At 63.9% G+C, this 115,343-nt stretch carries 103 protein-coding genes and 3 tRNA genes (1 of these 106 running past the window's edge); 59 read left to right on the forward strand and 47 right to left on the reverse strand.

Annotated features, from left to right (window positions below; translation table 11 throughout):
• Positions 1-1,064: 1,064 nt before the first annotated feature.
• A tRNA-Leu gene (locus tag CVV68_RS06945) sits at positions 1,065-1,147 on the reverse strand.
• 400 nt (positions 1,148-1,547) lie between these two features.
• Between CVV68_RS06945 and CVV68_RS06950 the strand changes: the two genes are divergently transcribed.
• From CVV68_RS06950 to pknB, 7 genes are all read left to right on the forward strand, one after another.
• Positions 1,548-2,363, forward strand: coding sequence for an FHA domain-containing protein (locus tag CVV68_RS06950; RefSeq protein WP_110500289.1), 816 nt, complete (start codon positions 1,548-1,550; stop codon positions 2,361-2,363).
• Positions 2,360-2,845 (forward strand): FHA domain-containing protein FhaB/FipA, encoded by a 486-nt coding sequence (locus tag CVV68_RS06955; protein ID WP_110500290.1) that lies wholly within the window; start codon positions 2,360-2,362, stop codon positions 2,843-2,845. Before CVV68_RS06950 ends, CVV68_RS06955 begins: the two co-directional genes overlap by 4 nt.
• Positions 2,846-2,847: 2 nt before the next feature.
• Positions 2,848-4,635 (forward strand): protein phosphatase 2C domain-containing protein, encoded by a 1,788-nt coding sequence (locus CVV68_RS06960; protein WP_110500291.1) that lies wholly within the window; start codon positions 2,848-2,850, stop codon positions 4,633-4,635.
• Positions 4,632-6,002 carry an FtsW/RodA/SpoVE family cell cycle protein gene (locus tag CVV68_RS06965; RefSeq protein ID WP_110500292.1) on the forward strand — a complete coding sequence of 457 codons (1,371 nt, stop codon included), beginning with the start codon at positions 4,632-4,634 and terminating at the stop codon, positions 6,000-6,002. The genes CVV68_RS06960 and CVV68_RS06965 overlap by 4 nt, the downstream gene beginning before the upstream one ends.
• Entirely contained in the window at positions 5,999-7,456 is a 1,458-nt protein-coding gene (locus CVV68_RS06970) for a peptidoglycan D,D-transpeptidase FtsI family protein (RefSeq protein ID WP_110500293.1), read from the forward strand. The genes CVV68_RS06965 and CVV68_RS06970 overlap by 4 nt, the downstream gene beginning before the upstream one ends.
• Complete coding sequence (locus CVV68_RS06975) at positions 7,453-9,246, forward strand: protein kinase domain-containing protein (RefSeq protein WP_110500294.1); 1,794 nt, start codon at positions 7,453-7,455, stop codon at positions 9,244-9,246. Before CVV68_RS06970 ends, CVV68_RS06975 begins: the two co-directional genes overlap by 4 nt.
• 64 nt (positions 9,247-9,310) lie before the next feature.
• A complete protein-coding gene (gene pknB / locus CVV68_RS06980; protein WP_110500295.1) occupies positions 9,311-11,239 on the forward strand; it encodes a Stk1 family PASTA domain-containing Ser/Thr kinase in 1,929 nt (642 codons plus the stop codon).
• Between the two features lie 9 nt (positions 11,240-11,248).
• Here pknB and CVV68_RS06985 read toward each other — a convergent pair whose 3' ends face one another.
• Genes CVV68_RS06985 through CVV68_RS06990 form a run of 3 tightly spaced genes read right to left on the reverse strand, consistent with a single transcriptional unit; the run spans position 11,249 to position 12,872 of the window.
• Entirely contained in the window at positions 11,249-11,893 is a 645-nt protein-coding gene (locus CVV68_RS06985; protein ID WP_110500296.1) for an anthranilate synthase component II, read from the reverse strand.
• Positions 11,890-12,060, reverse strand: coding sequence for a hypothetical protein (locus CVV68_RS23415; protein WP_170133111.1), 171 nt, complete (start codon positions 12,058-12,060; stop codon positions 11,890-11,892). Before CVV68_RS23415 ends, CVV68_RS06985 begins: the two co-directional genes overlap by 4 nt.
• Positions 12,061-12,062: 2 nt before the next feature.
• The gene (locus tag CVV68_RS06990; RefSeq protein WP_438502616.1) at positions 12,063-12,872 is read right to left on the reverse strand and encodes a class E sortase; all 810 of its coding nucleotides are present in this window, start codon (positions 12,870-12,872) and stop codon (positions 12,063-12,065) included.
• A gap of 240 nt (positions 12,873-13,112) precedes the next feature.
• On the opposite strand from CVV68_RS06990, the gene CVV68_RS06995 reads away from it, so the two are divergent.
• A complete protein-coding gene (locus CVV68_RS06995) occupies positions 13,113-13,367 on the forward strand; it encodes a cell division protein CrgA (protein ID WP_110500298.1) in 255 nt (84 codons plus the stop codon).
• A gap of 3 nt (positions 13,368-13,370) precedes the next feature.
• Here the strand turns inward: CVV68_RS06995 and CVV68_RS07000 are convergent, their stop codons facing one another.
• Complete coding sequence (locus CVV68_RS07000) at positions 13,371-13,691, reverse strand: hypothetical protein (protein ID WP_110500299.1); 321 nt, start codon at positions 13,689-13,691, stop codon at positions 13,371-13,373.
• A gap of 433 nt (positions 13,692-14,124) precedes the next feature.
• Positions 14,125-16,803, reverse strand: a complete 2,679-nt coding sequence (locus CVV68_RS07005; protein WP_110500300.1) for a helix-turn-helix domain-containing protein — start codon at positions 16,801-16,803, stop codon at positions 14,125-14,127.
• A 1,029-nt stretch (positions 16,804-17,832) separates the two neighbouring features.
• Between CVV68_RS07005 and CVV68_RS24150 the strand changes: the two genes are divergently transcribed.
• Both CVV68_RS24150 and CVV68_RS07015 read left to right on the forward strand, forming a co-directional pair.
• Positions 17,833-17,982 (forward strand): VOC family protein, encoded by a 150-nt coding sequence (locus tag CVV68_RS24150; protein WP_170133120.1) that lies wholly within the window; start codon positions 17,833-17,835, stop codon positions 17,980-17,982.
• Between the two features lie 662 nt (positions 17,983-18,644).
• Positions 18,645-19,199, forward strand: coding sequence for a flavin reductase family protein (locus tag CVV68_RS07015; protein ID WP_110500301.1), 555 nt, complete (start codon positions 18,645-18,647; stop codon positions 19,197-19,199).
• Between the two features lie 36 nt (positions 19,200-19,235).
• Here the strand turns inward: CVV68_RS07015 and CVV68_RS07020 are convergent, their stop codons facing one another.
• Together CVV68_RS07020 and CVV68_RS07025 are read right to left on the reverse strand one after the other, a co-directional pair.
• Positions 19,236-20,096 (reverse strand): rhomboid family intramembrane serine protease, encoded by an 861-nt coding sequence (locus CVV68_RS07020; RefSeq protein WP_110500302.1) that lies wholly within the window; start codon positions 20,094-20,096, stop codon positions 19,236-19,238.
• Positions 20,097-20,216: 120 nt separating this feature from the next.
• On the reverse strand, positions 20,217-20,759 hold the full coding sequence (locus CVV68_RS07025; RefSeq protein WP_110500303.1) for a peptidylprolyl isomerase: 543 nt from the start codon (positions 20,757-20,759) through the stop codon (positions 20,217-20,219).
• 140 nt (positions 20,760-20,899) lie between these two features.
• On the opposite strand from CVV68_RS07025, the gene CVV68_RS07030 reads away from it, so the two are divergent.
• Positions 20,900-21,796 carry a hypothetical protein gene (locus tag CVV68_RS07030; protein WP_110500304.1) on the forward strand — a complete coding sequence of 299 codons (897 nt, stop codon included), beginning with the start codon at positions 20,900-20,902 and terminating at the stop codon, positions 21,794-21,796.
• 60 nt (positions 21,797-21,856) lie between these two features.
• On the opposite strand, the gene CVV68_RS07035 is transcribed toward CVV68_RS07030, so the two are convergent.
• From CVV68_RS07035 to dnaA, 12 genes are all read right to left on the reverse strand, one after another.
• Positions 21,857-22,744: a DMT family transporter gene (locus CVV68_RS07035; protein WP_110500305.1), complete on the reverse strand. Its 888-nt coding sequence runs from the start codon at positions 22,742-22,744 to the stop codon at positions 21,857-21,859.
• Positions 22,745-22,895: 151 nt separating this feature from the next.
• Positions 22,896-22,971, reverse strand: a tRNA-Ala gene (locus CVV68_RS07040).
• 27 nt (positions 22,972-22,998) lie between these two features.
• Positions 22,999-23,118 carry a DLW-39 family protein gene (locus tag CVV68_RS23820; RefSeq protein WP_211320745.1) on the reverse strand — a complete coding sequence of 40 codons (120 nt, stop codon included), beginning with the start codon at positions 23,116-23,118 and terminating at the stop codon, positions 22,999-23,001.
• A 36-nt stretch (positions 23,119-23,154) separates the two neighbouring features.
• A tRNA-Ile gene (locus CVV68_RS07045) sits at positions 23,155-23,228 on the reverse strand.
• Between the two features lie 113 nt (positions 23,229-23,341).
• Positions 23,342-23,899 carry a DUF3566 domain-containing protein gene (locus CVV68_RS07050; RefSeq protein ID WP_110500306.1) on the reverse strand — a complete coding sequence of 186 codons (558 nt, stop codon included), beginning with the start codon at positions 23,897-23,899 and terminating at the stop codon, positions 23,342-23,344.
• The gene (gene gyrA, locus CVV68_RS07055) at positions 23,896-26,589 is read right to left on the reverse strand and encodes a DNA gyrase subunit A (protein WP_110500307.1); all 2,694 of its coding nucleotides are present in this window, start codon (positions 26,587-26,589) and stop codon (positions 23,896-23,898) included. The genes CVV68_RS07050 and gyrA overlap by 4 nt, the downstream gene beginning before the upstream one ends.
• A gap of 70 nt (positions 26,590-26,659) precedes the next feature.
• Positions 26,660-28,720, reverse strand: a complete 2,061-nt coding sequence (gene gyrB / locus CVV68_RS07060; RefSeq protein WP_110500308.1) for a DNA topoisomerase (ATP-hydrolyzing) subunit B — start codon at positions 28,718-28,720, stop codon at positions 26,660-26,662.
• Between the two features lie 385 nt (positions 28,721-29,105).
• The gene (locus CVV68_RS07065; protein ID WP_110500309.1) at positions 29,106-29,699 is read right to left on the reverse strand and encodes a DciA family protein; all 594 of its coding nucleotides are present in this window, start codon (positions 29,697-29,699) and stop codon (positions 29,106-29,108) included.
• On the reverse strand, positions 29,689-30,999 hold the full coding sequence (gene recF / locus CVV68_RS07070; protein WP_110500310.1) for a DNA replication/repair protein RecF: 1,311 nt from the start codon (positions 30,997-30,999) through the stop codon (positions 29,689-29,691). The genes CVV68_RS07065 and recF overlap by 11 nt, the downstream gene beginning before the upstream one ends.
• A gap of 29 nt (positions 31,000-31,028) precedes the next feature.
• A complete protein-coding gene (gnd, locus tag CVV68_RS07075; protein WP_110500311.1) occupies positions 31,029-31,916 on the reverse strand; it encodes a phosphogluconate dehydrogenase (NAD(+)-dependent, decarboxylating) in 888 nt (295 codons plus the stop codon).
• Between the two features lie 50 nt (positions 31,917-31,966).
• Complete coding sequence (gene dnaN / locus CVV68_RS07080) at positions 31,967-33,091, reverse strand: DNA polymerase III subunit beta (protein ID WP_110500312.1); 1,125 nt, start codon at positions 33,089-33,091, stop codon at positions 31,967-31,969.
• A 468-nt stretch (positions 33,092-33,559) separates the two neighbouring features.
• On the reverse strand, positions 33,560-35,005 hold the full coding sequence (gene dnaA, locus CVV68_RS07085) for a chromosomal replication initiator protein DnaA (protein WP_110500455.1): 1,446 nt from the start codon (positions 35,003-35,005) through the stop codon (positions 33,560-33,562).
• Positions 35,006-35,556: 551 nt separating this feature from the next.
• Here dnaA and rpmH point away from each other — a divergent pair.
• The 17 genes from rpmH to CVV68_RS24170 all read left to right on the forward strand — a co-directional run bounded on the left by rpmH (position 35,557) and on the right by CVV68_RS24170 (position 46,313).
• Entirely contained in the window at positions 35,557-35,694 is a 138-nt protein-coding gene (gene rpmH, locus CVV68_RS07090) for a 50S ribosomal protein L34 (RefSeq protein ID WP_062008104.1), read from the forward strand.
• A gap of 56 nt (positions 35,695-35,750) precedes the next feature.
• Positions 35,751-36,143: a ribonuclease P protein component gene (gene rnpA, locus CVV68_RS07095; protein WP_110500313.1), complete on the forward strand. Its 393-nt coding sequence runs from the start codon at positions 35,751-35,753 to the stop codon at positions 36,141-36,143.
• Positions 36,144-36,176: 33 nt separating this feature from the next.
• Positions 36,177-36,572 (forward strand): membrane protein insertion efficiency factor YidD, encoded by a 396-nt coding sequence (gene yidD, locus CVV68_RS07100; protein WP_211320746.1) that lies wholly within the window; start codon positions 36,177-36,179, stop codon positions 36,570-36,572.
• An 18-nt stretch (positions 36,573-36,590) separates the two neighbouring features.
• On the forward strand, positions 36,591-37,553 hold the full coding sequence (gene yidC / locus CVV68_RS07105) for a membrane protein insertase YidC (protein WP_110500315.1): 963 nt from the start codon (positions 36,591-36,593) through the stop codon (positions 37,551-37,553).
• Positions 37,553-38,083, forward strand: a complete 531-nt coding sequence (locus CVV68_RS07110) for a Jag family protein (protein ID WP_110500316.1) — start codon at positions 37,553-37,555, stop codon at positions 38,081-38,083. The genes yidC and CVV68_RS07110 overlap by 1 nt, the downstream gene beginning before the upstream one ends.
• Positions 38,084-38,169: 86 nt before the next feature.
• Positions 38,170-38,808 carry a 16S rRNA (guanine(527)-N(7))-methyltransferase RsmG gene (gene rsmG, locus CVV68_RS07115; RefSeq protein ID WP_110500317.1) on the forward strand — a complete coding sequence of 213 codons (639 nt, stop codon included), beginning with the start codon at positions 38,170-38,172 and terminating at the stop codon, positions 38,806-38,808.
• A 74-nt stretch (positions 38,809-38,882) separates the two neighbouring features.
• Positions 38,883-39,956: a ParA family protein gene (locus CVV68_RS07120; RefSeq protein ID WP_245933398.1), complete on the forward strand. Its 1,074-nt coding sequence runs from the start codon at positions 38,883-38,885 to the stop codon at positions 39,954-39,956.
• A gap of 100 nt (positions 39,957-40,056) precedes the next feature.
• Entirely contained in the window at positions 40,057-41,073 is a 1,017-nt protein-coding gene (locus CVV68_RS07125) for a ParB/RepB/Spo0J family partition protein (RefSeq protein ID WP_110500319.1), read from the forward strand.
• A 1,335-nt stretch (positions 41,074-42,408) separates the two neighbouring features.
• Positions 42,409-42,756 carry a hypothetical protein gene (locus CVV68_RS24565; protein ID WP_281268276.1) on the forward strand — a complete coding sequence of 116 codons (348 nt, stop codon included), beginning with the start codon at positions 42,409-42,411 and terminating at the stop codon, positions 42,754-42,756.
• Positions 42,701-43,636, forward strand: a complete 936-nt coding sequence (locus CVV68_RS07130) for a methyltransferase (protein WP_281268277.1) — start codon at positions 42,701-42,703, stop codon at positions 43,634-43,636. The genes CVV68_RS24565 and CVV68_RS07130 overlap by 56 nt, the downstream gene beginning before the upstream one ends.
• Positions 43,637-43,928: 292 nt before the next feature.
• The gene (locus CVV68_RS24155) at positions 43,929-44,807 is read left to right on the forward strand and encodes an AAA family ATPase (RefSeq protein WP_110500320.1); all 879 of its coding nucleotides are present in this window, start codon (positions 43,929-43,931) and stop codon (positions 44,805-44,807) included.
• A complete protein-coding gene (locus CVV68_RS24160) occupies positions 44,804-45,022 on the forward strand; it encodes a hypothetical protein (protein ID WP_146238845.1) in 219 nt (72 codons plus the stop codon). Before CVV68_RS24155 ends, CVV68_RS24160 begins: the two co-directional genes overlap by 4 nt.
• Before the next feature lie 106 nt (positions 45,023-45,128).
• Complete coding sequence (locus CVV68_RS24570; protein WP_146238846.1) at positions 45,129-45,263, forward strand: hypothetical protein; 135 nt, start codon at positions 45,129-45,131, stop codon at positions 45,261-45,263.
• Positions 45,263-45,364: a hypothetical protein gene (locus CVV68_RS24575; protein ID WP_281268278.1), complete on the forward strand. Its 102-nt coding sequence runs from the start codon at positions 45,263-45,265 to the stop codon at positions 45,362-45,364. The genes CVV68_RS24570 and CVV68_RS24575 overlap by 1 nt, the downstream gene beginning before the upstream one ends.
• Positions 45,365-45,480: 116 nt before the next feature.
• Entirely contained in the window at positions 45,481-45,720 is a 240-nt protein-coding gene (locus tag CVV68_RS24580; RefSeq protein ID WP_281268279.1) for a hypothetical protein, read from the forward strand.
• Positions 45,713-46,033, forward strand: coding sequence for a DNA ligase-like domain-containing protein (locus CVV68_RS24585; RefSeq protein ID WP_281268280.1), 321 nt, complete (start codon positions 45,713-45,715; stop codon positions 46,031-46,033). Before CVV68_RS24580 ends, CVV68_RS24585 begins: the two co-directional genes overlap by 8 nt.
• Before the next feature lie 43 nt (positions 46,034-46,076).
• Entirely contained in the window at positions 46,077-46,313 is a 237-nt protein-coding gene (locus tag CVV68_RS24170; RefSeq protein WP_245933399.1) for a hypothetical protein, read from the forward strand.
• Positions 46,314-46,396: 83 nt separating this feature from the next.
• On the opposite strand, the gene trxA is transcribed toward CVV68_RS24170, so the two are convergent.
• The 5 genes from trxA to CVV68_RS07190 form a co-directional block, all read right to left on the reverse strand.
• Complete coding sequence (gene trxA / locus CVV68_RS07170; protein WP_110500326.1) at positions 46,397-46,723, reverse strand: thioredoxin; 327 nt, start codon at positions 46,721-46,723, stop codon at positions 46,397-46,399.
• Positions 46,724-46,760: 37 nt separating this feature from the next.
• Entirely contained in the window at positions 46,761-47,714 is a 954-nt protein-coding gene (trxB, locus tag CVV68_RS07175) for a thioredoxin-disulfide reductase (protein ID WP_110500327.1), read from the reverse strand.
• Positions 47,715-47,845: 131 nt separating this feature from the next.
• Positions 47,846-49,276, reverse strand: a complete 1,431-nt coding sequence (locus tag CVV68_RS07180) for an ABC transporter substrate-binding protein (protein ID WP_110500328.1) — start codon at positions 49,274-49,276, stop codon at positions 47,846-47,848.
• Between the two features lie 130 nt (positions 49,277-49,406).
• Complete coding sequence (murJ, locus tag CVV68_RS07185; protein ID WP_170133112.1) at positions 49,407-51,254, reverse strand: murein biosynthesis integral membrane protein MurJ; 1,848 nt, start codon at positions 51,252-51,254, stop codon at positions 49,407-49,409.
• Between the two features lie 66 nt (positions 51,255-51,320).
• Positions 51,321-51,860, reverse strand: coding sequence for an NUDIX hydrolase (locus CVV68_RS07190; RefSeq protein ID WP_211320747.1), 540 nt, complete (start codon positions 51,858-51,860; stop codon positions 51,321-51,323).
• A gap of 200 nt (positions 51,861-52,060) precedes the next feature.
• Here CVV68_RS07190 and CVV68_RS07195 point away from each other — a divergent pair, with 200 nt between their 5' ends.
• From CVV68_RS07195 to CVV68_RS07205, 3 genes are read left to right on the forward strand one after another with little or no spacing between them, the layout of a single operon-like run.
• Complete coding sequence (locus CVV68_RS07195) at positions 52,061-53,572, forward strand: CCA tRNA nucleotidyltransferase (RefSeq protein WP_245933400.1); 1,512 nt, start codon at positions 52,061-52,063, stop codon at positions 53,570-53,572.
• A gap of 51 nt (positions 53,573-53,623) precedes the next feature.
• Positions 53,624-54,265 carry a histidine phosphatase family protein gene (locus tag CVV68_RS07200; RefSeq protein ID WP_110500331.1) on the forward strand — a complete coding sequence of 214 codons (642 nt, stop codon included), beginning with the start codon at positions 53,624-53,626 and terminating at the stop codon, positions 54,263-54,265.
• 8 nt (positions 54,266-54,273) lie between these two features.
• Complete coding sequence (locus CVV68_RS07205) at positions 54,274-54,897, forward strand: PH domain-containing protein (RefSeq protein ID WP_170133113.1); 624 nt, start codon at positions 54,274-54,276, stop codon at positions 54,895-54,897.
• Positions 54,898-55,030: 133 nt separating this feature from the next.
• Here CVV68_RS07205 and CVV68_RS07210 read toward each other — a convergent pair whose 3' ends face one another.
• The 5 genes from CVV68_RS07210 to CVV68_RS23825 form a co-directional block, all read right to left on the reverse strand.
• Positions 55,031-56,755 carry an ABC transporter family substrate-binding protein gene (locus tag CVV68_RS07210; protein ID WP_211320748.1) on the reverse strand — a complete coding sequence of 575 codons (1,725 nt, stop codon included), beginning with the start codon at positions 56,753-56,755 and terminating at the stop codon, positions 55,031-55,033.
• Positions 56,756-56,824: 69 nt separating this feature from the next.
• On the reverse strand, positions 56,825-58,867 hold the full coding sequence (locus CVV68_RS07215) for an ABC transporter ATP-binding protein (RefSeq protein WP_438502617.1): 2,043 nt from the start codon (positions 58,865-58,867) through the stop codon (positions 56,825-56,827).
• Positions 58,868-58,961: 94 nt separating this feature from the next.
• Positions 58,962-59,882, reverse strand: coding sequence for an ABC transporter permease (locus CVV68_RS07220; protein ID WP_245933401.1), 921 nt, complete (start codon positions 59,880-59,882; stop codon positions 58,962-58,964).
• A gap of 8 nt (positions 59,883-59,890) precedes the next feature.
• Entirely contained in the window at positions 59,891-60,874 is a 984-nt protein-coding gene (locus CVV68_RS07225; RefSeq protein WP_110500334.1) for an ABC transporter permease, read from the reverse strand.
• A 1,042-nt stretch (positions 60,875-61,916) separates the two neighbouring features.
• Entirely contained in the window at positions 61,917-62,108 is a 192-nt protein-coding gene (locus CVV68_RS23825; RefSeq protein WP_211320749.1) for a hypothetical protein, read from the reverse strand.
• Positions 62,109-62,248: 140 nt separating this feature from the next.
• Between CVV68_RS23825 and CVV68_RS07230 the strand changes: the two genes are divergently transcribed.
• Both CVV68_RS07230 and CVV68_RS07235 read left to right on the forward strand, forming a co-directional pair.
• A complete protein-coding gene (locus CVV68_RS07230) occupies positions 62,249-63,745 on the forward strand; it encodes a glycosyltransferase 87 family protein (RefSeq protein WP_110500335.1) in 1,497 nt (498 codons plus the stop codon).
• Positions 63,738-65,189 (forward strand): phytoene desaturase family protein, encoded by a 1,452-nt coding sequence (locus CVV68_RS07235; protein WP_110500336.1) that lies wholly within the window; start codon positions 63,738-63,740, stop codon positions 65,187-65,189. Before CVV68_RS07230 ends, CVV68_RS07235 begins: the two co-directional genes overlap by 8 nt.
• A 102-nt stretch (positions 65,190-65,291) precedes the next feature.
• Here CVV68_RS07235 and CVV68_RS07240 read toward each other — a convergent pair whose 3' ends face one another.
• Positions 65,292-65,906: an NAD(P)-dependent oxidoreductase gene (locus CVV68_RS07240; RefSeq protein WP_110500337.1), complete on the reverse strand. Its 615-nt coding sequence runs from the start codon at positions 65,904-65,906 to the stop codon at positions 65,292-65,294.
• Between the two features lie 99 nt (positions 65,907-66,005).
• On the opposite strand from CVV68_RS07240, the gene CVV68_RS07245 reads away from it, so the two are divergent.
• Together CVV68_RS07245 and CVV68_RS07250 are read left to right on the forward strand one after the other, a co-directional pair.
• Entirely contained in the window at positions 66,006-66,422 is a 417-nt protein-coding gene (locus CVV68_RS07245; RefSeq protein ID WP_110500338.1) for a winged helix-turn-helix transcriptional regulator, read from the forward strand.
• Between the two features lie 9 nt (positions 66,423-66,431).
• Entirely contained in the window at positions 66,432-67,451 is a 1,020-nt protein-coding gene (locus CVV68_RS07250; protein ID WP_110500339.1) for a LacI family DNA-binding transcriptional regulator, read from the forward strand.
• A 113-nt stretch (positions 67,452-67,564) separates the two neighbouring features.
• Here CVV68_RS07250 and mmsB read toward each other — a convergent pair whose 3' ends face one another.
• From mmsB to chvE, 3 genes are all read right to left on the reverse strand, one after another.
• Positions 67,565-68,752 (reverse strand): multiple monosaccharide ABC transporter permease, encoded by a 1,188-nt coding sequence (gene mmsB, locus CVV68_RS07255; protein WP_110500340.1) that lies wholly within the window; start codon positions 68,750-68,752, stop codon positions 67,565-67,567.
• A complete protein-coding gene (gene mmsA, locus CVV68_RS07260; protein ID WP_438502618.1) occupies positions 68,749-70,269 on the reverse strand; it encodes a multiple monosaccharide ABC transporter ATP-binding protein in 1,521 nt (506 codons plus the stop codon). The genes mmsB and mmsA overlap by 4 nt, the downstream gene beginning before the upstream one ends.
• A gap of 103 nt (positions 70,270-70,372) precedes the next feature.
• Positions 70,373-71,494: a multiple monosaccharide ABC transporter substrate-binding protein gene (chvE, locus tag CVV68_RS07265; RefSeq protein WP_110500342.1), complete on the reverse strand. Its 1,122-nt coding sequence runs from the start codon at positions 71,492-71,494 to the stop codon at positions 70,373-70,375.
• Positions 71,495-71,767: 273 nt separating this feature from the next.
• Between chvE and araB the strand changes: the two genes are divergently transcribed.
• The 9 genes from araB (at position 71,768) to arfA (ending at position 82,904) form a co-directional block, all read left to right on the forward strand.
• Positions 71,768-73,561, forward strand: coding sequence for a ribulokinase (gene araB / locus CVV68_RS07270; RefSeq protein ID WP_110500343.1), 1,794 nt, complete (start codon positions 71,768-71,770; stop codon positions 73,559-73,561).
• Positions 73,558-74,265, forward strand: a complete 708-nt coding sequence (locus tag CVV68_RS07275; protein WP_110500344.1) for an L-ribulose-5-phosphate 4-epimerase — start codon at positions 73,558-73,560, stop codon at positions 74,263-74,265. Before araB ends, CVV68_RS07275 begins: the two co-directional genes overlap by 4 nt.
• A gap of 23 nt (positions 74,266-74,288) precedes the next feature.
• Positions 74,289-75,812: an L-arabinose isomerase gene (gene araA / locus CVV68_RS07280; RefSeq protein ID WP_110500345.1), complete on the forward strand. Its 1,524-nt coding sequence runs from the start codon at positions 74,289-74,291 to the stop codon at positions 75,810-75,812.
• Positions 75,813-75,820: 8 nt separating this feature from the next.
• On the forward strand, positions 75,821-76,723 hold the full coding sequence (locus CVV68_RS07285; protein ID WP_110500460.1) for an aldose 1-epimerase family protein: 903 nt from the start codon (positions 75,821-75,823) through the stop codon (positions 76,721-76,723).
• A gap of 76 nt (positions 76,724-76,799) precedes the next feature.
• Complete coding sequence (locus CVV68_RS07290; RefSeq protein ID WP_110500346.1) at positions 76,800-77,822, forward strand: LacI family DNA-binding transcriptional regulator; 1,023 nt, start codon at positions 76,800-76,802, stop codon at positions 77,820-77,822.
• Between the two features lie 242 nt (positions 77,823-78,064).
• A complete protein-coding gene (locus CVV68_RS07295) occupies positions 78,065-79,402 on the forward strand; it encodes an extracellular solute-binding protein (RefSeq protein WP_110500347.1) in 1,338 nt (445 codons plus the stop codon).
• A gap of 65 nt (positions 79,403-79,467) precedes the next feature.
• The gene (locus CVV68_RS07300; RefSeq protein WP_110500348.1) at positions 79,468-80,400 is read left to right on the forward strand and encodes a carbohydrate ABC transporter permease; all 933 of its coding nucleotides are present in this window, start codon (positions 79,468-79,470) and stop codon (positions 80,398-80,400) included.
• A 3-nt stretch (positions 80,401-80,403) separates the two neighbouring features.
• Positions 80,404-81,312, forward strand: a complete 909-nt coding sequence (locus CVV68_RS07305) for a carbohydrate ABC transporter permease (protein WP_110500349.1) — start codon at positions 80,404-80,406, stop codon at positions 81,310-81,312.
• 53 nt (positions 81,313-81,365) lie between these two features.
• Complete coding sequence (gene arfA, locus CVV68_RS07310; RefSeq protein WP_110500350.1) at positions 81,366-82,904, forward strand: arabinosylfuranosidase ArfA; 1,539 nt, start codon at positions 81,366-81,368, stop codon at positions 82,902-82,904.
• A gap of 19 nt (positions 82,905-82,923) precedes the next feature.
• On the opposite strand, the gene CVV68_RS07315 is transcribed toward arfA, so the two are convergent.
• From CVV68_RS07315 to CVV68_RS07325, 3 genes are all read right to left on the reverse strand, one after another.
• Positions 82,924-83,307 carry an META domain-containing protein gene (locus tag CVV68_RS07315; RefSeq protein WP_110500351.1) on the reverse strand — a complete coding sequence of 128 codons (384 nt, stop codon included), beginning with the start codon at positions 83,305-83,307 and terminating at the stop codon, positions 82,924-82,926.
• 111 nt (positions 83,308-83,418) lie between these two features.
• Positions 83,419-84,138, reverse strand: coding sequence for an ABC transporter ATP-binding protein (locus CVV68_RS07320; RefSeq protein WP_110500352.1), 720 nt, complete (start codon positions 84,136-84,138; stop codon positions 83,419-83,421).
• Between the two features lie 97 nt (positions 84,139-84,235).
• A complete protein-coding gene (locus CVV68_RS07325; RefSeq protein WP_110500353.1) occupies positions 84,236-85,366 on the reverse strand; it encodes an ABC transporter permease in 1,131 nt (376 codons plus the stop codon).
• Between the two features lie 177 nt (positions 85,367-85,543).
• On the opposite strand from CVV68_RS07325, the gene CVV68_RS07330 reads away from it, so the two are divergent.
• Both CVV68_RS07330 and CVV68_RS07335 read left to right on the forward strand, forming a co-directional pair.
• Positions 85,544-86,827, forward strand: a complete 1,284-nt coding sequence (locus tag CVV68_RS07330) for a sensor histidine kinase (RefSeq protein WP_110500354.1) — start codon at positions 85,544-85,546, stop codon at positions 86,825-86,827.
• Positions 86,824-87,474, forward strand: a complete 651-nt coding sequence (locus CVV68_RS07335) for a response regulator transcription factor (RefSeq protein WP_110500355.1) — start codon at positions 86,824-86,826, stop codon at positions 87,472-87,474. The genes CVV68_RS07330 and CVV68_RS07335 overlap by 4 nt, the downstream gene beginning before the upstream one ends.
• Before the next feature lie 30 nt (positions 87,475-87,504).
• Here CVV68_RS07335 and CVV68_RS07340 read toward each other — a convergent pair whose 3' ends face one another.
• From CVV68_RS07340 to CVV68_RS07365, 6 genes are read right to left on the reverse strand one after another with little or no spacing between them, the layout of a single operon-like run.
• Complete coding sequence (locus CVV68_RS07340) at positions 87,505-88,617, reverse strand: Gfo/Idh/MocA family protein (RefSeq protein WP_245933402.1); 1,113 nt, start codon at positions 88,615-88,617, stop codon at positions 87,505-87,507.
• Entirely contained in the window at positions 88,602-89,300 is a 699-nt protein-coding gene (locus CVV68_RS07345) for a ThuA domain-containing protein (RefSeq protein WP_110500357.1), read from the reverse strand. Before CVV68_RS07345 ends, CVV68_RS07340 begins: the two co-directional genes overlap by 16 nt.
• Positions 89,297-90,499, reverse strand: coding sequence for a Gfo/Idh/MocA family protein (locus tag CVV68_RS07350; protein WP_110500358.1), 1,203 nt, complete (start codon positions 90,497-90,499; stop codon positions 89,297-89,299). Before CVV68_RS07350 ends, CVV68_RS07345 begins: the two co-directional genes overlap by 4 nt.
• A 27-nt stretch (positions 90,500-90,526) precedes the next feature.
• Entirely contained in the window at positions 90,527-91,420 is an 894-nt protein-coding gene (locus CVV68_RS07355; protein ID WP_110500359.1) for a carbohydrate ABC transporter permease, read from the reverse strand.
• A gap of 2 nt (positions 91,421-91,422) precedes the next feature.
• Complete coding sequence (locus CVV68_RS07360; protein WP_110500360.1) at positions 91,423-92,343, reverse strand: carbohydrate ABC transporter permease; 921 nt, start codon at positions 92,341-92,343, stop codon at positions 91,423-91,425.
• On the reverse strand, positions 92,340-93,671 hold the full coding sequence (locus CVV68_RS07365; RefSeq protein WP_110500361.1) for an extracellular solute-binding protein: 1,332 nt from the start codon (positions 93,669-93,671) through the stop codon (positions 92,340-92,342). The genes CVV68_RS07360 and CVV68_RS07365 overlap by 4 nt, the downstream gene beginning before the upstream one ends.
• A gap of 183 nt (positions 93,672-93,854) precedes the next feature.
• On the opposite strand from CVV68_RS07365, the gene CVV68_RS07370 reads away from it, so the two are divergent.
• On the forward strand, positions 93,855-94,892 hold the full coding sequence (locus CVV68_RS07370; protein ID WP_110500362.1) for a LacI family DNA-binding transcriptional regulator: 1,038 nt from the start codon (positions 93,855-93,857) through the stop codon (positions 94,890-94,892).
• A gap of 192 nt (positions 94,893-95,084) precedes the next feature.
• Positions 95,085-96,698, forward strand: a complete 1,614-nt coding sequence (locus tag CVV68_RS23830; protein ID WP_245933403.1) for an OmpL47-type beta-barrel domain-containing protein — start codon at positions 95,085-95,087, stop codon at positions 96,696-96,698.
• A gap of 26 nt (positions 96,699-96,724) precedes the next feature.
• On the opposite strand, the gene CVV68_RS07385 is transcribed toward CVV68_RS23830, so the two are convergent.
• On the reverse strand, positions 96,725-97,393 hold the full coding sequence (locus tag CVV68_RS07385; protein WP_110500363.1) for a response regulator transcription factor: 669 nt from the start codon (positions 97,391-97,393) through the stop codon (positions 96,725-96,727).
• 5 nt (positions 97,394-97,398) lie between these two features.
• Entirely contained in the window at positions 97,399-98,730 is a 1,332-nt protein-coding gene (locus tag CVV68_RS07390; protein WP_170133115.1) for a sensor histidine kinase, read from the reverse strand.
• Between the two features lie 171 nt (positions 98,731-98,901).
• Between CVV68_RS07390 and CVV68_RS07395 the strand changes: the two genes are divergently transcribed.
• The 4 genes from CVV68_RS07395 (at position 98,902) to CVV68_RS07410 (ending at position 104,238) form a co-directional block, all read left to right on the forward strand.
• Positions 98,902-100,140, forward strand: coding sequence for a multidrug effflux MFS transporter (locus tag CVV68_RS07395; protein WP_110500365.1), 1,239 nt, complete (start codon positions 98,902-98,904; stop codon positions 100,138-100,140).
• Positions 100,141-100,248: 108 nt separating this feature from the next.
• Complete coding sequence (locus tag CVV68_RS07400; protein WP_110500366.1) at positions 100,249-101,931, forward strand: ABC-F family ATP-binding cassette domain-containing protein; 1,683 nt, start codon at positions 100,249-100,251, stop codon at positions 101,929-101,931.
• A gap of 460 nt (positions 101,932-102,391) precedes the next feature.
• Positions 102,392-103,003, forward strand: coding sequence for a TetR/AcrR family transcriptional regulator (locus CVV68_RS07405; protein ID WP_110500367.1), 612 nt, complete (start codon positions 102,392-102,394; stop codon positions 103,001-103,003).
• A gap of 14 nt (positions 103,004-103,017) precedes the next feature.
• On the forward strand, positions 103,018-104,238 hold the full coding sequence (locus CVV68_RS07410; protein ID WP_110500368.1) for an MFS transporter: 1,221 nt from the start codon (positions 103,018-103,020) through the stop codon (positions 104,236-104,238).
• On the opposite strand, the gene CVV68_RS07415 is transcribed toward CVV68_RS07410, so the two are convergent.
• On the reverse strand, positions 104,217-104,888 hold the full coding sequence (locus CVV68_RS07415; protein ID WP_110500369.1) for a phosphatase PAP2 family protein: 672 nt from the start codon (positions 104,886-104,888) through the stop codon (positions 104,217-104,219). The two genes, CVV68_RS07410 and CVV68_RS07415, sit on opposite strands and share 22 nt — an antisense overlap.
• Positions 104,889-105,094: 206 nt before the next feature.
• Between CVV68_RS07415 and CVV68_RS07420 the strand changes: the two genes are divergently transcribed.
• From CVV68_RS07420 to CVV68_RS07435, 4 genes are read left to right on the forward strand one after another with little or no spacing between them, the layout of a single operon-like run.
• Complete coding sequence (locus tag CVV68_RS07420) at positions 105,095-106,054, forward strand: ABC transporter ATP-binding protein (protein ID WP_110500370.1); 960 nt, start codon at positions 105,095-105,097, stop codon at positions 106,052-106,054.
• Positions 106,051-106,959, forward strand: a complete 909-nt coding sequence (locus tag CVV68_RS07425; protein WP_110500371.1) for an ABC transporter permease — start codon at positions 106,051-106,053, stop codon at positions 106,957-106,959. The genes CVV68_RS07420 and CVV68_RS07425 overlap by 4 nt, the downstream gene beginning before the upstream one ends.
• A 47-nt stretch (positions 106,960-107,006) precedes the next feature.
• Positions 107,007-108,293 carry a sensor histidine kinase gene (locus CVV68_RS07430; protein ID WP_245933404.1) on the forward strand — a complete coding sequence of 429 codons (1,287 nt, stop codon included), beginning with the start codon at positions 107,007-107,009 and terminating at the stop codon, positions 108,291-108,293.
• A 49-nt stretch (positions 108,294-108,342) separates the two neighbouring features.
• Positions 108,343-109,029, forward strand: a complete 687-nt coding sequence (locus tag CVV68_RS07435; RefSeq protein WP_211320750.1) for a response regulator — start codon at positions 108,343-108,345, stop codon at positions 109,027-109,029.
• 21 nt (positions 109,030-109,050) lie between these two features.
• Here CVV68_RS07435 and CVV68_RS07440 read toward each other — a convergent pair whose 3' ends face one another.
• Positions 109,051-109,752, reverse strand: coding sequence for a helix-turn-helix transcriptional regulator (locus tag CVV68_RS07440; protein ID WP_110500372.1), 702 nt, complete (start codon positions 109,750-109,752; stop codon positions 109,051-109,053).
• A gap of 234 nt (positions 109,753-109,986) precedes the next feature.
• Here CVV68_RS07440 and CVV68_RS07445 point away from each other — a divergent pair, with 234 nt between their 5' ends.
• The 3 genes from CVV68_RS07445 to CVV68_RS07455 all read left to right on the forward strand — a co-directional run.
• Complete coding sequence (locus tag CVV68_RS07445) at positions 109,987-111,432, forward strand: MFS transporter (protein ID WP_110500373.1); 1,446 nt, start codon at positions 109,987-109,989, stop codon at positions 111,430-111,432.
• A 41-nt stretch (positions 111,433-111,473) separates the two neighbouring features.
• On the forward strand, positions 111,474-112,748 hold the full coding sequence (locus tag CVV68_RS07450) for a M18 family aminopeptidase (protein WP_110500374.1): 1,275 nt from the start codon (positions 111,474-111,476) through the stop codon (positions 112,746-112,748).
• Between the two features lie 164 nt (positions 112,749-112,912).
• Positions 112,913-115,343, forward strand: partial view of a hypothetical protein gene (locus CVV68_RS07455; protein ID WP_146238848.1) — the 5' portion only. The gene runs 290 nt beyond the window's last position; the window shows 2,431 of its 2,721 coding nt (coding positions 1-2,431); its start codon is at positions 112,913-112,915; its stop codon lies beyond the right edge, outside the window.

Raw genomic sequence — 115,343 nt, forward strand, 5'->3', positions numbered from 1 at the left:
AAAACCAAATAACCAATTCAATACAATAAATTGGTATCAATAAAACTTGGCACACTATTGAGTTCTCAAACAACAACCACACCCGGCCAACACACCCGAAAAGCACCGAAAAAACCAGTAAACAATCCGCAACGATCAGCGCCGGAGCAACCACACAAACTTACCCGCCAGCACCCCGGAAAGCAAATCCACCAAACAGCAGACCGCACAACCAAAACACCACAAAACAACCGGAAAACCGGCCCAAAACCACGGGATTTTCGCAGCCCCGTTCACCGGGGCAACTCGAAAAACAATACACACCTTTCGACGCTCACGCAAGTCGGTGGCCCCCTCCGCTGGGCCGTCCGTCCTCTGTCCCTGTCCCCATCTTCATACCCAGCCGCATTGAAGGACCGGATGCGCAGCCAGCACGCCCAGGCCGCTGGCTTGGATGGTCGAAGTCCGGGTCGTCCAGGGCTGCCTGAGCCTGCGTATAGGGAGTTTCGTCAGCCCATCTGCGGATATGGCCATTATTTGCGTTGGCAGGGGATCCGCAGTGGCCCGAAAGTACAGCTCTGGCGGCTTCTGGCGAAGACCGCGGGCCACTGAAAGTACAGCTGTGGTGCCTGCTTGAGTTCTGGCGAAGACCGCGGGCCACTGAAAGTACAGCTGTGGTGCCTGCTTGAGTTCTGGCGAAGACCGCGGGCCACTGAAAGTACAGCTGTGGTGCCTGCTTGAGTTCTGGCGAAGACCGCGGGCCACTGAAAGTACAGCTGTGGTGCCTGCTTGAGTTCTGGCGAAGACCGCGGGCCACTGAAAGTACAGCTGTGGTGCCCTGGCGAGGGTGGAACCGACCTTTTCCGTACATTCGGACAGTCCCGGGCCAGATGACGGCTCCCAGACCGCCACACGTCTACTCGCGCGGGCCGTTCTTGGCACTCACCGTCATGGGAGCTGCCACTTGCGCAAACGCCCCGGGCCCATATCTGGCAGCCGCAAATGCCCGCACCAGGCCAGCGAGGAAGGGGTAAAAACAAAGAAATCCCCGGCAGAACCTGAGTTCTACCGGGGATTTTCAAATGTGCGCGAGGGGGGATTTGAACCCCCACGCCCTTTCGGACACTGGCACCTGAAGCCAGCGCGTCTGCCGTTCCGCCACTCGCGCATTTGGTCTCTTCCACCGTTTCCCTTTCAGGTTTCAGTGGAACAGCGAGATCAAGCCTATAGGAGACTCTTCGAAATTCCTAAACGCACGTTTCCGATTGGCGTGTCGCCCTCCGGACCGGGATGCCAATGCGCCCTGCAGCCCCTAAAACACGGCGATTTCACCCTTCCATGAAGGACACTTGATGCATCATCCCGGGGTATGAAATCCACCCCTGGCGCGGCCTCCAATAAGGTTTTTCCAAGCCACGCCCAGTAGTATCGACGTTGTGGATCGTTGCCCGTGGGACGGGCGACTGATTCTTAACGCGTGTATTCACGCATTATGGGGACAGCCATAGACCAAGAAAATTTGGCGGCGCCAACGTCAGGTGCCGCAACCACGGAGAGGAGAAGACAGCATGGGATTGTTCGACAACGTCGAAAAGGGCATTGAAAAGGCAGTCCGCGGCGCCTTCTCCCGAGGGTCGAAGGCCCTCCAGCCGGTGGAGATTGCCAGTGCCCTTCGCCGCGAGCTCGACGACAAGTCCATGACCCTCGACGCCGGCCGGACCCTGGCGCCCAACGTCTTCAACATCCAGCTGGGCGATTCCGACTTTGACCGTGCGCGCTCATGGGGCGTGGCCCTTGCCGAGGAACTGTGCGACGTCGTCATCAACCACTCCCGCAGCCAGGGTTATGTACTGCAGGGACCCGTCCGGGTGACGTTCAACCACCAGGACGAGTTGCGGCCCGGCCATTTTGAGGTGGCCTCGGCCACCGAGAAGGAAAAGGCACCCACACCCTCAAGTGCCGGTAATCCCCGTTCGGGAATGCCGCCGGCCGCGCCCGGCCACGCCCCTTCCCGGACGCAGCAGGGGCCGGCACCCGTTTACAAGCGCCAGGCGCCAGCTCCACAAAAAACTGCGTCCGACGGCCAGCCCGTTCTGGACATCGACGGGCAGAGATACTCCCTCAATGCCAGTTCCATCACCTTGGGGCGTTCCTCGGAGGCAGACATCCTCATCGATGACACGGGAGTCTCCCGCAAGCACCTGGAGATCCGCACCCGCGGCGGCGTCAGCACCGCAGTCGATCTTGGATCCACGAACGGCAGCTACGTCAACGGCCACCGGGTGCACGGCAGCGCCGAACTGACCGACGGCACCACCATCACCATGGGCCGGACAGAGATCACCTTCCGCATATTGTCGGCACGAAACGGCGGCCGTTCATGAACGACCTGAGCCTGACAGTCACCATTTTGCGCTTCGGCTTCCTGATCCTGATGTGGATCATGGTATTCAGCGTTGTGGCCGCGATGCGTCGCGACCTGGTGATCGGGCGCAAGGCCAAAGTTGGCGCGCCCACTGCGCGTCAGGCTCGCAGGCATCCCGAACTCGTGGACGAGCCGGCCCCCTCCAAGGCCCACGCCCGCGAGTTGGTGGTGACCGAAGGTCCGCTGGCCGGGACCACACTGGAACTCTCCGGAACGCCCATCCTGTTGGGCCGCGCCCAGGAAGCCACGCTGGTACTCGAGGATGACTATGCGTCGGGGCGCCACGCAAGGCTGTTCCCGCAAGGCACGCGCTGGTTCATTGAGGACTTGGGCTCCACCAATGGCACCTACCTCGGCGGCACGCAATTGACGCGGGCGCTCCCCGTTGAACTTGGCGTCCCGGTTCGGATCGGCAAAACGGTCATCGAATTGAGGCCATAGGCATGGCCGAACACCCGTTGATCCTGCGCTACGCGGCACGGTCGCACGTTGGCTTGGTCCGGGCGAAGAACGACGACTCGGCCTACGTCGGAAAGCATCTGGCCGTGGTTGCCGACGGCATGGGTGGCCACGCGGGAGGCGACGTCGCCAGCGCCTCCACCGTGCTGGACCTGATCCACCTGGACCACGACGGCTATAGGGGCGACGGCGCCGGCACCGACCTGGCCGACGAAATCCAGACCGCCAACTCCCTCCTGTCGGAGCTGGTCCATGTCAATCCAAAGCTGGCCGGCATGGGCACCACCGTCACGGCACTGCTGCTGTCCGGGGAGCGCCTGGCGTACGCGCACATTGGCGATTCGCGTGCATACCGGCTCAAGAACGGTGTCTTCGAGCAAATGAGCACGGACCACACGTTTGTACAGCGCATGATCGAGGAAGGCCGCATGACCGAGGCCGAGGCCGAGGTCCACCCCCACAAAAACGTGCTGATGCGTGTGCTGGGCGACGTCGATGCCTCCCCCGAGCTGGACTTGACGTACTTTGACGCCGAACCCGGGGAACGCTGGCTGCTCTGCTCCGACGGGTTGAACTTTGTCCGCCACGAGACGGTGGAGGAAGTTTTCCGGACCACCAGCAACCTGGCCCACTGCGCAGAAACACTCATCGACCTCACCCTGGCCGTCGGATCCCCGGACAATGTCACCGTGGTTGTTTTTGAAGTTGCCGAAGCCGTTCCGGACGATACCGCCACCGCCGCGCTGGAGACCATCAGCGTGCCCGTGAATGCCGAAACGGCCTCGGATGACGATCTGCCAATACTGTCCCTCGCCGACACTCACCGCAGCCAGGACGACGACGGCGCAGCGCCTCTGGAGGACTTCGGGGCTGCAGCCGTGGTCCGGACGGGCGGCGGCGAAGCCGGTGGCGACGAAAGCGATGGGGCCGGAGACTCCGAGGCGCGTTCCGGCGAAACGATTCCGGCAAATACCGAACGCGACGAGGCACCCACGGATGGACTCGACGCCCACATCCGTGCCGCCGTCGTGCGCCACGAGCTGTCCCTCCGCCCCCATGAGCTGGTGGGTGCCGCGGTCACTGCGAATGCGGAGGGGAAGATTCCGCAGCTGGCACACCATCCCGCCACTCAACGCGCGGCGACAGTCCTGACCCACAAGCCTGTCAAGGCTGCCGCAACGGAGGAGGACACCGAACAGTCCCTCCCGCGCGCCCGGTACCGGACGTGGGTGTTTTCCGTCCTGGGCGTTCTGGCGGTAATTGCAGTGGTTGCCGGCGCCTGGACCGCGTATGTGTGGACGCAGACCCAATACTTTGTGGGTGTCTCCCACAACAATGTGGCCATCTTCCAGGGCGTCTCACAAAACCTGGGACCCATCTCGCTCTCCCACCTGCAGCGGGAGACCACCGTTTCCGTCGACTCCCTGCCGGAGTATTCCCAGCAGCTGGTGGTGCAGACCATGCCGGCCTCCTCCCTGGGCGCCGCTGAACAAATTATCAGCGACCTGCAGTTGGGGACAGGGTCCAGCACGCCTCCCTGCAGTCAACCCGCTGCCACCCCTTCGCCCTCCGGCACGGCCAAGGCCACCCATGGCGGAAGTTCCACCGCCAGACCTTCAGCCACCTCTGCCAAGCCGTCGGCGAAACCCTCCGTTACGGCATCGGCCAAGCCAACCGCAAAACCTTCCGCCAAGCCAACCGCGAAAGGCACGGCCACGCCGTCGTCCTCAGCGTCCGCCACCCCAACATGCACCCCCGGAGGTGGACAATGAGCCAACTTTTGACGGTTGCCAAACCGCGCCGCAACATTGAACTGCTTTTGCTGGTCCTGGCCATTGGCATGGGCGTCATGGCCAACGCGCTGGTCAACCTCAACCTTGGCCGGACCTTCGACAACGATTTTTACACCCAGGCGGCCGTCCTGGCCGGTCTCTCGCTCGCGGTGCACATTACCCTGCGCTTCCGCGCGAAGTATGCCGATCCGGTTATATTACCCGTGGTGGTGGCGCTCAACGGGCTTGGATTGGCCGTGATCCACCGGCTCGACATTGTCACCGGCGACACGGCCGGCCAGCGCCAGTGGCTCTGGACGGGACTTGCCGTGGCCGCCGCCATCGCAGTGCTCTGGCTCCTCAAGGACCACCGGATCCTACGGCGCTTCACCTACATCTCCTTGGTCCTGTCCGTGTTCCTGCTCCTGCTGCCCCTGGTGCCGGGCATCTCCGCCGGTGATGTCAACGGCGCCACCGTATGGATCAAGCTCGGGCCCTTCACCTTCCAGCCCGGGGAAATCGCCAAAATCACGCTGGCCACCTTCTTTGCGGGGTACCTTTCCTCCAACCGCGACCTGATCCTGCTGGCCGGGAAAAAGATCGGCCGCCTGCAGCTGCCGCGCTCCCGCGACCTGGGACCGATGGTCGTGGCCTGGATCGCCAGTGTGGGCGTTCTGGTGTTTCAGCATGACCTCGGCACCTCCATCCTGTTCTTTGGCCTCTTCATGGTCATGATCTACGTGGCCACGAGCCGCATCAGCTGGGTCTTGATCGGCCTTGTCCTCATGGCCGTGGGCGGATTCGCCGCGTACAAGATCTTTCCCCACGTCACCCGCCGGATCGACACCTGGATCCATGCACTTGATCCCCAGGTCATCGGCGCCACCGGCGGCAGCGGCCAGGTCGTGGAGGGCCTGTTCGGCATGGCCAACGGCGGACTGATGGGCACCGGCCTCGGGGAAGGGTCCCCGGATAGCGTGCCCCTGGCCAACAGCGACATGATCATCGCCAGCATTGGCGAGGAACTCGGTCTCGTGGGGCTGTTCGCCGTCGTATGCCTTTATGCGCTGTTCATTGCCCGCGGCTTCCGGGCCGCACTGGGCACCAGGGATTCCTTCGGCAAACTGCTGGCCGTGGGGCTGGCCTTCGCCTTCGCGCTGCAGTGCTTCGTGATCATCGGCGGTGTCACCCGGCTTATTCCCCTGACCGGGCTGACCACGCCGTTCCTGGCGGCCGGCGGGTCCTCCCTGCTCGCCAACTGGATCATCGTTGCGTTGCTCCTGAAGATTTCCGACGCCGCCCGGCGGCCAACTGAGCCGGCCGTAAAGCCCGATGACAAGCCCCGGAAGGAGGTGCATGCATCATGAACCAGGCCATTCGAAACTCCTGGATAGTTGCCATTGCACTGTTCATCCTGCTTTTTGGCTCCATCTCCTATGTGCAGTTCTTTGACGCCGATTCGCTCAATGCAAACCCCAGCAACAACCGCCAGTTGTTGAAGACGTTCTGCAGCGACCGCGGACCCATCCTGGTGGGCGGCCATCCCATTGCGGAATCCGTCGCCACGGATTCGGACTGCAAGTACCAGCGCAAGTACAACGACCCCCTGCTCTACGCAGGCCTGACCGGATTCTTCAGCAAGTACGCCGGCCAGTACGGACTGGAATCGGCCATGCGGGATGAGCTGGCGGGCACCACCAACGAGGCGTTGTTTGACCGGATCTCGCAGGCGTTCACGGGCGCCCGGCCGCAGGGCCAGTCGGTGGAGCTGACTATTGACCCCGCCATCCAAAAGGCGGCCTTTGACATGATCCCGGACGGCATTGCCGGCTCCATAGTGGTGATGAAACCCAAGACCGGCGCCATTGTCGCCATGGTCTCCAAACCGTCCTACGACACCAACCTGATGGCCAGCCATGACCAGAATTCCGTCGACGCAGCCTACGCGAAACTGGTGAACGAGCCCGGCATCAACTTGTTTGGCTCGGCCGCCTACACGAAGACCTATGCGCCCGGTTCAGTGTTCAAACTGGTGGACACAGCCGCGGCCCTGGCGTCCGGCAAGTACAACAAGGACAGTGTGCTGCCCAACCCGGCGGCGATGAAGTTCCCCGGCATCGCCTACACGCTGCCCAACTACCTGTATGGCCAGTGCGACACCCAGGACAAGGCCACCTTCACCTTCGCCCTGGAAAACTCGTGCAACACGCCTTTCGCCAGCATTGCCCTGGACCTCGGTCAGGACGCCATCACGGCCCAGGCGGACAAGTTCGGCTTCAACGACAAGTCCCTGAGATTCCCGGATTCGGTCACTTCCAGCAAGTTCCCCGGTTCCTCGGATACGCTTGACGGTCCGGCCCTGGCCCGCAGTGCCATCGGCCAGCAGGATGTCACGGCCACGCCCCTGCAGATCGCCATGATGACAGCGGCCATTGCCAACGGCGGCAAGCAGATGAAACCCAATCTGGTTCAGACCGTCCGCACCCCGGACCTGAAAACGGTGGAAAGCCTCAAACCGGAGATGCTGCGGCAGTCCACCACCCCGGAAATTGCCCAGCAGATCACCGATTGGATGGTCAGCGTGGTGGACAACGGCATTGCCGCGGCGGCGGCCGTACCCGGGGTGCAGGTCGCCGCCAAAACGGGTACCGCCGAAGTGGGCAATACTGGTTTGAACAACGCATGGTTTACCGGTTTCGCACCGGCCAATGATCCGCAATATGTTGTGACGATCATGATGCCCAACGTCGACGTCGCCACCGGCGCGGCACTAACAAGTCCCAATGCAAGCAAACTCTTCAAGGCGGTGTTGAAAAAGTGAGGCCTACTTCAGGAATCACCTTAGGCGGCAGATTCCAACTCACCTCACGCATTGCCATTGGCGGCATGGGCGAAGTTTGGAAGGCACAGGACATGGTCCTGGGCCGGATTGTCGCAATTAAGATCCTCAAGGACGAATACACGGGGGACCCCGGCTTCCGGGCGCGCTTTCGCGCCGAGGCCAAGCACACGGCACTACTGAACCATGTGGGGATCGCCAACGTCTTTGATTACGGCGAAGAGGACGGTTCCGCGTACCTGGTCATGGAGCTGGTCCCGGGCGAGCCGCTGTCCACGTTGATTGAGCGCGAGCATGTGCTCTCCACGGACTGGACGCTGTCGATGATCGCCCAGACCGCGCGCGCCCTTGCCGTGGCGCATGCCCAGGGACTGGTGCACCGTGACGTGAAACCGGGCAATCTGCTCATCACGCCTGAGCGCCGGGTAAAGATCACCGACTTTGGCATCGCCAGACTTGCCGACCAGGTGCCGCTGACCCAGACAGGCCAGGTCATGGGCACCGCCCAGTACCTGGCCCCCGAACAGGCCACCGGCCAGGTGGCCACCGGCTCCAGCGACATCTATTCCCTGGGCGTGATCGGCTATGAGTGCATCACCGGCCACCGCCCGTTCTCCGGCGAGTCCCAGATTGCCATTGCCCTGGCCCAAGTCAACGATGCACCGCCGCCGCTGCCGGACACCCTGCCCACCCCGGTGCGCGCCCTGCTCATGTCCATGCTGGCCAAGGACCCTGCCAACCGCCCGGGCAACGCCCTGAAACTGGCTGAGGCCGCCGAGGCCATCCGCGCCGGGAACATCAAGGCCGCCCACGCCGCCGTGCCGGGCATGCTGCTTTTCGAGGCCACCACCGGACCCATCACGGCGCCGGTGGACATCAACTCCACCGCCGCCACCTCCGTGGTGGGCAGTGTTTCCGAACCAGGCACGACGGCGCTGCCCACCGTCAGCGGCGACGCCATCGCCGCCTCGTCCCCGACGCGCGCCGAGATGCTCGGCGCCGAACGGCCCTGGGACACGGATGCGGAAGGGGGCGATGATCCCCTCCTGGACGATTTTGATGCAGAAGATGCCCCCGCGAAACCGGCCAAGGGCGGACGCAGCCCGTGGACCTGGCCCGCCGTTGCCTTGATTGCGCTGCTGCTGTTTGCCGTGGCGGCCCTGCTGCTCCAAAGCTGGGGCGTGTTCGACCCCAAGCCGGCGGCCACCGCCTCGCAGTCCGCCCCGCCGTCGGCCAGTTCGGCACCCGCAGAGACCCCGTCCGAAACCCCGTCGGAGACGCCCACGCAGGAGCCCACCACCGAGGCACCCGCGGAAGTGACCGTTCACGCGGACCAGTTCAAGGGCCAGCCCTTTGACCAGGTCCGGACGCAGCTCAATGACATGAAGCTGAAAGTGGCCCGCACGGACGCGTTTAGTGCAGACGTTCCCGCAGGCTCAGTGATTGACCTCAGTCCCACCGGTCCCATGGCACCGGGCACGGAGGTGACGGTCACCGTCTCCAAGGGTCCGGAACTGGCGACCGTGCCTTCCTTCCAGGGCCAGACGGGCGACGCCTACGACAAGGCCCTGACGCAGGCCGGCTTCGTTCCGGCCCGTGCCGAGGAGGCATCAGCGACCGTCCCCCAGGGCACCGTGGTCCGCGTGGTCCCCACCGCCGGTTCACAGGAGGCCAAGGGCACCATCGTGAGCTACTACGTCTCCACCGGGCCGGAGGTGAAGGCACCCGCAGCCACGGACCCCGCCACCACGGCTGCCGCGCCGAAGCCGTAACGAAACCGCCGCCGTGCGGACAGCACCAACCGAACTGCCCACCAACTGAAAGGACACAGGCACGATGAGTGTTCCACGCGTCCTCAGCGGACGGTATGAAATCGGCGAACTGCTGGGCCGTGGCGGCATGGCTGATGTCTACATGGCCCGGGACATCCGGCTGGGCCGCACCGTCGCCATCAAGCTGCTGCGCGGCGACGTGGCCAGGGAATCGCAGTTGCAGGCCCGCTTCCGGCGCGAGGCCCAGGCCGTGGCGGGACTCAACCACCCCTCCATCGTTGCCGTCTATGACACCGGCGATCACTTGGGCGGGGACGTGCCGGGCGACGGGGCAAGTCTGCCCTACATCGTCATGGAGTACGTCCACGGCAAGACGCTGCGGGACTTGGTGCGGGCCGACGCGATCAGCATCGACCAGGCCATCGACTTTGCCCTGGGCGTGCTGTCGGCGCTCGAATACAGCCACCGCGCCGGCATCGTGCACCGGGACATCAAGCCGGCCAACGTCATGGTGGTGGATGACTCCGAGGGCCACCTGGGGGCCGTGAAGGTCATGGACTTTGGCATTGCGCGGACCATCTCCGATGCCGCCGCCACCATGACCCAGACCCAGACTGTCATGGGCACGGCACAGTACCTTTCCCCCGAACAGGCCCGCGGTGAATCCGTGGACGCCCGCAGCGACTTGTATTCCGCAGGCTGCCTGTTTTACGAAATGCTGGCCGGGCGCCCGCCGTTCACCGGGGATTCACCCGTGTCCGTGGCCTACCAGCATGTCCGCGAGGTCCCCCCGGCCGCGAGCTCCTTCAAACCCGAGGTGTCCCCAGCCCTGGACAGCGTCCTGCTGCGAGCCCTCCAAAAGGACCGCCAGGACCGTTTCCAGGACGCCGCCTCCTTCCGCCGGGCGCTTCGTGCCGCCCGCACCGGTGTCACGCTGGCTCCCTCACCCGCCCCCGCCGTCACCGACCCCCTGGCCACGGTGGCCGCGCCGTCCCCCACCCCAGTGGCGGTTTCCGCCGGTCCGGGGTCCGCGTCGGTTCAGGAGGACGGTGGTCCGGCCACCCGGGCCATGGCGAAGGTTCTGGCCGGGGGCGCGCTGACCACGGACGACGGCGGCACCCCCGAAGTGCCCGGGGAACAGGACCGCAGTGTCAAGCGCCGCCGTCGTGCCTGGATCACGACGTTGTTTATCTTCCTGGCCATCATCCTGGCCGGAGGCGGGGTCATCGGCTACAACCTGATGAACGCGAAGCCGCCCGCGGCCGTGCAGGTCTCCATCCCCTCGGTGGCGAAGATGAGCGAAATTGACGCGACCACGAAGCTTATTAATTCGGGCCTGGATCCACAACCCAGCACGGAGTACTCAAAAACCGTGCCGTCGGGTCTGGCAATAGGCACCGATCCGCCCAGCGGCGGCCTGCTGGACGAACACGCCCCCATCGTCCTCCTCGTTTCCAAGGGCCCCTCGGAGGTCAAAATCCCCACGGACCTGGCCGGCCGGACGGAGTCGGAGGTACGTGCGGAGTTGTCCGCCCTCAACCTCACGTTCGAGCCCAACGACTTTGTTGACGATCCGCGGATTCAGGCCAACCTCGTGGTGACCACCGACCCAGCACCCGGGCAGACCGTTCCCGTGGGGCAAACGATCACGCTGAAGATCTCCTCGGGCGAGGTGGCGATGCCCTCCCTGTTCGATCTGACGAAGGATCCCAAAAAGGTGGAAAAGGCCGTCGAGGATGCCCTGAAGAAGACTTCACCCCTTCTGCAGGTGACGTTCACGACCGAGGAGAATTCGGCCGTGGCGCCTGGGATGGTCATTCGGCAGTCGGAGGATGCCGGCACCGAGGTGCCGCAGCGGAGCGCCATCACGGTCACCCTGGCGAAGGCGCCGGCGAAGCCAACGCCGTCGCCCACCCCCACTCCCACGCCCACCAAGGCAGCCAATAAGCCAAACGAGACGGCTTCGCCGACCCCTCCGCCGCCGGAAAACTGAAGTGGACGCTTAGGCGGGCTTGTTGATGAGCGGGCTCAACGTGGCTGCCTTCGCCGCCGCGCCCTTAAGACCAACGGATTCCAGCCAATTTCCCACCATCTGGTAGCCGCCCTCCGTCAGCACGGATTCTGGGTGGAACTGCACGCCGCACAAGGGTGCCGAGGTGTGGGCCAGGCCCATGACCACGCCGTCCTCCGTTTCAGCCGTGATCTCCAGCACCTCCGGAATGCTCGCGCGGACGGCAGCAAGTGAGTGGTAGCGGGTGGCCGTGACGGGGCTGGCCAGCCCCGCGAAGACGCCGGTGCCGTGGTGAAGCACGCTGCTGGTCTTGCCGTGCATGAGCTCCGCGGCGTGCGTGACCACGCCCCCATAGGCTTCGGCCAGCGCCTGGTGGCCCAGGCAGACACCGAACATGGGCTTGGCGTTCCCCCCGCACCACCGGATCAGCTCAATGCACACGCCGGCTTCGGCGGGCGTTCCCGGCCCCGGGGATACCAAGACCCCGTCCCGGGCGGCAGCAAGCTCAACAGCCTCGGCCAGCGTGACGTCGTCGTTCCTGACCACAGTGGTTTCGGCACCGAGCTGCTGCAGGTAGCCCACCAGGGTGTAGACGAAGCTGTCGTAATTGTCGATCACTAAAATGCGTGTGGTCATGGCTGGGTCGTTCCACCAATCGTTGAATCGTTGAGCGGGTTGAATTGGTTCAACCACGGGAATACGAACTGCATCAGGACCAGGACGGCCGCGGCGATGAACAGCACGGAAGTAAGTATGCGGAACCACAGGGGGCCGGGCAGGTGGCGGAAGATCCATCCATACATGGCTAGCCTTTCGACTTGTTCGCGGCGACTTGGCCGGCAATGGCCGCCGGGGGACCGGCACTGGTGGGCTGCCAGGCATCCATGACGGAGTAGGCGATGATACGTTCCGAGGATCCAAACCGGGGGTTGCAGCTGGTCATGGTCAGGAAGCGCTCGGTGGGCTTGGCGTCCGGCCGGGTGGGAACGGGAAGAAGCACGTCAACGCGGTCCGGCAGCACGATCTGGTTGTTCCGGAACACATACGTGTAATAGCCGTCGTTCGTCTGGACATAAATCCTATCCCCGGGAACCAGTGTGTCGATCGCGTCCAGCACGGCACCGTGGGTCTGCCGATGGCCGGCAACGGCAAAGTTGCCGACACCGCCCGGCATGGCCGACGCTTCATAGTGGCCCAGTCCAAGGGTATTCAGTTGTTCCATGGCAGTGCCCTCGACCAGGGGCCTGCTGTAGTTCCTGCCGAACCGGGGTACGTAGACCACGCCAAAGACCGTCCCGGGCGCGTTCACCTCCGCCATGACGGGGGGCGCACCGTAGTTCCTGGGCGGCGAGCCCGGTGCGGCCACGGGGGCGGTGGGGCCCTGGAATTTGTCCGCAAACTGCGTGAGCGCCTGTTGCTGGGCATTGTTGGCGTCAATGTTGGTCCACCACAGTTCCCACACCACAAAAAGCAGCAGGATGACGCCGGCGGTGATGAGCAGTTCGCCCAGCCCCTGGACCAGGGTGCGGAAGAAACCTTGCCGCGGGCGGTGTCCTGCCGCCCGTCGCCGGTTGCGTGCCCGGCGCTTCCGCGCGGCCGTGTTTCCGGAGAGCAGTTCGTCCACGCCCACGGCGGAATCGACATGCTCTGGCGATCGAACCACGCGCGGGAATCCCCTCATAAGGTGACGGGCGGATCCCCTAAAATCTGGGACCGGCCATTTACAGCTAGAATTACGTCAACAATACCGGCAGTCCGGCGCCTTGGGGCAATTCGCCCAGCTACGCCACGGGCAATGGACGGCCGTCCAAGCAGTGGCCCGGCCGCTGCCAGTTCGAGAAGCCAAGGAGCTCCCGTGCCCGAGTCAAAATCGCGTCGCCGCCCCACCAAGGGCCCGGCCCAAACGCCCTCTTCGAATGTGCAGAAGCCCAATGCGGCATGGTTCCTGCCGGTCATGGTCACGCTGATGCTGGTTGGGCTGTTCTGGATCATCACCTACTACATCTCCGATGGCAAATTCCCGATTCCAAACATCAACAACTGGAACATTGGCATTGGCTTCGCCATTGCCCTGTCCGGATTCATGATGACGACGCGGTGGCGAAGCTAGGGACTAATCCTCCACCTCACCGGCTTTACCGTAGTCACCGGTGACATATTCGCCCTTGGCGTCCGACTCGTCGTGCCCCGGAACATCGCCGGCCGTGCCGTAGTCCGCTTCCACAAACCGGCCCGCTGAGCTGTCCACGGCTGCGTTTTCAATGCCCGTGTCGCCGTAGTCGCCTTCAACGTACCGGCCCTGGCCGTCCGAGCCGTGGTGGCCTGGTTCCGTTCCTGCCTTGCCGTAGGAGCCCTCAACGTAGCGCCCATGGTCCTCCGCCGGCACATTCCCGCCGTTTTCCCTTGCCTGGTCCTTTGCGTGTTCACCGGACATTGTTCGTCCCCACTTTCCACTGTGCTTCCGGCTGCCGCAGTTGGCGGCCTCGTCCGTTATCTGTGTATTTTTCAGTCTAGGCCGCATACCCCACTTCGCACAGGGGCGGGCCCCGACGCAAACTTGCCGCCAATCCCGCGGGAACGGCGGCGGGATCCGCGGTTGGCCGGCCGGAACACCATGCGGGCATACAAAGGCCCCCGCGGGGGGTGCGGGGGCCTTTGCTTCGTGCTCTGTGGCAGCCAGCTGGGGGACTGGCCTGCCACGCCTTCTCCAACCCACTTCGTGCCTTGGAGAGTACGCCTCCCCCCAGGACAGATCCTGGCGGGCGAGCCATGTTCCCAAGATTACGGAAAAGTGGATCTGTGAAGCACGAGTGGCAGCTACTCATCTTTTTAGGGCGCGCCACTCTATTTCGGCGCGCCACTACCTGCTAGCGGGCCGGCTCGGCAGCCGCGGTGCGGGTCCCATGGTCGTCACCCATCAGGTCTTTTTCCCTCATCAGGATCGCGAGCTGTTCCCTGGACTGCAGATCCAATTTGATGAAGGTGCGGTACAGGTGGCCCTCAACGGTGCGCAGGGAAACCCCCAGCCGCCCGGCAATGGCACTGTTGGACTCACCCACGGCAACGAGCAGTGCAATTTCATGTTCGCGCCTGGTCATTTGTGGCAGGCCGTTGGAAGTGATGGCAGGTGACACCAGCCCCGGCAGTCTGTCCCGCATGGCCACGACCTTGGTGGCAGTCTTGCGGCTGTGGTGTACTTTTCCCGCGTCCTGGTAGCCCTTCTGGGCACGGCTGGCCAGTTCAGCGGCAATGAGTTCGAGCCCGTATTCCATTGCCGTGGTGCTCGCTTGATCAAGGCCTGCAGGGTCCCCGGAAAGCATGGCGCGGGCCCACTCCTGGTAGAAGCCGCGACGGTCGGATTCGATCATGTCGGCCACGACTGCCATTCTGGGCACTACTGACTTTTCACCGATACGGACCAGCAGCGACAGTAGCGTCAGTTCGGTTCCCGTGTAGCCCAACTCACTGCAGTCTTCCCGTAGTTGGTGCAGCCTGCGTATCCCGGCATCGGCCTGGCCGGTGATGACCTGCGCCGCGGCCGCATATGCGGCACCTTCCAGGTGGTAGAACCGGCTGCCCCTGCGGTCCACTGCGTCGAACTGCTTCAGCCGGTCCTGCGCGCCGGCAGCGTCCCCGCGCATGGCGAGGCAGTAGGCAAAAAGGCCCTGGGCCATGGGGAGGACCAGCCAGGGGTCATAGTCCATGAGTGCGGCTACTGCCGGGCGGAGCGCCGCCAGCGCCTCGTCAACGTGTCCCCTCTTGCTGTACATCATGGCCGCACCCAGGTCCCTGAGTCCGCCGGCAAACAGCATTAGGTCAGGATTGGTAACAATCGCCGGCTCCAGGAACTGCCGGGCCAGCTCCCAGTCCGCGTCGTAAATGAAGGCGGAGACCGCCCGGGCATAGGCAAGAAGGGCAATATCCGGACGTGGAAACCCGTCCGTGCTTTCCAGCTCGGCAATCACTTCGCAGGCAATCCTCGAAGCCGAAGTCAGGCGTCCGGTGGTGGTGAAGATTTCACACAGCATTGATTTCAGGAGTGTCTGGTCAATTCGGTTTGCACACAACGGGTGGGCCAGCAGCGCGTGGAGGCGGTCTAATGCTGCCAGGGCATGCCCCAGGGACAAATCCATCGTTGCCTGCAGAATCGACACTTCGATGTCGGCCCGTGTTGAATCCGCGGCAAGGCGCACTGGACCAAATCGTTGCTCATAGGACTTCAGCCCCGCCGAAAAATGTGCCTCGTAGCCCTGCTCCGGGGAGTAGGCGAGATGCACGGCCCGGAGGGCGGCAGCCCCGACGTCGGGCGTCCGGGCCAGGTCAAGGCTCTTGGATGCCAGAGTGCGTGCCTGGTCCGCCCAATTGTGGTTTAGGTGTGCAATGGACCGCTGGGCCAGAAGCGCCGCCGTGTGCTGTGGCGACACGTGGAGGCTGCTGATTTGCAGGGCGTCCTTCACCCTTAGCAGGTGGTTGGCCATCGTGGCTGCCGAGACGATTTGCCCGTCCCCGACTGGCAGTCCGCAATCAAGGGCCCAACGGGTGAAATTGATGACCATTTCCGGTCCGGAATCCGGCCCCGGGGTGACGACCTTCCCGACGTCAACCAAAAGCCGGCGCCTGCGGCCCACCGGCGCCATCTCGCGGATGGGGCCGGCCGTTGCCGGACGGGAGAGTTCCATGGTCATGGTGGTGCCGGGGGAGATTACCACCAGGTCACGCTGCTGGATGTCGTCAATGGTGTCGGTGTCCGTCAGGTCCAGCAGCACGTCCAACGGCAGTGGGCCGGCCAATGCAAGGATTTCGATCATGCGCCGCGATTCCGAAGTCAGCTGGTCGAGGTCCATCTGCAAAAAGTCGCGAGACTCCGATCCCAACCCGTCGCCGGGATGGTTAAGCATCCACACCCCGTCCGCCAGTTGCAGGGAACCTTCCTCCAGGGCCCCGGCCACGAGCCCCTTGAGTACCAGGGGGTTTCCGGCCGAACGGCTGGACAGGTAGTCGGCTGCGGCACCGGAGACCCTGCCGCCAAGCACATTCGCGATGAAGTCCTGCACGTCCCTTGATTTCAGCGGAGCCAACTCAAACCGGGCCAGGTGCCCGTCCCTCCACAATTCGCGCATATGGGTGTGGTGACCACCCGGATGGTCCACCAGAATGAGCTTGGCATCCGTGGACATGATCACCTGCGTGATGACGGCGGCGCTTTGCTCGTCCAAGTACTCGCCGTTGTCGACCATGAGGAAAACTTTTTCAGCGGTGGCGAATTCCGACTCAACCTGTCCCAGCAGGCCGCTCAACACCTCATAGAAATCGCTGCTGCGAACCAGCTTCTGTCCTACGCGGGCATTGACCGCGCCAAAAGGCACCAAGGACAGGGCCTTGCTGGGGGAAAGCCTGATGGTGGTGCAGCCCGAACCCAGGGCTGCAATGACGCGGCCCAGCATCCAAGTCTTGCCGGCACCGTGTGGTCCCACGACAAGAACTCCCCGGGAAGACCGGTCCTCGAGCTGCGCAACAATGTCGTCCACATTTGCCCGGCGGGCCATAGTTCCCCTCTTCCCCCGCCACGCCCGCAAATTCAAAACGGCGAGACCCGATACGGCTAGAAAATTTGACCATGCCTAGCAACATGCCCCAAGTCCTCAGTCTAAGGACGCCGCACGGTTTAGTCGACATATTAAGTGCTTCGTCTGGAACAAGGCGCAATTCGCAGCGGGCTGGCGGGAGTGGACGCCGGCCTGCGGTGCCTATGGAACACTGCGGTCATGAGGGAACTGCTTCACATGCAATGGCTGGCCACTGCCGCGACGGTCAATCCCGGGCTGCGGAATCAGCTCCTGGAATGTTGACGGGACGTGTCCGATGCCGGCGGCGCCGCCGGTTCCGCTTTCCCTCCCGTAGCTGATGCGCAGGTTTTGTCTTCGATTGACCCGCTAGTCGGTCCCTGGACCAGCGGGTCAATCGACTCCTGCTTGCCACGGTGGATGATGAACTGGCCGGCCGCCCTCCGGCTCCCCGGGGGCGACAGCGACGAGGTGCTGATGATGCTGACCCTGCCCGCACGCCGAGCGTCAATTCCAGCCACGTGCCTGGCGAACCCCGTACCGCAAGGCAGCTTACCGCGGGCTTCCCACCTCGACAGTTGTGGGATCCGAAGCTGGCAGCCATCATCGGAATGCTCTGAGCTGCGGTGATGCTGTGCATCTCGCGCGGCGATTCCGCGTTACATGGCGCACTCCTGCGCCTCGTAACCAAAGCGCCTCCCCGCCGGTGTTCGGAGAGTATCGCTGCCTCAGCTACCCCGCCCACTCAAAATGCTCTCCACGGCATCAGCTAGTTCCACGGTCGGCCAGCGGGCGTCGAACTCCATTGAAGCCCCGTCTCGGTGTGACCAATCTTGAACCCGTGGGCTTCGTCTGACCCGACCCCATTTCCGTCTGCATCGATGTCGTCACCGTCCCGGACCCCGAGACGGTGGGATACCGCGCGCACCTCGATCTCTCCACTTCCTTCGCGGTGTTGCGCGTCGCTGTGGATGACCGTGGGCAGGCGCGTTGCGTACCCATCTCGACCCGATGCCGTACCCCGCTGATGATCAAGCGGACGAGGTGGCCAGGCTGACGGCTCTGGGCGCCACTGACGCCGACATCGGCCAGGTTGACGTGCCATGGGTGTGCCTCGCCGACACAGAAGGCAACGAGTTTTGCGGCCTCACCCCGGGCTGACCCAGAGCCTCGGCTCTCAAACGCGCGTCCAGGCGATGCAGACTCAGATGACGTAAGCGGCGCGGCAGGTGATGGCAAATTTGGCCCTCATCAACTTCATCGAGGCGTGCATTAGCCGTGCCACTGTCGATTGAGAGGTCCTGAATCCCGGCTACCTGACACCGACCACCGGCCATGCCATCAACCCTGCGCCCGATGTCATGAAATTGGGACAAGTGCCAAAAGGCTCGGGAACCTACAGGGCGTAGCTGCGGATCCTACAAGGACGGCCGTGCCCGACGGTTATTCACACAGTGTCCACAGAGTTGTCCACAATGAGGTTGTTCATACCCGTTGTGTCGGTTACTTATCCACCGACGTTGACAACTGTTTCGGGCTATCCACAGGCGACTTTCGAAAACCCCCGGTCGTCAGTTGTTCACAAGGTTATCCACAGAAGTGGATAACCTTTCCGCATTTACCGCACAACCTCCACTAATTTCCCCTCTCAAAGTAATCCACAGCTGTGGAATTACATGTGTGTAACTTAGACCCAGTGTGAACAACCTTGTGGAGAACCCCGTGTTCGACGAAAATATAGTTACTAGAACTACAAGTCTGTAAGTTATGCCCATGTGTGGACAGAGCTGTGGACAAGTGGCGAGGCGTGCAAGCATGGAGGCATGGAAATCACCGGTTCGCTCGACGCCCAGCGCTTTTCCCCACAGGCTCCCTCCCAGGAAGACATTGACGAGTACCGGCGCCTGAGCGCTGAGCAGGCGGCAGGTGTGGGGGTTGTCAGCACGGTGTGGCGGGGGCGTGACTACGCGGCAACGGTGACCGCCTTCGTGCCAGTGTCCTACGACCCTCCGACAATGCTGGTCAGCCTCTACGAGGGTTCCAGGATTGCCGAGGCTGTCGCGGAGTCGGGCCAATGGGCGCTGACGCTTCTCACCGAAAACCAACGGCGCCAGGCGAACTGGCTTGCAAGTCCGGGCACACCCATTGAGGGCCTTCTCACGCAGCTTCCCTTTCGACGCGGGCCGGCAACTGGCAGCACTGTGCTGGAGGGCGGACTGGCCTATTTTGAAGTCATCACAACGGCCGTGCACGAGGCAGCGACCCACCTGCTGGTGGTTGGCAATGTGGTGTCAATGGGGAGCGAAGCAGTGGTGCGCGCCGGTCTTTCGCCGCTGCTGCACTACGCCGGCGACTACCGCGCCATCAAGCCACAGTAATGTCCGAAGGAGCTCCGGGACCGCGTGCGCAGGCGCTTAGGAAAGAGTGAAGGCGGGGAAGGATGAGAGCTTGTACAGGGTCAACCCCAGCATGAGAAGCACCACCACGGCCATGCCACCCCACTGGACGAGAACCCGGTTCCTGGCCGGCGCATAGGCAATGGCTACAGTACACAGTGCGCCGGCTATCAGACCACCCAGATGGGCCTGCCAGGCGATGTTGGGGATGAAGAAGCCCAGGGCGGCGTTGATCAACAACAGCACCACGATTTGACGCAGGTCCCCGCCACGTTGTTTTTGCACCACAAACAAGGCGCCGAACAAGCCAAAGATGGCACCGGAAGCTCCCACCACTGCCGTGTCGATGGGAGACAGCAGCAGCACCCCGACCGAACCTGCCAGGGCGCTGATCAGATAGACGGCAAGGAACCGTGCCCGCCCAAAGGCGGGCTCCAGGGCATGCCCCAGGATCCACAGCGCATACATGTTAAACGCGATGTGCATGATGTTCGTTGAATGCAGGAACGCAGAAGTCACCATGCGCCACGGTTCACTCTCCGTCAAGAACGGGGCATAGGCGAAGGTCTGAAAGATGAAACCATTGGGGACCACCAGGTCCAAAACATAGGCAGCAACGCACACCGCCATCATGGTCAGTGTCACCACCGGACGGCCAGTTCGCACCGCGCCGCCAAAGATGGTCCTCCGGGCGGGCATGGAGCTGGCTGTTTCCTTCACGCAGTCCACGCACTGGACGCCCACGGCGGCGCTGCGCTGGCATTCCGGGCACGTCGGCCGGCCGCACCGCTGACAGCTCACATAGGAGACCCTGTCCGGGTGTCGGGGACAGACCGGGGCACCGGCTGTGGGTCCGGCTGCGGGATGAGGAAGGCTCATGGATTGGATCCTTGAATGGGGAAGTAAAAAAATATCAGGCCGCCGGTGGTGGGACGGTCGACGCCACTGCGGACTCGACGGGTCCAACCACCGGCGGCCTGAAGCCTCAGCGATGCTTAATTAGATGTTTTCCACCGTGACGGAGTTGATGACAACATCCTCACGCGGCTTGTCGCCCGGCCCCGTGGCAACGGCTTCAATGGCATCCACAACAGCCTTGGAATCGGCGTCGACAACCTCACCGAAGATGGTGTGCTTGCCCTGAAGCCAGCCGGTGGGGATCGTGGTGATGAAGAACTGCGACCCGTTGGTGCCGCGGCCACCCTGGATGCCCGCGTTGGCCATGGCAAACTTGTAAGGCTCGTTGAAGTTCAGGTCGGGGTTGATCTCGTCATCGAACTGGAATCCGGGGCCGCCAATGCCGCGCCCCAGAGGATCCCCGCCCTGGATCATGAAATCCTTGATGATGCGGTGGAAGATGGTCCCGTTGTACAGCGGCGCATTGGTCTTCTCCCCCGTTTCCGGGTGCGTCCATTCAATTTCACCGGTGGCCAGGCCAACGAAGTTATTGACAGTCTTGGGGGCGTGGTTGCCGAAGAGGTTTACCACGATGTCGCCCAGGCTGGTGTTGATAGTTGCTTTTGCAGTTGGGATAGCAGTCATGCCGCCATTCTGCCATGGGAAACCGGCATTTTTCCCAACGGGTCCGCGCATTCCGCGCCGGGCGAACTGTTCCGGGATAGCACGCGGACACTGTCCGACGTAGGCTAATCAATGAAGACGCCGACACCTGGAGGAAAAACGTGAAGAGCAAAGACCGCTTTACCCATGGCTTGGAAGACTCGCTGAATGCCGGGGTGGACAATGCCCGTGACTGGGCCGGACCCCGTGTGGAAAGCGCCAAGGAATGGACGGCGCCCCGCGTGGAGGCCGCCTGGGGCTGGGCCGCGCCCCGCATTGAAAAGGGCTTCGACGCCGCCTCGCCCATCGTCCAGGACGGCATCCGGAAGGCTGCCCGGTACACGGCCGACGGCGTCGCCGCCGTTACGCCGAAACTGCAGGGTGGCCTGGAGCGGCTGGCGCCCAAAATATCCGAGGCAGTGGATGAGGCCGGACCGCGCATGCAGGAGGCCCTGGACCACGCAACACCGGCCATCGCGGCTGCCCGTGACAAAGTGGTAGGCGAATACATTCCGAAGTTCTCGGAAAAGCTCGGCGATGCTGCCAGCGCCGTGGCCGCCGCATTGGACAACGCCAAGACATCTGAGCAGGTTGACTTGGTCGTGGCCAAGCTGTCCGGGAGCAAGAAGGCCATCAAGAAGGCGGAGAAGGCTGCTGCCAAGGGCGCCAAAACCGCTGCTGCGGAGCTCAAGAAGCGCCAAGGAAAGAGCGGCAAGGGCTGGATCGTGGCCGGCGTCCTGGTGGCCGCAACAGCCGCCGGTGTCGCTGCCTGGAAGGCTTCCAAGCCCGTTCCGGACCCGTGGAAGACCCCCGTAACCGTGCCCGCTGCGGCGCCCGCCCCCGCCGTCGTCCCGGCCCGGGAAGCGGAGGTCCCGGCACCTGTTCCCGCGGACGACGCCGTTGCCAAGGACACCCCGAGCCCCACCATTGCGGTGGATGCCCAGGCGGAGGCTGCCCCTGTTGCTGCGGAGGAAACCGTCAAGGACTCCACCCCCAAGCCCAAGGACCCCAACAAGTAACGAGCCCGATCGGCAGCCGCCTTCCTCGAAGCGCAGCTGCAGGGAAGGGGCCCGCGACCGTCAAGGTCCGGGCCCCTTTTGTTTGCTCCGGATACCGCCCCGGCCCTGCCGCGTCACCACCACGGCGAGGCCGGCAATGATCAGCCCGAGCCCCCAATAGGTGCCGGACGGAAGCGTTTCACCGAGGAAGTACGCGGCGAGGAGGGCAGCCCCGGGAATTTCCAGCAGGATCATCATGGAAACCACCAACGGTGAAATGGTGGCGAGCAGGTGGTTGAAAATGGTGTGCCCGAAGATTTGCGCCGCAACGGTTACGGCGAGAATCCCCCACCATGCCTCCGGCGGGAGGCTGATGAGCGGCTGGCGAAATACCAGGCACAGGCCCAGCAGCAGCAGCGAGGCCATGGAGTAGCAAATGCCCGTGTAAAGGGTGGTGGACATGCTTTTACGGGCCCTGGACCCGGCAAGGGTGTAGATGGCGGCGAGGGCGCCCCCGGCCAGTGCCAACACATCTCCCAGGAGCGCCTGGCCGGACACTCCCACATCAAAGCCGGTGATGACCACAACGCCGGCCAAGGCGACGCCCAACCCCAGAATGATGGCCCGGGCGGGCCTGCGTCCACGTACCCACTGGAAAAGCGCAATCCAGGCGGCCTGCAGGCACACCAGTGCTGTCGCCGCTGCCACGCTGGTCAACTTCACGGACGTGACAAAGCAGGCGAAGTGCAGGGCCAGGGCCGTGGCTGCGATGGCTGACCACTTTAGCTCGTCGCGGGTGAGGTTCTTGATGCCATTCCGGTTGCCCAGCAAGGCCGGGGTGCCCATGGCCACCGCGCCGAGGGCGTTGCGCCAAAAAGCGATGGTGAGGGCCGGTGCGGCCGTGGCGGCCATGATCGGCCCCGAAGCCGAAACACCCAAAATGCCGATGACGGCCAGGAACAAGATCACGTCTCAACAGTAGGTCACTGAAGGGAAAACGCAGGGTGCTGCTTTCGGTCTGGAAGCCGACACCAGTTGAACCGGCACATTCACAACTTGTGGCCGCCAGTCCGCTTTAAACGAATTCACCCCGGTCCGCGGGGACCGGGGTGAATTTCCATGGTGGAGGCACGGGGACTCGAACCCCGAACCCCCTGCTTGCAAAGCAGGTGCGCTACCAATTGCGCCATGCCCCCATGGGGTGTTTGAATCTTTTTGCGAAGCTAGTTGACGGTGTCCGTCGCCTTGCTCCAGGTTGCCTTCGCAACCTTTGAATCCTGCCACTTCTTGTTCACCAGGACTGCTGCGCCAAGAGCTGTGATGAATATCAGCAACTTCTTCACAACGCATCCTGCCTTTACAAAAAACGGTAGATTCGGTGGGCGCACCAGGACTTGAACCTGGGACCTCTTCGTTATCAGCGAAGCGCTCTAACCGCCTGAGCTATGCGCCCTCATCAGCCCTCATCGGGCCGAGATAAAACTTTACCCCACACAATCACAAACTCACAAATCGGCGGGTCCGGCATACTGCCGGGCCCGCCAACTCACGAAATTTGGGGGATTATTAGTCGTCGGTGAGGGTTACACCAATGCCGCCCACCAGCGTGGCTGAGATGTTGTAGAGCACGGCCGACAGCATGGAGAGTGTGGTCAAAAGCACCACATTGACGACCGCGATGATGGTGGAGTATGACGCGACCTGGCCCAGTGATGCGAACTTCATCAGGTCGAACGCCGCACCGCCTTCGGAGCCCTGGATATCCGTCATGAGGGCATTGACCTTGTCGAACAGGCCGATGACGTCCAGCACGGACCACAGAACAATGGCGGCAACCACGGTGATGATGCCAAGTGCAACGGACAACAGGAAGGCCATCTTCAGCACAGACCACGGTTCCACCTTGCTGACCAGCAGGCGCGCGCGCCGGGCCTTGGCCTTGGGTGCGGGCTTGACCAGTGGTGGCCGGGCGGGTGCCGGCCGCTTGGCAGCGACGGGCGCGGATTTGGTTGCCGAGGGCGCTGCCTTGGTGGCAACGGGCGTACCAGGACGCTGCGCTGGGCGGGCCGGTGCACTTACCCGCGGGGCGGTACCTGGCCGCGGATTCGGGTTATTCGTGCTCAATCGGTACCTCCATTTGTTGCGTCATGGTCGTTTAACGGTACTTCATCAGGCTGGACGTTTGCTTCAAAAGCGTCATTATCCACGGTATCAGCCGCAGGCTCGACGCCGGTGTCGCCATCAGTGCCGCCCTCATCGGCCGGTATTTCCCCATTTTCCGCATCGTCGTCATTGTCGAGTCCACGTTCGCTGTTGCGGGCCACTTCAATGATGCGGTCGTTCTTGTCCGGCTTGGCGAAGATGACACCCATGGTGTCACGACCCTTTGCCGGTACTTCGGCGACGTCGGAACGGACAATCTTTCCACCGCTCATTACCACCAGGACCTCGTCGTCTTCCCGGACGATCAAGGCGCCGACCAGGTCTCCGCGGTCCTCAACAAGCTTCGCGACCTTGATCCCCAGGCCGCCACGGCCCTGTAGGCGGTATTCGGAGACAGCCGTACGCTTGGCGTAGCCGCCCTCCGTCACAATGAACACGAAGGAATCGTCAGTGACAACATTGGCCGCCAGGAGTTCGTCACGCTCGCGGAATTTCATTCCTGTCACACCGGAGGTGGCCCGCCCCATGGGGCGCAGGGCCTCGTTGGTGGCGGTAAACCTGATGGACTGGCCCTTGCGCGAGACGAGCAGGAGATCGTCGGTGTCGGAGACCAGCTGTGCGGAGACCAGTTCGTCGTCGTCGCGCAGGTTGATCGCGATGACGCCGGCGGAACGGTTGGTGTCGTAGTCCTCCAGGCGGGTCTTCTTCACAAGTCCGTTCCGCGTGGCCAACACCAGGTACGGTGACTGCTGGTAGTCCTTGAGTTCCATGACCTGGGCAATCTTTTCATCCGGCTGGAACGCCATCAGGTTCGCCACATGCTGTCCCTTGGCATCACGCCCGGCCTCGGCCAGCTCGTACGCCTTGGCCCGGTAGACCCGGCCCAGGTTGGTGAAGAACAGCAGCCAGTGGTGCGTGGTGGTCACGAAGAAGTGTTCCACCACGTCGTCGCCGCGCAGCTGCGCGCCCTTGATGCCCTTGCCTCCGCGGTGCTGCGTGCGGTAGTTGTCACTGCGCGTGCGCTTGACGTAGCCGCCGCGGGTGATGGTCACCACCATCTCCTCTTCGGGGATGAGGTCTTCCATGCTCATGTTGGGGTCGTAGCCCATCATGATCTCGGTGCGGCGGTCATCACCATAGCGGGCGGTGATGTCGGCAAGTTCGTCGCTGACAATGCCGCGCTGTACCTCGGGGTCGGCCAGGATCCGGTTGAATTCGGTGATCATGGTTTCCAGTACGTCGCTGCGGTCCTGGATTTTCTGGTGCTCCAGGGCAGCGAGCTTGCGCAGCTGCATGTCCAGGATGGCCTTGGCCTGGATCTCGTCAATGTCCAGCAGTGCCATCAGGCCGTCGCGCGCCTCCTCCGAGGTGGACGAGCGGCGGATCAGTGCGATGACCTCGTCGAGGGCATTGAGTGCCTTCAGCAGGGCACGCTGGATGTGTGCTTCCTCCTCGGCCTTCCGCAGGCGGAAGCGGGTGCGCCGGACAATGACGTCCATCTGGTGCGTCACCCAGTGCCGGATGAACGCATCCAGCGGCAGAGTGCGTGGCACACCGTCCACGATGGCCAGCATGTTGGCACCGAAGTTTTCCTGCAGCTGCGTGTGCTTGTACAGGTTGTTGAGGACCACCTTGGCGACGGCGTCACGCTTAAGCACGACGACGAGACGCTGGCCCGTGCGCCCGGAGGTCTCATCGCGGAGGTCCGCAATGCCTGAGATCTTGCCGTCCTTGACCAGTTCGGCAATTTTGATGGCCAGGTTGTCCGGGTTGGCCTGGTAGGGCAGCTCGGTGACCACCAGGCACGTGCGACCCTGGATCTCCTCGACGTTGACCACGGCGCGCATGGTGATGGAGCCGCGGCCCGTGCGGTACGCGTCCTCGATACCCTTGCGGCCAAGGATTTGAGCGCCCGTGGGGAAGTCCGGTCCCTTGATGCGCTCGATGAGCGCCTCAAGCAGTTCCTCGCGGCTGACTGTGGGGTTGGCCAGGTACCACTGCACGCCCGCGGAAACCTCACGCAGGTTGTGCGGCGGGATATTGGTGGCCATGCCGACGGCGATGCCGGAGGAACCGTTGACGAGAAGGTTCGGGTACCGCGCCGGCAGGATCGTCGGCTCCTGGTTCTTGCCGTCGTAGTTATCCTGGAAATCAACGGTTTCCTCGTCGATGTCCCGAACCATTTCCATGGCCAGCGGAGCCATCTTGGTTTCCGTGTAACGGGGTGCGGCCGCGCCGTCGTTCCCGGGGGAGCCAAAGTTGCCCTGACCCAGGGCCAGGGGGTAACGCATGGTCCAGTCCTGGATCAAGCGGACAAGGGCATCGTAAATCGATGAGTCGCCGTGCGGGTGGTACTGGCCCATGACCTCGCCCACCACGCGGGCACACTTGTTAAAGGAGCGGTCCGGGCGGTAGCCGCCGTCGAACATGGCGTACAGGACGCGGCGGTGGACCGGCTTCAGTCCATCACGCACATCCGGAAGGGCACGGCCCACGATGACCGCCATGGCATAGTCAAGGTAGGACCGCTTCATCTCTTCCTGCAGGTCGATCTGTTCGACCTTGTCATGCAGTACATCGCCTGTCAGGACCACTTCGCCGGAACCGTCGATGTTCTCTGAACCGGGATTCTCAGGGGTTTCATCACTCATAGTCGTTTATATTCCAATCCCAATATATGTCTGGTTCATCATATTCATGTCCGGGAATGCAGTGCCCGGCCTAGACATCGAGGAACCGGACGTCCTTGGCGTTTTGCTGAATAAAGTTGCGTCGCGATTCCACGTCTTCACCCATCAGGATGGAGAAGGTTTGGTCGGCTTCCGCGGCGTCGTCCATCGTGACCTGAAGCAGGGTGCGGTGGGCCGGGTCCATGGTGGTGTCCCACAGTTCCGAATAGTCCATCTCGCCCAAACCCTTGTAGCGCTGGATGCCGTTATCCTTGGGGATCCGTCGGCCGGCCGCGGCTCCCGCAGCGAGGGCGGCGTCGCGCTCCTTGTCACTGAACACGTAGTCATGGGGGGCGTTGGACCACTTGATCCGGTACAGCGGCGGCTGGGCCAGATACACATAGCCGCTTTCAATCAACGGCCGCATGTAGCGAAACAGCAGCGTCAGCAGCAGCGTGGTGATGTGCTGGCCGTCCACGTCGGCGTCGGCCATCAAGACGATCTTGTGGTAGCGCGCCTTGTCGACGTCGAAATCCTCGCCAATGCCGGCGCCAAATGCCGTGATCATGGCCTGGACCTCCGCGTTGCCCAGCGCCCGGTCGAGGCGGGCGCGCTCCACGTTGAGGATCTTGCCCCTCAGGGGCAGGATGGCCTGTGTGGTGGGATTCCGCCCACGGACGGCCGAGCCGCCAGCGGAGTCACCCTCAACAATGTAAATTTCTGACAGCGCCGGGTCCTTGGATTGGCAGTCCTTGAGCTTGCCCGGCATGCCTCCGGATTCCAGCAGTCCCTTCCGGCGTGTGTTTTCACGGGCCTTGCGGGCCGCCATGCGCGCCTGCGATGCCTGGATGGCCTTGCGGATGATGTCGCGGGCCGGCCCCGGGTTGCGTCCGAGCCAGTCGCCGAGGCCGTCGGTGACCACCCGCTGGACAAATCCCTTGACCTCGGAGTTTCCCAGCTTGGTCTTGGTCTGCCCCTCAAATTGTGGTTCGCTGAGCTTGACGGAGATCACGGCGGTGAGTCCTTCGCGGATGTCGTCGCCGGTAAGGTTGTCATCCTTTTCCTTGATGATCTGCTTTTCCCGTGCGTAACGGTTGATCAAGGAGGTCATGGCCGCGCGGAAACCCTCTTCGTGGGTTCCACCTTCATGGGTGTTGATGGTATTCGCGTAGGTGTGCACGCTTTCGGAGAAGGACGTGGTCCACTGCAGGGCCAGTTCCACCGCCATGTGCCGGCTTGTATCCTCGGTTTCAAAGGCGATCACGTCTTCGTGCACCGGCTCGTACCTTTTCGACGAGTTCAGGTACTTGACGTAGTCCAACAGTCCGTCAACGTACATGTACACCACCTCCCGCTTGCCGGTGGTGACGTCCTTGCCTTCGGGAATGGCATCCAGGTCCGGGTCCTCGTCCACGACCTCATCAACGCGCTCGTCGGTCAGCGTGATCTTCAGCCCCTTGTTCAGGAAGGCCATCTGCTGGAAACGGGCACGCAGTGTTTCAAAATCGAACTCGACCGACTCGAAAATTCCTGCATCCGGGTAGAACGTCTGCGTGGTGCCCGTCTCGGTCGTAGCCTCGCCCTTGACCAGTGTGCCCTGGGGCTTGCCGCCGTCGGCGAAGCTCATGCGCCACACAAATCCCTGGCGGTGGATCTCAGTCTCGACACGGCTGGACAGCGCGTTCACCACGGAGATGCCCACACCGTGCAGGCCGCCGGACACGGCGTATCCGCTGCCGCCAAACTTTCCGCCGGCATGCAGGATGGTCATGACGACTTCAACGGTGGGCTTGCCCTCGGTGGGGTGGATGTCCACGGGAATGCCGCGGCCGTTGTCCACCACCTTGACCCCGCCGTCGCCGGTCAGCGTAATTTCGATGTGGTCACAATACCCGGCAAGGGCCTCATCCACTGAGTTGTCAACCACTTCATAAACGAGGTGGTGCAGGCCGCGCAACCCGGTGGAGCCAATGTACATGCCGGGACGTTTCCGCACGGCCTCCAGTCCCTCCAACACTGTAATGTCGCTGGCATCATAGTGGGGAACCTCGGCAGGGGGCGCCTGTTGTGCAACGGCATCCCCGGAAACGGGGCCTTCCACGTCCGCATTCATCGCGTTCCCCGGGTTCTCCGGGTTCTCCGGATTATTCTCAGTCACAGGCGCGTTCGACCCCTTTAGATAGTTCGCTGGATTGCCACCGGCGGGCATGTCACGAAGACCGCAGCCCCGTGCACTTTCCTGCCCTTGGAAGACTCATGTTGACCACTTCAACCGGTGCCATGATTCAAGCCATGGCACCGCAGAGAGGCGGTCCTCCTTCCAATTCTACCTTGTGGAAGCGCACAAACCGGCACAAACGTGCTCTGGGACGCGAGAAATGCCCCCTGGAATGGAATCGTTGAGCCCTTTGTGAGGGGATGTACGCCTGGAGTGGTTTCACCCGCCCTACAGCGCAACTGGCAAGTTTTCCGCGCCCGCCGGATCTCCCTGCCCCACGCTATCCGTAAGTGTCCCGCGGTCCCCGTCCCTTGACGCTGCGGAAGCCCTTGCGCCAGTTGGGCGCGGCCGGACCCAGGACAAGGATCCTGGTCACGACGCCGACTCCCAGTTCGTTATCAAACTTGGCCAGAAGCGAGGATGACAGGAGCCTTAGCTGGGTGGCCCAGCTGGTGGAATCGCAGCGCACATGCAAAGTGGTGACCTCAAAACTCTCCGGCCGACAGTGTGCGGCGATATCCACCCCCACCAGGGTGTCCCACTGCGCCATGACAGAGCCAACCGCCAGGGGCGAACTCCAGCCGCGGTCTGACACGAGCCGGCTGACCACCCGCCCCAGTCCCTGTGGGTCCCGCCCGCCATCCAGCGCATCCAGGAATGGCGCACGTTTGGCCTTGGGCACGGATTTCTCTCCGAGGCGGCCACGGGGTATCCGCAGTTCGCCGCGGCTTTTTGCGATGGTCCGCATCCGGTTCAACGCCGCCTGCGGAGCGTCAACCTCGGTAACGTGGTCCTTCGCTTTTGCCTCCAGCCGGCTCTTGCGACCGGTTGCGTCGTCGCTGCCGCGGTTTTTGGCGGAACCGTCAGTCGCCATCGGACGTTGCTTCATGCTCGCTGGGCGCACCGTGGCGCGGCGCCGCCTGGACCGCTCTCCCCGCGTCGTCGCCAGGGGCGATGACACCACCGGGAATGACCTTTACCTGCGCGCCGGCCAATTCTTCGGGAACGTCCCCCGCAACGGCAGCAGTCACCAACACCTGTTCGGCGCTGCCCACCATGGCCGCGAGTTTGCGCCGCCGCTGCGCATCCAGTTCCGCAAAGACGTCGTCAAGGATGAGGATCGGCTGGTTTCCGGGAATGTGGGAGTCTTCACCCAGGACATAAAATGACGCCAAACGGAGGGACAGTGCCACGGACCACGATTCACCGTGCGAGGCGTAGCCGCGGGCCGGTGCCAACCCCAAAAGCAGTTCCAGCTCGTCGCGGTGCGGCCCCACCAGGGACATGCCCCGTTCAAGTTCACGGGTGCGGGAGGCAGCAAGTGCGGACACATACTTTTCGGTAAGTTCTTTCACGCTGCACAACGACAGATCCTCCACCGCCGCTCCGGAAGGTGCGGATGGGGTCCCGGACTCCCCGGGGACCCCGGCGTCGTGCGGGATGGCCAAACTCCCGAAATCATCCAGGCTGCTGCGGTAAATGGCCTGCAGCAGCTTGGAACCGTCTGTCAATTGTGCGTAGGCCTCGGCCATGTGCGGTCGCAGGCGGTTTACCAGCTCGAGCCTGGCTGCCAGAAGATTGGCGGCAGCGTCCGCCATGTGTGCGTCCCATACATCCAGGGTGGACAGATGTCCCTCATTGACTCCACTGCGTGAAAAGTGCGCCGCCCGGGCGGACTTCAGCAAGGCATTACGCTGCTTGAGGACCCTGTCGTACTCCTGCCGGGTGACGGCGTGCCTGGGCATCAGCACCACCAGCAAGTCATCCAGGAAACGACGGCGGTTGGCCGGGTCCCCCTTGACCAGCGCCAAATCTTCGGGGGCGAAAAGGACGCTGCGGCAGATACCCAGAACGTCCCTGGCCCGGATGGGGTTGGCCCTGTTTATACGTGCGCGGTTGGCCCGGGAAGCATTGATTTCCACCTCCACCACCAGCTTTTGCGCACCCCGCACCAGCTTGGCCCGGATCAGCGCCTGTTCGGTGCCAAAACGCAACAGTGGCGCATCCGCGCTGACCCGGTGGGATGACAGGCTGGACAGGTATCCGATGGCCTCCACCAGGTTCGTCTTGCCAAGCCCGTTGGATCCCAGCAGGACCGTTACGCCAGGGGACAGCTCGAGGTCAACCTGTGCGTAGCTGCGGAAATCCGTCAGGGAAAGATGCTCAAGAAACACGCGTACTGCTTAGCCTTGTTGGTGGTGGGCTAGGAGCCGGCTGGTTTGGTGGCGTGTCCACCAAACTGGTGGCGCAGGGCTGAAACCATCTTCATGGCCGGGGAGTTGTCCTCGCGGGAGGAGAACCGGGCGAACAAGGCGGCCGTGATCGCGGGGGCAGGCACGGCGTTGGCAATGGCCTCCTCCACGGTCCAGCGTCCCTCACCGGAGTCTTCGACGTAGTCGTCGATGCTCTCAAGTCCCGGATCCTCATCAAGGGCCTTGACCATGAGGTCCAACAGCCAGGAGCGGACCACGGTGCCCTTCTGCCAAGCGCGGAAGGTGCCGGGCAGGTCCTGGATGATTTCCTTCTTGGCCAACAGTTCGTAACCTTCGGCATAGGCCTGCATGAGCCCGTACTCGATGCCGTTGTGCACCATTTTGGCGTAGTGGCCAGCTCCGACGTCGCCTACATGGACAAAACTGTCGGCACGGTCACCCTCGGGGCGCAGGGCATCCAGGATGGGCATCGCCCATTCCACGTTTTCCACCGAACCCCCGGCCATCAGGCCGTATCCGTTCTTCAGTCCCCAGACGCCGCCGGAAACGCCGACGTCCATGAAGCCAATCTTCTTTTCCGCCAGGAGGGATCCATGCCTTTGGTCCTCGGTAAAGCGCGAGTTTCCGCCGTCGACGATCAAGTCCCCGGCGTCCATGTGTGCCGACAGTTCCGTGATGACCGAATCCGTGACATCACCGGACGGCACCATGACCCAGATCAGCCTCGGCGCCGGAACGGCTGCTACCAGGGCCGCCAGATCGGGAACGTCCGTGACGTCAGGATTGCGGTCATAGCCCGTCACCTCAATGTTCGCCGCACGCATGCGGGCCCGCATGTTGAAGCCCATTTTTCCAAGTCCGACAAGTCCGACGTGCACGGCGTTTCTCATTTCTGGTTGGCGATGGTACTAAAGCACTAAGGATGAAGCTATTGGTTCGGCAACCTTACAGGCATGACCAGGTAGCGGTAATCGTCGCTGTTCTCGCCATCGATGTCATCCTGGGCCGTCAGCATGGCCGGTTTTGGCGCGGATGTGAAGGAGAAGCGGACGTATTTGCTGTCAAACGCGTTCAGGCCCTCACTGAGGTAGTGGGGGTTAAAGGCGACCGTGATTTCCTCCCCGACCAGAGTCGCTTCCAGGTTTTCGGACGCCTGGGCATCCTCGCCGGTTCCGGCATCCAAGGTGAGCTGCCCGTCGGTGAAAATCAGGCGGACCGGGGTATTGCGTTCTGCAACGAGGGATACCCGTCGCACTGCCTCGGACAGGGTGGTTGTTTCCACGGTGGCGTAAATGGGGGTGTTGTCCGGGAAAAGTGAGCGGATCTTGGGGTAGTCGCCGTCGACCAGCAGCGACGTGGTACGGCGTCCGCCGCTTTCAAAGCCGATCAATTCACTGTTGTCGGAGAGGGCGATGTTGATGTTTCCGGAACCACCCAGGGTCTTGGCAACTTCGCTGAGGGTCTTGGCCTTGACCAGCGCCCCGGTGGAGATGCCCGGCGATGTGGGGTTCCAGCGAATTTCGCGCAATGCCAGCCGGTAGCGGTCGGTGGCCAGCAAGGTGATCAAGTCGCCTTCAATTTCCATCTTCACGCCGGTAAGGATGGGTAGGGTGTCGTCCTTGCTGGAGGCAATGATCACCTGGGAAACCGCTTGGGCGAATGCCTCACCGTCGACGGTTCCGCTGAGTTCAGGCAGGGCCGGCAGCTCCGGGTAGTCGTTGACGGGCATGGTGGCCAGATGGAACCGGCTGCTGCGGCAGGTGAGTGTCACTTTGGATCCGTCGGTCTCGACATCGACCGGAGCCGATGGAAGGCTGCGGCAGATGTCTGCCAGCAACCGGCCCGATACAAGAATGGTGCCTTCCTCGGCGATGTCGGCAGGAATTTCCAACCGGGCTGAAATTTCGTAGTCAAAGCTGGCCAGGCTCAGTGTGCCAGCCTCCGCCTTGAGCAGGAGTCCCGACAGCACGGGCACCGGAGGCCTGGGTGACAAGGAACGTGCGGCCCAGCTGACTGCTTCGGTCAGAACATCCCGTTCGACTCGGAACTTCACGGAAGGGTGCCGCCTTTCATCGTGCGAAAAGTGTGGTGTGACGGAGGTGGAATCCCAAAGCCCTTTTGGGACCTGGAAGTTCCACTGTGGAATTACATGCTTGCAGACAGCTTAGCCCTTTGACCAGCCGAGACTGACATTGTCATTCGCCCTGCCCAGGCCGGGGATGGCGTGGAAGGAAAATGTTGTTTGAAACGAAGAATTATTGGGATTGGTAGTGTTAATAAGGCCTGTGGATACTGTGGATAACCGTGCTGGTCTGCAGGATCCGGGCGATCTGCCCTGTGCACAATTTGTGGGGCTGTTCCGTTGTCGGTTGTGGGTGTCGGTGGAGAACTTTTTGCGCCAAATTTGGCATCCACAGCCGGACGGGTAGTTATCCGCAGGAGTTCGTTGGTTGTGCACCTAAATGTCCACAGACTTATCCACAACTGTTAATTACTGAAAATCTTCGCCCGATGCGCGAGCTCACCCTTCGCGCTGCTGCTGCTTGATCTTGTTGGTCAGCTCGGTTACCTGGTTGTAGATCGCGCGTCTCTCTGCCATGAGTTCACGTATTTTGCGGTCCGCGTGCATAACAGTGGTGTGGTCGCGTCCGCCAAATTCCTGGCCGATCTTGGGCAGGGACATGTCCGTCAACTCGCGGCACAGATACATGGCAATCTGGCGGGCCGTGACCAGGGTCCTGGTCCGGGACTTGCTGCACAGCTCTTCCAGGGAAATATTGAAGTAGGCGGCCGTTTGACCCAGGATCGCCGTGGAGGTGATTTCCTGGGCGCCGTCGTCGGTAATGAGATCTTTCAGGACCATTTCAGCCAGGCCCACATCCACCGGCTGGCGGTTGAGGCTGGCGAACGCGGTCACCCGGATAAGTGCGCCTTCAAGCTCGCGGATGTTGGTGGAAATCTTCGACGCGATGTATTCAAGGGCGTCGTCGGGGGCGGACAAGCCTTCCCCAATGGCTTTCTTACGCAAAATGGCGATGCGCGTTTCCAGTTCCGGCGGCTGCACGTCCGTCAGCAGGCCCCACTCAAACCGTGACCGCATGCGCTCTTCAAAGCCCTGGAGCCGCTTGGGGGGAAGGTCAGAGGTGATGACCACCTGCTTGTTGTGGTTGTGCAGGGCGTTGAAGGTGTGGAAGAACTCTTCCTGGGTGGCGTCCTTGTTGGCCAGGAATTGGATGTCGTCGATGAGCAGGATGTCCACGTTGCGGTAGAGCTGCTTGAAGCTGGCACCCTCGTCATCGCGGATGGAGTTGATGAAGTCGTTGGTGAATTCCTCCGAATTCACATATCGAACGCGGATGCCTGTGTAGAGGCGGCGGGCATAGTGGCCAATGGCGTGAAGAAGGTGAGTCTTGCCCAGGCCTGAGTCACCGTAGATGAACAAGGGGTTGTAGGCCTTGGCGGGGGCCTCGGCCACGGCCACCGCGGCGGCGTGTGCAAAGCGGTTGGATGATCCGATCACAAAGGAGTCGAAGACGTATTTGGGGTTGAGGCGCCCAAATTCGTGTGAGGTGCTGGGCAGCATGGGTGAAGGCCTTGAGATGTTTTCGAGCGGTTCGGACCGGTCGATCCGCTCGTTTCGTTCGGGATGGGCGGGGACGGGCTCCGGGACCGTCTCTTTTTCCTTCACGGGAGCTGTCAAATCCGCGTTGACGCTGAAGGCGCAGCTGATTTCCTCCGGGAAGACCTGCCGCAGGGCGTCAACCAAAACCTTGTTGAGCTGGGTTTGGAGGACTTCCCGGGTCAATTCGTTGGGAACGGCCACGAGGAGGGTGTTGCCAATGAGACCCTGCGGCTGGGTGAGGACAACAAAGCCGCGCTGCCGCGGTGACACCCGGTCGTCCCGTTCGAGAATGCGGATAACCCTGCGCCAGGAACTACCAACGTCATTGATTTCCTCAGTGCTCATTGACTGCTCCACCTCACTGCCGGTGGTCAAACCCACCGGAATCTCGTATATACGCGCTCATTGCCCTGTGACTTCCCTTACATCGCCGGCGGTCGCCGGCGAGTGAGGAAGGTTGAGCCAACAACCGTCATCCACAGAGTTATTCACAGCCGTGGATAACTTGCCACGGGCCAAGCCTAAGGTATGAAAACGACAGAAGATAGCGGGGAAAACTGCTTGTGGATAAATGTCACACAGCAGGATCCTGCCAGACGCCGTCCACACAGTTTTTCCACGGGTTATCCACGGAAGTTTGCACAGCCTCCGCCAGCGACGCTGGAATTCCGGGACAAATCCGTCATACACGGCATGGCCGCCGGAACACCGCCGTTTGACTGGCGGGTCCGCCATGACCTAACGTTATGAAGTCCCATGTGTCTGCTTTGCGCTCTTGCGCGGGCTCCTTGTACAAGGAGTGAAAAGCAGGCATCCGTATACTTAGCGTCGGCCTGTTCTTCCCCTTACTTAGCTTCGGGCAAGGCGCATCTTTAGATTGTCTTGGAGTAACTACCGTGAGCAAGCGGACTTTTCAGCCGAACAACCGCCGTCGTGCCAAGAAGCACGGCTTCCGTCTTCGCATGCGTACCCGCGCCGGCCGTGCCATTTTGGCCGCACGCCGTGGCAAGGGTCGCATCGAACTGTCGGCCTAAACCAATAACTGCTTGACGATCCGTCGAGCCTTACAGAAGTAGCGGTTGATCGCAGGGTGCTGGCCACCAGAAACAGAATGCGGACAGCCGCTGCTTTCTCACATACTGTACGTTCCGGCGTCCGCAATGGACGCCGGAACTTAGTGTTATATATGGTGTCTACTTTGCCCGATGAACCCAGCCAGGTTGGATTCATCGTGTCGAAGACCGTTGGGAACGCTGTGACCCGGAATCTCGTTAAGAGGAGACTAAGGGAAATAGCTGTTGAGAGCGTTCGAACGCATCCCTATGGAGTCAATGTTGTGGTGCGGGCCTTGCCCGTCTCCGCAGGTGCCTCCTGGGGCGAACTTGTCAACGACTACCAGCGGGCATTTTCCAAGGTTGCATCCCGGCTTTCGGGACTTCCGGCGGAACAGCAGTCCAGCTGGATGCCACCACCGCTACAGTAGACGAGGCTTGAAGGATTGAAGGAGAAGATATCCGTGACCCAAGCCAGACTTGTCCGTCGCGCACTCAACCGACCGGCCGTCGTCGTACGGTTCTTTTGGCATCTTCCCCGCAACATCCTGATTGCTGTCCTGAAACTGTACCGGCGCTTCATCTCACCCATTTATGGGCAGGTGTGCCGGTTTTTTCCATCATGTTCGGCCTACGCCCTTGAAGCAATAACCGTTCATGGTGCGGTCAAGGGCACCTGGTACGCAGCCCGGCGCATTGTACGGTGCCATCCTTGGAATGCCGGCGGCCTTGATCCGGTACCTTCCCCGGTCCACGTCCACTGGGATGATCCGTCCAAGGTCCCCTTCATTGTCCAACTGAATCATCCAGACCACTTTCTGGCCGTTCAGGCGGAGACACAAAGCCGCCCGGCGGCTTGAGGAGAATAGAAAAGAAATATGGATTTCCTCCAGACGATTCTGACGCCCTTCGAGTGGCTCGTGTCAATGATTATGGTGCTGTTCCATGACGGACTGACCTACATCGGGCTCCCCGCCGCGTCCGGCGTCACCTGGACCCTTTCCATCATCGGCCTGGTGTTGGTGATCCGCGGGGCCTTGATTCCCGTCTTCGTCAAGCAGATCAAGGCGCAGCGCGGGATGCAGGCGCTGCAGCCGGACATGAAAAAGCTCCAGGCCAAGTACAAGGGCAAGACCGACCAGCTGTCCCGCCAGGCGATGGCGCAGGAACAGATGGGGCTGTACAAGGAACACGGCACCAACCCGTTCTCCGCCTGCCTGCCCATGCTGATTCAGATGCCGTTCTTCTTCTCCCTGTTCAGGGTGCTTTCCGGTGTGGCCAAGGCCAACGCAAGCGGCAAGGGCATCGGCGCCATGAGCCCGGACCAGGTGGCCCAGTTTGACCATGCCACCATCTTTGGCGCTCCGCTCTCCGCGGCCTTCCTGCCCCAGCTCCAGGGCGGGGATCTTTCGGTGGCCGTCGTGGTGCTGTCCCTGATCATGATCATTGCCATGATTGCTTCGCAGTTCATTACGCAAAAGCAGATCATGTCCAAGAACATGTCCGAAGAGGCCATGCAGGGACCGTTCATGAAGCAGCAGAAGATGATGCTGTACGTATTGCCCCTGGTCTTTGGCATCGGCGGCGTGAACTTCCCCATTGGCGTGCTGATCTACTGGACCACCACCAACATTTGGACCATGGGACAGCAGTTCTTCGTGATCCGCCGCATGCCCACCCCCGGGTCGCCGGCGTACAAGGAATACCAGAAGCGCCGCGAGGCCAAGGGACTGCCCCTGCTAGGCGCGTCCAAGAAGGCCGTGGTCGCCGAAGTTGAAGAACTCCCCGCGCCCAAGCTCCAGCGCAACCAGCCACAACGCAAGAACAGGAAGAAGAAATAATGCCTGCTGAAACTGAGATTGCCGCCGAAGAAACTGTTCCCCAGGACGGTGCAGCAGGAACGGGCCGCCTCGAAGAAGAGGGCGACATTGCAGCTGATTACCTGGAAGAATTATTGGACATCGCCGACATTGACGGTGACATCGACATTGAGGTGCGCAACGGGCGGACCTACATCTCAATCGTCTCGGATGAGGAAACGGATTCCCTGAAGGACCTGGTGGGCCGCGACGGCGAAGTGCTCGACGCCCTTCAGGAGCTGACCCGTTTGAGCGTGCTTTCCGCAACGGACACCCGCTCCCGTCTCGTTCTGGACATCTCCGGTTACCGGGACCGGCGCAATATCGAATTGACCCGGATTGCCAAGGATGCAGCGGAACAAATAAAGGCCGGAACTGCATCGGTGGCATTGGAAGCCATGGGTGCGTACGAACGCAAGATCGTCCATGACGCCATTGCCGAGCTGGGTCTGGAGTCCGAGTCGGAGGGCGAAGGAGCCAGCCGCCACATCGTCGTGACCGCCGGCCAGTAGGCAAACACATTATTCAACAAATTTTTCGGTCCCGCCCATCTGCCTGTTGGCCAGTGGGCGGGACCGCTTGCGAGGGGACTCCCGTTGTGGCAGATCTGACTGCTGAAGAAGCCATTGCCGCTGAAAAGATTTTTGGTGGCCGCCTGGACCTGGCCACACGCTACGTGGAGCACTTGGCCACCTCGGGCATTGAGCGCGGCCTCATCGGTCCGCGGGAGGTGCCGCGGCTGTGGAGCCGGCACGTGTTCAACTGCGCCGTGGTGGCGGAGCTGATTGACAACGGCGCCAGGGTCGCCGATGTGGGCAGCGGCGCAGGGCTACCGGGACTTTGCCTGGCAGTCGCCCGTCCGGACTTATACCTGACGTTGATCGAACCCCTGGAACGCCGGGTGACATGGCTTGAAGAAGTGGTCATGGACCTGGGACTGAATAATGTGGAGATCGTCCGTGCCAGGGCTGAAGCCGCCGTTGGGAAGGTCGAATGCGAAGTGGTGACGGCCCGCGCTGTATCGGCGCTAAACACCCTCGTGCCCTTGATGATTCCACTTCTTGGCGGCCAGGGGGAATTGTTGGCCATCAAGGGGCGCAGTGCAGCGGAGGAGATTGCCAAGGCCGCGAACACCATCAAGAAGTTTGGCGGGGTGCAGACCGAAATACTGGTTGCCGGTGCCCAGATTCTTGCTGAACCCACCACGGTGGTGCGGGTCAAGGTGGCGCGCCGCTGATCCCCCGTGCTCCATGGTTGAACCGATAGGCTAGTAGATGGCAAACCCGGCCAAATGAAAGTGAGAGTGTCAGCGTGACCAGCAGCGAAGCAGCTTCGCAACGGATCCCACCATTCATGTCGTTGGGATCGGCACGATCTGATGCAGCCGGTAGGTTCGGGACAGTCAGTGACACAAATACCTTCGATCAACCTAAAGCAGTTGATTCTTCCGCTAATGGGGATGTTTCACGTGAAACATCCCCAGGGGGAGGCTTATCATTTGATAAGGAATTTGATCACAGCAGCCCCATTGCAAGCCAGCTGGTCAGCGAAACGAAACGACGCGAACGGCTCCTGGGACGGAAGCTGCCACGGCCAGGAAAGACCCGCATTCTTACAGTTGCCAATCAAAAGGGCGGCGTTGGTAAAACGACCACGACAGTTAATATTGCAGCAGCCCTTGCCTCGGCCGGACTTCACGTCCTGGTAATTGACATCGACCCGCAGGGAAATGCCTCGACTGCCCTTGGCGTGCCGCACCATGCCGAGATCGACAGCATCTACGACGTGCTGATCAATGACTTCGCGATGTCGGATGTTGTGGCAGCATGCCCTGACATCGACAATCTGTATTGTGCGCCAGCGACGATTCACTTGGCCGGGGCGGAAATCGAACTTGTCTCACTGGTGGCGCGTGAGCAGCGGTTGCGCCGCGCGATTGATGAGTACGTAAAGTACCGTGAAGACGAGGGCGAACAGCGGCTTGATTTCATTTTCATCGACTGCCCGCCGAGTCTGGGGCTGCTGACTGTCAATGCCTTCTGTGCGGCAAATGAGGTGATGATCCCCATTCAGTGCGAATATTATGCATTGGAGGGACTCAGCCAATTATTGAAAAACATCGAAATGATTCAAAAGCACCTTAATTCTGATTTGGTTGTGTCGACGATTCTTTTGACAATGTACGACGGACGGACCAACTTGGCAGCGCATGTTGCCGCCGATGTGCGTGAGCACTTCCCGAATCAAGTGCTACGGGCCCTTATACCGCGTTCCGTGCGCATTTCCGAGGCACCAAGCTACCAGCAGACAGTGATGACATACGATCCTTCGTCCACGGGGGCCTTGTCGTATCTTGAAGCCGCCGCCGAACTCGCCGAACGCTAGACTTCTTCTCATGGAACACCCCTACGGTGTTCTTCATTTCTAAAACGCAGTTCAGATGGCCTGGCAGTTAGCCAGGGCTCGTTCTATGGAGGACAAATCAATGACCGACAAGCGTAGAGGCCTTGGTCGCGGCTTAGGTGCCTTGATTCCCAATTCGGCGCAGGACGAATCCGGTTCATCCCCCTTGCCGAGCCGGCCAGTGGACCTGTTCTTCCCGGAACCCAAGGGCAGGAAGACACCTCCCGCAACGCGGGAGCCACGGAAGTCACCAACCAGGGCAGTGGATACTGTCTTGGTTGAAGTCCCGGGGGCCCGGTTCATGGAACTTCCCGTTGGGGACATCCACCCCAACCGGAAACAACCCCGCACGGTCTTCGATGAAGACGACATGGCGGAATTGGTCCACTCCGTCAAGGAAATTGGCATCCTGCAGCCCATTGTGGTTCGCGAATCCACCGAAAAAGGCGATCAGCCCTACGAATTGGTCATGGGTGAAAGACGCTGGCGTGCCTCCCAGGCCGCGGGCCTTGCGACCATACCTGTCATTGTCAGGGACACCACGGACGACAACCTACTCCGTGACGCACTTCTTGAGAACTTGCACCGCAGCCAGCTCAACCCCTTGGAGGAAGCCGCCGCGTACCAGCAGCTTCTCGAGGACTTTGGCACTACGCACGAACAACTGGCGGATAAGATCGGACGGTCACGCCCGCAGGTCTCCAATACCCTGCGTCTGCTTAAACTCCCGCCCGTTGTACAGCGGCGGGTTGCTGCTGGCGTTCTTTCGGCCGGGCACGCACGTGCTCTGCTGTCATTGCCAGGGTCCGAGGCGATGGAACAGCTGGCCCAAAAGATCGTTTCCGAGGGCATGTCGGTCCGCGCCACCGAAGAGGCGGTGCAGCTCTACCGAACGCCGGCGGAGGATCACAAGACTCGAGTCACCAAGCCCAGCCCACGGCATGAGCGGCTGGACTTCCTGGCGGGATCCTTGTCCGATCGCCTGGATACGAACGTCAAGATTTCCCTCGGTGCCCGAAAGGGCAAGGTGAGCATTGAGTTCGCCTCAGTTGAGGACCTGAATAGAATCATGGATGTCTTGGCACCCGGCTCGGACTGATTCCAATTCGAGGTTAGCGGCAGTGTTTCACGTGGAACACTGCCGCTTTTCTCGTTTTTGGAGTTCTCCAGGATTGATTCTAAGGACCATAATGCATTTGGATTTAATGGCAAAGATTCAAAATCTAGGCGTCAATACTGTTCCCGCTGGGCATGTTTCACGTGAAACACTGGCGCACCATTGTTCTAGTCTTTTGATGAATAGCTCGATCGGCACGCCAAACACATCATGAATGTCAGCGATGGCGATTCGAGAGTTTTCTCGAGATCCATGATGGCTCAATCATCGGCGAGTCGCGAGGCTCATGTTTCACGTGAAACTGTCGACGGTAATCCAAGATGGTATACAGGCCGGAAGGATGGTACACGCGTTCCCTCCTTCACCAGTGTCATGCGGTATTCGATCCAATTTAATTCCGACCAGAGCAAACGTCGGAGCTGATCCAGCTCACGTGCTCCTTCCGGAGGCTATGAACGGCCTGGTCTTGTGCCTTCTCCCTAGATTGGGAGGGCATCGTCACCGAGCATGTGGAGTCCCGCATGGGCGTGGACGGACGACCGTGCCGCAGCTGAAAACAGTTCATCTGAATCCGATTCATGCGGGTATTGCTGTAGCACTCAACGGCCGACACTTGGAACCGGGGTTCAGATTTTCCGAATTTGTGCTGAGGCCCTATTACGCCCAGGGGCACCTGACGCGTGGCTGATTCACGTCCGGGACACGCACCTCGGCTGGCAGGGGCAGGCCGTCCGTGCCTGCGGGGGGGGCGAGACTACCTCTGCCCGCAGGGAAAGACTCCAGCGACTCTGATCGCCGGCACCTCCCTGCTGCTCTTCTAATGGCCTGTCGGCTCTTCCGCGGGTAGACGCGGGCATCGTGAGGCTTTGGGGGGTCAAATGGCCGTCAGTAGCCCGTAACGGCGGTCTCCGCGGTGACGTCCATAGTGCTCGTCTTGATGAAGGCGGCGGCCGGTACTCACCAGTTGCCTTGTCAGTCGCCGCTCCGTACTCGATTCGGGGACGTTTGGTCCTCGGAGGAAGCTAAGACCCCGACGACACCGGACGCCGACGCGTTTATGGTCTGATTGCTTGCTAGCGGTTACAGCGACATGCCTTGCGCCCCGCCCTGCATGTTTCACGTGAAACACGATCCTCCCGTACGAGGAAGTGTGAAGGACGCTGCGGCGTCATACGTGAAACATAACCGGCTCCCCATTGGGAGGGATAGGTACCAGTCAAAATCAGGTTCCACGTGAAACACGCCGGTCTCAACTATTCGCGGTACCGCCGTGGTGCTTGTTGGCGGTGCCGCCGCCAATACAGCTGCGGCCGTAGAGTGGCAACAACGCTGGCCACGCTGCGTGTGGGGGACACCTTGAAAGTCGCCATCAACTACGCCGGTCCCAACGCCAGCGACCTTGGCCATCTTCTCCATATGCATCCCGGCGAATTACGGAGCTTTGAAACCAGTGTTGGCACGGCGCAGGTTTTCCACCCCGAAGCAAACCAGGACAGTTGCACAGCTGTCATGTCGGTTGAGGTCGATTCTATTGCGGTGGCCGGAAACAGGCACCTGAGGCGCGGCATCGGCGCGGAGTCACTCGACGATTACGTCAATGATAGGCCGCATGCCTCGTCGTCCATGCGGCCGTGGCCCTGGGGCAGTTCTTTCGTGCCGTTATGACGGGGCGCTGCAGGCGCGTCCGGAACTGGTCGGCGCTGCCATTCCGATAGCGATAGCCCTGACTGGCGTGCCTGCGAGGGGCGGTGCCGGAATGGTGCGGCGGCTGTTTGAACCCCTTGGCTGGAATGTCGATGTCGAAACCATTGCCCTCGATCCCGAATATCCGGGCTGGGGCGAGTCGCACTATGTCTATCTGGAACTGAACGGGACGATCTGTTTGTCGACCGCGTTGTTCCAGATCCATGCACTACTGCCAGTCCTGACCGATTCGAAACACTACTGGGTGGGTGATGATGAAATTGCGAAACTGCTCCGTGCCGGCGTTGGGTGGTTGGCCGGCCATCCCGGGAAGGAGTTGATCATGACCAGGTACCTTGCACACCACCGGGACATGGTGGAGGCGGCAGCCAGCCTCATGGTTGAGGGCGAAGGCGGTTCGGCTGAGGGAAAAACAGCCGGGGACGGACCGGCAGAAGTCAATTTAACGTCCACGGTCGTCCCCTTGCACACGCTGCGTGGCGACGCAGTCATGACAGAACTGAAGGACCTGGGAGCCCGTCGGGTGGTTGATATCGGCTGCGGAGAAGGCACGCCCATGCAGCGCCTCATGGCCGAACCACACTTCACGAGGTTCATTGGCACTGATGTCGCGGCGTGGGCGATGGGGTGGGGTGAGACCAGACTGCGCATGGACGAGGTGGGCGACCGCCACCGGGAACGGGTGCGCTTGATCCAATCATCGGCGAGGTACGCGGACGATAGGATCGCCGGACTGGACGCGGCCGTGCTCATCGAAGCCATTGAGCACATTGGGTCCGAAAGGCTCTCCGCGGTGGTGGCCAAAGTATTTGTGCATGCCAGACCCCGGGAGTCGTGGTGACAATACCCAACGCGGAGTACAACCGGCTGTATCCGTCCCTTCCGCCGGGAACGATGCGGCACGCCGACCAGCGCTTCGAATGGAACAGGCCGCAGTTCCAGGAATGGGGGAGTCAGTCAACGCTTCCCACGGCTACGGCGTGGAGTTCCGTGCGGTGGGGCCGTCGATCCCACCGCTGGCTCGCCCACCCAATTGGCGCTCTTCAGGAGAAGCCGACGATGGCTGAACGAGGCATGCCCAAACTCTGCTTGCTGGTGCTGGTGCTGGTGCTGGTGGGTGCTGGTGCTGGTGCGTGCTGGTGCGTGCTGGTGCGTGCGAGTGGCTTGGAAAAGTCCACATTGCCGGCGCCCACTTCCTCCCCTTCGAAGTGCTCTCCAGCGACTTTTTCCGGGGACTGGTCTCCAATGACGAGAGTGACCAATCCGCAAAGAAGGCTGCATTTGAGTCCCTGAACTTCGTGGCAGGCAGGCGGCTCGACGTCGGACTGCTGACCGTCGTCGACGCCACCAACGTGCGCCCTGATGCCCGCCGGGAACTGGTACAGCTTGCCAGGGACCAAGACATCCTGCCGGTGGCCGTGGTGCTGGACGTGCCCGAAGAGGTGTGCCTGCGAAGGGACGAATTGAGGGACGACCGCATTCTGGGCACCACGGTCATCCGCCGCCGGCATGACCAGCTGCGGCACTCCTTGAAGTCCCTGAGACGGGAAGGCTTCCGCACCGTTCATGTCTTTCGAGGCGAGGTGGAAATCGCTGCGGCAAGCTTCCGGCGCGATCCCTTGTTGGATGACTTCACCGGGGATGACGGCCCCCTTGACGTGATCGGCGACGTTGATGCCAGCCACGCGCAGGGTCGCAGGGCCGTGTTTGTGGGGGATCTGGTGAACCGCGGACCCGACATCCCGGGGGTGCTGCGCCTGCTGATGGGAATGGTCCGCGGGAGCCATGCCCGTGCCGTGCCCGTCAACCGCGAGGACAAGCTGGTGCGTGCCCTCAAGGGTAGGAAGGTTCGTGGCCGGCCCTCGCCCAGGGTGCAATCATTCGCCGTGTATGGCGATATGACGGGAGAAACGGACCATATGGCCCGCCGGTTCCGCTACGCGTGGGTATGGGCTACAGGAGGCTGTCACGGTCCTCTAGGCACACGCCAACGTTGGAGGCCGAATGGGTGAATGGGACCATTTGCTTCGACACCGGCTGCACCTTTGGCGGCAAACTGACGGCCTTGCGCAACCCGGAGAAGCAAGTAGCAGTCTCCGTCCCGGTGGAAAGGACCTCGTTCGAACCGGCGAAGCCGCCGACCCCCGCAGAGCCAGCCGTTCGCGGTCGGGAACCGGGGATGCTCAAGATTGACGACGCACTCGGTCGACAGCTCATCGAGACCTGAACCCACGGCTGGGATTGGCGTGCGCGAACAGCATGCCGCTGAAGCCTTGGAAATCACGAGCCGCTGAGCCATCGATCCGCGATGGTTGCCATATCTTCCTCCCACCATGAGCTCTTCCGGGGCCTCAAGCCATCGCGGTATCCTGGACCACCCGCGGGATGCCTTTCGGTCCCACCGCAGGGATGGAGCTTGGACGACATCTGCGGGGAGAGGAACGTGGGATCGCGGGCTGTGGTGTTGATGGCCAGGAATCCTGCCCGATTCGGGGCACCGGATAGTTGGAGGGGAACGGTCCATACGCGCACCGGCCGGCCACTTCTTCGCGAAGGACATGGCCGATGAATTCCTTGGCCGGGTTGATTCGGCCGGGGACAAGGGCGGGGATTTGGCATGAGCTGGACACCGACCGGCTGCTGCTGGACGCTTAGCTGCTGCCTTGGTCCCTCAAAGCGGGGGACGTGCTCAGTGGACACCATGCCGCCGTTGGCGCTGCTGCCACCTCAGCGATTGGGAACTCGGTGGAGCTGCCTAAACAGGCATCATTGAACGGTGTCGACGTCCACGAGGAGCTTCTGCTAACTGTTGCGCGGGACGCCAACGCCCAGGCCTATGTGGCCACCTACCTCAACTACGTTGCGGCATCGGACGGACGGGCTCGAGGGCATCCAGCTGGCGCCCTTTCAACTCCTCGTGAGTGACGGACGCACCTACTCCGACAGGGATCACGGATGGCACCTGGGGCTGGGCGGGTGTTTGGTGGAGGCGGACCCCGAATTAATCCGCCCGATGCGATCGCTGCGGGTGGACGTCAGCCAGGAGGCCTCCGTTGACGTGGGGACACAGTGGTGGGAGGGCCTCCCACCAACCGGCGGTGGGGGAATGGTGGTCAAGCCGTTCGCCAATCTTGTCCGGGGTGCCAAAGGACTGTGGTTGCAGCCCGGGATCAAGGCGCGGGGCTGTGAATACCTTCGGATCATTTACGGACCCGATTACACGGAACCGGGTAACTAACCTCGCCCGGCTTCGAAACAGGAATGTGGCGCACAAGAGGTCCATGGCCCTGCGCGAATATGCCCTCGGCATTGAATCGTTGGAGCGACTGGTCGCGGGGGGATCCGTTGGGGCGGGTTTACCAGGCCGTGGTTGTCGTTCTGGCAATGGAGTCCGGGACGGCCGGCCCCAGGTTGTAAGAAGAGCTAAGGTTTCACGTGAAACAGACAGCCGGCTTCGAATTCCCGGGATATCGGACGCGCCGCGGGTCGATCCCCGCAAATCCAGATACCGCACTTGACGCTTAGGATCGATCTGGGAGAAGCCGTTAAATAGTGCTGGACCGGACAAATGTCCGGCCCAGCACCTTCTACCCTGTTGTCATTACTGCAGGTAGTCAGCAAATTCCTTTTCAATGTACTGCTTGGGACGGGCTCCAATGACGGTGTTCTTCACTTCGCCGCCCTGGAACAGGTAGATGGCAGGGATTGAGGTGATTCCGTACTTGGCGGAGATCTCCGGGTTGGCATCCACATCCACTTTGACGACCTCAACCTTGTCGGCATGGTCCACTGAGATTTCATCGAGAATGGGGCCAACCTTGCGGCAGGGGCCGCACCACTCGGCCCAGAAATCGACGATGACAGGCTTGTCTGAATTAAGGACGACGTCGGTAAAAGTTGCGTCGGTTGCGCTCTTCGCGTTGCTCATGGTTATCAACTCTCTCTTAGGAATTCGGAATTAGGAGTCAGTCCTGCTCGGCAAGGTAGTGTTCCACGTCGAGGGCGGCAACACAACCGGACCCGGAAGCGGTGATGGCCTGGCGATAGGTGGGGTCCACAACATCGCCGGCGGCAAACACTCCCGGAAGTGAGGTCTTCGAGGACCGCCCGGAGACGGCGATGGTGCCGGCCGGGGTCAGCTCCAGGACATCCCTGACCAGGTCGACCCGGGGATCGTTGCCTATGGCAACGAATACTCCCGTGACGGCAAGTTCGCTCTTCCCGCCGGTGACCAGGTTGTTCAAGGTGACGCCCGTGACCTTGTCGCCGCCCTCGACGCTGGCCACCTCGGAGTTCCAGATGAACTTGATCTTCGGGTGGTTTAATGCGCGATCCTGCATGATCTTGGAGGCCCGAAGCGTGTCGCGGCGGTGCACCACGGTCACGGAATCGGCAAACTTTGTCAGGAAGATGGCCTCTTCCATGGCCGAATCGCCGCCGCCAATGACAGCGATGTTCTGGCCCTTGAAGAAGAAGCCGTCGCAGGTGGCACACGAGCTCACGCCATGGCCCACAAGTCGCTTCTCGCCCTCAACGCCCAGCTCGCGGTAAGCGGAGCCGGTGGAGAGGATTACGGTGCGGGCCTTGAACTCCTGGCCGTCGGCCAGGACCACGGACTTAACCGGACCATCAAGGGAAACGGAAGCAACGTCGTCGTACATGACCTCGGTACCGAAGCGTTCGGCCTGCTTGCCGAAGTTCTCCATCAGGTCCGGGCCCATGATGCCATCGGGGAAGCCCGGGAAGTTCTCCACGTCGGTGGTGTTCATCAACTCGCCGCCGGCGGTAACGGAGCCGGCGATCATGAGCGGCTTGAGGTCGGCGCGTGCGGTATAGATGGCGGCCGTGTAGCCTGCCGGGCCGGAGCCGACGATGATGACGTCGCGGACATCACTGGCGGGGGTAGCTTTCGTGGTCACGGGGATGTGTTCCTCTTCCTTCAAAATTCAGCCTCTGAAGGCTTTTGCTGTTACGTCTTGCACAACTGGATCGGGAAGCAGAATATTCCGTTCGTGCCCGGCCCGCGCGCTGCCCGGGCCGGGCACATGGGCTACTTGACGCTGATCTCGGCAATCTTCAGCCCGAACGGATACACCTTGAATGGCTGCAGCCGCGGGAGCTGGGTGAAGCTGATGATCACGTACTTGGCCTTGACGCCTGCCGCTGCCTTCAAGGTGAAGTCGGGTGCGCTGAAGGAGCCGCTGCCAATCTTCACGGAACCGTCAAGCGAGGGCTTGCTGTTGGTGAGAATGTTGAACTGTCCGCCGGAGCCGCCAATCTGGTTGATGGTCACCGAGCCAATGGTGGATTCCTGCTTCAGTTCGATGGCCAGGTCGGCGCTGTCGGCAACGCCGGCAAAGGTGTCATTGGAGAATTCAACGGTGGGCCAGTAGGTGGCCTTGTTGCCGTCGGTGGCGTCCTTGAGGCGCGGGAGGAAAATGTCGTTATAGCGCTCCGCGCCTGGGAGGTAGGCGGTGATGTCGGTGATGCCCTTGATGGCCGGCGGGACAACTACGGGTGCCGGGGCCTTCGACGGCGCTTGGGCACCGGTGGACGGCTGGGATGCGGTGGTGGTCTTGTCGCCGCCGGCAACGTTGCCGCCATTGAACAGCGAACCGATGTGCGAGATGGCGAAGACCAAGGCGGCGGCAATCAGCACCGCAACGATGATCCCGGTCAGCCAGCGGCCACCGGAGCGGGGAGAGTTGCCGTCGTCGGGTTCGTCGCCGTCGCCCTCGGAGTCATAGTCTGCGGCGGCGTAGCCCTCACTGGCCAAAAGGGCCGCCGCCGGAAAGGTGCCACCCCTTTTGGGCTGTGCTTCCTCCGCGGCTGCGGCGTCAGGGTCGTCGTTGGTGTAGCTGTAGTCATCATCGCCCCACAAGGTGACCTTCGGCGTCGCCGTGGTTGCGGCAGGGGGAACGGGCGCCGGAACCACGGGGGCGGCCGGAACGGCAGCCGTGGGTGCCTGAGCGGGTGGCGCGGCAGCGGGCGGCTGCGTGGGGGCGCGCCGGACCACCGGCGACGGGTGCGCCGGCGTCAGCGGGGTGTTGTCTTCGTAAACGTACGCGCCGGCGGACGGCGCGGCGTCGCGGGCCGAACCGAATATTTCCGTCCCGAGGGTGTCGGTGAAGAACGGCTCGTGGTAGACGCCGTCGTACTGCTCTTCGGAATCTTCGGTGGGGACCACCAGATCCAGGAGATCGGCAGGGGTGGTCCTGGCGGCAATGAGGTACGTGGAGTCGTCCTGGGTGCCCAGGTCAAGAATGGACACATTGGACACGCGTTCGCCCGTGGCAACCTCGCGGGCGCTCTGGGTCAGGTTCTGTGAATTGTCCACGGCCGAGACCAGGATACTGACTGGTCGGTTCAAAACCTGGTCCAGTCCGTCCAAAATGACGTCGTCCTCGGCGGAAGCCAGGATGCGGCCGGTAACCTTGTAACGGCCGCCAAGGATGGAGCCCACATCAATGGGTTGTGGCACAGAATCCTCCTTGAAAATTCACATGGATTCCCGAACACTGCGTGCGCGGGTCGTAATTGAACTGATTCTATCGGATGTGACAGGAATTTCCGGTGTCTGGGCGCCCGTACGGGGCCCGGATATATGCGTTTTAGCCGTTGGATGTCATCCGGGAACGGACTTTGGAAAGCAGAGGCGCCAGAACGTCATCGAGTTCACGGACTCGAAGGACCTTGAGCATCACGAAGTAGACGGCCGCCATGGCGGATCCCACCACGGCCAGCGTCACCAGGGAGGCCGTGATGGAGGTCCACAGGAAACCCGTGGGAGTTGAGCCGCCAAAGAACCGCAGAGCCACCAGCCCCACCACCCCGGCCACTAGGGCTGCGGCCAGGAACCGCATGTAGGCGCGCAGGATCAGCCCACCACCGTAGTTGCCCAGGCGCTTCTTCAGGTAGTGGTGGCTGAGGAAGGGGCCAATGAAGTTGTTGAGCGTGTAGCTAACGGCCAAGCCATAGATGATCAGCGGCGGTGGGAGAGCGGCGGAGGCCAGTACCATCGCAACGCTGGTGGCAACCACGATGCACTGAATAAGGAACGGTGTCCGGGCGTCCTCGAGGGCGTAGTGCACACGGTTGAGAATGAAGTAGACGCTAAAGAAGGGCGCGCCGATGGCCAGGATGGCCAGGGCGATGGCGATCTGGCGGCCGGAAATTTCGCTGTTGCCGCCAAAGAGCATGCCCAGCGGACCGGACAGGACGATGAGCGCGATGCTGGCAAACACGGTGGCCACGCCGGTGGTGCGCAGCGCGGCGGAGAGCGAGCTGCGCAGGCGGGTGAAGTCGTGGGCGGCGGCCGCCCTCGCCATGGCGGTGAACATGACCGTGGCAATGGACAGCGCAATGATGGAGTGCGGCATGATGTACAGCTCGGTGGCCCGGTTGAGCTCGTAGATGCCGGGGATATGGCTTCCACCGCCGCCGGCGCCGTCGGGCTTGCTTCCCGAGGAGATGGTGGCGACGCGCAGGACCACCAGGTAGCTCAACTGGCCAATGACCATGGTTCCCATGGTCCAGCTGGCGATTTTGGCTGTCGCGCCGAGGCCCGTGCCGCGCAGTCCGAACTTGGGCCGCAGCTTCAAACCAAGCCGCTTGACCGGTATGACGAGCACAGTGGATTGGACCACGATCCCCAACGTCGCGGTGCCAGCCAGCAACAGGGTCTGGGTCATGGTCCAGTTGTCCACGGTGTGCTGGTGGGACCGCGAACTGCCGGCCACCAGGATGAACATGAGCAGACCGGCAATCGCCACCACGTTGTTCACCACCGGTGCCCAGGCGTAGACCTTGAAGGCGTTGTGGGCGTTGAGGATTTGCCCCAGCAGCGAATACAGCCCGTAAAAGAAGATCTGCGGGAGCAGAAACAGCCCGAAGGTGATGGCCAGTTTCAGCTGTCCGCCGGAGAATGACGTGAGCGTCCCCATGATGGGGACCACTAACGCCGTGACGATCACGGTCAGCACCAACAGACCTGTGACACCCAGGGTCAGCAGCCGGGAAATGAATTCGCTGCCCCTGTCCGGCTGCCTGCTTGCCTTGGCGATCTGCGGGATCAGCACGGCGTTGAACACGCCTCCGGCCACCAGCAGGAAGATGATGTTGGGCAGGTAGTTGGAACCTTCAAAGACGTCGGCCACGGTGGTGTCGGCGATCGCTATGCCCAGCACCACCCCCTTAATCAGGCCCAGGATGCGCGAAACCAGCGTGCCCACGGCCATGGAGGCGCTGGAGCGTGCGGCCGTGGCCCGCTCAGGTGTGGTGCCTACCCCCTGGCCTCGCGCCTCCTGGCCCCGCGGCTCCGGGACCCGCGCCGTCGACCGCCTGGCCGACAGGAGTGCCGGACGCCGGCCAAGCGGTCCCCGGGCAGGTCCCCGGACGGACGGGATCGACGGCGGGAAGGCGGGTTTGGCCGGGATTCTCACCCGTGGTTCGTTAGGCATCGTCCCCATCATCTCACTGGAGCCCGAAAGTACGCTGGCAGGGCCAGGTCCTTCGGCAAGGGCGGCCTAAAAGTATTCCGGCAGGAGGTCCCGGGCGAGATCGGTGATGCGGCGCTCGTTGGGAAAGGACAGCTTGCGGCCCAGCTCGGCGATCGGCACCCAGGCAACGTCCACGGCCTCGTGGTCGGGATCATTTTCAATGGTCAGGAAGCCGCCCGTGGCACGCAGCAGGAAGTGGTGCACCGTCTTGTGGACCCGGTGGCCGCTGACAGTGAACCAATAGTCGATGCTGCCCAGCGGCGCCAGGATGTTCCCGGCAATGCCGGTTTCCTCCTCGATTTCACGCACGGCGGCCTCCGAATACGTTTCCTCGCCCTCCGGATGGCCCTTGGGCAGGCACCACTCGAGCCGGCCGCCGCGGTTAATGCGGGCAATGATCGCCACCCGCAGACCGCCGTCGTGCTGTTCCACCACCACTCCACCGGCGGAAATTTCCTCCACGGTGGGCAGCTGGCTGGCGGGGTTCTGCACCGCGGGCACGGCCCGGGAACCCAATGCCGGTGGCAGTGGGCCACTCTTGGGCGCGCGCGGTACGGGGTGGACCATGAAGTCCACTCTAGCTATCTTTGTGTTCGGATGATGACAGGGCAGAGGTGCCGTTTTCCGCCGCTGTCGCGCCGGTGCGGCGGCGCGGGCGAAGGGCGGGCAAGGGGCTGGCGTGGCCGTGGCCCGGCACCAGGGGCGGTGTTGCCGTGGCCCGGCGGCGGGCGGGCCAAAAAGTCTGGCATCCTTAAGTAACTATGCAAATGGCGCCAGATACCTCAAATTTAGACCCGGTGGTCCTTGAACTGGGGCACCTCTTTGCCGACGCCGGTTATGAGCTCTCGCTGGTGGGCGGTCCCGTCCGCGACCTGTTCCTGGGAAGGGTCTCCCCTGACCTGGACTTCACCACCAACGCCACACCGGATGAAATCCTGGCGGTGGCGAAAAAATGGGCCGATTCGCACTGGGAAATGGGCCGGGAATTTGGCACCATCGGATTCCGGAAGCGCGCGCGCAGCGGGGTGGTCCTCCTCATCGAGGTGACCACCTACCGGGCCGAGGCGTACGATCCCGAGTCGCGCAAGCCCGCCGTCGCCTTTGGCTCGTCCCTGGAGGCGGACCTGGGGCGCCGCGATTTCACCACGAACTCCATGGCGCTGCGCCTGCCGTCCCTGGAGCTGGTGGACCCGTACGGCGGCGCCGCCGACCTGGCCGCGGGCCTGCTGCGCACGCCCGGCACCCCGGAGCAGTCGTTCTCCGACGACCCGCTGCGCATGATGCGCGCCGCCCGTTTCACCTCCCAGCTGGGTTTTGCCATCCACCCCGACGTGCACCGGGCCATGGCGGACATGGCAGGGCGCATCAGCATCATCTCCGCCGAACGCGTCCGTGACGAGCTGGTCAAGCTGATTTGCGGTGCCCACCCGCGCGCCGGCATCGATGTCCTGGTGGAAACCGGACTGGCCGATCTGGTGCTGCCGGAAGTGCCGGCCCTGAAACTGGAATCCGACGAGCACCACCGGCACAAGGATGTCTACCAGCACTCGCTGCAGGTGCTCGAGCAGGCCGCCGCGCTGGAGAGCGGACCCGAAGGCCCCGTGCCCGGCCCCGACTTTGTCCTGCGGTTTGCCGCGTTGATGCACGACGTCGGCAAGCCCAAGACCCGCCGCTTTGAGCCCGGCGGCGCCGTCAGCTTCCGCCACCACGATCTTGCCGGGGCGAAGCTGACCGCCAAGCGCATGAAGGCGCTGCGTTTCGACAACGACTCCATCAAGGCCGTCTCAAGGCTCGTGGAGCTGCACATGCGGTTTTACGGCTATGGCGACGCCGGCTGGACCGACTCCGCGGTGCGCCGTTACGTCACCGACGCCGGACCCGTCCTGGAGCGCCTGCACCGGCTCACACGCTCCGACGTCACCACCCGGAACCAGCGCAAGGCCGACCGCCTGTCCTTTGCCTATGACGACCTTGAGCAGCGCATTGCCGTGCTGGCCGAACAGGAAGAGCTGGACTCAATCCGCCCGGACCTGGACGGTGGGGCCATCATGGCCCTGTTGGGACTCAAACCCGGGCCCGCGGTGGGCCGGGCCTACAATTTCCTGCTGGAGGAGCGGATGGAACACGGTCCACTGCCCAGGGAAGCCGCCGAAGCCGCGCTGCGCGCCTGGTGGGCGCGGCAGCCGGAATCACGGGCCCCCGCCAACACCGATCCGGGCGAAACCGCCAGCCCGGCCGCTCCCAACAGCACCGGCGACTCCACGACGCCCGATTCGTAACCGGCACACAGGCCCGGCCCGCCGGGTGCCCCAACAGAACAGGACCAACGCATGAGCAACACACCCGCATTTGAAGCGGAAGGCGCCACGCCGCTGACCCACATTCCGGTCCCCGGGGGGCCCAAGCTCTGGCTGCTGCGCCACGGGGAGACCGAGTGGTCCCGCAGCGGCCAGTACACCGGCCTGACGGACCTGCCGCTGACCGCGGAAGGCGAGGATCAGGCACGCTCCGCCCGTCCTGCCCTGTCCGGCACCGACTTTGACCTGGTGCTCACCTCACCCCTGCAGCGGGCCCGCCGCACAGCGGAACTGGCCGGCTTCCCCGACGCGGAAGTGGAGCCGAATGCCGTCGAATGGGACTACGGCGACTATGAAGGCATCAACAGCGCCGTGGTGCGGGCCGAGAACCCGGGCTACCTGATCTGGGACAGCGGCGTGCCCAACGGCGAGACGCTCGACGCCGTGGCGGCCCGTGCCGATGCCATCGTCGGGCGGGTGCGTGCACCCCTGCCCGACGGCAGCATGGCCGCCAATGTGCTGCTGGTGGCGCACGGGCATTTCCTGCGCATCCTGTCGGCCCGCTGGCTGGGCCTGGCCCCGGGTGACGGCCGCCACTTTGTGCTGGGCACGGCCAAGGTGTGCACCCTGGGCTGGGACAAGAAGACGCCCGCCGTGGAGCAGTGGGGGCTGTAGCGGGCCCCGTGTCCGTATATTCAACCGGCACCCGGGTGCTGGCGGCTGCCGCCTGGACCTTTTGCGCGTTCTTTGCCGTGAACCTGCTGCTGACGGGCACGACCGGGACCATCTGGCACTTCCTGCCGTCGCTGTTGCTGGTCGCGTGGGGGATTTACCTGCTGCTGTGGCGGCCCCGGCTGGTGGTCCTGGCGGAGGGCGTCGCAGTGGTGAACATCCTGCGCGTCCACAGGATCCCCTTTGGCGCGCTGCGGAACCTGCGCGTTGCCCAAAACGTCAGCCTGGACACCACGGCCGGGCGCATCGCCAGCTGGGGCGCCCCGGGCGCGGGCAGGCTGGGCCCGCGACTGGGCCAAGGCAACAGCGGCCATGCGGCGCGGGCCGCCGGCCGCTCATCCGCCGCCGGTGCCCCCCGCAATGTGCAGCTGCCGCACAGCCAGACCAGCATCGAGTCGGCCTGGAACGCCTGGGAACAAGGCGCCAGCGACAGGGCCTCCGCGTCCGGTGGCGGTCCCGGCCGTGCTCTGCCGTCCGACGCTGCCGGGAGTGTGGTGACGAGCCGCTGGGACGCAGGGTCCGTCGTCGTAACCGGGGTACTGGTGGCACTTGTCGCCGCCAGCATCCTGACGTAGGCAGGGCCTGCCGTGGAGGCACAAACCGTTCAAACGCATGCCGTTCAAACACGAAGGTCCGGTCCCGCACTCCGGGGAGCACGGGACCGGACCTTCGCACCGTGACCGCCTAGGCGGCCACGGTGCGGTGGTGCTAGGACTTGAAGCCCACGGCGGTCCAGTCGATTGACTGGAACTGCGCGGCACCGTAGTTGACCAGGCCGTTCGTCACGGCGTAGGTGTTCGGGGTGGGGGTCAGCGGGATGACCGGAACGTAGGCGAAGATCGCCTTGTCGATCGCCGTTGCCAGCTCGATCCGCTTGGCCGGGTCAAGCTCGGCATTGGCCTTCTGCCACATGTCACCGAGCTTCTCGTCGGTGATGCCGGTGAAGTTCTGGCCGGAATCCACCGGGTAGAAGATCGACTCCGTTGAGGAGACGGGGAATGCGGTGCCGGACCAGGCAAAGCCGGTCATTTCGAAGTTGGACTTGAGTACGTAATCGGAGAAGAACTTGTCCGAGGGAACGGTGTTGTTCTTCAGCGTGATGCCGACGACCTTCAAGTTGGCCTGCAGCTGCTTGAAAATCTGCTCCGACACCGGGTTGTTGGCGTCAAGCGTGTACGTCAGCTCCAGCTTCTTGCCGTCCTTGGCCTGGATGCCGTCGGAGCCCTTGGTGTAGCCGGCCTCCTTGAGCAGTGCCTCGGACTTGGCCGTGTCAAAGCCGATGGCGGCCGAGCCGTCATCTGAGTAGCCCTTCTGGCCCGGCATGTAAATGTAGTTGTTCTGGCTCGTGACGGGTGCGCCGATGGGGCTCAGGCGGCTGGCCGAGATGGTGTCCCGGTCCACTGCGCGGGCAACAGCCTGGCGGATCTTGACGTCGGCCAGGGGTCCCTTGGAGCCGTTCAGCGTGACGTGGTTCCAGGTCAGGCCGCCCGTCTGCTGGACGGCGCCGTCGGCGCGCTTCTTGGCCGTGTCGTAGTTGTTTTTGTTGGTGCCGATGCTGAAGGCATCCAGTTCCTTGTTGGCGTACGCCTGGGCGAGGCCGTCACGGGAAACAACCTTCATGATGATCTTTTCCAGCTTCGGCTTCTGACCCCACCATTTGTCATTGGGGACGAGCGTGACGACCTGGCCGTTCGTGTCAACCTTGGAGACCTTGAACGGGCCGTCGGAGGGCAGCGGCTTGGACTTGTAGCCCTCGTTGAATGCCTTCACATCGGAGGCGATGGCTGCCGGCAGGATGCTGGCGGTGGCTGTGCCCGCCGTGCTGCCACCCAGAATCGAGGGCCAGTCGGCGTTTTTGTTCTTGAAGGTGATCTTGAAGTTCTGGTCGGTGTCTTCCTTGGTGACCGAGGCGATGTCCTTGTAGACGTTGTCGGAAACCGTCTGGTAGTCCTTGTTGGCGCCGCTGGAAGCCTTTACCGTGGCTTCAAAGTCCTTGTAGGTGACTGGTGTGCCATCCTCCCATACAGCCTTCGGGTTCAGCTTCACCTCGACCACCTGCGGATCCTGGCTGACCAGCTTCACTTCGGTGGCGTAGTCGGGGTTGACTTCCCAGCCGCCGTCGGCCGTGTTGCGCACCGGTCCGCCCGTGGTCGGGTCCATGATCTGGCCAGTAGAGACATTGTTGCCGTCCGCCTGGAGCGTGTTCCAGTTGTCCGGCAGCTGGTCGATGGCCAGCGTCAGGGTGCCGCCGTCCTTGACGGCTGCATAGTCTGCCTTGGTCCAGTCGACCGTGGGCAGCGTGGCGGTGTCGGCGGCGCCCTTGCTGTTGTCCACATTGGGCTTGTCGCTGCCTCCGCCGCCGGCGCTGCAGCCCGTGACGGCCAGGGCCAGAGTCAGGACTCCGGCACCCACCATTTTCTTGATGTGTTTCATTGTTTCCTCCCTAGGGTGGCCCGTGACGGGGGATGATGTTCCGTCGGACCGTGATGAAAAGGTACGTGATTAGGACATGAGGCCGATGTGTTCGGCATGGTGGCAGGCAACGGAGCTTCCCTTGACGATCCGCCGCTCAGGGTCGGCGGTGCGGCACTGTTCCTGCGCGGCGGCGTCCATGAGCTGGTAGAGCGGGCAGCGGGTGCGGAAGTTGCAGCCGGTGATGTCCTCCGTGGGGCTGGGCAGGTCCCCTTCCAAAATGATGCGCCGGCGGGTCCGTTCCACGGACGGGTCAGGGACGGGAACGGCGGAGAGCAGGGCCCGCGTGTATGGGTGCTGCGGATCGTTGAAAATATCCTCCGCGGGACCGCTTTCGACGATCCGGCCCAGGTACATGACTGCGACGTTGTCCGCGATCTGGCGCACCACCGCCAGGTCGTGGGCCACAAACAGGTACGACAGGCCCAGCTTTTCCTGCAGGTCCTCGAGCAGGTTGATGACGCCGGCCTGGATGGAGACGTCCAGCGCGGAGACGGGTTCGTCCAGCACCACGATCTTCGGGTCGGTGACCAGGGCACGGGCAATGCCGATGCGCTGGCGCTGCCCGCCCGAAAACTCGTGAGGGTAGCGGGAAGCCATGGAGGGGTCCAAGCCCACCAGGTCCAGGACGTCGCGGACCTTTTGCAGCCGTTCCCTGGCCGGCACGCCGTGGACCGTGAGCGGTTCGGCCACGATGTCCTGGACGGGAAGGCGCGGGTCCAGCGACGCCATCGGGTCCTGGAACACCACCTGGATGTCCCGGCGGAGGGCCCGGCGCTCCTTGGTACTCATGGCGGCGACATCCCGGCCGTTGACCATGATCTGGCCGGACTGCGGCTTGGCCAGTTCCAGGATTTCCATAATGGTGGTCGACTTTCCGCAGCCGGATTCGCCCACCAGTCCCAGGGTCTGGCCGGACCTAATGTCAAAGCTGATGCCGTCCACGGCACGCACCGTGCCGATGGTGTGCTTAAACACGGAGCCCTTGGTCAGTGGGAAGTGCCGCACCAGGCCCTCGACCCCAAGCACGCTCTCCGGGACAATTTCCGCCCGTTCCTCAAGCGCCACGGGCTCAGGGACCGGGTAGATCCCCGTGCGGTTCAGTTTGCCCGAGGCAATCTCATCCACGCGCAGGCACGCCGAAGCATTCAGCGGCTTGCCGGAAATGGGTGTCAGCGGCGGCTCCGTGGTGCGGCAGGCGTCGATGGCGATGGGGCACCGTGGGGCAAAGGGGCAACCGGGCGCCAGATTGCTCAGCATGGGCGGCCGGCCTTCCAGCGGCACCAGGCGGGTGTGCCCGGCCGTGGCCAGGTTGGGCATCGAGCGCAACAGGCCGATCGTGTACGGCATGGACGGGGCATGGAACACCTCGTCCACCGTGCCGGTCTCCACAATCCGCCCGGCATACATGACGGCGATCCTGTCCGCATTGCCGGCCACCACGCCCAGGTCGTGGGTGATGAGCACGACGGCGGCGCCGGTGAGGTCTTTCGCCTTTTGCAGCACCTCCAGGATCTGGGCCTGGATGGTGACGTCCAGCGCCGTCGTCGGCTCATCGGCGATGATCAGGCGCGGGTTGTTCGCGATGGCGATGGCGATCATGGCCCGCTGGCGCATGCCGCCGGAGAATTCGTGGGGGAAGGCCTGGGCGCGGCGCTCCGGATTGGGGATGCCCACCACCTTCAGCAGTTCAACGGCGCGGGCGTTGGCGGCCAGCTTGGACAGGTTTCTGTCGTGGAGCTGGAGGGCTTCGGCGATCTGGGTGCCGATCGTGTAGACCGGGGTCAGGGCGGACAGGGGGTCCTGGAAGATGATGGAGATGCCTTCGCCGCGCAGCTTGGACAGTTCCCTGTCGCTGCGGCCCAGCAGGGACCGGCCCTCGAAGAGGATGTCACCGCTGATCTGCGCCGAGGACGGCAGCAGTCCCATGACCGCCAGGGAAGAGACGGACTTGCCGGAGCCGGATTCGCCCACAATCCCGAGAAACTCGCCCTTGTCCACGTGGTAGTTGACCCCGCGGACGGCGGTGACGGCGCCACCGGGCTGCGGGAAGGTCACCCTGAGGTCCCGCACCTCCAACAGGTGTTCGGACGTGTTCGACGGCGTGTCCCCGTGCCGCGGGCGGGTGCGGAGACGGGGGGAGGCTGAATCAAGGCTGGGGGCACTGTTAGTCACGGTTGACTCCGGAAGTTGGGTCCACGGCGTCGCGCAGGGCGTCTCCGACCAGGCTGGCGGACAATACCGTAAATACGAGGATGGCGGCGGGGAAGATGAAGAGCCAGGGCCGGGTTGCCGCCGCGCCCTGGCCGGCGGCCAGGAGGGTGCCCAGGGAGACGTCGGGGGCTTGGATGCCGAAGCCGAAGAAGCTCAGCGTGGTTTCGCTGAGGATGGCGCCGCCCACGCCCAGCGTGGCGTCGATGATCAACAGCGAAGACACGTTCGGCAGCACATGCCGGCGGATGATGGTCCAGGTGTCGACGCCCATGAAGCGGGCAGCCTTGATGAAATCCCGGTCGCGCAGGGACATCGTCTGCGCACGGATCACGCGGGCCATGATCATCCAGCCGAATCCGGCCAGCAGGAAGATCAGGGCCACCCAGGACAAAGACTTGAAGATGGGGCTGAGCAGGATGAACAGGAACAGGCTCGGCAGCACCAGCAGCAGGTCGATGAACCAGATGATGATCCTGTCCCACCAGCCGCCCAGGTAACCGGCGACGGCGCCGACCACGCCGGCAATGATGGCCGCGAGGGGTCCCACCAGGAGCCCGATCACCAGTGACTTGCGCAGGCCCACGATGGTTTGGGCGTAAATGTCCTCGCCAATGTCGCTGGTGCCGAACCAATGCAGCCCGGTGGGGCTGGAGCCCATGTTGTAGACGTCGAGATCGGTAGCGTTCCAGGCGTTGGGGATGAGGCCAAAGGCGGCCCACAGAATGACGGCGACCAGGCCAACAAGGCCGACCCAAAAGCGCGGTGTGCCGCGCAGCCGGGAGACAACGAGGCGGAAGCGGGATACCGGCTTCCTGCCCGTGACGGTGGCTGGCTCGCCGGCGCTGGTGTCCGCGATGGGCATTTCTTCAAGCATTGACATGTTTATACCCGCACTCTCGGGTCAAGGGCGGCATATACAACATCGGAGAGGGTGCCGGCAATGAGCACCAGGATGGCGTTGAACAAGATGGCGCCGGTGAAGGCGTTGATATCGCTTTCGGTGATGGCCTGGACCAGCATCTCGCCCATGCCGTGCCAGCTGAACACCAATTCCGTGACGGCCGCGCCGGCCAGCACCGTGGCGAAGGAATAGGCAAAATAGGTGGACATGGGGATCAGTGCCACCCGTACGCCGTGGCGGACCAGCGCCGAACCGCGCGTGCGGCCCTTGGAACGGGCGGTTCGGATGTAGTCCGCGGACAACACGTCCAGCATGGCACTGCGCTGGTAACGGGAATAGCCGGCGGCGCCCATGAGCGCCAGCGAAATGGTGGGCAGCAGCAGGTGGGCCGCCCGGTCCAAGAACAGTGTCCACCAGCCGCCGTCCAGGCCCGCCGTATATTCGCCGGTGAAGCTGATCAGCTGCATTCCCAGGATGTTGTTCAGCCCCGTGGCCATGATCATCAGGAGGATGCCGATGACGAATGACGGCATGGCCAGGATGGTGAAGGAGGCGTAGGAGATGACCTGGTCGCTGGCCTTGTACTGCCGGACCGCGCCCCAGACGCCAAGGACGACACCGAAAATCGCGGCGATGATGGTGCCAAGGATGAGCAGCCGCAGGCTGGTGCCGGCCCGTGCCGCCATCTCGCTGATCACCGAGGTGTTGTGGATGGTGTCGCCGAGTGAGCCGTGGGTGACCAGGTTGACCAGCCAGGTCCACAGCCGCGCGACCACCGGGGTGTTGGGGTTGACGCCCAAGCCGTTCAGGATCGCGTTGATGGTTTCATCCGACGGGCGGGGGTTGCGCCCCAAGTAGCGCCCGGCCGGGTTAAGGATGAGGCTTGCGAGCACATATGCGCTCAGTGTTGCGATCGCCGAGAGGATTGCGTAATTGATGAATCGCTTAACAATGAAGCCGATCATGGGACCAGCCCCCTCTGGGCGGCGCATGAGGTCCCGTCAAGACGACGGGCCACCTGCTGCCGGGGTGAGTGCAGTGGCAAAAAATCATCCTTATACATGGTTCGCCGCACGGGCCAGGGTTGGCGGCCGGATAGCAACGAAGGGTTGTCATTCCCAAGGCATCATGGAGAGTGTGTCCCTGGCGCCTCTACCGTGCCAATGTACCGTGGATCACAAGCGCACAGTCCGTTATCCCGCATCGCCGCCCGGCGTGGCGTACCTACCGGTAACCCCAACACGCGGCCTTTGGGACGCAATTCCCCGGAATAGTGCGGAAGGCATCGATGCCATGCTGCGCCCGCAATGTAATAAAAGCGTTATGAAGGCGCTGGCGCGTGATGTGGCAGGCCGGCCCTTTGCGCAGCCCGTGGATAGTTCCGCTTCCACAGTCGCACAACTGCGTTTTCCCGGCCCTTTGCGTGGTTGGTTCTGCCGGCCGCGGGGACCCGGGGCGGCGGTCCGTGCCGGGCGACCATTTGCTCCTAAAAAATTTATTTATCGAATTCGCGTTGCGGGCTGGTCAAAGTGCCGATGAATGGGGTACTTTATAAATTAGTTCCGATGAGTTCCCTCGGAATGTCCGCTTGCGTGTTGAAAGGAGGCCATGATGTTTACATTTATCAAGTCCGGAGTTATCGGCGATTCTCTGGCCTCAACACGTCACGCCGGCAAGGCGTCGTAGCCCCTCACAAGGCTTCGCACGCATCCGGGTCGCCTGCTGAGGCTGCCCGAGATCAGTCATCCCCGATGAGGATGTCCTTCCCAGGCCATGCCTGGCCGTCCGTGGTGAACTTACTCCGCGGCGCCCGGCCGCATTCCTGCTTGGACACCAGGGGCTGACCACCCGCCGACCCACATCGGCATTGACGCACAAAATAATTCGCGCCTTTTTGTGCTCTCATAATGCCTTTTTCGCAAGGAAAACAATGGCTTTATTTGCCGCGCCAAAAATACGAGATATCCATACACCACTTGTGCCTGGGAGGGGGTGAATCAATTGAAATCAAGACAAACGATATCGGCCGTCAAACGAGTGTTCTTTGCTCCCGTCGACGACCGGGAGTTCAACGAGATGCGGGAGCAGCAGCAACGCCAGATCCTGAGGATCGACCTGTTCAACATCCGGTAAGGCCTTCCGCACGATGCGAAAGGAGGCTTCGGGATGATTGCCACTCATCAGCAGGAAAAGAACCACAAATATGGACGCGTCCCTTATGGCGCCACCGTAAACGGTGAACAGCCCGCGCTGCCCGGCGCGGGCTGTTTCATTTTCGCGCTCCTTCTTCCCCTGCCGGGACTCCCCTCAGGGTAGCTTCGAGCCGGTAGGCTCGTGGCATGCAGGATTCACAGGCCCCGGAGCGGCCGCGCCGGCACCAGATTGTTGTCCCCACGCGCAGTGACCCCCTGCTCCGGTTCATGACCGAACCCGTGGGCGGGCCGTTGGGCCGCCGGACCTCGCCGGGCCGCATTAGCGCGGGGTTCTTCACAGTGGAACGCGTCCTGGTCCTAATGGCCGCGGCGTCCGCCCTCATTGCCGTGGTCGCAAAGGGACATTGCCGCCAGACGGGATGGAGCACGCCGGACCAGTACTCAACTGTGTGTTGGTCGGAGTTCCCGAATTCCTTTGTGGATCATGACCTGGGGCGTTTGTTCCCCTATTTCAGCCCGGGCACCACCTTTGACCGCCCTCCGGTGGCCGCCGTTGTCGCCGGGCTGACCGGATGGTTGGCCGGTTTCGTCAATGGTGAGTCGCGGCTGCTGGCATTCTTTGACATCAACGCGGCGTTGATTGCCGCCGTGTGGATCTTCACCGTTGTGGTGGTGGCCCGCACGGCCGGGAGGCGTCCTTGGGATGCCGCCATCGTCGCCGCCAGCCCGCTTCTATGGCTGACCGCCTACGTTAGCTGGGATTTTTGGGCGGCAGCCCTGGTGGCTCTGGGCCTCTACCTGTTTGCCCGGCACCGTTCCATTTTGGCGGGCATTGTCCTGGGGGTGGCGGCCATGGCGGCGCCCTTCGCGCTCGTGGTTCTCCTGGCCCTGCTGGTGCTGGGCGTGCGGAGCAGGCAAGCCACGCGGCTGCTGGAAACGCTGGCCGGGGGCGCCGTGGGATGGCTGCTGGTGCTCGCCCCGGTGATGGTCCTCAATCCGGCGGGATGGGGCGCCTACGTGGCTTCACTGCTGACCGGGCCCGCCTCGCAATCCTCGCTCTATGGCGGTTACAACCTCGTCGCGGCACGAGCGGGGCTGCCCGCCCTGGGCGGAAACGCAGTAAATGTGTTGGCACTTGTCCTGTTGGCACTACTGGTGCTGGGCGTGGTGCTGCTGGGACTGTATGCCCCGCGGCGGCCGCGGGTGGCCCAACTGGCGGCCATGGCCGTGGCAGGATTCATCGTGGTCGACAAGTTCACCGAGCCGTGGCACGCGGTCTGGCTGCTGCCGCTGTTGGCCCTTGCCCTGCCGCGCTGGCGGCCCGTGGTGTGCTGGCAGGCCGCCGTTCTGGCCCACGTGTTGGCACTGCTGCTGTTTCAGGCCAAGGAACTGGGACAGATCAGCGACCAGCACGCCATCGACATGCCGTACTTTGTGCTGGCCGCGGCACTGGGCGCGGTGGCCACCTGCGTGTTGCTTGCCTTGATCGTCCGGGATGTGTTGGAGCCGCAGTTCGACGTCGTGCGCCGTGGAGGGGTGGACGATCCCCAGGGCGGAGTCCTGCTGGCGGCACAGGCGCCCGAAGCGCAGGTCACTGACACGGGGCGTCCCGCGGCAAACGTGCCCAAGGGGGCTGCCCAGGCCGCGGCGCCCGAAACAACGGGGCGGCCGCGGCATGGTTGATGTTGCGGTTGTCGGGTCGGGGCCCAACGGACTGGCCGCCGCGCTCACCATGGCCCGGGCGGGGCTGTCGGTCGCCGTCTTCGAAGGAGCGGGTGCCGTGGGCGGGGGGACGCGCACGGCGGAACTCACCCTGCCCGGGTTCCGCCATGACGTCTGTTCGGCCGTGCACCCCATGGCGCTGGCATCACCGTTCTTTCGCGCCTTTGAACTCGAGCGGCGCGTCGAGTTGTTGGTTCCGGAGATCTCCTACGGCCACCCGCTCGACGGCGGCAGGGCAGCCATCGCCTACCGGGACCTCGACCGCACGGTGGACACCCTGGGCGCTGACGGTGCTGCCTGGCGTTCACTTATGGAGCCGCTTTTGCGCCGGCTTGACGGCGTCATTGACTTCACCCAGAACGGCCTGCTCAGGTTCCCCCACGACCCGCTGGCGGCCTTCCTTCTCGGCTTGCGCACGCTCGAGCAGGGTACCCCGGCATGGCAGCTGCGGTTCCGGGAAGACGAGGCGCCCGCCATGCTCTCCGGGGTTGCCGCGCACGCAATCGGCAGGCTGCCAAGCCTGGCGACGGCAGGGGCGGGGATGCTGCTCGGTGCCCTGGCCCACGCGGGCGGCTGGCCGGTTCCCAGGGGCGGCTCACAAGCCATTGCGGACGCCATGGCGGCTGACCTGGTGGCGCACGGCGGAGCCATTGAGGTGGACGCACCGGTGACCGGCATTTCCGGCCTGCGTGCCGAGACCGGGGCCAAGGCCGTCATCTGCTGCGTCACGCCCCGGGCGTTGGCCGGCCTGGCCGCCGATGAATTACCGGCCCGCTATATACGTCAATTGGAATCCTTTAGATATGGCGCCGGCGTGTGCAAGGTCGATTTTGCCCTGTCGGGCCCGGTCCCGTGGACCAACGCCGGGCTGCACGGTGCCCCCACCGTTCATCTCGGCGGCACGCGCGCCGAGATCGCCAGAGCGGAAAACCAGGTCCTGTCGGGCGGCCATCCGGAACGCCCCTACGTATTGGTGGCGCAGCCCGGCGTCATCGACCCCACGCGGGCACCCGCCGGCCGGCACACCTTGTGGGCCTACACGCATGTGCCTGCCGGTTCCACGGAGGAGCGGACCGAGGCCGTGTCGGCGCAGCTGGAGCGGTTTGCCCCTGGATTCCGGGACCTGGTGCTGGCCAGCCACACCGTCTCCGCCGAAGAGCTGGGCGCCTACAACCCCAACTACATTGGCGGGGACATCAGTTCCGGCGCGGTGACGATGACCCAGCTGCTCCAGCGCCCGGTGGTGGCCCGCGAGCCCTGGAAAACCCCGGCAGCGGGCCTCTACCTTGCTTCAGCATCCACGCCGCCGGGACCAGCGGTGCACGGGATGGCGGGATGGCTGGCCGCGCGGTCGGCCCTGCGCCACACCTTCTCACTGGGGACTCCTGACTTGTCCCTCAGGTAGCGCCCGAGCAGCTGTGTGCTCTGCCTGCCTGAATTTCAGCCTTCCCGGTCACCGCGGGACCCGATCTGGCCAGTCAATGGACGGCGGTGCCGTCCAACTCCCTCAGTTGGCGGCGGTGAAGCGCGTGCGCACGTGCCGGGGGGTTTCAAGTTCGTCCAGCATGGCGACGGCAAAGTCCTGTGTGGAGATCCGCTCGCCTGCCGGGGAATCGCCGCCGAGGACATAGTGGCCGGTGCGCTCACCCGGTGCGATTTCGGGCGCCGGCGCCTGGACGGTCCAGTTGACGCTTTCCGGCAGGGCCTTGATGGCGTCCAGGGCGATGGCTGCCGTGCGTGCCTCGGCGCGGTACGCGTCGGGGAAGCCGGGGCGGTCCAGCAGGCGGGTGCCGTCCACCAACAGGGTGCCGGCGCCGCCCACGACGACCGTGCGGGTGGTGCCCACATTGGCCATGGCTGTGGCCGTGGCGTCGAGCCACAGCTGGTGGTCGCCGCCGGTGCGGCTTGGCCCGGTGGCAAGCACCACGGCGTCGTGGGCCTTCGCGACGGAGGCGACAGTTCCGGCGTCGGACTGGTCAGCCGCAACGGCAGTGGCGGAAGCGACGTCCGCCACGGCGTTGCCGGAGCGGGAAATGGCGGTGACCACATGGCCGCGCCGCACTGCTTCTGCCGCAATCTGTGAGCCGACCATTCCAGTGGCGCCAAATATGGCAATCTTCATGGGGTTCTCCTTTTGGTAACGCTGTTGGCGTCTTGTCGAAGCTGATGAGACAATGGTATTCAGAAGATACTGAGACATTCAAAGATACTGGGTTACCTTATGGATACCAAAGGCGCCAGCTTCATCGGCAATGTGATGGACCCCGACTGTCCCTCACGCATGGTTTTCGCCCGCATCGGGGACAAATGGGCGACGCTGGTCATTCAGGTGCTGGCGGAGGGGCCGCTGCGGTTCTCGGAGTTGCGCCAAACGGTGCACGTGGTGACGCCGAAGGTCCTGACACAGGTGCTCAGGGCACTGGAGCGTGACGGCCTGCTCACACGCACCGTCTTTGCCCAGGTGCCCCCGCGCGTGGATTACGAACTGACGCCGCTGGGCCGGACCTTGTTGGAGCCACTTAAAGCATTGCGCGAGTGGGCGGAAAGTAACGTGTCCGCCATGCTGGCGTCCCGGGACGACTACGACGAGCGGGAAGACGCGGCCATTCTGCGGCCCCCGGGGCACCCGGGAAGGTAGGCTGAAAGGATGCAGCCAACGTCCATCGGCAGGCGGCGCGCGCCCGTCATGGAAGACGTGGCACAGCGCTCTGGCGTCTCCCACCAAACCGTCTCCCGCGTGCTCAATCAAAGCCCGAATGTCAGTGAAAAGACACGTCAAAGGGTCAGCCAGGCGATCGCCGAACTCGGCTACCGGAGGAACACTGCGGCGCGGTCCCTGGTGACACGGAGGTCGCAGACCATTGGCCTGCTGGCGAGCGAGATGAGCGAATACGGGCCCTCCAACACCTTGCTTGCAGTCCAGCAGGCGGCGCGCGAGGCTGGTTACTTTGTGAGCATCGCCGGCATCCGGGAGGTCAACCGCACCACCATCACCGAAGCCTTGACCCGGTTCCTTGACCAGGGCGTGGACGGGATAATCGTCCAGGTTCCCCACGCCGGCATCCTCGAGACCCTGCACGAGCTGAACCTGGATGTCCCGGTGGTTGCCATCGGCGCTTCGGGAGTCAACGGTTTCAGCGGGGCCATGGTGGACCAGGAAGCCGGTGCCCGGAGCGCTGTGCAGCACCTCGTGGACTTGGGGCACCGCAGGATCGCCCACGTGGCCGGGCCCGATGGCTGGATCGACGCCGAAGCCCGGGTCGCCGGTTGGCGTGGCGTGCTCAGTGGAGCTGGCCTCCCCGAAGGACCGGTCGTGGCCGGAGACTGGACGGCAGCGTCCGGGTACCGGGCAGGGCTGGAGCTGGCCAGGGACCGTACCGTCACTGCCATTTTTGCGGGCAATGACCAAATGGCCCTGGGCCTTTTGCGTGCCTTGAACGAGCAGGGCCTCCGGGTGCCACAGGACGTGTCAGTGGTGGGCTTTGACGACCTGCCCGAGGGCGCCTATCTGCTTCCGCCGCTAACCACTGTTCGCCAGGGATTCGAAGAACTCGGCCGGCACTGCATCGACGCCATGCTGGCCAGGCTCGGCGGCGGGGAGAGCCCCCCGACCGAGGTGGTTCTTCCCGAACTGGTGGTGCGTGCCTCCACTGCAGCCTTGACTTAGCGCAGTCCCCAAAGTCCGGCCCCGCAAGTGCAGGGAACGATCAGTTTTGGCCGACCGGCATCACAAAAGCGGCCCCGCCGGGATGGGTGGGCCGCTTTTGTGGGGCTGCGGGGTTACTTGGTGGCGGCCTTGGCCCGCCGCTTGTTGAAGACGTCGAAGGCAACGGCAGCGAGCAGCACCAGGCCCTTGATCAACTGCTGGTATTCCGTTCCAACACCCATGATGGACATGCCGTTGTTCAGGATGCCAATGATCAGGCCGCCGATGATGGCACCCACCACGGTGCCGATGCCACCGGTGACGGCGGCGCCACCGATGAAGACGGCGGCGATGGCATCCAGCTCAAAGCCGTCTCCGGCCTTGGGGTTGGCCAGGTTGAGTTGGGCGGTGAAGACGAGGCCGGCCAGGGCGGAGAGCACACCCATGTTGATGAACAAGGTGAAGTTGACGCGCTTGGTGTTCACACCGGACAGTTCCGCGGCGTGGGCGTTGCCGCCGATGGCGTAGATATGGCGTCCCCACACGGAATTCGCCATGACGGCTGAGTAGCCCACCATGAGCACACCCATGACGATCAGGACTATTGGCGTTCCGCGGTAGCTGGCCAGCAGGAACGTGACGAGCAGGATCAGGGCCGAGGTGAAGACCAGCTTGAGCAGGAACCAGGAGAAGGGTTCATCCTCCAGGAAGTGCTTCTTGCGGGTGGCCCGGCCCTTGATGTCCGCGTAAACCATCCCGGCCGTCGCCAGGACGCCCAGGATCACCGTCAGCGGTTCCAGGAACGACGTTCCGCCGCCAAGGTCCGGCAGGAATCCGCTGCCCAGTGCACGAAATTCGTCCGGGAACGGGGAGATCTGCTGGTTTTGCAGGGCAATCTGGGTCAGGCCGCGGAAGGTGAGCATGCCGGCGAGCGTGACGATGAAGGACGGTATGCCGAAGTAGGCAATCCAAAATCCCTGCCACATGCCCACCACGGCGCCCAGCACCAGGCAGGCAATGATGGCCAGCCACCAGGGCATGTGCCACTGGGTGATCATGACCCCGGACATGGCACCTACAAACGCGACGACGGAACCGACGGAGAGGTCAATGTGCCCGGCGATGATGACCATGACCATGCCAACGGCCAAGATGAGGATGTAGCTGTTTTGCACGATCAGGTTTGAAACGTTGATGGGCGCCAGCGTGATGCCGTTTGTGGTGATCTGGAAGAAGATGATGATCACGATCAAGGCGATGAACAGCCCGATCTGGCGGAGCTGGCCGGTCAGGTATTGCAGGGCGGAACTAACTGCGGTCATCGTGCGTCCTGGTCCTTTGCTTGGGTCATGAACTGCATGAGGTATTCGGCGGTGGCTTTCTCCCGCGGGACGTTGGCCGTGATGCGGCCCTCCGCCAAGGTGTAGATCCGGTCGCAGATGCCCAGCAGCTCGGGCAGTTCTGAGGAAATGACGACGATGCCTTTGCCGTCGTCGGCGAGTTTGTTGATGATGGTGTAGATCTCGTACTTGGCGCCGACGTCGATGCCGCGTGTGGGCTCATCCAGGATCAGGACATCCGGGTTGGCGAACATCCACTTGGAGAGCACCACCTTTTGCTGGTTCCCGCCGGAGAGCTTGCCGGTCAGGGCCGCTACATTCGGGGCCTTGATGTTCATGGACTTGCGGAACCCTTCCGCTACGAGGCGTTCCCGGTTGCCGTCCACCCAGCCCCAGCGGGAGAGCTTGTGCAGCGCGGCTCCGGAGACGTTGCGCATGATGTTGTCCAGAAGGTTTAGCCCATAGCGCTTGCGGTCTTCCGTTGCGTAGGCGATACCGTGCTTGATGGCGGCGGCAACGGAGTTCGTCTGGATTTCAACGCCTTCCTTGTACACGCGGCCGCTGATCCTTGAGCCGTAGCTGTGCCCGAAGATGCTCATGGCCAGTTCGGTTCGCCCGGCCCCCATCAGCCCGGCGATGCCGACGATCTCGCCTGCGTGGACGTCAAAATTGGCGGATTTGACCACCTGGCGGGACTGGTCCACGGGGTGGTGCACTGTCCAGTCCTCGACGCGCAGCAGCTCGGCGCCGATGGTGGGCGTGTGAAACGGGTACCGGTTGTCCAGGTCGCGGCCCACCATGCCCTTGATGATGCGCTCTTCGGTGATTTCGTCAGCGTGCATGTCCAGGGTTTCAATGGTCTTGCCGTCGCGGATGATGGTGACCTTGTCCGCCACGGCCTTGATCTCGTTGAGCTTGTGGCTGATCATGATGGACGTGATGCCCTGCTGCTGGAAGTGCTTGATCAGGTTCAGCAGGTTGGCGGAGTCGCCGTCGTTCAAGGCAGCGGTGGGTTCGTCCAGGATCAACAGCTTCACCTTCTTGGAGAGGGCCTTGGCGATTTCCACGAGTTGCTGCTTGCCGACGCCGAGGTCGGCGACCTTGGTGGTGGGGTGGTCGTTGAGGCCGACCCTTGCCAGCAGCTTGGAGGCTTCTAAGTTGGTCTTGTTCCAGTCAACGAAGCCACGGGTGGCCATTTCATTGCCCAGGAAGATGTTTTCGGCAATGGACAGGTAGGGGCTCAGGGCCAGTTCCTGGTGGATGATGACGATGCCGGCGGCCTCTGAGGACTTGATGTCCTTGAACTGGCACAGCTTGTCTTCAAAGTGGATTTCGCCGTCGAAGGTGCCGGAGGGGTAAACCCCGGAGAGCACTTTCATAAGTGTGGATTTTCCTGCGCCGTTTTCACCGCAGATGGCGTGGACCTGGCCGCGCTGGACTTCCAGCGAGACGTCCTGCAAAGCCTTGACTCCGGGGAATGTCTTGGTGATGCTGCGCATGTCAAGGATTGTCGATGTCACGCTTGTCCTTCATCTCGCGTTGGTGGTGTGGGGAGTGGACCGTGCCGCGGCAGCCGGGCTGCCGCGGCAGGGAACAAACGCGTTACTTCAGGTCTGCAGCGGTGTAGTAGCCGCTGTCGATGAGCTCCTTGGTGTAGTTGTCCTTGGTGACAACCACTGGCTGGAGCAGGAAGGTCGGAACAACCTTGATCTTGTTGTTGTAGCTGGTGGTGTCGTTGACCTCGGGGGTCTTGCCCTTGAGGACGTCGTCGGCCATGGCCACGGCCTGGTCGCCCAGCTTGCGGGTGTCCTTGTAGATGGTGGAGTACTGCTGGCCGGCAATGATGGACTTCACCGAGGCGGCCTCGGCGTCCTGGCCCGTGATGACGGGGAGGGCGCTGCTGGCGTAACCGGAGGCCTGCAGTGCGGAGATGATGCCGATGGACAGGCCGTCGTAGGGCGAGAGGATGCCATCTACCTTGGCCCCGGAGGAGTAGGTGCTGGCGATCAGGTTCTGCATGCGCTTCTGGGCGGTGGCCGGGTCCCAGCGCAAGGTGGCGATCTGGGTGAAGCCGGTCTGGCCGCTCTTGACCACCAGGGTGCCGTCGTCGATGTACTTCTTCAGCGTCTTCATGGCGCCGTTGTAGAAGAACGTGGCGTTGTTGTCATCCGGGCTGCCGGCAAAGAGCTCAATGTTGAACGGGCCCTTTTTGCCCGTTTCCTTGCCTGCGTCATCAAGGATGCCCAGCCCCGTCAGCAGCGAAGTGGCCTGCTCGACGCCAACCTTCTCGTTGTCAAAGGTGGTGTAGTAGTCGACGTTTTTGTTGCCGTTGATCAGGCGGTCATAGGCGATGACCTTGATGCCGGCCTTGGCGGCGTTGTCGAGCTGGTCGCTCAGCGCGGTGCCGTCGATGGAGGCGATGATCAGGACCTTGGCGCCCTTGGTGATCATGTTGCTGACCTGCTGGACCTGCTGCGGGATCTTGTCGTCGCCGTACTCCAGGTCAGTTTTGTAGCCAAGCTTCTCCAACGACGCCTTGATCGCGTCACCGTCCTTGATCCAGCGCTCGGAGGTCTTGGTGGGCATGGCGATGCCGATCAAGGCCCCGCTGTTGTCCGCCGCGCCACCAGTGGTGGCAGCCTCGCCGCCGCGGGTTCCGCAGCCAGTGGCACCCAGCGCCAGCCCAAGTGCCAGGGCCCCTACGATCAAACTTTTGAATTTCATGGTTAATTCCTTCATGTCCTGAGGGCGTCAATGTCCCGGACCAGGCGGAAGCCGTGCGGTCAAGACGCAGAATCGCAAAGAGGCGGTGGCAATCGGTCACCATCAATGTGAGCGCTAACACTCGGGCTAAAGTGTAAGCCCTGCCACACCGGCCGTGTCAAGTGGCGCGCCGGCGGCACGGCAAGCGGCGCGCCAACGCAGTTGACAAGAATAAATGTTAGCGCTCACAATTGAGATTCAGTACACACCACCGTCATGTCCTGAGAGGCAGCAATGAGCAACGTTTCACCCCCGCCCGGGGAGGGCGGCATTCCCGACGCAAGTGCCCAATATGTGGTCGGCGTTGATTTTGGAACCCTGTCCGGGCGTGCCGTGGTGGTTCGCGTGCGGGACGGCGCCGAGCTGGGCAGTGGTGTGTTCGACTACCCGCATGCTGTTCTTGCTGACTCGCTCCCGGAAGCGGGGTCAGGGGTCCGGTTGGGCGTTGACTGGGCGCTGCAGGTGCCCAACGATTACCGCCTGGTCCTGGCCCATGCGGTTCCTGCCGCTGTACGGGACGCCGGGATCGATCCCGCGGACGTGGTGGGGATCGGCACCGACTTCACGGCGTGCACCATGGTCCCCACCTTGGGCAACGGCACGCCGTTGAATGAGGTCCCCGGTTATGCCAACCGCCCGCATGCCTACGTGAAGCTGTGGCGCCACCACGCAGCACAACCGCAGGCTGACAGGATCAACGCGCTGGCCGCCGAGCGCGGGGAGCCGTGGCTGCCGCGCTACGGTGGGCTGATTTCCTCCGAATGGGAGTTTGCCAAGGGCCTGCAGCTGCTGGAGGAGGACCCGGAGCTGTATGCGGCCATGGACCACTGGGTGGAGGCAGCAGACTGGATTGTTTGGCAGCTGACCGGGCGCTATGTCCGCAACGCCTGCACCGCCGGCTACAAGGGCATCTACCAGGACGGCCAGTACCCCTCGGCGGATTTCCTGTCCGCACTCAACCCCGACTTCGCCGGCTTTGTCGCGGACAAGGTTGCCCACCGGATCGGCAGGCTGGGCGAGGCCGCGGGCACCCTCAGCGCGCAGGCCGCGGAATGGACAGGCCTGCCGGAGGGCATTGCCGTATCCGTGGGCAACGTGGACGCGCACGTCACTGCGCCGGCCGCCCGCGCCGTGGCCCCCGGCCAGATGACGGCCATCATGGGCACCTCCACCTGCCATGTCATGAACGGCACCGAACTGCGCGGGGTCCCCGGCATGTGCGGCGCGGTCGACGGCGGCATTCTCGACGGACTGTGGGGCTATGAGGCCGGCCAGTCCGGCGTCGGCGATATCTTTGGCTGGTTTGTCAACAGCGGTGTTCCGCCGCAATACCACCACGACGCCGCGGCGCGCGGCCTGGGAATCCACGAATACCTCACGGACCTGGCCGCCGCGCAGCAGATCGGCCAGCACGGCCTCATCGCCTTGGACTGGCATAGCGGAAACCGTTCGGTACTGGTGGACCACGAGCTCTCCGGCGTCATCATCGGCCAGACGCTGGCCACTAAACCCGAAGATAGCTACCGCGCCCTGCTGGAGGCAACGGCCTTTGGCACCCGCACCATCATCGAGGCATTCAACGCCTCGGGAGTGCCCGTGACCGAGTTCGTGGCTGCCGGCGGGCTGCCCAGGAACCGGCTGTTGATGCAGATCTACGCGGATGTGATCGGTCTGCCGGTGCGCACCGTCGGCACCACCCAGGCGCCGGCACTGGGTTCGGCCATCCACGCGGCCGTGGCCGCCGGAGCCTACCCGGACGTCCACGCGGCAGCGGATGTCATAGGCGCCGCACCGGCGGATGTGTATGAGCCGGTGGCCGAAAATGTGGCCGCCTACAACGCGCTGTTTGCCGAATACACCGCCCTGCATGACTACTTTGGCCGTGGCGCCAACGGCGTCATGCACCGGCTAAAGGCCATCCAGCGGGCAGCACTCACCGGCCGCTCCCGTGACTGCTCCGCCAGCGGGGTGCCCGCGGGGGACGCCACGGAACGTGCGGCTGCGCCCGGTGCGGGAGTGTCGGCATGAGTGACCATAAAGCGGCGGCCGCCGCAAAAAACCTGTCCGGGAAGGTTGCCGCGGTCCGTGCCGAGGTGTGTGCCTTGCACGCGGAGCTGACCCGCTACGGGTTGGTGGTGTGGACGGCTGGAAACGTTTCCGCGAGGGTCCAGGGGGAGGAGCTGATGGTCATCAAGCCCTCCGGGCTGGCCTATGCGGAGCTGACACCGGAATCCATGGTGGTCACCGACCTGTTCGGAACCCCGGCGGCAGGTGACTGGGGAAACCCAACGTTCGCTCCGTCGTCGGACACGGCCGCGCATGCCTATGTCTACCGTCACATGCCGGAGGTGGGCGGGGTGGTGCACACCCACTCCACCTATGCCACGGCCTGGGCGGCGCGGGGGGAGGCGATCCCATGCGTGCTGACCATGATGGGGGATGAATTTGGCGGGGACATCCCCGTGGGGCCCTTTGCGTTGATCGGCGACGACTCGATCGGGCAGGGCATTGTCGAAACCCTCCGGGACTCGAAATCGCCCGCGGTGCTGATGAAAAACCACGGCCCGTTCACCATCGGCAGGGACGCCCGCGCGGCGGTGAAGGCCGCCGTAATGTGCGAGGAGGTCGCCAAGACCGTCCATGTCTCCCGCCAGCTGGGCGAACCGCTGCCCATCGACCCCGCCTTGATCGCCTCCCTGCACGATCGCTACCAAAACGTCTACGGCCAATAGGCCCTCCCGAACCTTAGGAAATCATGACCAAGAATCCCGCAGCGTCCGTATCGCTGGACCAGTATGAAGTGTGGTTCCTCACCGGTAGCCAGCACCTGTACGGCGAGGAGGTGCTGGCGCAGGTTGCCGCCCAGTCCCAGGAGATTGCGGACGCGCTCAACGCCTCAGGCGCCCCCGTTAAGCTGGTGTGGAAGCCGGTGCTGACGGACTCCGACGCCATCCGCCGGACCGCCCTTCAGGCAAACTCGGCGGACCACGTGATTGGCGTGACCGCCTGGATGCACACCTTTTCCCCGGCCAAGATGTGGATCCAGGGCCTGGATGCCCTGCGGAAACCGCTGCTGCACCTGCACACGCAGGCCAATGTGGAGCTGCCGTGGGAGGACATCGACTTTGACTTCATGAACCTGAACCAGGCCGCGCACGGCGACCGCGAGTTCGGCTACATCCAGGCCCGCCTGGGCATCCCGCGCAAGACGGTGGTGGGGCACGTGTCCAACCCGGAGGTGCAGCGCCAGGTGGGTGTGTGGCAGCGCGCCGCCGCCGGCTGGGCCGCCGTGCGCGGGCTGAAGCTGACCCGCTTTGGCGACAACATGCGCAATGTGGCCGTCACCGAGGGAGACAAGACCGAGGCCGAGCTGCGCCTGGGCGTCTCGGTCAACACGTGGAGCGTCAATGAGCTGGCCGACGCCGTCCACTCCTCCGCGGAGACGGACGTTGACGCGCTGGTAGCCGAATACGAGGAGCTGTACGACGTCGCCGGGGAACTTAGACGCGGTGCGCCCCGGCACGAATCCCTGCGCTACGGGGCGAAGATCGAGCTTGGCCTGCGCTCCTTCCTGGAGGCGAACGGCTCGGCTGCCTTTACGACGTCGTTCGAGGACCTGGGTGCCCTGCGCCAGCTGCCCGGGCTGGCGGTGCAGCGCCTGATGGCGGACGGCTACGGCTTTGGCGCCGAGGGGGACTGGAAGACGGCCATCCTGGTCCGCGCCGCGAAGGTCATGGGCGCCGGGCTGCCCGGCGGGGCGTCCCTCATGGAGGACTACACCTACCACCTGGTGCCCGGTGCGGAGCGGATCCTGGGCGCACACATGCTCGAGGTCTGCCCTTCGCTGACCACTTCTCGGCCGCGCCTGGAAATCCACCCTCTGGGCATTGGCGGCAGGGAGGACCCCGTTCGGCTGGTCTTTGACACCGACGCCAGCGCCGGCGTGGTGGTGGCGCTCTCCGACATGCGCGACCGCTTCCGACTGGTGGCCAACGCCGTCGAGGTGGTCCCGCTGGAGCAGCCGCTGCCCAAACTGCCGGTGGCCAGGGCGCTGTGGAGCCCCAAGCCGGACTTCGCCACCTCCGCCGCCGCCTGGCTGACGGCTGGCGCCGCGCACCACACGGTGCTGTCCACCCAGGTGGGCGTCGAGGCGTTTGAGGACTTTGCCGAAATGGCCCAGACTGAACTGCTGACCATTGACGACGGCACCACGCTGCGCGACTTTAAAAAGGAGATCCGGTGGAACCAGGCCTACTACAAGCTGGCTGGCGGACTGTGACCGGTGGTGTGAACGGGGATCAATACCTGATCAAGTCCGGCGACTACACGGCCCGGATCGTGGCGCGCGGGGCCGCCCTGTGCGAACTCCAGCACCGCGGCCGCGACCTGGTGGTGCCCTTCGCCGCGGACGGGCCGATCCCCGACTTCAGGGGCATCATCGCCGCGCCGTGGCCCAACAGGGTGGCGGACGGCGCGTACCGCTGGGAGGGCACCGTCAACCACCTCCCGCTCAACGAGCCGGAGCGCGGGACCGCCTTGCACGGCCTTGCCCTTGACCTGCTGTGGACGGTGGAGGTGCACGAAGACGAACGCCTGGTGCTGAGCTGTTCCGTGCAGCCCTCAAAGGGGTATCCGTCGGAATTGTTGCTCCAGGCAGAGTACAGCCTGGGCGTCGGCGGGCTGCACTGCGCCGTGACGGCGAGCAACGTGGGCGGTGCTGCCGCCCCCTATGGGGTCTGCCCGCACCCGTACCTGGTGGCAGGGGAGGCACCGCTGGACGAGTGGACGCTTTCCTTCCCTGCCGAGTCGTTCCTGCCGGTGACGCCGGACCGGCTGCTCCCGCTGGACCTCGCCCCGGTGGCCGGCCACAGCTTTGACTTCCGCGAGCCGGCGCTCATTGGCAGCACCGAGATCGACCATGCCTTCACCAACATTGCCACCGACGACGCCGGGGAGTCCCGCCTGCTGCTCACCGACCCGTCGGGGACCTTTGTGGGGATGCGCTGGGACGAAAACTGCCCGTGGCTGCAAATCCACACGGCGGACAAGGCCGCACCGGCCGCCAGCCGGCTGGGCCTCGCCGTGGAACCGATGACCTGCCCGCCGGACGCGTTCAATTCGGGCACTGACGTCATTCGGCTGGCGCCGGGGGGCACCCACACGGCAGGCTGGAGCATTTTCGGCGGGTGAGGCAGGTCCGGTTCATCTTGTAGCATCAAGGGCAGTGTCCTGCTGTGTGCTGGACCCCTGATGAATTGAGGAACTGATGCGGGCTACCGTCAAGGACGTTGCGGCCCGTGCGGGGGTATCACCTAAGACTGTCTCCAATGTGGTCAACGGGCTGGTGCCGGTCAGCGAACGCACCCGGTCCAAAGTGGAGGCTGCCGTGGCCGAGCTGGACTATGTCCCAAACCTCTCCGCGAGGGGCCTGCGCAATGGCCGCACCGGCGTCATTGCCCTGGCCCTGCCGGATTTGTCCACACCGTATTCCGCGGAGCTGGCCCATCATGTGGTGGAGGTGGCCCACGAACAGGGCTGGAGCATCCAGATTGAGGAGACGGGCCACGACCCGCGCCGGGAATTTGACCTGGTCTCCAAGGCCCGGGCCAACCTGATCGACGGACTCATCCTCAATCCGGTGGCGCTGGATGAGAGCGCCATCCGGGTGGGTGGCAACCTGCCACCCATGGTGCTGCTGGGCGAGGTGTCGCAACAGCGCGTGGACCAGGTCGGCGTGGACAACGTTTCCGCCGCCCGCGACATGACGCTTGCCCTGGCCGGCAGCGGACGACGCCGGATCGCCGTGTTGGGCCCGAACGGCACCAGCCGCTCGGCGACGGCCGGGGTGCGCACCCAGGGGTACCGGGAGGCACTTGCCCAGTTGGGCATTCCCCATGATCCGGCGCTGGAAATCGTCTGCGACGAGTGGACGCCCGGCGGCAGCGCCGCCGCCCTGACTGCCTTCCTGGCGGGGCATGAACTGCCGGAGGCGCTCTTTTGCTTCACTGACTCCCTGGCCATTGGCGCATTGAGCGTGCTGACTGCCTCCGGGCACCGGGTTCCGGACGATGTACTCGTGGCCGGCTTTGACAACGTGGCCGACGGCCAATACGCCGTCCCCGCGTTGACCACCATCTCCGTGGACAAGCGCGCCATGGCTGAAAACGCCGTACGCCTGCTCACCGAACGCATGGCCGATCGGAGAAAGGAGCCCGTCCACCTGGAGCTGCCGTACCGCTTGATTGTCCGTGCCAGCACGGGTGCGCTCCCGGCTGGCCGTGCGCGCTAGCGTCCGGCTATTTATCCAGGTACCGGGCTACTTGCCGAGGTAACGAAGGAACATAATTGTGCGCGCTCACAAATAACTCTTGCGCCCTCGATTACAACGATGTAATCTGTGTCTCAGGTCACCCCGCGCCTTCCGACGGTGACGACTTTCTAGCTCCGGTTTTTGACTCCGGCCCGACACGGGCGTCCGGCCCTGCGCACTATCTGCGGGAACACATTTTTACGCGAACAAAGGAGTGAGCGATGTACCCAGCAAGTGAACCATCCAGTTCCGATCCGACCAGGCGGCAGCTGCTGCGAGGCGGCGCACTGGCCCTGTCCGGCGCGGCGGCCGCAGGCCTGTTGTCTGCCTGCGGTGGCACTGCCTCCGCGGCGGACGTTGAGCAGCTTCGGTTCTGGCACCTGCTCTCTGGCGGTGACGGCATTAAGATGCAGGCCATGATCGACACCGCCAACGCATCGCAATCGGCATACAAGGTGTTGCCCACGGTCCTGGCGTGGGGCGCCCCCTACTACACCAAGCTCGCCATGGCCTCAGCCGGCGGCCGTCCACCGGAAGTGGCCATCATGCACGCGGCCCGGGTGCCCGGCTATGCGCCCGGCGGACTCCTGGACCCATGGGATCTGGAGCTGTTGGCAAAGCACGGGGTCACGAAGGCCGACTTCGCCCCGCGCATCTGGGAAAACAGCCAGCTGGATGGCAAGGTATTCTCCATCGCGCTGGATTCCCACCCCTTCATCTTGATGTACAACACCGAGGTGGCCGGCAGGGCAGGCGTGCTCGGCGCGAACGGCCAGCTGGAGACCATCACCAGCGGGGACCGCTTCAAGGAGGCGGCCCTCGAAATGGCCAAGGTGACCGGAAAACACGGACTTTCCTACGGCTACCTCAGCGACGGAGCGCAAATGTGGCGGATGTTCTACACGTTCTACCTCCAGCACGGCGCCTCCATGGAACTGCTCCAGGGCCAGAAGGCAAAGGTTGACCGGGACGTTGCCGTGGACGTGCTGGAATACATCCACTCGCTCCTGGACGGCAAAATCGCCACGGCCAGCGGCGACGGCGGCACGGCCATCGCGGAGTTTGCGGGCCAGGATTCGGGCATGCTGGTCAGCGGCGTGTGGGAACTTCCCACCATGCAGACGGCAAAGATCCCCTTGGACGCCATGCCGATCCCGACCCTTTTCGGCACACCGGCCGCCTTTGCGGACTCACACGCCTTCGTCGTGCCGCACCAACTTAATCTGGACGGGCGAAAGCGGGAATACGTGTACGCCTTTGTTGCCCAAATACTCAAGGGTTCACTGAACTGGGCCAAGGCCGGGCACATCCCCGCATTCCAGCCCGTGGTGCGTTCAGAAGAATACAAGAACCTGGTGCCGCAAGCCCACTACGCCGGCGCCGCGGACATCATCAACTACGATCCGCGTGCCTGGTTCACTGGCTCCGGGTCCGATTTCCAGGCGTACTTTGCCGAGAATATCCAAAATGTGTTCCTCGGACGCACCCAAGCCAAGGACGGCTGGGACTCCTTCGTCCGCCGCTTGGACACCCTGTTATCGAAGCCAAACCCGGTCTAGGTGGCGGACATGGAAACACCATTCATATTGGCGAGAATTTCTTTTGCGGCAAGGGAGCCACGGCAATGAGCACAACCATCGAAACCCGGCATGGCAGCGCTCCGGCGCCCCCTGAGAATCGGCACGAGTCACGAAAACGGCGCGACAGGATCCATGGCTGGTCCTTCATGGCACCATTCCTGGTGTTCTTCGGCCTGTTCCTCATCTGGCCCCTGATTTACGGGATGGTCATGAGTTTCACAGGAAAGTCCCTGACCGGGGCCAACAGTTCCTTCCTGGGCCTGGCCAACTATGCGGAGGCCCTCGGGGATACCGACATGTGGCATTCGCTCGGCAACACCTTGTACTTCACCGTTATCAGCACTATCCCGCTGGTACTGGTGGCACTGGCCATGGCCGCGCTGGTCAACATGGGCCTGCCGGCCCAATGGCTGTGGCGGCTTTCCTTCTTCGCCCCGTTCCTGCTGGCCTCCACCGTGGTCTCGCTGTTCTTCGTGTGGATGTTCAATCCCCAGCTCGGCCTCATCAATTTCGTGCTCGGCAAGGTTGGCATTGCACCGGTCGACTGGCTGAACAACCCGGACGTGGCCATGTGGTCAATTGTGATCGCCACCTTGTGGTGGACTGTGGGCTTCAATTTTCTGCTGTACCTGGCAGCCATGCAAAACATCCCGGAGGCCCACTATGAGGCGGCGCAGCTCGACGGCGCCGGAGGGTGGCGCCAGTTCTTCTCCATCACCCTCCCGCAGCTGAACCAGACCACCATCATGATCGTCATCCTCCAGGTTTTGGCGTCGCTGAAAATCTTTGACCAGGTGTACCAAATGACAGGGGGCGGCCCTGGCGGTTCCACCCGCACCATTGTGCAGTACATTTTTGAGTCCGGTTTTACGGGCTACCGGCTGGGCTATTCGGCAGCCATCTCCTACATCTTCTTTGGCCTGATCGTTTTCGTCTCGATTGCCCAGTTCGCCGTCACCCGCAAGAGGAGTGCATAAGACATGGCCACCACCCTTACCGCACCGGGCCGCCAAAGCCGCCGGTCCGACGTCGCCCCCGAAGGGAAGCGCAGCAAGCGCAGGAAGCGCCTTTCCCCCGCCCTCATCATCGCCACCGTCATCGTCGCGGTCCTGGCGCTCACCTGGCTGGTACCCTTCGCATGGGCCACCATCACCGCTCTTAAGAGCGAGACGGAGGCCGCGGCGGCGCCCATCTCCCTGGTGCCCAAATCCGGCTTCACCCTTGATGCGTTCGTCAAGGTGCTCCAGCAAGGCAACATCCCGGCCTGGACCTGGAATTCGCTGTTCACCTCCGCGGTGGTCACCGCCGTCACGCTGGTGATTTCGGCGCTGGCCGCCTACGCCCTGTCCCGGATCGACTTCAAGGGCCGCAAGGTGCTCATGACGGTCATTGTGGCCTCACTGATAGTTCCGCCGCCCGTACTGATCATCCCGCTGTTTTACCAGATGGTCTCCTTCCACATGATCGACACGTACTGGGGCATCATCCTGCCCCAGGTGATCGCCCCCGCCATGGTGTTTGTGCTCAAGAAGTTCTTCGACCAGATCCCGCGGGAGCTTGAGGACGCCGCGCTGGTTGACGGCGCCGGCCGGATCCGCATTTTCGTCCAGGTGGTGCTTCCGCTGTCCCGCCCCATTCTGGCCGCCGTCGCGATCTTCGTCTTCATCGGCGCCTGGAACAACTTTCTGTGGCCGTTCATCGTCACCAACGACAGTGCCATGCTCACCCTGCCCGTGGGGCTGCAGACCATCAAGAGCGCCTACGGCATCCAATATGCCCAGAACATGGCGTCGGCCCTGCTCGCCGCGCTCCCCCTGATCCTGGTGTTCCTGTTCTTCCAGCGCCAGATCATCAAGGGCATTTCCACCACCGGCCTGGCTGGAACCTAAAGCCTGACCCCATTTTTTCGTTCCAACAAATAGTTACTAGGAGAATCAATCACATGTCCCATGCACGGATTAGCATTGACCGCGACTTCACCATCGCCGAGGTGCCGCACCGCCTCTTCGGATCCTTCGTGGAGCACATGGGCCGGTGTGTCTACACCGGCATCTACGAACCCGGCCACCCGGACGCCGACGACCAGGGCTTCCGCAAGGATGTCCTTGCCCTGACCAAGGAACTTGGCGCCACCGTGATCCGCTACCCCGGCGGCAACTTTGTCTCCGGCTACAACTGGGAGGACGGCATTGGGCCTGTTGGCAACCGCCCCCGCCGCCTCGACGGTGCCTGGCACTCCCTGGAAACCAACGCGTTCGGGCTCCACGAATTTGTCGACTGGTCGAAGAAGGCCGGCACCGAGATCATGGAGGCGATCAACCTTGGCACCCGGGGCGTGGAGGCGGCCCGCGAGATCGTTGAATACGCCAACCACCCGGGCGGCACCTACTGGTCGGATCTTCGCGCCAAGAACGGCCACAGGGACCCCTTCGACATCAAGCTCTGGTGCCTGGGCAACGAGATGGACGGCCCGTGGCAGATCGGCCACAAGACCGCCTCGGAATACGGCCGCCTGGCGCAGGAGGCCGCCAAGGCCATGCGCCTGGTGGACCCGGATATTGAGCTGGTGGCCTGCGGGAGTTCCAACTCGGGGATGCCCACCTTTGGCGCTTGGGAACAGACCGTTCTCACCCACGCCTACAACGAGGTTGACTACGTCTCCCTCCACGCCTACTACCAGGAGCACGACGGCGATGCCGCCAGTTTCCTGGCCAGTGCCGTTGACATGGACTACTTCATCGAGTCCGTGGTGGCCACCGCCGATTCCGTCCGGGCCAAGGGCAAGCACAAGAAGCACATCAACTTGTCCTTTGACGAGTGGAACGTCTGGTACCAGCGCGGTTCCGACGATGAGGACCAGCCGGAGCAGGTCAACAATTCAGGGTGGCGCGAGCACCCCCGCGTCATCGAGGACAAGTACAACGTCACCGACGCAGTGGTGGTGGGCACGCTGCTGAACTCCCTGCTGCGCCACGGCGACCGGGTAAAGATTGCCAACCAGGCCCAGCTGGTCAACGTCATTGCCCCCATCCTGGCCGAGGAGAACGGCCCCGCCTGGCGCCAGACCATCTTCCACCCGTTCGCGCGCATGGCCGAACTCGCCAAGGGCCAGATCCTGCGCACCAACGTGGTCTCGGACAAGGTGGAAACAGCCCAGTTTGGGGGTGCGGACCTGGTGGACGTCAGCGCCACCTGGAACGAGGAGAACGGGCGGATTGCCTTGTTCTTCGCCAACCGCGGCCTGGACGAGGCAGCCGATGTTGAGGTGGCGCTGCGCGGCTTCGACGCCGGACGCGTCACCCGGGCCGAAGTCCTGCGCGTCCCCGAGGGCGGGGACCGCTTCACAAGGAACACGCTCCATGCGCAGGACCAGGTGGGACTGGTGCCGTTAAACGGTGTCAAGGCCGCCGGGGACGAACTGAAGCTGACGCTGCCGGCACTCTCCTGGGCCGTCGTCGAACTTGAGGTTGGCAAGAACTAGCCCGGGCCGGGCGTGGCGTCTAGCCCCGGCGGTCCAGGGTGCCCACTGTCTTGCCCTGGGCGTCCTTGACGGTCAGGACGTTGCCGTCGATGCTTCCTGAGGCGGCCTTGGACAGCCAGCTGTCGATGCCGTCGCAGGCGATCTGGGTCTTGCCCAGCTGCGGGAACGTCAGCTCGCCGGAGGCCAGCATCCACTGCCCGGTGAGGCGGTTGCAGCCGTCACTGCCCTGCAGGTAGCCGGCTGTGTCGCCATTCTGCTCGGCGCCGAGCGACAACTCCAGGTACGGCTGCTTGTCCGTGTTGTAGCCGTTGCCCCAGGTCCCCACCGGGCCGGTTGCGGCGCCGCAGGAGGAGAGGACGAAGGCAAGGACAAGGCTGCCGGCCAGGGCGAGGACGCGTTTCATGAAAGGGTGTCTCCGTTTCGGAAGCTGATGAATCGTAGTTTCCCCATGTTATGGCATGGGCGGGACTCCCGGCGCCTTATGGACCGCAGTGACAGCGCCGCCACGGCCTGGCTACCGTGCGCCGACGGGAGACATCGTGGAAACCGCCGCGGCCAGCACGCCGTCGCGCATGGTGGCGACGGCATCGGTCAGCGGGACGAACTCGGTGTCGTGGGTGACCATGACCGTGGCCACCTGGAAGTCGTCCGTCACCTGGCGCAGCAGCCGCACAATTGATTCGCTGCGCTCATGGTCCAGGGCCGCCGTCGGCTCATCCACCAGCAACACCGATGGCGAGCCCATCAGCGCCCTGGCAATGTTTACGCGCTGGCGCTGTCCGCCGGACAGCTGGTGTGGGCGCTTCCTGGCGGAATCGGCCAGCCCCACGATCTCCAGCAACTCCGCGGCCCGGGACGCCGCCGCGCGCAGCGACTTCCCACGCAGGTGGTCGCCAATGATGAGCTGTTCGGCCGCAGTGAGGGAGGCGAGCAGGTTGGGCTGCTGGAAGATGATGCCCACCTTGTCCCGGCGCAGGGTGGTCAGGGCTTTGTCGGACAGCCCGGTGGCCTCCATGCCGTCAATCGTGACGAGACCGGAGGTGGGCTTGACCAGCGTGGCGGCCACGGCCAGGAGGCTGGACTTGCCGGAGCCGGAAGGGCCGACCAGCGAAACCATTTCGCCGGCGTCGACGTTGATGGTGACGTGGTCCAGGGCGGTGACCGTCCCGTCGCCGTCCGGGTATTCGAGGGTGACGTCGGCCAGGGACAGGACGGGGGAGTTCAGTTCAGACATGGGGGATTCCTTAAGTTTGTGGCTGTTGACATTGAAGATGATGCCCTTATTCCCGCGTGGATCGGTGGTTATCTCCAATCTCAACGGGCAGTGGGGGTCAGCTGCCGCCGAGGGCGATGAGGGCGTCGACCTTCGTGACCTCGCGGACGGCCAGGGCGGCGCCGGCCAGGCCCAGGAGCACAATGCCGGCCATTGGCAGCAGCGTGGTGGCCGGGGTGACCAGGAACGGGGCTGCCTTGGCGGCAAGGAAACCGCCGGCCACGCCGATCAGTCCGCCCAGCGCGGCGCCCGCCAGCAGCACCATGGCGGCCTGCGTGAGTGCGTCGCGCAGGAGGTACGAAACGGACGCACCCATGGCCTTCAGGACCGCGATATCGCGGGTGCGCTGGACGGTCCACACGGTCAGGAAGGCGACAATCACCAGCGCGGAGATGCCGTACAGGAATGCCTGCATCATCAACAGCGAGCCGTTCTCGCTCTTGTAGCCGCCCAGGCCCTGGAAGGATCCGCTGCGCGTGGTGCTCACGGTGGCGGCGGCGGCGTTGGCGGCACCGGCATCAACGGAGGCCCCGTCGCGGTACGTCACGGCAACCACGGTGGCCACCTGCGCCGGATCACTGAGGTGGGCCAGCTTGGTCCAGGTGGGAAGCGTGGTCCAGACCACCGAGGTGTGCGAATACCACTGGTCCGCAACCACAGCGGAGACCTTCAGCGTGCTGCCGCCCAGGGCCACGGCGTCGCCCACGGCCAGGTGGAGCTCCTTGGCCACATTGTCACCGATGATGACGGTGGAATCGCTGAGGCCCGACGGCGCGATCCCGGCTTTGGCGCCTCCCTTGCCCACACCGAAGACGGCCACGTTGGTGGTCCCTGTTTTCGTGCCTGGGGCGGCCGCGTGGGCACCCTGGAAACGGGTCTGGCTGATGCCCAGCGGCACGGCCGAGGAAACGCCCGGCTGTTTGGCCCATAAATCAACCTGCGCCCGGGTGACCTGGCTTTCGGTGAAGGAGACCTTGGGGTCGTTGGCGCCCGGGGCACCAAACACAACCTGGTCCACGGGGGCCTGCACGGACTTGCCAAGGTCGGCAATGGAGGAGGTGGACTGGTTGCCCAGCCCGGCGGTCAGGCCGGAGAGCAGGACCAGCAGCAGGCTGATCAGTGCCACTACGCCGCCCATCAGGGCGAAGCGGCCCTTGGCAAAGCGGATGTCTCGGATGGCGAGGAACATGTGCGTGTCTTCTTTCTGTGGCGGCCCTGGCTTGGGCCTCTTTCCTTACTTCCACTGTCCTTTCTTTCGCAGCGGTTTCCATCGCGGAGTTGGATGATCCCTGCGGACCCGATGGTTGAACCCACAGTCAACCGTTTGGTTGATACGGCGTGCGTGGCCACCGCCTAAGCTGGGGGCATGTCTGTCCAGAACGAGCCGCCAGTGTCCAGTGTTGCCATCCTGCGCTTCCTGCGCGTGGCCCTGCACGTGGGCTTTGCCGTTTTGCTGGCTGTGGCACTCATCCGGCTGCTGACGGGGCAGCTGGACCGGCCCGAACGCTACGTGCTGCTCGGTGTTGCCCTGGTGCTGGCGGCGGTCTACCTGGCGGGGACGGTGGCGGAAAAGCGATTCTCCACGGGCAGCGCCGCCAGGAACCCGAGACGGTACGCGTACCTGTGGCTGGCCATTGTCACCGTCCTGTGGGCCGCGCTGCTGGTGGGTTCGGTGGAGTTTTCCTGGCTGGTCTTCCCCTTGTTTTTCCTGCACCTGCACCTGCTTCCGCGCTGGGCCGGAAATGCCGCCGTGGTGGTCATGACGGCCGGGGTCATTGTGGCCCAGTGGCTGGCCTCGGGTGCCGCAGTTCCCCCGCTGCCCGTGGTGCTGGGACCCGTGTTTGGGGCGGGCTTTGCCGTCGTCACCTCCAAGGCGTACCTGATGCTGTACCAGGAGGGCGAAAACCAGCGCCGGGCGGCGGACGAGCTGCGCCGCACCCGTGCGGAACTGTCCGCCAGCCAGCATGAGGCAGGAGTGCTGGCCGAGCGCGCCCGGCTGGCCCGGGAAATCCACGACACCCTGGCCCAGGGCTTTTCCTCCATCGTCCTGGTGGCCCGGGCGGCCGGGCGCTCCCTGGATTCCGGGGACCTGGAGTCCGCCCGCGAAAGCATTGGCATGGTGGCGGCCACGGCGTCGGAAAATCTGGCCGAGGCTCGCAACTTTGTGCGCGGGCTGTCCTCGCCGGCGCTGGAGGGCACGTCACTGGCGCAAAGCCTGGCCCGGCTGTGCCAAAAGACCCAGCTGGAGGCGGCCGCCCGCGGCGTGAACCTGAACTGCACTTTCCGCGTGGACGGGGATCCTGTGGACCTGCCCCAGCCGTACCGCGTCACCCTGCTGCGCGCCGCCCAGGCGAGCCTGGCCAACGTCTGGCTGCACGCCAACGCGGGCACCACCGTCCTCAGCCTGGCCTACCTGGGCACGGAGGTGACACTTGACGTGTACGACGACGGCCGCGGCTTTGATCCGTCGCCGCTGGCCGGCGCCGTGGCCGGGCGGGCGGGCGGCAGCGGGTTTGGGCTGACGTCGCTGCGGCAGCGGGTGGCGGCACAAAACGGCACGCTGGAGATAGAGTCGGCACCCGGCGAGGGGACCGTGGTGGCCATCCGGCTGCCACTGGCAGTGGCGACGAAAGACGAGGGCACGGCATGAGCGAAATACGGATCCTGCTGGTGGACGACCACCCCGTGGTGCGGGCCGGGCTGCGCGCCATGCTGACGGACTTTGAGGGGTTCACGGTGGTGGCCGAGGCACCCGAGGGGGCAGCCGCCATCAAGGAAATCCAGCGGCTGCAGGCCCTGGGCGAGCCCCTGGACGTGGTGCTCATGGACCTGCAGATGGGCGCCGGCATGGACGGGGTCACCGCCACCAGGGCGATCAAGGGGATGCCGTCGGCGCCGCCGGTGCTGATCCTGACCACCTACGACACGGATGCGGACATTTTGGCGGCCGTGGAGGCCGGGGCCAGCGGCTACATGCTCAAGGACGCCCCGCCGGAACAGATCCGCGCGGCCGTCCAGCAGGCAGCGGCCGGCCAGACGGCCCTGGCGCCGGAAGTCGCGGCGCGGCTGCTGGGGCGCATCCGCAACCCGCAACCGGTGCTGTCCCCCCGCGAGGTCCAACTGCTGGAACTGCTGGCCACGGGCATGAGCAACAAGGCGATGTCCAAACAGCTGTTCATTTCCGAGGCGACGGTCAAGACGCACCTGGTGCACATTTACGACAAGCTGGGCGTGGACAACCGCACGGCCGCCATTGCCATCGCCACCCAGCGGCGCATTATCCGCACCGCGGGGTAGCGTCGGCCGGCGGCAAACCAACCACCGGGCCTAGCGCACCACCACCGCGGGCTGGGTCAGCGGCACTGCGGACGGTCGCCCGCAGCCGCTGTCGATGGCCACGGACTGGCCGGTGTGGGCGGAGCGAAGCAGCGACTCCATGACGTCCAGGGCGTGAAAGGCGAGCTTTCCGCCGGCGCGGGGCTCCCCGCCGCCAGGCGTCAGGGCCAGGTCCTGCAGGCCGATTCCCCGGGCGGAATCAACATAGCCGCCGGACACCGGCAGCACCTCCCACTCTGAAGCGCCAAGGGCGTGCAACAGCACGTCGCCGTCGAATTGGTTGGGGTCCGGGACCACCAGGGATCCGGTCTCGCCGTGGATCTCGATGTTCGACGCCTTGGTGGCGACGGCGTCGAAGCTCATGACAAGGGTGGACAGTGCGCCGGATTCGTGCACCAGGACTCCGGTGACGTGGGTGTCGGTGGTGACCGGAACTCTCTCGCCCGCGCGCGGCCCCGTGGCGATGGTGCGCGAGCCCCGGGTGTGGCTGGCCGCGCCGATGACGGACTTCACCGGGCCCAGCAGGGTGACGAGCGCCGAGACATAGTAGGGGCCCATGTCCAGCAGAGGGCCTCCGCCGGGCACGTAGTAAAAGTCCGGGTTGGGGTGCCACCGTTCGTGCCCGGGCGTGGCCATGGTGGCGGTGGCCGAAATCGGCCGGCCGATCAGGCCGTCGTCGATGGCGCGGCGCGCGGTTTGCGTGCCCGTGCCCAGCACAGTGTCCGGAGCGCTGCCCACGGTGACGCCGGCGGCCGCAGCGGCGGCCAGCACTTCCCGGCCTTCCCCGGTGGTGGCTGCCAGCGGCTTCTCCCCGTATACGTGTTTGCCCGCGGCAATGGCGGCCAGTGCAATTTGCGCGTGGGCCGCGGGGATGGTGAGGTTCAAGATAACGTCCACCTCGGCGTCGTCGATCAGTTCCTGCACGCCCAGGGCCCGTACGCCGGGGAGCCCGTCCGCCACGGCCTTGGCCCGGGCTGGGTCGAGGTCCGCCACCGCAACCAGCCGGACCGCGTCCAGCGACGGGAGGGTGGAGAGGTACTGGGCAATGATGTTGCCACAGCCGACGATGCCGATGTTCAGGGGGGTGTTTAGCGGCTGGCCCACAGCATGCCTCTTTCGATGATGGTCTTGACATTCGGGTTTTCCAGGATGTCCACGTGGTGGCCGGGGGTGGCCACAAAGATGCGGCCCTGTCCCCATTCGCGCGTCCAGATCGCGGGGGAGGTCACCTCCCGGTGCCACGGATCCCATTCGCGCACTTTCTGCGTGGTGGTGGCCAGCACGTCGATGTAGCTGTCCGTGAGCACCCAGTATTGTTCGGTGACCAGGTCAAAGCTGCCAATCCCCTCGGTGATGGGGTGGCTGGCCGCGGCGGGGAGCATGTTCACGGTGTACGGCACGTAGTTGTCCGGCTGTCCGCCCGTGCGCTCCGAGGGGTGTTTCCCGGGGTGGCAGGCGAACTGCCCGCCGATCAGGTGCAGGTAGTCGGAGTTGTTGCGGTAGGAATCGGCTATGCCGCCGTGCCAGCCGGCCAGGCCGGTGCCGGCCTCGACGGCGGCCCGCAGGCCCTCAAACTCCGCAGGCTCGATGGTGGTCATGGTGTTGCACTGGACAATGAGGTCCACGGTCAACATGTAGTCCGCGTCTGCGTAGACTGCCGGGCCTTCTTCCACGCGGACCGTGTAGCCGTTCGCTTCCAGGTGCGGGATGAAGAGCCCGGTGGCTTCGACGGGCTGGTGTCCGTCCCAGCCGCCGCGGACCACGAGTGCGTTCTTGTTGCCAGTCATGCGTCTTGTCCTTTGATGGTGGTCCATTGGCTGTTGTTGGCTGCGCTGTCCTTCACGGCGGCCAGCACGTGCTGGACGGTAAGTGCGTCGGAGAACGACGGCGTGGGCTGGGTTCCGGCTCCCAGTGCGGTCACGAGGTCCGCCACCTGGTGGGTGAAGCCGTGCTCGTAGCCGAGCCCGTGCCCCGTGGGCCACCAGTTGCCCACATAGGGGTGGACGGGTTCGGTGACCATGATGCGGTGGAAGCCGCGCGCGTCCCCGGCGTCCGTGCCGTCGTAAAACTGCAGGAAGTTCATGTCCTCAAAGTCGAACGCCACGGAGCCGAGCGTTCCGTTGACCTCCAGCCGGTTCGCGTTTTTGCGGCCCAGGGCGGTGCGGGTGGCCTCAAAGATTCCGATCGCGCCGCCGTCGAACCGGGCCGTGAACAGGGCGGCGTCATCAACGGTCACCGGGCCCATGGGGGTGTCCGCCGTGACTTCGCCGTGCCCGCCAAGGCCCACCAGCTCCCCGCCCACGGGGCGTTCCTTGGTAAAGGTTTCCAGCAGTGCCGAGACGCCGGTGATGTTCAGGCCGGAGACAAATTGGGCGGTGTCGATGCTGTGGGCGCCAATGTCACCCAGCGCGCCGGAACCGGACTTGGTCTTGTCCATGCGCCAGGTCAGGGGGGCGTTCGGATCAGTGAGCCAGTCCTGGAGGTACTGCGCGCGGACCTGGCGGATGGTGCCAAGCCGGCCGTCCTGGACCATCCGCTTCGCCAGGGCCAGGGCCGGGGTGCGCCGGTAGGAGTAGCCGCACATGGCGAACACGCCGTTGCGCGCCGCCTCGGCAGCGACGGCCGCCATCTCCCGCGCCTCCGCGACGGAATTGGCCAGCGGCTTCTCGCACAGGACGTGCTTGCCGGCCCTGAGTGCTGCGATGGCGATCTCAGCGTGGGTGTTGCCGGGGGTGCAGATGTCGATCAGATCGATGTCGTCGCGCTCAATGAGCCGGCGCCAGTCGGTCTCGACGGACTTCCACCCCATGCGTTCGGCGGCTTGTTCGACGCCGGCCCTATTCCGCCCCGCGATGGCCGTCAGTTCGGGGATGAACGGCAGCTCGAAGAAGCGGTGTGCAGTGCGCCAGGCGTGTGAGTGGGCGGCGCCCATGAAGGCGTAGCCCACCATGCCCACCCGCAACGCGGGGGGTGATTGCTGATCCATGGGAAAGGTACTTTCTGATTGCGTGGATTATTTGCTGAAGCCGGCGGTCAGCCCGCTCAGCAGCTGACGGCGGCCCAAAATGTAGAGCACAAGGATGGGCAGCGTGGTCAACACCACCGAGGCCAGCACGGCTGGAATATTGACGGAGTACTGACCCTGAAAGCTCCACAGGGCCAGGGGCAACACCCGCAGTTCCGGACTTTGCGTCAGGATGAGCGGGAGCAGGAAGCCGTTCCAGACGCCCAGGCCGTTGTAGATGGCAACCGTGACGATGGCCGGCTTGGTCAGCGGAAGCGCCAGGCGCCACATGGTCTGCCATTCGGAACATCCATCCAGCCGCATGGACTCGAACAGCTCGTTCGGAACATCGCGGATGAAGTTGGAGAGGATGAGCACGGTTAGCGGGATGGCGAAGGCGATGGAGGGAAGCACCAGGGCCAGCAGCGAATCGTAGAGGTGCATCTTAATGATCAGCAGGTAGACCGGGATGATCGTGGCCTGCAGGGGAATAGCCAGACCCATCAAAAACAGCGCGTTGACCCCCTTGAGGAACTTTCCCCGGCCGCGCACGATGGCGAACGACGCCATGAAGGAGAAGGCCACGGCGGGCACGGTCGAGCCGACGGTAACGATGACGCTGTTGAGGAAGTACCGGCCAAAATCGTTGGCAAGCACCATCCGGTAGTTCTCCAGCGTCGGATGGGCTGGCAGGGCCAGGGGGTTTTGGCTGAAGTAGCCTGCCTGGCTCTTGAAAGAGGTGACGGCGATGTAGTAGATCGGGATGATGATGACCGCCAGCCAGATCCACCCGGCAGCACCTGCGGGGAGATTGAGCTTTCGCAGCCGGCGGCCCATGCCGCTGCCCCGTTGAGGGGACGCTTGGGTCCCTGTGGGGGCTGGTTTGGACAAGGTGGTTGTCATGGTTACAGGCCTTCCAATTGGCTGCCGTTTTTGTCCTTGCCACCGAGCCGCTGGAGCAGCAGGGCCAGGCCGAGGCCAAGTGCCACCAAGATGACAGCGGTGACACTGGCTTGGCCCATCTGGTTTGCCTTGAAACCTGTCAGGTACATGTCCAGGGCCAAGTTTCGGGTCGCGTTGCCGGGCCCGCCGTTGGTGAGCACGAAGATCATGTCGAAGTACGTCAGTGCCCCCACCACCATGAGCGTGGATGAGGTGATGATGGTGTACTTCAGCTGCGGGACGGTGATGTAGACGAACTGCTTGAACCGGCCCGCACCGTCGATCTCCGCGGCCTCGTACAACTGCCGCGGAATCTGGCGCACCCCGCCTTGGTAGATCAGCGTGTGGAAGGGGATGAACTGCCACGACACCACGAAGATCACCACTCCAAGCGCCAGTTGCGGCTGTCCGAGCCAGTCCTGGGCCAGAATCGGCAGGTGCAGGCCCGCGGCCAGCCCAAAGTTGGGGTCAAGCAGTGACTTGTAGGCGATGGCGATCGCGGCCGAGGAGAGCAGCAACGGCAGGAAGTACAGCACCGCCAACAAGGCCCGGTACTTTTGTGAGCCCGCAGAGAAGACGCCCAAAAGCAGGCTGATGGGTGTCTGGATGAGCCATGAGACCGCCATGATGATGAACGTCAGCCCGAGCGCGTGGTACATCATGGGGTCCGCGAACGTCCGCAGCCAGTTTGCCGCTCCTGCGAAGGAGATTGAGCCAATGCCGTCCCAGTTCGCGAAGCTAAGCAGCAGCACGCCGGCCAGCGGGGCGATCGCAAAGAGCAGGAATAGCGCCAGGGCCGGCAAGACCAGCCAGGCCAGTGAACCAGTCTTTCCCTTGCTTTGCGCCCCGGTGCCAAGGGCGGATAGGGATGTGGTGGCTGTCATTGGCCAAGGGTCGCGTTCATGTTGCTGGCGAACTTCTGCGGCGTGATGGACTTGGTGAACAGCTGGTCGATGTTGTTCAGCAACGCCTCGGCTGCGGTGGGGCTCAGGGCCTGGTCCCATGACTGCTGGAAGTTCGGGGCGTCCTTGGCCAGGTTGTAGACGAAGCCCAAGAAGTCCTTGTCGTCAGTGGCTGCCAATTGAGCGTCAATGCCGGTAACAATCGGCACGGCGCCGGACTGGATCCACGCGGTGACTTCGGCGGGGGTGAGCATGCCGGTCGCGAAGTATTTCTTCGCCGTATCTTGTTCAGCCTTCGTCGCCTTCGCGGAGATGGACATGTACTGCCCGGGGTTGCCGATGCTGTTCTTCGGGTCCCCGGTGCCGCTGCCGATCGTGGGAAAGTTGAACCAGCCGAGGTTGCCCTTCTTGACGAAGTCGCCGCCGTCGTTCTTCATGCTCCCGTAGGTCCACGCGCCGTGGAGCATCATGGCCGCCTTGCCGGTGTAGAGCAGAGCCTGGTCGGCGTTGGAATCGGCGGTGATCGAGGAGAAGCCCTTGATGAATCCATTGGCCGAGATCAGCTCCTGGATCTTGGTCAGCGCCTCGATGGCCGCGGGATTGGACCACGCATTGGCCTTGCCAGCGAAGATGTCGTTAAACACCTGGGGGCCGCCGATCCTGTCAAACATGTATTCCAGCCACATCATGGACGTCCAGCGGGATTGGCCGCCCAGGGAGATGGGTGCGATTCCCATGCCGTTGAACGTTTTGGCCAGTGTCAGGAGGTCGTCCCAAGTCTTGGGTGGCTGTACATTGGCCTTGGCGAAGACCTCCTTGTTGTAGAAGAAGATGATGGGTGCAACCGTCTCGTTGGGCAGTGCGTAGATTTTTCCGTCGATGGTGGCGGCACCAAACGACGACGGGAACAGCCGGTCCTTGACCTTCGGGTTCTCGGCAAGCCACGAGGTCAGGTCGATGACCTGGTTTGCCTTCGCGTAGGTCTTCAGGCCACCGCCGCCCCAGCCGTAGATCATGGTGGGTGCCTCACCGGCGCCAATGGCTGTCTTGATTTTTGTCTTGAAGGCGTCGTTCTGAAAGAGCGTGAGCTTGATTTGGTTGTCGGGATTCGCCTTGTTGAAGACATCGATCGAGTTCTTTCGAATGACCTCCCCGGGCGCCCCTGTCAGGGACCAGATGCTGGCGGCGACGGCGCCGCCAGAGCCGCCTCCGGGCCCGGCCGTGCCACAGGCGCTCAGGCCCCAGGCTGCCAGCGGGGCCACCACTGCAAGTGAAAGAAATGATCGTCGCGATGCAAGCTTGCGTTCCATTCTTGTTCTCCGTTGAAAAGGCCGTCGCCGGCGATGTCGAAACATTTCGCAAATAATTCTGCGGTTGGGATGAACTTAGCCGTGTTCCACATCACACGTCAAGGAGAATTTTGGAAATATTGACGCCGGTTATGTACTCAGGCACACTGTTGGGGATAGAAACTTTTCGAGGAATGGAGCGCAATGCGTGTGGATGGCAAGCGGGCCAAGCCGGTGCTGGCCACGGTGGCTGCGCTGGCAGGGGTATCGGCGCCCACCGTTTCCAAGGTGATCAACGGCAGGGACGACGTCGCTGCGGACACCCGCGCCCGGGTCCAGGCGGCACTGGACAAACTGGGTTATGAGTCCCCGGTCCAACGCAGGGCGCGCTCCACGGGGCCGGTCATGGTGGACCTGGTGATCGACGGCATCAACAACCAGTATTCCCTTGAAGTGCTCACCGGCATCCTGGACTACGCGGCCAGCGAGGGCGTGGAGATTGTGCTCAGCAATGTCACTCCAGGACGGCTGCACAATGCCAACCATGAGCAATGGGCGCAGCGCATGGTGGAGTCCGGGCGCAAGGGGCTGATCCTGGTCACCTCGGAGGTGACGGCAAGGCAGCTGGAATCCTTCAAGCGCCGCGACATCCCGGTGGTGGTCATTGATCCGCTCAACCCGCCCCACAGCGGCTTTGTCAGCGTGGGGGCCACCAACTGGGCCGGCGGGAAGGCGGCCGCAGAGCACCTGCTGTCGCTGGGCCACCGGCGCATTGCGTTCCTGGGCGGCCCCGAAGCCGCCGAGTGCAGCGTTGCCAGGCTGCACGGCTACCTGGCGGCGCTGATGGGCCACGGCATCGCGGCGCGGCCGGACTATGTGCTGGCCGGTGGGTTTAGCCGGGACTTCGGCATTTCCGGCACCGGCCGGCTGCTGGCCCTGCCGGAGCCTCCCACGGCCATTTTTGCCGGCAGCGATGCTACGGCGCTGGGTGTCCTGGATGAGGCACGACGGCGGCACTTGCGTGTGCCGGAGGACCTCAGTGTGGTGGGTTTTGACGGCACCGCCCTGGCCGAGCAGGCACTGCCCCGCCTGACCTCCGTGGCGCAGCCGCTCAAGGAGATGGGCCGTGCGGCACTTCGCTCCGTGCTCCGGCTGGCCCAGGGGGAGACGCTGGACTCCCTGCACGTGGAACTGGCCACGGAGCTGGTGGTCCGCGATTCAACGGCGGCGCCTGCCGCTTAGCCTCCCGTCCACCGGGCGCCCGCCGGTAGGGTGGCGCCCGCCGCTGGGTCTGCGCATGCCCCCGGGGCCCCGCCGTGACCGAATCTGTGCGACCTGCCGAAACAAAAAGTGCGCTTAAGGGATATTGTGTGAAGTTGTGAAAAGCCTGTTTGATTTTGGGTATTCGGCGTAGGCTCGGGCCTAACGAGTGCGATGAAGCAGGGGGACCTTTCGGTGGCGTTTTCCCAAGGCAAGTCCCGGTCATTCCAGTTGGGCATGGCCGTTGCATGCACGCTGCTGGCGTCGGGCGGATTTGTCGGCGCGGGCTATGCCGAAAACTCCGTGGCTGACAACGCCGCAGCCACGGCCGCCGCGCAGCCGGCGGTGCACTCCTCCAGTGACCAACCCAGTGTCCAGCCAATGATTGCCGCAGGGCTGGATTCCCTCGCGACACAAAGCGCGGGGATCAAGATCTCTTTTGCCGACACGTTGATCCTCGCGCGCAAGACAACGCCCAGGACTCGCTTTGACCTGACAAATCCCAATGCCAACACGGCCGGGCTCGCACAATACGCCAATGCCCTGCGCGGAGGCATCCCCGAAATGTCACCCGGCCTTATCTCTGAGGTCCGCGGGGACATCCTGGCCGCTGCCTACCAGGGCCTGGGCCACAGCTACGTCTGGGGCGGTACCAGCTTTGCCTCCGGTTGGGACTGCTCCGGCTTTGTGCAGTGGGCCTACGCCCAGGCCGGTGCTGCCCTGCCCCGCACCGAGCAGTGGCTGCCCATGGTCCAGACCAAAAACCCCCAGCCCGGGGACCTGGTGGTCCAGAATCCCGACGGACCCAACCACTGGTCGCACATTGGCATCTACATTGGCAACGGCCTGATGATTAGTGCGTTGAATCCGTCGGTGGGAACCATCCTGCACACGCCGGCGTCCACCAGCAGTTCCTCCACCTACTTCACCATGCCGGAGTTCGCCGCCCAGGATGAGAAGGCGGCCAAGGCAGCAAAGGACAGAGGCGCGAAGGACGCCTCGAGCCTCAGGGACGCCAGCAGCCATCCAGGCAAGACGTCAAGCAAATCCGCCAAGCCCACGCCGAGCGACAAGCCGACGCCGAGCGTGACGGCCAAGCCGACGCCGACCGACAAGCCGACGCCGAGCGTGACGGCCAAGCCGACGCCGACTGAGACGGCCAAGCCGACGCCGACTGAGACGGCCAAGCCGACGCCGACTGAGACGGCCAAGCCGACGAGCACTGTGACAAAGCCGCCCGCGACGACAAATCCCGCCACGGCGACGCCCGTGACCACTGCCGCCGTTGCCCCGGCTGCGCCGGCAGCCACGGGCTGGTACACCACCGTTCCCACCGTCACGCTGGCGGTCGTGGACAAGGCTGCCGTGGCACAGACCGAATACCAGATTGGCGACGGCCCCTGGGTTCGGTACACCAAGGCGTTCGCCCTCCCGGACGGCGTCAACTCCGTGAAATTCCGCTCCATCGACCTTGCCGGCGATCTGGAAACGGCAAAGACATTGGGCTCCCTTAAGGTGGACACCACCGTGCCCTCCATCACCGCAACAATTGCCGACCGCACCGCGACGATCACAGCTGCCGATTCCGGTTCAGGCATTGCCGCGGTCGAATACTCCACCGACGGCGGAACCACCTGGCGGGCTTACACGGTGCCCATCAAGGCAGGGGTTGACGGCGTGTCCCTCGCCTACCGCGCCACCGACGCGGCCGGTTTGACAGCGACTTCCACAAAGGATGCCGTGGTGGCTCCGGTGGCAGGGACGCAACCCGGTGCGCCGGTGCAATAGCTCCCCGTCGAGCCGGAACGGGCCGTTTAATTTTGGCGGCCCTGCAGATACTGCAGATACTGCAGGACAGCGAGGACGCGGCGGTGGTCGCCGGCCGTTTGGTGCAGCCCCAGTTTGAGGAAAATGGAGCTGATGTGTTTTTCCACGGCGCCGGCGCCGACCACCAGGGCGCGGGAGATCGCTGCATTGCTGCGCCCCTGCGCCATGAGCCCGAGGACCTCGGTTTCCCGCGGGCTGAGCGTGCTGGTGGGATCGGCGGTGCCGCGGTTGGCCAGCAGCTGGCTGACCACATCCGGGTCGATCACAGCCTCACCGCCGGCCACGCGCTCCATGGCGGCGGCAAAATCCTCGAAGCGGGCCACCCGGTCCTTGAGGAGGTACCCCACACCGGCGCCGGCGGACGAACCTGCCAGCAGTTCCGTGGCGTAGCTGAGCTCCACGTATTGGGAGAGCACCAGGACCGCAACTGACGGGAACGCGGAACGGATCTGCAGCGCGGCCCTCAACCCTTCATCCCGGTGCGACGGCGGCATGCGCACGTCGGTGATGACCAGGTCCGGGACATGCTCGGCCACCGCCGTCAACAGGGATTCGCCGTCTCCAACGGCGGCACACACCTGGGCGCCGGTTTCTTCAACCAATCTGACAAGACCTTCACGGAGCAGGACGGAATCTTCTGCCAAAACAACTCGCATGTCCTTCAGGTTAGCGGTTGGGTGGCCGCTGCGTGCAGCGGGATCGACGCGCGCAGGAGAGTGGGACCGCCTTCCGGGCTCGCGATGTCCATGGAGCCGTCCACACCGGCCAGGCGGTCCACCAGCCCGGCCAGCCCGTGGCCCTTGCCCACGTGGGCCCCGCCCCGGCCGTCGTCGTACACCTCCATCGTCAGTGCGCCCGCCGTTGCTTCGACAACGACGCTGGCGGAGGTGGCCCCGGCGTGTTTGGACACATTCGCCAGCGCCTCGGAAATGACGAAGAAAGCCGCGTTCTCGGCACTTTCCTCCAGCCGCCCGCCGTCGTCCAGGTTGCTGGTGAGCCGCACCGGAACCGTGGCGCGGGTGGCCAGTGATGCCACGGCGGCGTGCAGGCCGCGGTCGGCCAGGATGGGCGGGGCGATGCCGCGGGACAGTGCACGCAACTCGGCCAGCGCCTCCCGGCTTTGCTCCAACGCGCCGTCCATCAAGGCCTGCGCGGCCTCGGGGTCCCGGGCCATGTGGCGTTTGGCGGATTCCACGTCCATCTGCAGCCGGATCAGCCGTTGCTGGGGGCCGTCGTGCAGGTCGCGTTCAATCTTGCGCAGCATCCGGACCTCCTGCGAGACAACTTGGGCGCGGCTGCCGGCCAGCTCGGCGCTGCGGGCGCGCAGGGCCGCGTTTTCGTTGGTGAGCAGACTACGCGCGATGCCCGCATCAATGGAGGCCAGCAGGTGTGTGATGAAAGGCAGGGTGAGGACGAAGACGACGGCGGCCACGAGTTCCAGCAGCACCTGGGCGTCGGCGGGGTTCATGTCCAGGCGCGTGTCCAGGCCGAGTATGGTGGCCAGGTCAGAGTCTTCCGGCGGAAGGTAAATGCGCCAGAACCACTTGGTGAAACCTCCGGCAATAACGCCCAGCCATGTGATGGTGACGCAAAAGGCGACGGTGCGGAACACGAATGACACCAGCGTCCCGTGGAGCAGGTCCTTCCACTGCTGCGCATCGGAGAGGCTGTGGAGCATGCCCCTGATGGTGCGCCGGTTTGCCGCTTTGTAGTGCACGGGAGGAATCCCTCCGGTCCAGCGCACGAGCGCCGACCTGTTGGCAGCGGCGAATCCCCGGGCAACGGCAAGGCACAGCACGAGGACGGGCAGGCCAACCCAGATGACGAAAATGGAGACTCCCACGGCGAACAACGTCACAAGAATGATGAATGACGCCAGGGAGACGAGGAAGCCCGGCAACAGGTAGGCCAGGTCGGAGCCGATCTGGCGCCACGTTGTTCCGCGGAAGATGAGCCAGGAACGCCGGCTCTTGACGGCTTGGGAATCGATCATGCTTCCATCCTTGCCGCGTGGGAGTGATGAAACCATCATGCCAGCCGCCCATTCCGGGGTGGGGACAACCCCCGGTCGTTGCCACTACTATTATCGAGAACCCGGCAACGGCGCCGCCCGGGGGACTGGGGCCAAGCTGTTTCCCATCCGTTTGACCCCGGAGGACGGCCTATGAGCGCAGTAAACCCCGATGACGGATTCCGCTCGCGGCTCCGGCTCTCCGGAGGCAAGGACCGGGTGGTGCTTGTGATGGCCCTCGGCGTTCTCAGTGCAGTCAGCCCCATGGCCACGGACATGTACCTGGCCTCCATGCCCCGGGTGGCCGATTATTTCCAGACGTCCGCCTCGGCCGTCCAGCTGACCCTGACCACCTACATGGTGGGCATGGCCTTCGGGCAGTTTCTGCTTGGTCCGGTCTCCGACATGGTCGGGCGGCACCGGTTGATGGTCGCCGGCAACGTCTTGTTCCTGGCCAGCTGCCTGGCAATCGTGGTGGCTCCCAGCATCGGGGTTGTCATAGCCCTGCGTGCTGTCCAGGGCGTATCCGGGGCCGCGGGCGTGGTGATTGCCCGCGCCATCGTCTCCGACATATCCACCGATCGGCAGGCTGCCAAACTTTTCTCCGTGCTGGCGACCATAACATCCCTCGCCCCGGTCGTTGCACCCCTGCTGGGCGGGATGATCGCCAGCGTCGCCCCGTGGCAGGCAGTGTTCTGGGCACTGGCAGGATTCGGGCTGCTGATGCTGTCCGGCTCGGTGTTCGTGGTCCCGGAGACGCTGCCGGCGGCAAAGCGGCACCGGGGCGGACTGGTGGGCATTGTCGGCATTTCGTGGGCGGTCTTGCGGACTCCGTCCTTCATGGCATACGCGCTCACGTTTGGCTTTACGTTCGGCTCACTTTTCTCCTACATCTCCGCCTCGTCCTTCGTGTTGCAGAACGTGCTTGGCTTCTCCGCGCTGGGCTATTCCGCGGTCTTCGCGGTCAACGCGGGCGGCGCCATCGTGGCTGCGCTCATCAATACCCGGCTCGTGGACCGGATTGAACCCGGCACGATCCTGCGCATGGCGGTCGTGACGGCCTGCGTGGTCAACGTGGCCGGCCTCGGTCTGGTCCTAGCCGGCATTACCGGCTGGCCCACCTTGGCCCACCTGTTCGTCAACCAGGCCTGCCTGGGTTTCATCATGGGCAATGCCGTGGCCCTGTCGCAGGGACGCGTGCCCGGGCGGGCCGGTGCGGGCTCCGCCGTGCTGGGGACGGTCCAGTTCCTCTTCGGAGGATTGGTGAGCCCCCTGACAGGTGTCGCCGGGCAGCACACTGCCGTGCCGATGGCGGTTTCCATGGCGGCATGCTCGGCGCTGGCCCTGGGCGCCGTGCTGACAGCAGCCCGCCTGGCCCGCGCGGAAAGATGATATTTCCCGGATGCTTGATCCGCGTCCCGAGGATGGTGGGGCCGTCATGCCAGCCGCCCATTCCGGGCTGGGGACAACGCCACCGGCCGCAGATGGGAGGATTAAGGGGTGGGACACATTGACGTTGCAAACATTGACTACTTCCTCTCCGACGGCCGGCAGCTGCTGAACGGGGTGAACTTCCGCGTCTCCGACGGCACCAAGACAGCGCTGATTGGGCCCAACGGTACCGGCAAGACCACGCTGCTGCGCATCATCTGCCAGGACATCAAGGCCGACGAAGGAGCGGTGTCGCGCTCGGGCAGCATGGGCGTCATGCGTCAGTTCGTGGGCCAGGTGCGCGACGAAAGCTCCGTCCGGGACCTGCTGCTCTCCGTTGCGTCGGCGACCATTGCCGCCGCGGGAAGGGCCGTGGACGACGCCGAAGAGGCCATGCTGGAACGTGACGACGAGCCCAGCCAGATGGCATACGCGCAGGCCATCGCCGACTGGGGCGACGTGGGCGGCTACGAAATGGAAACCACCTGGGACGAAGTCACGATGGCCGCCATGGGCGTGGACTTTTACACGGCACAGTACCGCAAGGCGACCTCGCTCAGCGGCGGCGAGCAAAAGCGGCTGGTGTTGGAGGCGTTGTTCTCCGGTCCCGACGAGGTGCTGCTCCTGGACGAGCCCGATAACTACCTTGACGTTCCCGGCAAGCGCTGGCTCGAGGGGAAAATGGCGGCCTCGGACAAGTCGGTGCTGTTCGTCAGCCATGACCGGGAGCTGCTGGCCAACGCCGCAGACAGGATTGTCACGCTGGAACCGGGCATCAACGGCGCGTCGAGCTGGACCCACGGCGGCGGCTTTGCCTCCTATGTGAAGGCGCGCGAGGACCGCAATGCCCGTTTTGAGGAATTGCGGAAGCGTTGGGACGAGGAGCACGTCAAGCTCAAGGAACTTGTCATCATGTACAAGACCAAGGCCGCGTTCCGTTCCGACATGGCGAACCGCTACCAGGCAGCGCAGTCGCGTCTGGCGCAATTTCTGGAGAAGGGCCCGCCAGAGGCCTTGCCCATTGAACAGAACGTGAAGATGCGGCTCAAGGGCGGGCGCACGGCCAAGCGGGCCATTGTGGCCACGAAATTGGAGCTGACCGGGCTGATGAAGCCGTTCAGCACCGAGGTCTGGTTTGGCGACCGGGTCGGCGTGCTGGGCTCCAACGGTTCAGGAAAGTCGCACTTCCTGCGTCTGCTCGCCGCCGGCGGGTCCGATCCGGACAAGGAACACGAACCCGTGTCCGAGGTCGAAATTGCCCATGTGCCGCACGAAGGGTCCGTGAAACTCGGCGCAAGAATTCGGCCTGGTTTCTTTGCCCAGACCCATGCCCGGCCGGACCTGCTGGGCCGGACGCTGCTGGACATCCTGCACCGCGGCGACGAACACCGCTCGGGGTTGGGCCGCGAGGCCGCCGCCGGTGCGCTGGACCGCTACGGGCTGGCCTCCAGCTCGGAACAAAAGTACGATTCCCTCTCCGGAGGCCAGCAGGCGCGGTTCCAGATCCTGCTGCTGGAGCTCTCCGGCGCCACGCTTTTGCTGCTGGACGAGCCCACGGACAACCTCGACCTGCATTCGGCCGAGGCCTTGGAGAAAGCCATCGACTCCTTTGAGGGCACCGTCCTGGCCGTCACGCACGACCGCTGGTTTGCCCGCTCCTTTGACCGCTTCCTGGTCTTTGGCTCCGACGGCAAGGTGTACGAAACCGAGGAACCCGTCTGGGACGAAAAGCGGGTCGAGCGCGCCCGATAGAGCCTTCGGGAGAGGGTTGGCCACTTCTGAATCCTCGATTCGCCCGGCGGAAGATGGGACTGTGTTACCCGTCAAAACCGGCAACCGTGCCGGCCGGCCCGGACGGGCGACGCCGATGGCGGCAAGGTGTGCCTGCCCTGGCTCCACTTCGGATATGCGTGGAACCCGGGGCGTGTGCTGCGCATGGCAGAACCCCACTTCCGACATGCGCGTAACCGGGGTCGAGTGCTGCGCATGGTGTACCCCGCGCACAACCCAGCCCGGGTCGGGCGCATAACGAAAGTCGAACGCCGCTTTCGCCGTGCACCGAACCGATGTCGGGTACTCCTCATGGTGCACCGTGTTCACGGGGCCATCGGGGTGTCATCGTCTCGAACTTCAATGGGGGAGGAGCTGGTGTAGCGATCAAAAACCGAGTATGACTAGGTTTCACCAACTGTGGTGAAATAGACTGGAGGCCATGTCCGCTCCGCAAACCCGAGGGCGCTACGCCAAGGGCGTCGAGCGCCGGGAACAAATCATCCAAACGGCCACCGACGTTTTTGCCACCGAAGGATTTGAAGGAACCGCACTCAAGCGCGTGGCCGAGCTGGTGGGCGTCCGCGAAGCCACCTTGTTCCACTACTTTGGCAGCAAGCAGGAACTGCTGACGTCCGTACTGGAGGAACGTGACCGGCGTACTGCCGAGGATGTGCAAGCAGGCGGCGGCCTCACCGAGTCGATGCCCTCGATTGCCCGGCGGAACGCGACCCAACCGGGCCTGACCACCCTCTATGCCGTGGCCTCGGCCACGGCCAGCGCGCCGGGACACGCATCCCACGAATTTTTCCTCCAACGGTTCCGTGCGGTGGTTGACAATGCCGCCGGGGACATCTCCGCCCGGCAGGCTGCCGGCACCCTTCGGACCGACCTCCCGCCCGCGGTGCTCGCACGGCTGCTGGTGGCGGCGTCGGACGGACTGCAGCTGCAGTGGATGTATGACAAAACCATCGACATGGCGCAGGACCTGGAATCCCTGGTTCTTGCCCTTTTTGCCCCAGCGGTTGCCCCAGCCGCCCCCACCAGCAAGTGAAGAGCAACCCCACCATGAACAAGCCAACGGTCCGCCATGCAGCCATGGCCACCTTCGCCGTTTTTGCCATCAACGGCTTTGTCTTTGCCAGCTGGGCCGCCCGGATCCCCACCGTTACGCGTGTTCTGGACCTGACGGCGGGGGAGATGGGGCTACTGCTGCTGACCATTGCCGCCGGCTCCGTCATTGCCCTGCCCCTGGCCGGGACAGTGGTGGCGCGCCTGGGCACTGCGTCCACGGTCCGGGTGGGCGGCTTCACCTCCTCGTTTGGCGGGCTGATAGTGGCCACGGCGCTCGCGCTGGGTTCCGTTTCCCTGACGGCCGTGGGGCTGTTCTTCTTTGGTGTGGGAATTGGCTTGTGGGACGTGTCCCAAAACGTGGAAGGCGCCGACGTGGAGCGGCGTCTGGGCAGGACCGTCATGCCGCAGTTCCACGCCGGTTTCAGCGGTGGTGCCTTTGTCGGGGCACTGGTGGGGGCGGGGCTTTCGGCCCTGCATGTGAGCATGTCCGCCCACCTGTTCGCCATTGTGGTGTTGGTTGTCCTCGCCATGCTCGCCATCCCGCGATACTTTCTGCCGTCCCCCGTGGCGGCGCAGGCGGTGCCGGCAGACCCGCCGTCCGGGGCCTCCCGGGAGATATTGGGCCGCAGCGCATGGAAGGAAAGCCGCACCCTGCTGGTGGGGCTGGTGGTGCTCGGTGCCGCACTCACTGAGGGCGCCGCAAACGACTGGATTGCCAAGGCCACGGTTGACGGACTGGGCGCCACCGAATCCGGGGGGGCCATCATGTTTGCCGTGTTCGTGGCGTCCATGACCGCGTTCCGGTTCTTTGGCGGGCGGTTCATTGACGCTTACGGCCGGGTGCCCGTCCTGTACGGCAGCCTCGGCGCGGCCCTGGTGGGCCTGACCCTTTTTGTGGTGGCGCCCAACGTCTGGCTTGCCGGTCTCGGCGCCGTCCTCTGGGGTGCCGGTGCGGCGATGGGCTTCCCCATGGGCATGTCCGCCGCCGCCGACGACCCCGCCCGTGCCGCCGCCCGCGTGTCCGTGGTTTCCACCATCGGCTACGTGGCCTTCCTGGCCGGGCCGCCGCTGCTCGGATTCCTGGGCGACCATGTCACCATCCGCTGGGCGTTGCTGGCCATCGGCGTTGCCATCATCGCCTCGATCCTCACGGCCCCGGCCGCCAAGCCGCTTCCGGCCGAGGCCCATGAGGCCTATGAGGACGCCGGCAACTGAACAGTATGCCGAATAAGGCATTTATGCCGCACCAGGCACCAGAGGAGCAGCGTCAGGCCCAGCCCCAGCAGCGCCCCGGCAATGGTGTCGGAGAACCAATGCGCGCCCAGATACATGCGGCTGTACATCATGGCCACGCTGAGAATCGCGCCGCTGACCCACATCCACAGCCTTCCCAGCACGACGGCGGTTGCCACCATTGCTGCCACCGTGGCACTTACATGCCCCGACGGGTATGAACCGGAATCCACGTGCACCAGGCTGTCCAGGGGACGGTGCCGGCCCACCAACAACTTCAGCAGCTGCGTGGCGGTCAGGGTGCCCAGACTGGCGCCGGCCGTGAAGAACGCCAGCCGGCGGTGGCGCACCAGGAGCACCAAAAACAGTGCAATGGCGTAGAGCAACATGCCAGTGTTCCCGGCAAAATTCAACACCAGATTTGCGCTGGTGAGCCACGGCGTCCGCGAGCCGGTCAGCGCCGCGTGCCAGGCGGCGTCGAGCCCCTGAAAGAAGGGGTGGTTTGCTGAAGCTGCCAGCACCAGGGCGCCCGCCGCCACCACTGCCAGGGCGCAGATGGATGTCCACAGCAGGACAGGCGTGGAACCGCGCAGCGGCCGCAGTTCGGCGGCGTTCGGAATTCGGGCGGGCATCCAGCCAGTCTACGGTTTTCAAGCCACAATCCGGTGGCAGGGGCCGGCGGCGAAGCGTGCCGTCATCCGAAGGGACGACCCTGAACGGACCCTGATTCATCCCTGAGATTGAAGAAAACGCCGGCTCGGGTGCGTACGGTGGTGGATAAGGGCGGAGATTGCCGCACGCTTTTCACCCAAGTGACGACACCAAAAGGGAAGTCCACATGATCGAGGCAGTAAACCTGGCCAAGCACTACGGTGCCAAGACCGCGGTGGGCGGTGTCACCTTCACCGTCAAGCCCGGCATGGTCACCGGCTTTCTGGGTCCCAACGGCGCCGGCAAGTCCACCACCATGCGCATGATCGTGGGCCTGGACAAGCCCTCCGCCGGAACCATCACGGTCAACGGCAAGCCCTATGCCAAACACCACGATCCGCTTCACCAGGTGGGCGCCCTGCTGGATGCCAAGGCCGTGCACACCTCCCGCAGCGCCTACAACCACCTGCTGGCCATGGCCGCCACGCACAACATCCCCACGAGCCGCGTCAATGAGGTTATCGACATGACCGGGCTGGCCGCCGTCGCCAAGAAGAAGGCCGGCGGATTCTCCCTCGGCATGGGCCAGCGGCTCGGCATTGCCTCGGCCCTGCTGGGCGATCCCCAAACCCTGATCCTCGATGAGCCAGTCAACGGGCTGGACCCGGAGGGCGTGCTGTGGGTGCGCAACCTGGCCAAGCACCTGGCCGGACAGGGAAAAACCGTGTTCCTGTCCTCGCACCTGATGAGCGAGATGGCGCAGACCGCCGACCACCTCATTGTCATTGGCCGCGGGCAGATCATTGCCGACGCGCCCATCGCGACGATCCTGGCCGGGAGTCAGCAGGCGCGGGTCCGCGTCCGCACCGCCGACACCGCACGCCTGGGCCAGCTGCTCAGCGCCAACGGCGTGCAGGTGCAGAACAATGAAAGGGAGACCCTGGAGGTCTCCGGCGTCGATTCGCGCCAGATTGCCCAGGTCGCCCTGGAGAACCAGGTACTGGTCTACGAGCTCACCCCGCTGACCACTTCGCTGGAAGAAGCGTACTTTGACCTGACGAAGGATTCGGTCGAGTACCACTCGCAAGAATTTGACGATGCCGCCGCAGAGCCGGCCCCCGCCTTGAAGGGACTCCAAAAACGATGAGTACGACGACGATTCCCGCACCGTCCGCTGCTGCCGGCACGACCGGGCTGACCTTCCTGGGCGTGCTGCGCAGCGAATGGATCAAGTTCCGCTCCCTGCGCTCCACCCAGCTGCTGCTGCTGTTCACCTTTGTCGCCGTGGTGGGTGTCGGCATCATTGCCGCCTTCCTGCGCGGCACCATCATCGACCAGATCATGAAGTTCGGGGCCACGGGTCCCACCGAACCGGGTGCCCCGGCCGGACACCAGCTGACCCTCGAACAGGCCATTGACGCCGCGAACGCGCAGGGCATCAGCATTTACGGCATCCCGATTGCCGGGCTGCAGCTGGGCATCCTGGTGTTGGGTGCACTGGCCGTGCTGCTGATCGCCTCCGAGTTTGGCACGGGCATGGTCCGCTCCACCATGACGGCAGTGCCCAAGCGCCTGCCGGCCTTCTTCGCCAAGGCCATTGTCCTGGTGGTGGTGTCCTATGTGCTGACCCTCGTGGCCGCTTTCGTTACCTTCCTGATCTCCATCCCGATCCTGCACGGCTACGGCATTGACATGTCCCTGGGCCGCGACGGCGTCGTGTACACCATCCTGATGGGCGGCGTCTATGTCGCCGGCGTTGCACTGACCGGCCTCTCCCTCGGAACGCTGATCCGCAGCTCCGCCGGCGGCATCATCGTCCTGGTGGCCCTGTTTTTCCTGCTCGAGATCGGCACGTCACTGCTGGGTCTGGTCCCCGGCGACTTCTGGAAGTACGTCGGGCAGTACGTGCCCAGCGTGGCCGGCGGCCGCATGCTCGAAATTGGCGACAAGGCCGCCTTTATCAGCCCCCTGTCCGGCGGGCTGATCTTCCTGGGCTGGATTGTCCTGGTGACGGTGCCCGCCGTCATCACCCTTAAGACCCGTGACGTGTAGGAAGGTCTTTTGCCCGGCTCTGCCGCCGGGCTTCTAGACTCACCCTTATGGGCACACATGACCAGACGGGGGCTGCGGAACGAACGGCCGCAGCCTCCGCCGACATACCTTCCGCCGCGCGGCGGGCCGACGAGTTTTCGGCCAGCCGCCGCGGCGTGGTGCGAAAGTACTTTTACAACCATCCCCGCGTCATGGACGTGGTGGTGGTGGTCGTGTATTTGCTGGCCAGTTCCGCAACGCTGTTCAACCACCGGATGGTCGCCAACATTCCAGTCCACCTGGTTCTGGTCGCCGCCTCCTGCCTTGTGCTGGTGTTCCGCCGGGACAGGCCGCTGGCCGTACTGGCCATTTTGTCCGTCTTTGAAGTCATCAACATCGCGATGGTGCCCAGTGCCAGCAACATCGGTGCCAGCCTGTGGTTTGCGCTGTACGCAGTGGCCCTGAGCTACCGGGGCGTTTTCAGCTTCTCGGTGGCCGCCGTTGCCTCGATTCCGCTGATTGCCTACACCCTGCTTTTCTATCAGTATCCGGCGGAATTCCTGACGCCGGATGGCCCCAGTGCCGGCGAAAGCAACGTCATCACCGTCATCGTCTTGGTCCTGGCAAACGTCATTGCCACGGGACTGGGCGCCTCGGTGCGGCGCGGGCGCGAGCACGAGGCCGAACTGCGGCAGTGGGCAGTGCGCAACGCACAGCTGGCCTCCATCGCCGAACGAAACCGGATCGCCCGGGAGATGCACGACGTCGTGGCCCACTCCCTGACCGTGATGGTGGCACTTTCCGACGGGGCCGCCGTTGTGGTCAAAAGAAACCCGGACCAGGCGGGGGAGGTGTTGGGCCAGCTTTCCCACACCGGCCGGACGGCGCTGGCGGACATGCGCCGTGTCTTGGGGGTCCTGCGTGACGACTCCGGCACGGATTCGCGCTCGCCACAGCCGGACCACACGGACCTGGCGGCGTTGTTTGAAGGGTTCCGGCAGGCCGGGATGCCGCTGTCCGTCACGCAGTCCGGCCCGTCGCTGCCCGGTGACCCTGCCCTGCAGCTGACGGTGTACAGGATTGTGCAGGAGTCGCTGACCAACGTGCTGCGCTACGGCACCTCCGTATCCCGGGTTCGGGTGCTCATTGACAACGATCCCGCGCAGGGCACGTTGAAGGTGGCGGTCGCCGATGACGGCCACGGCTCCCTCGACGCGTCGATGGGGACGGGGCAGGGCATTGTGGGCATGCGCGAACGGGCACGGATTTATGCCGGAACGGTCGACGCCGGTCCTTCCTCGCATGGCGGCTGGACCGTGGACGTGGCGCTGCATCCAGCGGCCGGGCGCGACTAAAGGGCACGCCAATGAAGGACACCCCGCCAATGAAGGACACCAGGAGAACATGTTGAACGCCGAACCCATCAAGGTCCTGCTCGTGGATGACCAGCCCCTGCTGCGCATGGGGTTCCGGCTGATTCTGGAGGGCGAGGACGATCTCACCGTCGTGGGGGAAGCCTCCAACGGGATCGAAGCGCTGGCCGCCGTCGACCGGCTGGCACCGGATGTGGTCCTCATGGACGTGCGCATGCCGCTCATGGACGGGATCGAGGCCACGGGCAGGATTTCCGGATCCGCTTCCGAGGCCCGCGTCATCATCCTGACCACCTTTGACCTGGACGAGTACGCGTTTGCCGGGCTGCAGGCCGGGGCCTCGGCGTTCCTTTTGAAGGACGTGGCCCCTGCAGAACTGGTCAATGCCGTTCGCCTGGTGGCCAGCGGGGACGCCGTGGTGGCACCCCGCGTCACGCAGCGGCTCCTGGAGAACTTTGTGCGCTCCCGGCCCGCCCGTACGCCCATGCCGAGGGACCCGCTGCTCGATGAACTGACGCCGCGGGAGCTGGAAGTGGCACAGTCCATTTCCCAGGGCCTCTCCAACGCCGAGATTGCCCACCAGCTGTTTCTGTCCGAGGCGACCGTCAAGACGCATGTGCGGCGGATCCTGACGAAGCTGCACCTGCGCGACCGCGTGCAGGTGGTGGTGTACGCCTACGAGACGGGCATGGTCACCCCGAGCAACCCGGACTACTGAGCCGGAGACGCACCGGCACCATCAGCCCAGGTCGAGCGGCCGTACCGTCCCGTAGGGGATGGCCAGGTCCTCGCTGGTCAAGGGCCGGGGCTCGGGAACTTCATTCGTGGCAAACGCGGAGGTGATTCTGTCGGTGCGAAAGACGCGCAGGGCATTGCGGAGCCGGCACCATGCCACGAGGTACCAGTCGCCGTCCTTGACGACATAGCCCATCGGCTCGACCTCGCGTTCGCTGACGGAGCCGCCGCGGTCAGTGTAATTGATGCGCAGCACGCGGCCGGTGGCTGCGGCATCGGCAACGGCGCGCGGTGTGCCCGCAGGGACGGTGGCGGAGGAGTCAAGCAGGTGGATGCTTCCGGCCAGTCGCCGGGCGGTTTCGGCGTCACCGGGCTGCATGGCCGCGACGAGCTTCCGCAAGGCCGACGACGCCGTCGAGCGAAACGGCGTGGCCTTCATCCGGTGCAGCGCCACGGCCATGGCTACGGCCTCCCCGGGAGTCAGGTTCACCGGCGGCAGTGTCCTCGCCTTGTCGAGGCAGTAGCCACCCGTCCTGCCGGGCTCGGCCCAAATCGGCACGCCTGACTGCTGCAAGGCACCGATGTCCCGTTCCATGGTGCGCGTGCTGACCTCGAAGCGTTCGGCGAGCCAGCGTGCACTGCGTGGGCGGGGCGAGACTGCGCGCAGCTCTTCCACGAGGGCGTAGAGGCGGTCGGTGCGGTTCACGGGCCAAGCCTAGCGGGGGTTTCCGGTGGCGGACCTGCTTTGGGGCGGCTGTGCGGGTCGGTCCCTTCACTGCCGGCGGGCCCGGCTGGACCTTGCCGGTGGAGGGATTGAGGCCTGACTGCCCGGCGGCGGCGTGTTTCCCACCCAGATATTTATTGTGGTCCGGCACGTTTCCCCGTTTCCAAATGGGGTTACCATTGCCATAACAGCAACTGGTCGACGGCGGAACATATCATGGATTCTCCCAAGGAACATATTGCGCCAACCCCCGGACAGCTGATCATCGCCAGGCTCGAACGCCTTGACGTCTGGTCCCTGTCTTACGTTTTTATTGGAATCATCGGCCTCGGATTCCTGTTCACCTTTTACGATATTTTCGACATCAACGTCTCCTTTATCCAGACGTGTGTCGACCTGAAGCCCGGCTGCACCCCGGAGAATGCCCTGGGCGCCCTGCCATACCCCGTTGTGCTGAACCTGGCCGGCTACGTGGTGGGCACCCTGGTCCTGAGCCCGTACGCTGACAAGGTGGGACGGCGGAACATGCTGCTGATCACCATGCTCATCACCGGACTCGGCTCGCTCTACAACGCCCTGGCACCGGGGTACGTCAACTTCAACATCGCCCGCGTCATCACCGGCATTGGCATCGGCGCGGACCTGGCCATCGTGAACACCTACATCAACGAAGTGGCGCCCCGGCGCGCCCGGGCAAAATTCACCACCATCATCTTCATCATGTCGGCGCTGGGCGCGTTCGTGGGAATCTGGCTTGGACTGATCCTTACCACGCCGTCCACGCCGTGGCCGCTGGGGCTGCCGTTCGCCGTGGCCGGACCGGGGTTCGCCAACGGCTGGCGTTGGATGTACGGTGTGGGCGCGCTGCTGGCCCTGGTCGCCATCGTCCTGCGGGTGCAGTTGCCGGAGTCCCCCCGCTGGCTGATCGGCCATGGCCGGGTCAGGGAAGCGGACGAGGTCGTCAGCGCGATGGAGTCCCGGGCCGTCCGGCACGGGGACTTGCGCGAGCCGGTGCTGGCAGACGCCGCAGCCCTTCCGCCGCCGCCGTCGAAAATGCCGTACCGCGACCTGTTCACCAGCCCGCTCTACCTCCGGCGGATCGTGCTGCTGTTCGCCGTCTGGTTCATCGGCTACATCACCGTCTATGCGTATGCCTCGGGGTTCACCAGCATCCTGACGGCGCTGCGCTTCCCGCCGCCCGAGGCCGGGGTGATAGCCGCCGTCGGCACCATCGGCTTCGTGGCCGAGGCCATCATCATGTCGTTCCTGGTGGAGAAGCTCGAGCGGCGGTTCTGGCTGCCCATTGGCGCAGCGGTGACGATTATCGGAGGCATCCTCATCGCCGCGGCCGGAACCACCATCACCGTCTCCTTCATCGGAGCCATCCTGATCTTCGCTGGCTTCAACCTCTGGGTGTCGCCGACCTACGCGCTCACCGCGGAAAGTTTCCCCACCCGGGCCCGGACCACCGGCTTCGCATTGGTAGACGGTGTGGGGCACATCGGCGGTGGCATCGGGGTCTTGGTGATTGCGCCGTTCCTGCCGCACATGTCAGTCTTCTGGGCGTTCATGCTGATTTCCGTATTCATTGTGGTGGCCTCGATTCTGGTCCAGTTCACCCCGCACACCCGCAACCGTCCGCTCGACGTGATCTCGCCCTGACGGGCTCCCGGGCCGGCGCCGGGCCGTGATTGAATCGGAGCATGACTTCTGTTGAGCACATCCTGGACCTTCGCGACTACATTGAGGCGTCGCCGTCGAGCTTTCACGCGGCGCACGAGGCCGGCCGGCGGCTCGAGGCGGCCGGCTTCACCCGGCTGCTGGAGTCCGCCGAATGGCCCCGGCACGGCAGGCACTTTGTCATCCGCGACGGTGCGCTCATCGCTTGGGTCACCCCGGAAGACGCAACCGCGACCACCGGGTTCAATATCCTGGGCGCCCACACGGATTCGCCGTCGTTTAAGCTCAAGCCAAAACCCACCACGGGGCGCTTCGGCTGGCTCCAGGCGGGCGTGGAAGTGTACGGCGGGCCGCTGCTGAACTCGTGGCTGGACCGCGAGCTGCAGTTGGCGGGCCGCCTGGTGGACCTTGACGGCACGGAATCGCTCGTGGCCACCGGGCCGCTGCTGCGCTTCCCGCAACTGGCCATCCACCTGGACCGCGCCGCCAACGACGGGCTGAAGCTGGACAGGCAGCAGCACATGAACCCGGTCTGGGGCCAGGGTCATCCCGGCAAGGAGGACCTGCTCGGGCTGCTGGCGGACAGGGCGGGCGTGGATGTGGCCACGATTGGCGGCTATGACATCGTGGTGGCGGACACGCAGCCGGGCCAGGTGTTTGGCGCCAACAATGAATTCTTCGCCGCCGGCCGCATGGACAACCTGACTTCCGTCCACGCGGGCCTGACGGCGCTGATCAACGCCTCCCAGGCAACCGCCGGCACCGTCGTCCCCGTGCTGGCCGCCTTTGACCATGAGGAGATTGGCTCGGGTTCGCGCTCGGGCGCGTGCGGCCCGATCCTGGAGGACATCCTGACCCGGGTGTCTGACGGGCTGGGCGCCTCGGTGAGCGACCGGCGTCGTGCCTTCGCCAATTCCTTCTGCGTCTCCGCCGACGCCGGGCACGCGGTCCACCCGAACTACTCGGAACGCCACGACCCGGCCAACCTGCCCGTGCTCAACGGCGGTCCGCTGCTGAAGATCAACGCTAACCAGCGCTACGCGACCGACGCGACGGGTGCCGCGATCTGGGCCGGGCTGTGCAGCGCGGCGGGCGCCCCCTACCAGGAGTTTGTCTCCAACAACGACGTCCCGTGCGGCTCCACCATCGGCCCGCTGACCGCCACACGCTTGGGCATCCGCACCGTGGACGTGGGCACTCCCCTGCTGTCGATGCACTCGGCAAGGGAGCTGTGCGGCGTGGACGACCCCTTCCACCTGGCCCGCATCGCGGAGACCTTCTTCCGGACGGCGGTGTAGGCAGTTAGGCTGCGGTGCAAGCAGGAATCCTCAATACAGCCTCAGTGTTTCCTCCACGTTGTCTGCGTGAGCCCTGAACGAATAGGGTATTAGGGGCGGCGCCGCCACGGGCGGCGCCGCACAGGTCAATATTGACGTAACACGCATACGATATGGGGGACCGCGTGACGCAGACGCCGCACGAGCCAGACACTGGGGAACTGTCCCAGTTCCAAAACCCGCAAGGGTCCGAAGAACCAGGAGTGGGCAGTCCGGCTCCGCCCGCAATGGCGGGGGTGGGCGGGGCCGCCGCCCCGGACCTGCCGGCCGCCCCGGCAGCCGAACCAACCGAAGTGCCGGCTGCAGGGCCTCATCCGGCGGTCATCTCGGCGGGCAACCACGACAAAGGGACCCGTTTGCCGGCATCCCTGGTGCCGGCCCGGTGGTGGACGGGAGCGGTGGCCGGGGCGGGCGCCTATGTGGCCACGCTCGTGGTGGCCCTGTTGCTGACGCTGCTCGCTGTTGTGGGATTGGCTGCCACCGGGTCCTCCGATTCCATCGACGTGCCCAGCAACCCGCTGGTTTCCAACAGCGACCTTCCGTCGCCGTGGTCCATCTTGTTCCAGTTCGCGGCCCAGCTGCCCGCCCTGGGCATGCTCGGTTCGCTGAGTGGCGCCGTGTCGATCGATGCGGGCATGTTTGGTAGCGTGCAGGCAACCATCGGGATCACCATGGTGCCGCTGGCGCTCACCGCCATTTCCGTCGTGGCACTTTTCTGGGGCTCCAGGCTGGCTGAGCGGCTGGCGCCGTCATCCGGCAGGCTGCAGCGCTGGGCGCAAGCTGTGGTGGGCGGCATTGCCTTTTCATTGCTGCTGAATGTTATCGCCACGGCGGCATCGATCAAGATCACGGCGTCCGAGCATGCCGCCATCAATCTCAATGCCGGAAATTTCGCCTCGATCTTCGTCGCCTTCATCGTCGCGCTGTTGGTAGGCATCGCCGCCCGGACCGAACGTCGGGATCAAAAGACCGTCTCCGGGCGGGTCGCCTACCTGCGCTCCCTGCTGCGTGACGCAGTGCTCGCCGCCACCGTGCATCTGGGCGCATTCGTCGTCATCGCGGTCCCCGTAGTCGTGGCCGTCGTAGGCGTCAAGGCAGGGTGGGCGGCATTTCTCTCCTTCCCGCTGTGGGCACCCACGGCAGGGCTGCTCCTGTTCGGCATGGGGCACCTGGCGGCTTTTGGCCGCTCCGCCGAGGGCAGCCTCGGCGGAGGATTGGGAAGTTCGTCGCAGAGCGCCTACGGATACGCGGTCGCCGGCCTGGACGATTTCGGGATTCCGGCTTGGGCCGGCGGGCTGCTGGTCGTGCTCGCTTTGTTGGCCATGTGCGCCGCTGCCACCTGCTGGTACCTGCGGCGTGGTGCGCAATCGCCGTCGAACCCCCTGAGCTGGGTCTACCTGCCCGTCGTGTTCCTGATCACCGGCACATTCGTCACCTGGCTGGGATCGGTCTCCGCAAGCGGACACGCAGGATCCCTGGCCAGCGGTTCCGCGGGTATCGGGTTGGCATGGTGGACCCCGTTCCTGATGCTCGCGTGGGGTGGGGCGACGGATGCTGCCTCCAGATTCCTGGCACCGAAGCTGGCCCCGGTCCTGCCCGCAGCCCTTGTCGCCTTCGTACAAAAGTATCCCTCGGCCCTCCATGACACCGGGTTCCAGGTCCAGGCCGGCACCCCGGCTGCGAACCTTTCCCAGGCCCGCGCCCAGGCCCAGGGCCACGGAGAGGCTCCTGTCGCCACACCCGTCGATCCGGCACGCGCCGCAACGGCCCTGCCTCGAGATCCCGGCAACCCGGAGCCGCCGGCACCCGTCGTCGTGCCCCGGCCTCCGATGTCCAAGAAGGCCAAGCGCAGCCTTGCGCTCGTCGGTGGCGCCATCGCCCTGGTGGCCGTCCTTGCCATCGGCGCAACGGTGGCCGTGAACGTGGTTCGCGGCTCCCACGGCCCCGACAAGGCGGTCTCCGGGTTCCTGGATGCCGTCGTTGCCGGTGATGCCGCCAGGGCCATGGAAATCGGGGATCCCAGCATTCCCAACGACCAGCGCGGCCTGCTCTCCAATGCCATCTATGCGAAAGCTGCAAAGCGTGTGGACAGCTACAGCATCGTCTCCACCACGGTGGACGGGGACGGCGCAACCGTCCGGGCCGAACTGCGCCAAAACGGCACAAAGGTCCCGCTCACCTTTAGCCTCGTGAAGAAGAACCCGGGTTTCCTGGACCCGCACTGGTGCCTGCAAAACGTGCCGATGGGCTCCGTGGCCGTTGCAGTGCCGGGACAGGCTGACTCCGTGACCGTCAACGGAGTCGACGTCAAGGTTGGCAACAGTGGCACCAGCGACAGCGGCGTGCTCCGTCTACCCGCCTTTCCCGGAAGCTACACCGTGGGGCTGCCCGCGTCCTCCAAGTACCTTTCGGCCGATCCCGTGACCGTCGACGCCCGGCTTGGTGAGCAGGCGCCGTCAATGCCGGCAACGCTGGAGACGCGGCCCAACGAGGCGTTCGGCAAGGAGGTCCAGGCGCAAGTGAACAGCATGCTCACCACGTGTGAAAAGTCCACGG

Source organism: Arthrobacter livingstonensis (genome assembly GCF_003219815.1).
GTDB lineage: Bacteria > Actinomycetota > Actinomycetes > Actinomycetales > Micrococcaceae > Specibacter > Specibacter livingstonensis.

Excerpts from the sequence above, each read along its gene's own strand:
- araB (WP_110500343.1), top strand. The coding sequence starts at position 71,768 with ATGAGCAACGTTTCACCCCCGCCCGGGGAGGGCGGCATTCCCGACGCA.
- CVV68_RS07315 (WP_110500351.1), bottom strand. The coding sequence starts at position 83,307 with ATGAAACGCGTCCTCGCCCTGGCCGGCAGCCTTGTCCTTGCCTTCGTC.
- CVV68_RS07065 (WP_110500309.1), bottom strand. The coding sequence starts at position 29,699 with ATGGCGACTGACGGTTCCGCCAAAAACCGCGGCAGCGACGACGCAACC.
- CVV68_RS24150 (WP_170133120.1), top strand. The coding sequence starts at position 17,833 with ATGCCGTACCCCGCTGATGATCAAGCGGACGAGGTGGCCAGGCTGACG.
- CVV68_RS07220 (WP_245933401.1), bottom strand. The coding sequence starts at position 59,882 with ATGCTTGAAGAAATGCCCATCGCGGACACCAGCGCCGGCGAGCCAGCC.
- pknB (WP_110500295.1), top strand. The coding sequence starts at position 9,311 with ATGAGTGTTCCACGCGTCCTCAGCGGACGGTATGAAATCGGCGAACTG.
- CVV68_RS06960 (WP_110500291.1), top strand. The coding sequence starts at position 2,848 with ATGGCCGAACACCCGTTGATCCTGCGCTACGCGGCACGGTCGCACGTT.
- CVV68_RS07190 (WP_211320747.1), bottom strand. The coding sequence starts at position 51,860 with ATGGTCCACCCCGTACCGCGCGCGCCCAAGAGTGGCCCACTGCCACCG.
- CVV68_RS07425 (WP_110500371.1), top strand. The coding sequence starts at position 106,051 with ATGAGTACGACGACGATTCCCGCACCGTCCGCTGCTGCCGGCACGACC.
- CVV68_RS07250 (WP_110500339.1), top strand. The coding sequence starts at position 66,432 with ATGCAGCCAACGTCCATCGGCAGGCGGCGCGCGCCCGTCATGGAAGAC.
- CVV68_RS07450 (WP_110500374.1), top strand. The coding sequence starts at position 111,474 with ATGACTTCTGTTGAGCACATCCTGGACCTTCGCGACTACATTGAGGCG.
- CVV68_RS07370 (WP_110500362.1), top strand. The coding sequence starts at position 93,855 with ATGCGTGTGGATGGCAAGCGGGCCAAGCCGGTGCTGGCCACGGTGGCT.
- CVV68_RS07290 (WP_110500346.1), top strand. The coding sequence starts at position 76,800 with ATGCGGGCTACCGTCAAGGACGTTGCGGCCCGTGCGGGGGTATCACCT.
- CVV68_RS07445 (WP_110500373.1), top strand. The coding sequence starts at position 109,987 with ATGGATTCTCCCAAGGAACATATTGCGCCAACCCCCGGACAGCTGATC.
- CVV68_RS23830 (WP_245933403.1), top strand. The coding sequence starts at position 95,085 with ATGAAGCAGGGGGACCTTTCGGTGGCGTTTTCCCAAGGCAAGTCCCGG.
- CVV68_RS06950 (WP_110500289.1), top strand. The coding sequence starts at position 1,548 with ATGGGATTGTTCGACAACGTCGAAAAGGGCATTGAAAAGGCAGTCCGC.
- CVV68_RS07295 (WP_110500347.1), top strand. The coding sequence starts at position 78,065 with ATGTACCCAGCAAGTGAACCATCCAGTTCCGATCCGACCAGGCGGCAG.
- CVV68_RS07110 (WP_110500316.1), top strand. The coding sequence starts at position 37,553 with ATGCCTGCTGAAACTGAGATTGCCGCCGAAGAAACTGTTCCCCAGGAC.
- CVV68_RS07195 (WP_245933400.1), top strand. The coding sequence starts at position 52,061 with ATGGCGCCAGATACCTCAAATTTAGACCCGGTGGTCCTTGAACTGGGG.
- CVV68_RS07210 (WP_211320748.1), bottom strand. The coding sequence starts at position 56,755 with ATGAAACACATCAAGAAAATGGTGGGTGCCGGAGTCCTGACTCTGGCC.
- CVV68_RS07300 (WP_110500348.1), top strand. The coding sequence starts at position 79,468 with ATGAGCACAACCATCGAAACCCGGCATGGCAGCGCTCCGGCGCCCCCT.
- chvE (WP_110500342.1), bottom strand. The coding sequence starts at position 71,494 with ATGAAATTCAAAAGTTTGATCGTAGGGGCCCTGGCACTTGGGCTGGCG.
- CVV68_RS07385 (WP_110500363.1), bottom strand. The coding sequence starts at position 97,393 with ATGCGAGTTGTTTTGGCAGAAGATTCCGTCCTGCTCCGTGAAGGTCTT.
- CVV68_RS07395 (WP_110500365.1), top strand. The coding sequence starts at position 98,902 with ATGAGCGCAGTAAACCCCGATGACGGATTCCGCTCGCGGCTCCGGCTC.
- CVV68_RS06955 (WP_110500290.1), top strand. The coding sequence starts at position 2,360 with ATGAACGACCTGAGCCTGACAGTCACCATTTTGCGCTTCGGCTTCCTG.
- dnaA (WP_110500455.1), bottom strand. The coding sequence starts at position 35,005 with ATGAGCACTGAGGAAATCAATGACGTTGGTAGTTCCTGGCGCAGGGTT.
- CVV68_RS07025 (WP_110500303.1), bottom strand. The coding sequence starts at position 20,759 with ATGACTGCTATCCCAACTGCAAAAGCAACTATCAACACCAGCCTGGGC.
- mmsB (WP_110500340.1), bottom strand. The coding sequence starts at position 68,752 with ATGACCGCAGTTAGTTCCGCCCTGCAATACCTGACCGGCCAGCTCCGC.
- CVV68_RS24570 (WP_146238846.1), top strand. The coding sequence starts at position 45,129 with ATGAGCTCTTCCGGGGCCTCAAGCCATCGCGGTATCCTGGACCACCCG.
- gyrA (WP_110500307.1), bottom strand. The coding sequence starts at position 26,589 with ATGAGTGATGAAACCCCTGAGAATCCCGGTTCAGAGAACATCGACGGT.
- murJ (WP_170133112.1), bottom strand. The coding sequence starts at position 51,254 with ATGCCTAACGAACCACGGGTGAGAATCCCGGCCAAACCCGCCTTCCCG.
- CVV68_RS07275 (WP_110500344.1), top strand. The coding sequence starts at position 73,558 with ATGAGTGACCATAAAGCGGCGGCCGCCGCAAAAAACCTGTCCGGGAAG.
- CVV68_RS07345 (WP_110500357.1), bottom strand. The coding sequence starts at position 89,300 with ATGACTGGCAACAAGAACGCACTCGTGGTCCGCGGCGGCTGGGACGGA.
- CVV68_RS07350 (WP_110500358.1), bottom strand. The coding sequence starts at position 90,499 with ATGGATCAGCAATCACCCCCCGCGTTGCGGGTGGGCATGGTGGGCTAC.
- arfA (WP_110500350.1), top strand. The coding sequence starts at position 81,366 with ATGTCCCATGCACGGATTAGCATTGACCGCGACTTCACCATCGCCGAG.
- CVV68_RS07405 (WP_110500367.1), top strand. The coding sequence starts at position 102,392 with ATGTCCGCTCCGCAAACCCGAGGGCGCTACGCCAAGGGCGTCGAGCGC.
- yidC (WP_110500315.1), top strand. The coding sequence starts at position 36,591 with ATGGATTTCCTCCAGACGATTCTGACGCCCTTCGAGTGGCTCGTGTCA.
- CVV68_RS07360 (WP_110500360.1), bottom strand. The coding sequence starts at position 92,343 with ATGACAGCCACCACATCCCTATCCGCCCTTGGCACCGGGGCGCAAAGC.
- CVV68_RS07330 (WP_110500354.1), top strand. The coding sequence starts at position 85,544 with ATGTCTGTCCAGAACGAGCCGCCAGTGTCCAGTGTTGCCATCCTGCGC.
- CVV68_RS07230 (WP_110500335.1), top strand. The coding sequence starts at position 62,249 with ATGCAGGATTCACAGGCCCCGGAGCGGCCGCGCCGGCACCAGATTGTT.
- CVV68_RS06965 (WP_110500292.1), top strand. The coding sequence starts at position 4,632 with ATGAGCCAACTTTTGACGGTTGCCAAACCGCGCCGCAACATTGAACTG.
- CVV68_RS07415 (WP_110500369.1), bottom strand. The coding sequence starts at position 104,888 with ATGCCCGCCCGAATTCCGAACGCCGCCGAACTGCGGCCGCTGCGCGGT.
- trxA (WP_110500326.1), bottom strand. The coding sequence starts at position 46,723 with ATGAGCAACGCGAAGAGCGCAACCGACGCAACTTTTACCGACGTCGTC.
- CVV68_RS07320 (WP_110500352.1), bottom strand. The coding sequence starts at position 84,138 with ATGTCTGAACTGAACTCCCCCGTCCTGTCCCTGGCCGACGTCACCCTC.
- CVV68_RS06985 (WP_110500296.1), bottom strand. The coding sequence starts at position 11,893 with ATGACCACACGCATTTTAGTGATCGACAATTACGACAGCTTCGTCTAC.
- CVV68_RS07225 (WP_110500334.1), bottom strand. The coding sequence starts at position 60,874 with ATGATCGGCTTCATTGTTAAGCGATTCATCAATTACGCAATCCTCTCG.
- CVV68_RS07325 (WP_110500353.1), bottom strand. The coding sequence starts at position 85,366 with ATGTTCCTCGCCATCCGAGACATCCGCTTTGCCAAGGGCCGCTTCGCC.
- CVV68_RS07430 (WP_245933404.1), top strand. The coding sequence starts at position 107,007 with ATGGGCACACATGACCAGACGGGGGCTGCGGAACGAACGGCCGCAGCC.
- araA (WP_110500345.1), top strand. The coding sequence starts at position 74,289 with ATGACCAAGAATCCCGCAGCGTCCGTATCGCTGGACCAGTATGAAGTG.
- CVV68_RS07020 (WP_110500302.1), bottom strand. The coding sequence starts at position 20,096 with ATGAGCCTTCCTCATCCCGCAGCCGGACCCACAGCCGGTGCCCCGGTC.
- CVV68_RS07390 (WP_170133115.1), bottom strand. The coding sequence starts at position 98,730 with ATGATCGATTCCCAAGCCGTCAAGAGCCGGCGTTCCTGGCTCATCTTC.
- CVV68_RS07200 (WP_110500331.1), top strand. The coding sequence starts at position 53,624 with ATGAGCAACACACCCGCATTTGAAGCGGAAGGCGCCACGCCGCTGACC.
- CVV68_RS24170 (WP_245933399.1), top strand. The coding sequence starts at position 46,077 with ATGGCCCTGCGCGAATATGCCCTCGGCATTGAATCGTTGGAGCGACTG.
- CVV68_RS07305 (WP_110500349.1), top strand. The coding sequence starts at position 80,404 with ATGGCCACCACCCTTACCGCACCGGGCCGCCAAAGCCGCCGGTCCGAC.
- CVV68_RS07125 (WP_110500319.1), top strand. The coding sequence starts at position 40,057 with ATGACCGACAAGCGTAGAGGCCTTGGTCGCGGCTTAGGTGCCTTGATT.
- CVV68_RS07005 (WP_110500300.1), bottom strand. The coding sequence starts at position 16,803 with ATGGCCCGCCGGGCAAATGTGGACGACATTGTTGCGCAGCTCGAGGAC.
- CVV68_RS23415 (WP_170133111.1), bottom strand. The coding sequence starts at position 12,060 with ATGTATGGATGGATCTTCCGCCACCTGCCCGGCCCCCTGTGGTTCCGC.
- gyrB (WP_110500308.1), bottom strand. The coding sequence starts at position 28,720 with ATGAATGCGGACGTGGAAGGCCCCGTTTCCGGGGATGCCGTTGCACAA.
- CVV68_RS07015 (WP_110500301.1), top strand. The coding sequence starts at position 18,645 with ATGGAAATCACCGGTTCGCTCGACGCCCAGCGCTTTTCCCCACAGGCT.
- mmsA (WP_438502618.1), bottom strand. The coding sequence starts at position 70,269 with ATGCGCAGCATCACCAAGACATTCCCCGGAGTCAAGGCTTTGCAGGAC.
- CVV68_RS07245 (WP_110500338.1), top strand. The coding sequence starts at position 66,006 with ATGGATACCAAAGGCGCCAGCTTCATCGGCAATGTGATGGACCCCGAC.
- CVV68_RS07435 (WP_211320750.1), top strand. The coding sequence starts at position 108,343 with ATGTTGAACGCCGAACCCATCAAGGTCCTGCTCGTGGATGACCAGCCC.
- CVV68_RS07365 (WP_110500361.1), bottom strand. The coding sequence starts at position 93,671 with ATGGAACGCAAGCTTGCATCGCGACGATCATTTCTTTCACTTGCAGTG.
- CVV68_RS24575 (WP_281268278.1), top strand. The coding sequence starts at position 45,263 with ATGGCCAGGAATCCTGCCCGATTCGGGGCACCGGATAGTTGGAGGGGA.
- CVV68_RS07130 (WP_281268277.1), top strand. The coding sequence starts at position 42,701 with ATGCCTCGTCGTCCATGCGGCCGTGGCCCTGGGGCAGTTCTTTCGTGC.
- CVV68_RS07420 (WP_110500370.1), top strand. The coding sequence starts at position 105,095 with ATGATCGAGGCAGTAAACCTGGCCAAGCACTACGGTGCCAAGACCGCG.
- CVV68_RS07000 (WP_110500299.1), bottom strand. The coding sequence starts at position 13,691 with ATGTCCGGTGAACACGCAAAGGACCAGGCAAGGGAAAACGGCGGGAAT.
- CVV68_RS07410 (WP_110500368.1), top strand. The coding sequence starts at position 103,018 with ATGAACAAGCCAACGGTCCGCCATGCAGCCATGGCCACCTTCGCCGTT.
- CVV68_RS07355 (WP_110500359.1), bottom strand. The coding sequence starts at position 91,420 with ATGACAACCACCTTGTCCAAACCAGCCCCCACAGGGACCCAAGCGTCC.
- CVV68_RS07235 (WP_110500336.1), top strand. The coding sequence starts at position 63,738 with ATGGTTGATGTTGCGGTTGTCGGGTCGGGGCCCAACGGACTGGCCGCC.
- CVV68_RS07240 (WP_110500337.1), bottom strand. The coding sequence starts at position 65,906 with ATGAAGATTGCCATATTTGGCGCCACTGGAATGGTCGGCTCACAGATT.
- CVV68_RS07335 (WP_110500355.1), top strand. The coding sequence starts at position 86,824 with ATGAGCGAAATACGGATCCTGCTGGTGGACGACCACCCCGTGGTGCGG.
- CVV68_RS06970 (WP_110500293.1), top strand. The coding sequence starts at position 5,999 with ATGAACCAGGCCATTCGAAACTCCTGGATAGTTGCCATTGCACTGTTC.